Source organism: Coprococcus phoceensis (genome assembly GCF_900104635.1).
In the GTDB taxonomy this organism is placed as follows: domain Bacteria; phylum Bacillota; class Clostridia; order Lachnospirales; family Lachnospiraceae; genus Faecalimonas; species Faecalimonas phoceensis.
Map to the genome: position 1 here is coordinate 346,028 of NZ_FNWC01000006.1, position 115,343 is coordinate 461,370.

At 38.4% G+C, this 115,343-nt stretch carries 107 protein-coding genes and 1 other annotated feature (2 of these 108 running past the window's edge); of the genes, 101 read left to right on the plus strand and 6 right to left on the minus strand.

Annotated features, from left to right (window positions below):
• From BQ5364_RS02565 to BQ5364_RS02735, 34 genes are all read left to right on the plus strand, one after another.
• A protein-coding gene (locus BQ5364_RS02565) for a glycosyltransferase family 4 protein (protein WP_071143569.1) crosses the window boundary here: on the plus strand, positions 1-74 show its 3' end. Its footprint begins 1,012 nt before the window's first position; 74 of the gene's 1,086 nt are visible here — the last part of the coding sequence; its start codon lies beyond the left edge, outside the window; it ends in the stop codon at positions 72-74.
• Entirely contained in the window at positions 74-1,192 is a 1,119-nt protein-coding gene (locus BQ5364_RS02570; protein ID WP_207646104.1) for a glycosyltransferase family 1 protein, read from the plus strand. Before BQ5364_RS02565 ends, BQ5364_RS02570 begins: the two co-directional genes overlap by 1 nt.
• The gene (locus BQ5364_RS02575; protein ID WP_071143570.1) at positions 1,170-1,718 is read left to right on the plus strand and encodes an acyltransferase; all 549 of its coding nucleotides are present in this window, start codon (positions 1,170-1,172) and stop codon (positions 1,716-1,718) included. Before BQ5364_RS02570 ends, BQ5364_RS02575 begins: the two co-directional genes overlap by 23 nt.
• A 10-nt stretch (positions 1,719-1,728) precedes the next feature.
• The gene (locus BQ5364_RS02580) at positions 1,729-2,640 is read left to right on the plus strand and encodes a glycosyltransferase family 2 protein (RefSeq protein ID WP_071143571.1); all 912 of its coding nucleotides are present in this window, start codon (positions 1,729-1,731) and stop codon (positions 2,638-2,640) included.
• A complete protein-coding gene (locus BQ5364_RS02585; protein WP_071143572.1) occupies positions 2,637-3,749 on the plus strand; it encodes an EpsG family protein in 1,113 nt (370 codons plus the stop codon). Before BQ5364_RS02580 ends, BQ5364_RS02585 begins: the two co-directional genes overlap by 4 nt.
• Before the next feature lie 3 nt (positions 3,750-3,752).
• A complete protein-coding gene (locus tag BQ5364_RS02590) occupies positions 3,753-4,946 on the plus strand; it encodes a glycosyltransferase (RefSeq protein WP_071143573.1) in 1,194 nt (397 codons plus the stop codon).
• Positions 4,947-4,962: 16 nt separating this feature from the next.
• On the plus strand, positions 4,963-5,688 hold the full coding sequence (locus BQ5364_RS02595) for a glycosyltransferase family 32 protein (protein WP_071143574.1): 726 nt from the start codon (positions 4,963-4,965) through the stop codon (positions 5,686-5,688).
• A gap of 20 nt (positions 5,689-5,708) precedes the next feature.
• Entirely contained in the window at positions 5,709-6,716 is a 1,008-nt protein-coding gene (locus BQ5364_RS02600; RefSeq protein WP_071143575.1) for a glycosyltransferase family 2 protein, read from the plus strand.
• Positions 6,713-7,831 (plus strand): polysaccharide pyruvyl transferase family protein, encoded by a 1,119-nt coding sequence (locus BQ5364_RS02605; RefSeq protein WP_071143576.1) that lies wholly within the window; start codon positions 6,713-6,715, stop codon positions 7,829-7,831. Before BQ5364_RS02600 ends, BQ5364_RS02605 begins: the two co-directional genes overlap by 4 nt.
• Positions 7,821-8,849, plus strand: a complete 1,029-nt coding sequence (locus BQ5364_RS02610; RefSeq protein WP_235837115.1) for a glycosyltransferase — start codon at positions 7,821-7,823, stop codon at positions 8,847-8,849. The genes BQ5364_RS02605 and BQ5364_RS02610 overlap by 11 nt, the downstream gene beginning before the upstream one ends.
• 14 nt (positions 8,850-8,863) lie before the next feature.
• Positions 8,864-9,886: a glycosyltransferase family 2 protein gene (locus BQ5364_RS02615; RefSeq protein WP_159431663.1), complete on the plus strand. Its 1,023-nt coding sequence runs from the start codon at positions 8,864-8,866 to the stop codon at positions 9,884-9,886.
• Positions 9,887-9,907: 21 nt separating this feature from the next.
• Positions 9,908-10,858, plus strand: coding sequence for a glycosyltransferase (locus tag BQ5364_RS02620; RefSeq protein ID WP_083382638.1), 951 nt, complete (start codon positions 9,908-9,910; stop codon positions 10,856-10,858).
• Between the two features lie 7 nt (positions 10,859-10,865).
• Complete coding sequence (locus BQ5364_RS02625) at positions 10,866-11,486, plus strand: DUF1919 domain-containing protein (protein WP_071143580.1); 621 nt, start codon at positions 10,866-10,868, stop codon at positions 11,484-11,486.
• The gene (locus tag BQ5364_RS02630) at positions 11,479-12,441 is read left to right on the plus strand and encodes a glycosyltransferase family 2 protein (protein WP_071143581.1); all 963 of its coding nucleotides are present in this window, start codon (positions 11,479-11,481) and stop codon (positions 12,439-12,441) included. The genes BQ5364_RS02625 and BQ5364_RS02630 overlap by 8 nt, the downstream gene beginning before the upstream one ends.
• Before the next feature lie 5 nt (positions 12,442-12,446).
• On the plus strand, positions 12,447-13,976 hold the full coding sequence (locus BQ5364_RS02635; protein WP_071143649.1) for a lipopolysaccharide biosynthesis protein: 1,530 nt from the start codon (positions 12,447-12,449) through the stop codon (positions 13,974-13,976).
• Positions 13,977-14,035: 59 nt separating this feature from the next.
• Positions 14,036-15,163, plus strand: a complete 1,128-nt coding sequence (locus BQ5364_RS02640; protein ID WP_235837116.1) for a polysaccharide pyruvyl transferase family protein — start codon at positions 14,036-14,038, stop codon at positions 15,161-15,163.
• A gap of 34 nt (positions 15,164-15,197) precedes the next feature.
• Complete coding sequence (locus BQ5364_RS02645) at positions 15,198-16,373, plus strand: Coenzyme F420 hydrogenase/dehydrogenase, beta subunit C-terminal domain (protein WP_071143583.1); 1,176 nt, start codon at positions 15,198-15,200, stop codon at positions 16,371-16,373.
• 381 nt (positions 16,374-16,754) lie between these two features.
• Positions 16,755-17,777 (plus strand): acyltransferase family protein, encoded by a 1,023-nt coding sequence (locus BQ5364_RS02650; protein WP_071143584.1) that lies wholly within the window; start codon positions 16,755-16,757, stop codon positions 17,775-17,777.
• A 125-nt stretch (positions 17,778-17,902) separates the two neighbouring features.
• Positions 17,903-18,817, plus strand: coding sequence for an acyltransferase family protein (locus tag BQ5364_RS02660; protein WP_071143586.1), 915 nt, complete (start codon positions 17,903-17,905; stop codon positions 18,815-18,817).
• A gap of 77 nt (positions 18,818-18,894) precedes the next feature.
• Positions 18,895-19,785 carry an Rpn family recombination-promoting nuclease/putative transposase gene (locus BQ5364_RS02665; protein WP_071143587.1) on the plus strand — a complete coding sequence of 297 codons (891 nt, stop codon included), beginning with the start codon at positions 18,895-18,897 and terminating at the stop codon, positions 19,783-19,785.
• A gap of 145 nt (positions 19,786-19,930) precedes the next feature.
• Positions 19,931-20,830, plus strand: a complete 900-nt coding sequence (locus tag BQ5364_RS02670; RefSeq protein WP_071143588.1) for an Rpn family recombination-promoting nuclease/putative transposase — start codon at positions 19,931-19,933, stop codon at positions 20,828-20,830.
• Between the two features lie 228 nt (positions 20,831-21,058).
• Entirely contained in the window at positions 21,059-23,827 is a 2,769-nt protein-coding gene (locus tag BQ5364_RS02675; RefSeq protein ID WP_071143589.1) for an SIR2 family protein, read from the plus strand.
• Complete coding sequence (locus tag BQ5364_RS02680) at positions 23,824-24,381, plus strand: VanZ family protein (protein ID WP_022249841.1); 558 nt, start codon at positions 23,824-23,826, stop codon at positions 24,379-24,381. Before BQ5364_RS02675 ends, BQ5364_RS02680 begins: the two co-directional genes overlap by 4 nt.
• A 90-nt stretch (positions 24,382-24,471) precedes the next feature.
• Entirely contained in the window at positions 24,472-25,185 is a 714-nt protein-coding gene (locus BQ5364_RS02685; RefSeq protein WP_071143590.1) for a YveK family protein, read from the plus strand.
• A gap of 76 nt (positions 25,186-25,261) precedes the next feature.
• Complete coding sequence (gene srtB / locus BQ5364_RS02690; protein WP_071143591.1) at positions 25,262-26,005, plus strand: class B sortase; 744 nt, start codon at positions 25,262-25,264, stop codon at positions 26,003-26,005.
• Positions 25,998-26,963, plus strand: a complete 966-nt coding sequence (locus tag BQ5364_RS02695; RefSeq protein WP_071143592.1) for an LCP family protein — start codon at positions 25,998-26,000, stop codon at positions 26,961-26,963. Before srtB ends, BQ5364_RS02695 begins: the two co-directional genes overlap by 8 nt.
• A 56-nt stretch (positions 26,964-27,019) precedes the next feature.
• On the plus strand, positions 27,020-27,631 hold the full coding sequence (locus tag BQ5364_RS02700; protein ID WP_071143593.1) for a hypothetical protein: 612 nt from the start codon (positions 27,020-27,022) through the stop codon (positions 27,629-27,631).
• 89 nt (positions 27,632-27,720) lie between these two features.
• Positions 27,721-28,440, plus strand: coding sequence for a CpsB/CapC family capsule biosynthesis tyrosine phosphatase (locus BQ5364_RS02705; protein WP_083382644.1), 720 nt, complete (start codon positions 27,721-27,723; stop codon positions 28,438-28,440).
• 16 nt (positions 28,441-28,456) lie between these two features.
• Entirely contained in the window at positions 28,457-29,146 is a 690-nt protein-coding gene (locus BQ5364_RS02710) for a CpsD/CapB family tyrosine-protein kinase (protein ID WP_071143594.1), read from the plus strand.
• Positions 29,147-29,295: 149 nt separating this feature from the next.
• The gene (rpoB, locus tag BQ5364_RS02715; RefSeq protein ID WP_022249834.1) at positions 29,296-33,144 is read left to right on the plus strand and encodes a DNA-directed RNA polymerase subunit beta; all 3,849 of its coding nucleotides are present in this window, start codon (positions 29,296-29,298) and stop codon (positions 33,142-33,144) included.
• A 14-nt stretch (positions 33,145-33,158) separates the two neighbouring features.
• On the plus strand, positions 33,159-36,854 hold the full coding sequence (rpoC, locus tag BQ5364_RS02720; RefSeq protein ID WP_004611865.1) for a DNA-directed RNA polymerase subunit beta': 3,696 nt from the start codon (positions 33,159-33,161) through the stop codon (positions 36,852-36,854).
• Positions 36,855-37,006: 152 nt separating this feature from the next.
• Complete coding sequence (locus BQ5364_RS02725) at positions 37,007-38,566, plus strand: GGDEF and EAL domain-containing protein (RefSeq protein ID WP_004611866.1); 1,560 nt, start codon at positions 37,007-37,009, stop codon at positions 38,564-38,566.
• 51 nt (positions 38,567-38,617) lie between these two features.
• Positions 38,618-39,694, plus strand: a complete 1,077-nt coding sequence (locus BQ5364_RS02730; protein ID WP_022249832.1) for a M24 family metallopeptidase — start codon at positions 38,618-38,620, stop codon at positions 39,692-39,694.
• A 9-nt stretch (positions 39,695-39,703) separates the two neighbouring features.
• A complete protein-coding gene (locus BQ5364_RS02735; RefSeq protein ID WP_022249831.1) occupies positions 39,704-41,134 on the plus strand; it encodes an aminoacyl-histidine dipeptidase in 1,431 nt (476 codons plus the stop codon).
• Positions 41,135-41,203: 69 nt separating this feature from the next.
• On the opposite strand, the gene BQ5364_RS02740 is transcribed toward BQ5364_RS02735, so the two are convergent.
• The gene (locus tag BQ5364_RS02740; protein ID WP_004611870.1) at positions 41,204-41,704 is read right to left on the minus strand and encodes a sporulation initiation factor Spo0A C-terminal domain-containing protein; all 501 of its coding nucleotides are present in this window, start codon (positions 41,702-41,704) and stop codon (positions 41,204-41,206) included.
• A 202-nt stretch (positions 41,705-41,906) separates the two neighbouring features.
• Here BQ5364_RS02740 and BQ5364_RS02745 point away from each other — a divergent pair, with 202 nt between their 5' ends.
• From BQ5364_RS02745 to tuf, 8 genes are all read left to right on the plus strand, one after another.
• Entirely contained in the window at positions 41,907-42,476 is a 570-nt protein-coding gene (locus BQ5364_RS02745) for an HD domain-containing protein (RefSeq protein ID WP_004611871.1), read from the plus strand.
• A 3-nt stretch (positions 42,477-42,479) separates the two neighbouring features.
• Positions 42,480-43,391, plus strand: a complete 912-nt coding sequence (locus BQ5364_RS02750) for an AEC family transporter (RefSeq protein ID WP_004611872.1) — start codon at positions 42,480-42,482, stop codon at positions 43,389-43,391.
• Positions 43,392-43,420: 29 nt separating this feature from the next.
• Positions 43,421-45,259 carry a sensor histidine kinase gene (locus tag BQ5364_RS02755; RefSeq protein ID WP_071143595.1) on the plus strand — a complete coding sequence of 613 codons (1,839 nt, stop codon included), beginning with the start codon at positions 43,421-43,423 and terminating at the stop codon, positions 45,257-45,259.
• Positions 45,260-45,357: 98 nt separating this feature from the next.
• Complete coding sequence (locus tag BQ5364_RS02760) at positions 45,358-46,104, plus strand: response regulator transcription factor (RefSeq protein ID WP_071143596.1); 747 nt, start codon at positions 45,358-45,360, stop codon at positions 46,102-46,104.
• 188 nt (positions 46,105-46,292) lie between these two features.
• Positions 46,293-46,715 carry a 30S ribosomal protein S12 gene (rpsL, locus tag BQ5364_RS02765; protein ID WP_004611875.1) on the plus strand — a complete coding sequence of 141 codons (423 nt, stop codon included), beginning with the start codon at positions 46,293-46,295 and terminating at the stop codon, positions 46,713-46,715.
• A 214-nt stretch (positions 46,716-46,929) separates the two neighbouring features.
• The gene (rpsG, locus tag BQ5364_RS02770; RefSeq protein WP_004611876.1) at positions 46,930-47,400 is read left to right on the plus strand and encodes a 30S ribosomal protein S7; all 471 of its coding nucleotides are present in this window, start codon (positions 46,930-46,932) and stop codon (positions 47,398-47,400) included.
• A 44-nt stretch (positions 47,401-47,444) separates the two neighbouring features.
• The gene (fusA, locus tag BQ5364_RS02775) at positions 47,445-49,562 is read left to right on the plus strand and encodes an elongation factor G (protein ID WP_083382645.1); all 2,118 of its coding nucleotides are present in this window, start codon (positions 47,445-47,447) and stop codon (positions 49,560-49,562) included.
• 143 nt (positions 49,563-49,705) lie between these two features.
• Positions 49,706-50,899 (plus strand): elongation factor Tu, encoded by a 1,194-nt coding sequence (gene tuf / locus BQ5364_RS02780; protein ID WP_004611878.1) that lies wholly within the window; start codon positions 49,706-49,708, stop codon positions 50,897-50,899.
• A 267-nt stretch (positions 50,900-51,166) separates the two neighbouring features.
• On the opposite strand, the gene BQ5364_RS02785 is transcribed toward tuf, so the two are convergent.
• A complete protein-coding gene (locus tag BQ5364_RS02785; protein WP_071143598.1) occupies positions 51,167-51,700 on the minus strand; it encodes a helix-turn-helix domain-containing protein in 534 nt (177 codons plus the stop codon).
• Between the two features lie 204 nt (positions 51,701-51,904).
• On the opposite strand from BQ5364_RS02785, the gene BQ5364_RS02790 reads away from it, so the two are divergent.
• The 8 genes from BQ5364_RS02790 to BQ5364_RS02820 all read left to right on the plus strand — a co-directional run bounded on the left by BQ5364_RS02790 (position 51,905) and on the right by BQ5364_RS02820 (position 57,826).
• Positions 51,905-52,096: a helix-turn-helix domain-containing protein gene (locus tag BQ5364_RS02790; RefSeq protein WP_071143599.1), complete on the plus strand. Its 192-nt coding sequence runs from the start codon at positions 51,905-51,907 to the stop codon at positions 52,094-52,096.
• A 13-nt stretch (positions 52,097-52,109) separates the two neighbouring features.
• Positions 52,110-53,162: a site-specific integrase gene (locus BQ5364_RS02795; RefSeq protein WP_071143600.1), complete on the plus strand. Its 1,053-nt coding sequence runs from the start codon at positions 52,110-52,112 to the stop codon at positions 53,160-53,162.
• A 19-nt stretch (positions 53,163-53,181) separates the two neighbouring features.
• On the plus strand, positions 53,182-53,352 hold the full coding sequence (locus tag BQ5364_RS18060; protein WP_162841118.1) for a hypothetical protein: 171 nt from the start codon (positions 53,182-53,184) through the stop codon (positions 53,350-53,352).
• Between the two features lie 186 nt (positions 53,353-53,538).
• Positions 53,539-54,213 (plus strand): CHC2 zinc finger domain-containing protein, encoded by a 675-nt coding sequence (locus BQ5364_RS02800; protein WP_071143601.1) that lies wholly within the window; start codon positions 53,539-53,541, stop codon positions 54,211-54,213.
• Positions 54,158-55,495 carry a virulence-associated E family protein gene (locus tag BQ5364_RS02805; RefSeq protein ID WP_071143602.1) on the plus strand — a complete coding sequence of 446 codons (1,338 nt, stop codon included), beginning with the start codon at positions 54,158-54,160 and terminating at the stop codon, positions 55,493-55,495. The genes BQ5364_RS02800 and BQ5364_RS02805 overlap by 56 nt, the downstream gene beginning before the upstream one ends.
• A gap of 117 nt (positions 55,496-55,612) precedes the next feature.
• Positions 55,613-55,840 carry a DUF5348 domain-containing protein gene (locus BQ5364_RS02810; protein ID WP_071143603.1) on the plus strand — a complete coding sequence of 76 codons (228 nt, stop codon included), beginning with the start codon at positions 55,613-55,615 and terminating at the stop codon, positions 55,838-55,840.
• A gap of 191 nt (positions 55,841-56,031) precedes the next feature.
• A complete protein-coding gene (locus tag BQ5364_RS02815) occupies positions 56,032-57,447 on the plus strand; it encodes a plasmid recombination protein (protein ID WP_279287786.1) in 1,416 nt (471 codons plus the stop codon).
• Positions 57,448-57,451: 4 nt separating this feature from the next.
• A complete protein-coding gene (locus BQ5364_RS02820; RefSeq protein ID WP_071143605.1) occupies positions 57,452-57,826 on the plus strand; it encodes a TnpV protein in 375 nt (124 codons plus the stop codon).
• 47 nt (positions 57,827-57,873) lie between these two features.
• Here the strand turns inward: BQ5364_RS02820 and BQ5364_RS02825 are convergent, their stop codons facing one another.
• Entirely contained in the window at positions 57,874-58,332 is a 459-nt protein-coding gene (locus BQ5364_RS02825; RefSeq protein ID WP_009461558.1) for a very short patch repair endonuclease, read from the minus strand.
• A gap of 181 nt (positions 58,333-58,513) precedes the next feature.
• On the opposite strand from BQ5364_RS02825, the gene dcm reads away from it, so the two are divergent.
• From dcm to BQ5364_RS02855, 6 genes are all read left to right on the plus strand, one after another.
• On the plus strand, positions 58,514-59,746 hold the full coding sequence (dcm, locus tag BQ5364_RS02830) for a DNA cytosine methyltransferase (RefSeq protein WP_071143606.1): 1,233 nt from the start codon (positions 58,514-58,516) through the stop codon (positions 59,744-59,746).
• Entirely contained in the window at positions 59,747-60,625 is an 879-nt protein-coding gene (locus BQ5364_RS02835) for an Eco47II family restriction endonuclease (protein WP_009461554.1), read from the plus strand. It begins immediately after the preceding gene.
• Positions 60,626-60,634: 9 nt separating this feature from the next.
• Positions 60,635-62,428, plus strand: a complete 1,794-nt coding sequence (locus BQ5364_RS02840) for an ATP-dependent nuclease (protein WP_083382647.1) — start codon at positions 60,635-60,637, stop codon at positions 62,426-62,428.
• 20 nt (positions 62,429-62,448) lie between these two features.
• Entirely contained in the window at positions 62,449-63,576 is a 1,128-nt protein-coding gene (locus BQ5364_RS02845; RefSeq protein WP_071143608.1) for a DNA cytosine methyltransferase, read from the plus strand.
• A 610-nt stretch (positions 63,577-64,186) separates the two neighbouring features.
• A complete protein-coding gene (locus BQ5364_RS02850; protein ID WP_235837113.1) occupies positions 64,187-69,076 on the plus strand; it encodes a discoidin domain-containing protein in 4,890 nt (1,629 codons plus the stop codon).
• 71 nt (positions 69,077-69,147) lie between these two features.
• Positions 69,148-74,118, plus strand: a complete 4,971-nt coding sequence (locus tag BQ5364_RS02855) for an alpha-N-acetylglucosaminidase TIM-barrel domain-containing protein (protein ID WP_071143651.1) — start codon at positions 69,148-69,150, stop codon at positions 74,116-74,118.
• 58 nt (positions 74,119-74,176) lie between these two features.
• Here the strand turns inward: BQ5364_RS02855 and BQ5364_RS02860 are convergent, their stop codons facing one another.
• The gene (locus BQ5364_RS02860; RefSeq protein WP_004611881.1) at positions 74,177-75,103 is read right to left on the minus strand and encodes a sulfite exporter TauE/SafE family protein; all 927 of its coding nucleotides are present in this window, start codon (positions 75,101-75,103) and stop codon (positions 74,177-74,179) included.
• A 560-nt stretch (positions 75,104-75,663) separates the two neighbouring features.
• Here BQ5364_RS02860 and rpsJ point away from each other — a divergent pair.
• From rpsJ to BQ5364_RS03065, 41 genes are all read left to right on the plus strand, one after another.
• A complete protein-coding gene (gene rpsJ / locus BQ5364_RS02865; RefSeq protein ID WP_004607300.1) occupies positions 75,664-75,981 on the plus strand; it encodes a 30S ribosomal protein S10 in 318 nt (105 codons plus the stop codon).
• Between the two features lie 89 nt (positions 75,982-76,070).
• Positions 76,071-76,751, plus strand: coding sequence for a 50S ribosomal protein L3 (gene rplC / locus BQ5364_RS02870; RefSeq protein ID WP_044986800.1), 681 nt, complete (start codon positions 76,071-76,073; stop codon positions 76,749-76,751).
• A gap of 28 nt (positions 76,752-76,779) precedes the next feature.
• The gene (rplD, locus tag BQ5364_RS02875) at positions 76,780-77,400 is read left to right on the plus strand and encodes a 50S ribosomal protein L4 (protein WP_004611883.1); all 621 of its coding nucleotides are present in this window, start codon (positions 76,780-76,782) and stop codon (positions 77,398-77,400) included.
• The gene (rplW, locus tag BQ5364_RS02880; RefSeq protein WP_004611884.1) at positions 77,400-77,699 is read left to right on the plus strand and encodes a 50S ribosomal protein L23; all 300 of its coding nucleotides are present in this window, start codon (positions 77,400-77,402) and stop codon (positions 77,697-77,699) included. The genes rplD and rplW overlap by 1 nt, the downstream gene beginning before the upstream one ends.
• Positions 77,700-77,775: 76 nt before the next feature.
• Positions 77,776-78,618 (plus strand): 50S ribosomal protein L2, encoded by an 843-nt coding sequence (gene rplB, locus BQ5364_RS02885; protein WP_044986801.1) that lies wholly within the window; start codon positions 77,776-77,778, stop codon positions 78,616-78,618.
• A gap of 26 nt (positions 78,619-78,644) precedes the next feature.
• Positions 78,645-78,926, plus strand: coding sequence for a 30S ribosomal protein S19 (rpsS, locus tag BQ5364_RS02890; protein ID WP_004611886.1), 282 nt, complete (start codon positions 78,645-78,647; stop codon positions 78,924-78,926).
• A gap of 30 nt (positions 78,927-78,956) precedes the next feature.
• Positions 78,957-79,343: a 50S ribosomal protein L22 gene (gene rplV / locus BQ5364_RS02895; protein ID WP_004611887.1), complete on the plus strand. Its 387-nt coding sequence runs from the start codon at positions 78,957-78,959 to the stop codon at positions 79,341-79,343.
• Between the two features lie 11 nt (positions 79,344-79,354).
• On the plus strand, positions 79,355-80,011 hold the full coding sequence (rpsC, locus tag BQ5364_RS02900; protein WP_004611888.1) for a 30S ribosomal protein S3: 657 nt from the start codon (positions 79,355-79,357) through the stop codon (positions 80,009-80,011).
• Positions 80,012-80,013: 2 nt separating this feature from the next.
• Entirely contained in the window at positions 80,014-80,451 is a 438-nt protein-coding gene (gene rplP, locus BQ5364_RS02905) for a 50S ribosomal protein L16 (protein ID WP_004611889.1), read from the plus strand.
• A complete protein-coding gene (gene rpmC, locus BQ5364_RS02910; RefSeq protein WP_004611890.1) occupies positions 80,441-80,647 on the plus strand; it encodes a 50S ribosomal protein L29 in 207 nt (68 codons plus the stop codon). The genes rplP and rpmC overlap by 11 nt, the downstream gene beginning before the upstream one ends.
• Positions 80,648-80,687: 40 nt before the next feature.
• Positions 80,688-80,942, plus strand: a complete 255-nt coding sequence (gene rpsQ / locus BQ5364_RS02915; RefSeq protein ID WP_004611891.1) for a 30S ribosomal protein S17 — start codon at positions 80,688-80,690, stop codon at positions 80,940-80,942.
• A gap of 21 nt (positions 80,943-80,963) precedes the next feature.
• Positions 80,964-81,332, plus strand: coding sequence for a 50S ribosomal protein L14 (gene rplN, locus BQ5364_RS02920; protein ID WP_004611892.1), 369 nt, complete (start codon positions 80,964-80,966; stop codon positions 81,330-81,332).
• A gap of 14 nt (positions 81,333-81,346) precedes the next feature.
• The gene (gene rplX, locus BQ5364_RS02925; RefSeq protein WP_022250490.1) at positions 81,347-81,658 is read left to right on the plus strand and encodes a 50S ribosomal protein L24; all 312 of its coding nucleotides are present in this window, start codon (positions 81,347-81,349) and stop codon (positions 81,656-81,658) included.
• A gap of 23 nt (positions 81,659-81,681) precedes the next feature.
• Positions 81,682-82,221, plus strand: coding sequence for a 50S ribosomal protein L5 (rplE, locus tag BQ5364_RS02930; RefSeq protein WP_004611894.1), 540 nt, complete (start codon positions 81,682-81,684; stop codon positions 82,219-82,221).
• 17 nt (positions 82,222-82,238) lie between these two features.
• The gene (locus BQ5364_RS02935) at positions 82,239-82,424 is read left to right on the plus strand and encodes a type Z 30S ribosomal protein S14 (protein ID WP_004611895.1); all 186 of its coding nucleotides are present in this window, start codon (positions 82,239-82,241) and stop codon (positions 82,422-82,424) included.
• Positions 82,425-82,536: 112 nt separating this feature from the next.
• A complete protein-coding gene (gene rpsH / locus BQ5364_RS02940) occupies positions 82,537-82,938 on the plus strand; it encodes a 30S ribosomal protein S8 (RefSeq protein WP_004611896.1) in 402 nt (133 codons plus the stop codon).
• 69 nt (positions 82,939-83,007) lie between these two features.
• Positions 83,008-83,550, plus strand: coding sequence for a 50S ribosomal protein L6 (rplF, locus tag BQ5364_RS02945; RefSeq protein WP_004611897.1), 543 nt, complete (start codon positions 83,008-83,010; stop codon positions 83,548-83,550).
• A 17-nt stretch (positions 83,551-83,567) separates the two neighbouring features.
• A complete protein-coding gene (rplR, locus tag BQ5364_RS02950; protein ID WP_071143610.1) occupies positions 83,568-83,936 on the plus strand; it encodes a 50S ribosomal protein L18 in 369 nt (122 codons plus the stop codon).
• Positions 83,937-83,950: 14 nt separating this feature from the next.
• Complete coding sequence (gene rpsE, locus BQ5364_RS02955) at positions 83,951-84,460, plus strand: 30S ribosomal protein S5 (protein WP_004611899.1); 510 nt, start codon at positions 83,951-83,953, stop codon at positions 84,458-84,460.
• Positions 84,461-84,474: 14 nt separating this feature from the next.
• Entirely contained in the window at positions 84,475-84,654 is a 180-nt protein-coding gene (gene rpmD, locus BQ5364_RS02960; protein ID WP_004611900.1) for a 50S ribosomal protein L30, read from the plus strand.
• Positions 84,655-84,677: 23 nt separating this feature from the next.
• Positions 84,678-85,118, plus strand: a complete 441-nt coding sequence (rplO, locus tag BQ5364_RS02965; RefSeq protein ID WP_022250472.1) for a 50S ribosomal protein L15 — start codon at positions 84,678-84,680, stop codon at positions 85,116-85,118.
• Positions 85,118-86,473, plus strand: coding sequence for a preprotein translocase subunit SecY (gene secY, locus BQ5364_RS02970; protein ID WP_004611902.1), 1,356 nt, complete (start codon positions 85,118-85,120; stop codon positions 86,471-86,473). The genes rplO and secY overlap by 1 nt, the downstream gene beginning before the upstream one ends.
• A 115-nt stretch (positions 86,474-86,588) precedes the next feature.
• Positions 86,589-87,233 (plus strand): adenylate kinase, encoded by a 645-nt coding sequence (locus BQ5364_RS02975; protein ID WP_022250474.1) that lies wholly within the window; start codon positions 86,589-86,591, stop codon positions 87,231-87,233.
• Positions 87,234-87,238: 5 nt separating this feature from the next.
• On the plus strand, positions 87,239-87,994 hold the full coding sequence (gene map, locus BQ5364_RS02980) for a type I methionyl aminopeptidase (RefSeq protein WP_004611904.1): 756 nt from the start codon (positions 87,239-87,241) through the stop codon (positions 87,992-87,994).
• Positions 87,995-88,007: 13 nt separating this feature from the next.
• On the plus strand, positions 88,008-88,262 hold the full coding sequence (locus BQ5364_RS02985) for a KOW domain-containing RNA-binding protein (RefSeq protein ID WP_004611905.1): 255 nt from the start codon (positions 88,008-88,010) through the stop codon (positions 88,260-88,262).
• 2 nt (positions 88,263-88,264) lie between these two features.
• The gene (gene infA / locus BQ5364_RS02990; protein ID WP_004611906.1) at positions 88,265-88,483 is read left to right on the plus strand and encodes a translation initiation factor IF-1; all 219 of its coding nucleotides are present in this window, start codon (positions 88,265-88,267) and stop codon (positions 88,481-88,483) included.
• A gap of 118 nt (positions 88,484-88,601) precedes the next feature.
• Positions 88,602-88,715 (plus strand): 50S ribosomal protein L36, encoded by a 114-nt coding sequence (rpmJ, locus tag BQ5364_RS02995; RefSeq protein WP_003497809.1) that lies wholly within the window; start codon positions 88,602-88,604, stop codon positions 88,713-88,715.
• 301 nt (positions 88,716-89,016) lie between these two features.
• Complete coding sequence (gene rpsM / locus BQ5364_RS03000) at positions 89,017-89,385, plus strand: 30S ribosomal protein S13 (RefSeq protein ID WP_022250477.1); 369 nt, start codon at positions 89,017-89,019, stop codon at positions 89,383-89,385.
• 171 nt (positions 89,386-89,556) lie between these two features.
• A complete protein-coding gene (gene rpsK / locus BQ5364_RS03005; RefSeq protein ID WP_004607272.1) occupies positions 89,557-89,952 on the plus strand; it encodes a 30S ribosomal protein S11 in 396 nt (131 codons plus the stop codon).
• Positions 89,953-89,968: 16 nt separating this feature from the next.
• Positions 89,969-90,562 (plus strand): 30S ribosomal protein S4, encoded by a 594-nt coding sequence (gene rpsD, locus BQ5364_RS03010; RefSeq protein WP_004611909.1) that lies wholly within the window; start codon positions 89,969-89,971, stop codon positions 90,560-90,562.
• A 67-nt stretch (positions 90,563-90,629) separates the two neighbouring features.
• Positions 90,630-91,589 carry a DNA-directed RNA polymerase subunit alpha gene (locus tag BQ5364_RS03015; RefSeq protein WP_004611910.1) on the plus strand — a complete coding sequence of 320 codons (960 nt, stop codon included), beginning with the start codon at positions 90,630-90,632 and terminating at the stop codon, positions 91,587-91,589.
• Positions 91,590-91,696: 107 nt separating this feature from the next.
• A complete protein-coding gene (locus BQ5364_RS03020; RefSeq protein WP_004611911.1) occupies positions 91,697-92,224 on the plus strand; it encodes a bL17 family ribosomal protein in 528 nt (175 codons plus the stop codon).
• A gap of 76 nt (positions 92,225-92,300) precedes the next feature.
• On the plus strand, positions 92,301-93,326 hold the full coding sequence (locus tag BQ5364_RS03025) for a LacI family DNA-binding transcriptional regulator (RefSeq protein ID WP_022250478.1): 1,026 nt from the start codon (positions 92,301-92,303) through the stop codon (positions 93,324-93,326).
• A 228-nt stretch (positions 93,327-93,554) separates the two neighbouring features.
• Complete coding sequence (locus BQ5364_RS17295) at positions 93,555-94,526, plus strand: PTS sugar transporter subunit IIAB (protein WP_162841119.1); 972 nt, start codon at positions 93,555-93,557, stop codon at positions 94,524-94,526.
• 27 nt (positions 94,527-94,553) lie between these two features.
• Positions 94,554-95,369: a PTS mannose/fructose/sorbose/N-acetylgalactosamine transporter subunit IIC gene (locus tag BQ5364_RS03035; protein ID WP_004611915.1), complete on the plus strand. Its 816-nt coding sequence runs from the start codon at positions 94,554-94,556 to the stop codon at positions 95,367-95,369.
• Positions 95,362-96,189, plus strand: a complete 828-nt coding sequence (locus BQ5364_RS03040; protein WP_004611916.1) for a PTS system mannose/fructose/sorbose family transporter subunit IID — start codon at positions 95,362-95,364, stop codon at positions 96,187-96,189. Before BQ5364_RS03035 ends, BQ5364_RS03040 begins: the two co-directional genes overlap by 8 nt.
• An 18-nt stretch (positions 96,190-96,207) precedes the next feature.
• Positions 96,208-97,887 (plus strand): glycoside hydrolase family 13 protein, encoded by a 1,680-nt coding sequence (locus BQ5364_RS03045; RefSeq protein WP_022250480.1) that lies wholly within the window; start codon positions 96,208-96,210, stop codon positions 97,885-97,887.
• A gap of 23 nt (positions 97,888-97,910) precedes the next feature.
• Positions 97,911-98,738, plus strand: coding sequence for a Cof-type HAD-IIB family hydrolase (locus tag BQ5364_RS03050; RefSeq protein WP_022250481.1), 828 nt, complete (start codon positions 97,911-97,913; stop codon positions 98,736-98,738).
• Positions 98,739-98,942: 204 nt separating this feature from the next.
• Entirely contained in the window at positions 98,943-99,674 is a 732-nt protein-coding gene (nagB, locus tag BQ5364_RS03055; protein ID WP_022250482.1) for a glucosamine-6-phosphate deaminase, read from the plus strand.
• A gap of 47 nt (positions 99,675-99,721) precedes the next feature.
• Positions 99,722-100,834: an N-acetylglucosamine-6-phosphate deacetylase gene (nagA, locus tag BQ5364_RS03060; RefSeq protein ID WP_071143611.1), complete on the plus strand. Its 1,113-nt coding sequence runs from the start codon at positions 99,722-99,724 to the stop codon at positions 100,832-100,834.
• A gap of 280 nt (positions 100,835-101,114) precedes the next feature.
• Complete coding sequence (locus tag BQ5364_RS03065) at positions 101,115-107,936, plus strand: Ig-like domain-containing protein (RefSeq protein WP_071143612.1); 6,822 nt, start codon at positions 101,115-101,117, stop codon at positions 107,934-107,936.
• An 18-nt stretch (positions 107,937-107,954) separates the two neighbouring features.
• Here BQ5364_RS03065 and BQ5364_RS03070 read toward each other — a convergent pair whose 3' ends face one another.
• Together BQ5364_RS03070 and BQ5364_RS03075 are read right to left on the minus strand one after the other, a co-directional pair.
• A complete protein-coding gene (locus BQ5364_RS03070) occupies positions 107,955-109,310 on the minus strand; it encodes a sensor histidine kinase (RefSeq protein WP_071143613.1) in 1,356 nt (451 codons plus the stop codon).
• Entirely contained in the window at positions 109,303-110,004 is a 702-nt protein-coding gene (locus BQ5364_RS03075; RefSeq protein ID WP_071143614.1) for a response regulator transcription factor, read from the minus strand. Before BQ5364_RS03075 ends, BQ5364_RS03070 begins: the two co-directional genes overlap by 8 nt.
• Positions 110,005-110,142: 138 nt before the next feature.
• Here BQ5364_RS03075 and BQ5364_RS03080 point away from each other — a divergent pair, with 138 nt between their 5' ends.
• The 4 genes from BQ5364_RS03080 to BQ5364_RS03095 form a co-directional block, all read left to right on the plus strand.
• The gene (locus BQ5364_RS03080) at positions 110,143-111,099 is read left to right on the plus strand and encodes a glycosyltransferase family 2 protein (RefSeq protein ID WP_071143615.1); all 957 of its coding nucleotides are present in this window, start codon (positions 110,143-110,145) and stop codon (positions 111,097-111,099) included.
• On the plus strand, positions 111,080-113,662 hold the full coding sequence (locus tag BQ5364_RS03085) for a YfhO family protein (protein ID WP_071143616.1): 2,583 nt from the start codon (positions 111,080-111,082) through the stop codon (positions 113,660-113,662). The genes BQ5364_RS03080 and BQ5364_RS03085 overlap by 20 nt, the downstream gene beginning before the upstream one ends.
• A 16-nt stretch (positions 113,663-113,678) precedes the next feature.
• Positions 113,679-113,929 (plus strand) — a binding site (T-box leader).
• Between the two features lie 102 nt (positions 113,930-114,031).
• Positions 114,032-115,255, plus strand: a complete 1,224-nt coding sequence (gene tyrS / locus BQ5364_RS03090) for a tyrosine--tRNA ligase (protein WP_004612052.1) — start codon at positions 114,032-114,034, stop codon at positions 115,253-115,255.
• A gap of 62 nt (positions 115,256-115,317) precedes the next feature.
• Positions 115,318-115,343, plus strand: partial view of a flavin reductase gene (locus BQ5364_RS03095; protein WP_071143617.1) — the 5' end (the start) only. 481 nt of this gene lie beyond the right edge of the window; the window shows 26 of its 507 coding nt (coding positions 1-26); the start codon lies at positions 115,318-115,320; its stop codon lies off the right edge, out of view.

Here is a 115,343-nt window from a genome sequence, read left to right on the forward strand (position 1 = left end):
CCAGGGAAGTGGTGCAGGAGAAGTTTGATAAAAAGAAGGTTGTAGGGAAAACAGTGAGGGAGATAGAGAAGTAATGTCTGAGCCGATAAGAGTATTACATGTTGTGACACATATGAACCGAGGCGGTCTTGAAACAATGATCATGAATTATTACCGTCATATCGACAGAACGAAAATACAGTTTGACTTTTTGACACATCGCGATGGGAAAAAAGATTATGACGATGAGATTTTAAAATTAGGTGGAAAGATTTATCATCTGCCACCGGTGAATCCGCTGGATAAAAAAGGTTACTTGAAGAAATTGGATGATTTCTTTCGAGAACATACGGAATATAAGATTGTGCATTCCCATTTGGACTGCATGAGTGCATATCCACTGAGAGCGGCAAAAAAATATGGAGTGCCGGTTAGGATTGCGCATAGTCACAATACAAGTCAGGAGAGAAACTTGAAATATTTAATAAAATTATATTCACGTTCTTTAATTCCGAAGTATGCAACAGATTTGTTTGCGTGTGGAGAAGAAGCCGGAAAATGGATGTTTAAGAACCATCCTTTCGTAGTTATGCGGAATGCTATTGATGCTCAAAAATTTGTTTATGATTCAGAAGTTGCAAAACAGAAGAGAGAAGAACTAGGGATTGAAGATAAATTTGTTCTGGGACATGTTGGGCGATTTAATCTTCAAAAAAATCATGAGTTTCTGATTGATATTTTCAATGAAGTATGCAAGCAAAATGAAAATGCAGTATTGTTACTTATAGGAGCAGGAGAATTAGAAGATAAGATTCATGAAAAAGTTAGAAACTTAGGATTAAATAAAAAAGTTATGTTTTTGGGTGTTAGAGAAGATATTCCAAAGTTGATGCAGGCGATGGATGTGTTTGTATTTCCATCTTTGTTTGAAGGCCTTCCGGTAACATTGGTAGAAGCGCAGGCAGCAGGATTACCATGTGTTGTTTCAGATACGATTACGAAAGAGATTAATCTTACAAAGAATGTAGTATTTATTTCGTTAGAGAAAAGTGCTAGAAAATGGGCAGATGAAATACTGGATGACGAATATTCAAGAAAAAATGAATTAGATACAATAATAAATAATAGGTTTGACATTTATGAAAATGTAAGATGGCTTGAAAATTTTTATATAAAAAGTGGAGTACAAAATGGGATTAAAAAGTGTTGTTAAAGATATAATCAGAACAATAATAGGAGAAGTACCGACAAAAAAGTTGATAAAAAGAGGGTTAAAAGTGGGGGAAAACTTTAACCGACAACAAGGTTGTTTCATAGACCCGACGCACTGCTGGCTAATAGAAATCGGAAACAATGTAACAATGTCAATTCGGGTAGTTTTAATGGCTCATGATGCAAGCACTAAGAATAGTTTGGGTTATACAAAAATTGGAAAAATAAAAATAAAAGATAATGTGTTTTTAGGAGCTAATACGATTGTTTTACCAAATGTTACTATTGGAGAAAACAGTGTTATTGGAGCAAATTCCGTTGTAACAAAAGATGTTCCACCTAACTCTGTAGTTGCCGGGAATCCAGCAAGAGTGATTTCTAGCATTAAGGAATATAAGGAAAAGAATGAGGTTCAGATGTCTAATAATGTTTTTGGTGAAGAGTATACAATGAGGGCGAATGTAGACAATGATAAAAAAGCAGAAATGAACAAAATTTTAGAAAAAGGAATAGGGTATATAAAATAGGAGAGTATTAATGAAACCACAGATAACAGTATTTACACCAGCTTATAATAGAGCATATTCTTTGCATTTATGCTACGAGAGTTTGTGCAGACAGAATAATAAAAATTTTATATGGTTAATAGTAGATGATGGTTCGACTGATAACACAAAAGAACTTGTGAAAAAATGGGAAAAGAATGAAAATGGATTTGAAATTAAATATGTATACAAAAAAAATGGTGGAATGCATACCGCACATAATACGGCTTATGAAATAATAGATACAGAACTTAATGTATGTATAGATTCGGATGATTATTTAGCAGAAGATGCCATAGAAAAGATATTAACATTTTGGAATCAATATGGAAGTAAAAAGTATGCGGGAATTATAGGGTTAGATGCGACTTTTGATAATCAGGTGATTGGCGAAAAATTTGATGATTCGTTAAAAACAACCACTTTGGGAGGATATTACACTAATGGTGGAAAGGGAGATAAAAAGTTAGTGTACCGGACAGAAATAATGAAAAAATATCCACCTTATCCCGAATTTGAAGGAGAAAAATATGTTTCTTTGGGTTACAAATATTTACTTTGTGACCAGGAATACGAATTATTGGTATTGAATGAGATTTTATGTAATGTAGAATATCAATTGGATGGATCTAGTACAAACATGTTTAGACAGTATTTGAATAATCCGAAGGGATTTGCTTTTTTTAGAAAAACAGCTATGCAATGTTATCCGGATTTCAAAAGAAGGTTCATAGAAAATATACATTATGTATCTAGTAGTATTTTAGCAAAAAACAAAAAATTTTTAAGTGAATCACCTAAAAAAGGGATGACATTTTTGGCTATTCCTTTTGGAATTTTACTTACTTATTACATTAAAAAGAAGTCTAAAGAGTATATGGTTGTGGAAGGAATGAAGAAATGACAGTTTGGTGGACTACATTAGTAATTACATTTTTATTATGCTTTGTTGCTCAGAACACTGCTAGAAGAAAAACGACAATTCATGGAGAAGCAAAGTATCTTCCAAATTTATTTTTATCAGTTTGTGCATGTGGTGTATTGGTATTCGTATCTGCATTTAGAGATGGAGTTGGTGATACTGGAACGTATAGAGACTTGTTTGATTCTTATCCGGATAGTGTGAAGAATTTTTTTGAAAATACTACATTTAAAGGTGAATGGGGATTTGAATTATATAATACCCTAATCAAGGAATTTATTTCAAATAAAAGTCAATGGCTGCTCATTATTAGTGCTATTATTACGTTGAGTTGTATCTTTGCTGTGTTTTACAAATATTCAGAACATATAGAATTATCAATTTTTTATTTTATTACTTTAGGGTGTTATCTAGTAACAATGAATGGAATTCGTCAATATATAGTATCGTCAATTTTATTTTTGGCATTCCCTTGGATTGTTAAGAAAAAATGGTATTTATATTTTCCCCTTGTATTGATATTAGCTACTTTTCACACTTCAGCGCTAATGTTTTTAGTTCTGTATTTTATTAGTGATAAAGAGGCATGGGGCATATGGACAAAAGGAATTCTAGTATTTGGACTGTTTTTGTTCGTTACTTATCCTGTGACAGGACCGATGATAGCAAATCTGTTGGGGGAAACACAATATGGGCATTATGGAGATGCTTTGATATCTGAAGGTGGAGGAGCAAATATTATTCGAGTTTTTGTGTATGCAGTTCCGGTTATTTTGAACTATATGGGAAGAAAAAATAAACGTATGACAGAAAAGTTCGGATATAATCTTATGGTTAATATGTCCGTGTTGAATTTGATATTTATGTTATTGGCAAATAAATACTGGATTTATGCACGGTTTAATATGTATTTTAATAGTTATGCAATTATTTTGTTGTGCTGGGATGTGAAATACTTATTTAGAGAAAATAATAAAAAGTTAGTATATATATTAAGTCTTATATTTTTTGCGATATATTATTGGTATGATATGGCAGTTAGTTTGGGATATGGAGCAAATTATGTACATTTTATAACAACATGGAGATAAAAAATGAAAAAGATTATTATAGTTTCGCATGCAATGGAAATAGGCGGTGCGGAGAGAGCGCTTTTGGGATTGATTAATAGTTTTGACTATTCCAAATATCAAGTGGATTTATTTCTCATGAGACAAGCAGGAGAGTTACTTAAGTTTATTCCAGAAAAAGTAAATATACTGCCAATGAATCAAGCCCAATATTTAGCTGTGCCAATTAGAGAGCTAGTTGCAGCTCATGAAATTAAAATGCTCTATGGAAGATTAAAAGCAAAATGTTTGGCTAGGCGAAGAATAAAAAAGGCGGGATTCAAGAAAGATAATCAGGTTGAATTGACTTATAGTCATAAATATACCTGGAAGTATATGGATGATATTAATTCTAATACGGAGTACGATTTAGCGATTAGTTTTTTGACACCACATTATATTTGCTTGGAACATGTAAGGGCGAAGAAAAAAGTTGCATGGATACATACAGATTATTCTATTATTGATATAGATGTGGAAACTGAGCTAAGCATGTGGGAAGCATATGATTATATTGCTTCGATATCAGAGAAAGCGACAGAAGCATTTTTAAAGAAATTTCCTACTTTACAAGATAAAATTATTGGAATTGATAATATTGTTACAAACAGTATGATAGAAGAACAGGCAAATGGAGATATTGAATTAGAGTTGAAAAAGGAAGAATGTTTTAATCTACTATCTATCGGACGATTTGTTCATGCAAAAAATTTTGATAATGTACCATTGATATGCCAATCTATTTTAAAAAGTGGAATAGATGTTAGGTGGTATTTGATTGGTTTTGGTGGGGATGAGCAGTTAATTAGAGAACGTATTAAACAATATGGGATGGAAGAGCATGTTGTTATATTGGGAAAGAAAGATAATCCGTATCCATATATTAAGGCATGTGATATTTATATACAGCCGTCTCGATATGAAGGGAAGGCAGTAACAGTCCGAGAAGCTCAAATATTACATAAACCTGTAATTATAACGGATTTTCCAACCGCTCATTCGCAAGTTGAAGATGGGTATGATGGGGTAATTGTGCCATTGGATAATAAGAGATGCGCAGATGAAATTGTAAGGGTGATAAAGGATAAAAATTTGCAAAATCAGTTAATTGAAAATATGAAAAAGACTGATTATAGCAATGAAAAAGAAGTTGAGAAGATATATAAGTTGATGGAATAGAAAAATGGGAGACGATATGTGTGAAAATCAAAAAATACCAAAAATTATTCATTATTGTTGGTTTGGAGGAAAAGAAAAGCCAGAACAAGTAAGAACGTGTATCGAAAGCTGGAAAAAGTATTTATCAGATTACCAATTTATGGAATGGAATGAAGAGAATTTTGATGTGAATCAATTTCGATATACGAAAGATGCTTATGCAGCAAAAAAATACGCATTTGTAAGTGATGTTGCAAGAGTAAAGGCGCTTTTGGAATATGGTGGAATTTATTTTGACACAGACGTAGAAGTGTTTAAAAGTTTTAATGATATTTTAGATGCAAAATGCCTTTTAGGATTTGAAGAGGGAAATTATGTCGCGACCAGCATGATGGGAGCAATTCCGGGATATCCATTATTTCAAAAGTTTTATGATTTATACAAGACGATTCCTTTCTATGATGAAAATGGAAAGGTTATAGAAGGAACGAATGTTTCGAAACTGACTGAATTATTAGGGGAGTATTCATTGCAACGAAATAATTGTTACCAAGAGCTGAACGATGGAATGAAAATTTATCCGAAAGAGTATTTTTCACCGTATGTATACACATATTGTGTATATCAAATTACGGATAAGTCTTATTGTGTGCATCATTTTTATGTTAGCTGGTTACCGTGGTACGTTAAGACCAAGAAGAAGATTAAGAAGTATTTGGTGAAGATAATAGGATTAGAGAATGTAAAAAAAATATTAGGGTGAGAGTAAGAGGAAGGTGAGAAATGATGGAACCGAAGATAACGGTGATTATCCCTGTGTATAATGTTCAAGATTATATTGAGAGATGTGTAGAGTCTATACAAAAGCAAACATATAAACAGTTTGAATGTGTTTTGATTGACGATGGTTCAGAAGATAATAGTAAACAGCTGATACAAAGTATGATACAAGCAGACAGTAGATTCAAATACATATACCAAAAAAATGCTGGTCCATCTGTAGCGAGGAATCGAGGAATAGAAGAAGCTATGGGACGATTCTTAATATTTGTAGATGCAGATGATTATGTTGAAAGAGATTATTTAGGAAAATTATATGAAAATATGGGGAAAGAAAATGATCTAGTATGTTGCGGATATACAGATATCAGTAAATATGGAACAGTTTTTGTAAATGATTTTTCGGTAAAACATTTTTCAAGGAATGCTCTTATTGAATGCATATTAAATGGAACTGGAGGGGTCCTTTGGGGAAAAATTTTTAAAGCAGATATTATAAAAAACAATAAAATTCGATTTGACAAACAGTTATTCATGTCAGAAGATATGATATTTCTTTTGGAATATCTTCGGTATGTGCAGAATTGGGAAATGATAGATGAAGCATTATATTGTTATAATAGATTGAATGAAACAGGAATCAGTAGAAATGTAAATTATAAATATACTAGTAACTATATAAAATTAAATGAGTGTTTAGAAAAGAAATTGTTGGAACTGAATGTCGAGCGTAGCAAGATCACAAATTTGATTAACCAAAGAATGTATCAATTTATATATCAATCTATTTTATTTGAATCTAAAAGTTCCAAGTCATTACTGAAGAGAAAAAAGAAGATAGAAGAAATTGTTAATGATGTGTATTTGAAGTGTTATATTAGAAATATGAAAACAAATATAAAATCAGAAAAACTGAACTTCATTTTTATAAAAAAGAAAATGAGTTTATGTGTAATATTTTATATATGGCTTATCGAAAAAATCAAAAGTATAAGGGTGAATAAAAAATGAAAATAGGAATTTTAACATTTCATTGTGCTGAAAATTTTGGGGCAGTATTGCAGGCATATGCGTTACAAACCTTTTTGGAACAGAGAGGGCATGAAGTCCAAATTGTTGACTATAGACCTCGATATATATGTGATAAATATGAGTATTTTGATGATTATTTTAAAACGAGTTATAAAAAATCATGGATACTTTTTGGAAAACTATTGGTTTATAATATATTGACATTCAAAGATAAAAGAAAAAGGAAAAAGGGATTTAATAATTTTGTATCTAACTTTTTGAAGTTGACGGGAAAGACATATATGACGTATGAGGAGTTGGATAAAGGTATAAATAATCTTAAAATCGATGCAATTGTTTGTGGCAGTGATCAAATATGGAATCCGAATGTATGTGAGGGGTTAGATCCTGCATATTTTGCTGATTTTACATATTTTTCAGGGAAAACAATCTCATATGCAGCTAGTATAGGGCAAAGTGTAGAGAAGGAGTATTTGAGAGAATATAGGCAATATATAGAAAAATTAGATTATGTTTCTGTCAGAGAGGAGAAATCTAAAGAAACTCTTCAGTTTATACGCGAAGATATACAAGTTGTTCCGGATCCTGTATTTTTAATTGGAAAAGCAATGTGGGAAAATTTAATAAATGAATATCAGAATCAAGGGAAATATATTCTCTTATACTTATTGGAAGAATCGGATCAGGCGTATCAATTAGTAGAGAAGATAGCTTCTGAAACAAATACAAGAGTTATTGAAATTGTTATTAATAAAAAGTTATCGAATAGAAAACAGAAATTTGATACATATGCATCATGCTCACCAGTGGAGTTTGTAGCACTTATTAAGAATGCAGAATTTGTTGTGACAAATTCTTTTCATGCAACGGCGTTTTCTATCATTTTTAACAAGGAATTTTGCGCAGTGAGACATAGCGTAAGAACAGGTCGTATAGAGAATTTATTGCAAAAGTTCAATATGGAAGAAAGATTAAAATCTCCAAATGATTTAGATTTGGGTAAAGTATTTAATATAAATTCAGCAAGGGATGAAGAAGTTATATTGAAAGAAAAGGAACTTGTGAATAAATATTTTGAAGAATGTGGTATATAAAATGAATATAAAAATTAGTGTAATTATCCCGGTTTATAATTGTGAAAAAAGTATCAAGAAATGTATTGAGTCGATTTGTCAACAAAGTTTAGAAGAAATAGAAATAATATTAGTTAACGATGGATCAACAGATAATACAAGTGAAATTATAAAAGAATATCAAAAACAGGATGATCGGATTGTTATTTTAGAACAAAAAAATTCAGGACCTTCAATTGCTAGAAATAGAGGGATTAAAAGTGCTCATGGACAATATATAGGATTTGTTGATAGCGACGACTATATTGAAAAAGATATGTATGAACTTTTATATTCAGCAATAAACGCCTCTAAGGCTGAAATTGGTATTTGTAATTATTGGGAAGAAAGCGGAGTTGGTAAAGTTTTATCAGAAACCCAAAATGATTTACCGAATGGAAAAGTGTTAGATAAGGAAGAAATTAAAGAGAAAATTTTAAGTTCTTTTGTGAAAGAAAAAAACAGAGGTTTTTTTGCATTGTGGAACAAAATATACTCAAAAGAGTTCCTGGAAAAACATATGCTACAATTGGACGAAAAAAGAGAGCATGGAGAAGATTGGATATTTAATATACAAGCATTTGATTGTGCAGAGAAAGTAGTGGCAGTGGAAAATATATTGTATCATTATGTGCAAATTAATTCTAATAGTCTGATGAGAAAGTATAGAGAAAATCAAATTGAATTATTGTTTTCAGGGAGAGAAGTATTAAACACTGTCTTAAGAAAAAACGGTATCAGTTTAGACGAGGAAGAACATTATAAAAAGTTTTTCTATACTTTTTATTCTTATGCGCTTAAAGAAATAGTGCATAATAAAAAAAATGCGAGCGAGCGATTGAGAGAATATCTGAAAAATTCATTATTGGTTGAAGCTGCTACAAAAATAAAACATATATCAATCCACATGAAGATATTTGCATATTTTATAAAAACTCGGAAAATAGAGTTGGCAATATTATATCTAAAAGTTTTAGTTAAATTAAGAAGGGATAAGTAAGAGATATGAGTTTGGTGAGTATTATTATACCAGTATATAATGCTGAGAAGTATATACGACGGTGCCTAGATTCTATTTTAGGGCAAGCCTTTCAAGATTTTGAGATTATTATTGTAAATGATGGGTCTATAGATAAAAGTTTGGAAATTTGTTTAGAGTATCAAAGCAGCAAAGTAAAAATTGTTAGTCAGAAAAATGGAGGTCCATCATCTGCTAGAAATAGAGGTATCCTTGAGGCGAGCGGTGAGTATATTCGTTTTGTAGATGCAGATGACTATATTTTGGAAAATTCTACTCAGTTAATGGTAGAAAAAATGGAAGAAAATGATTCTGACATATTGATGGCAGGGATTCGGTGCATTGCGGTTGGAAAAGGAGCTGAAAGACAGAAGAATATTTGCATGCCGAAAAAAAAGATGAATAAAGAACAGTTTTGGAAGGAAGTTTCGTTATATTTTACGGATTGGTTTATTCATTATACGCCAAATAAACTGTATAAAACACAAATCTTAAGAGATAAAAATATTCTTTTTGATGAGACTATTTGCAATAGTGAGGATTTATTGTTTAATGTACATTATTGTGCGGAATGCGAAAAGTTCGTTGTGATAGAAGATATTGTGTACGCTTATGAAAAAAGTAACGATATGTCTATCTCATCAGTATTTCGAGAAGACGCATTTTTAATTCAAGATTATGCCTATGCAGAAGTTAGAAAGATAATACAAAAACAGGGCGTATATCTAGGAGAAAACAGAGATAGATTTGAAGAGGCATATGCAGATATTGCGTTCAAAACATTGTACAATATATGTCTTAATAATACAGTTACTCGTAAAAGAAGAAATCAGTTAATGAAGGGTATACTTAAAAGTGAGCATATGCAGGAATCGTCCAATTATTGGTTGAATCAAAGTACGTCAATGAAAGTATTGAAAAAAGCTGTTTTAAAAAAGCAAATATTTATTTTGAAATTATTAATTAGAAGCTTAAAAGTTAATGATGAGATTCGGCGAAAGTTAGTAAAGAAAAAGTAACATAAGGAGCAGATAGAGAAAATGTGTGAAATAAGTATAATTGTTCCAGTGTACAACATTGAATTATATGTAAAAGAGTGTATAGAATCTATTTTGAGGCAAACTTTTAAAAATTTTGAGTTAATTTTAGTAGATGATGGTTCTACAGATCAATCGGGAAAAATCTGCGATGAATATGCTTTAAAAGATACAAGAATTATTGTCATTCATCAGAAAAATCAAGGGTTATCCCAAGCAAGAAATACCGGGATTGACATTGCAAAAGGAAAGTACATCGGGTTTGTAGATGGTGATGATTGGATTCATGAAGAAATGTTTTTAGAACTTTATAATTTGTGTGTATGTAATAATGTTAAAATTTCTCAATGTAATTATCAGAGATGTAGAGATACGTGTGAACAATTTGATGAGACAGAAGGCGAAGTTTGTATTATTTCAAAGGAGCAGGAGATAAGAAACTTATATGATCCTAATTTGGCGGTGCGAACAGTAGTCGCATGGAATAAATTGTACGATACTGAATTGTTTAAAAATATTCGTTACCCACAGGGGAAACTCCACGAAGATGAATTTACGACATATAAGTTGATATTTGGAGCAGATGAAATAGCAATTACAAACAGAAAATTATATTTTTATAGGACAGTGGAAACGAGTATTATAAATCAAAAATATAATCCTAAGAGGCTTGATGTCTTAGAAGCGCTAGAAGAACGAATAAAATTTTTTGAGAAATATAAGGAGTTAGAACGGCTAGCGTTAGAGAAGATGTGTGATACGATTATTTCTGTTTATTATCGCAGTTTAACAGAACAACTAGAGGCGGATGTGATGGACTATATTCGTACAAAAGGTAAACTGTTTGCAAGCAGAATATTCTTTAGAAGAGGAATATCTGCTAATAAAAAAGTGAAGTATTTTTTTGTATTATGGTGTCCACAGTTGTATTTAAAGATAGCAAAAAAAGGGTGAGTTCAAGATGATTTTTAGGGATAAGATAGCAGCAAGAATAAGAAAAAAAATTATTAATCCGTATTTAAAGAAAAAGAATCATAATCATAATTTTACAATTATTTCAAGTAATTGTAATGGAGGAGTGATATATTCAGATTTAGGTGAACAATTCCGTTCACCGACTATTAATCTCTATATAAAGCCTAGTGATTTTTTGAATTTTGTATCCGATTTAAGGAACTATCTATCAGAGGAAATTATGGAAGTTGAAACTGAGTATAATTATCCGGTAGGAAAATTAAAAGATATTTATATATATTTTATGCATTACAGAAGTTTTCAAGAAGCTAAAATGAAATGGGATGAAAGAAAACAACGAGTAAATTATGAAGATATTTATATTATGATGACTGATCGAGATGGATTTACAGAAAAGGATCGAGAGAGATTTCAGAAATTGGATTATAAGAATAAAGTTTTATTTGTACATGGAAGGACAAAGTTGCCCGATGAAGTTTTTGTGAAAGGATATGAAAAGGAAAAATGTGTAGGGTATTTGTCAGAGTATAAAAATATTTTAGGAATTAGAAAATTTGATTGTTTTAATTATTTAGAGTGGTTAAATGAGGAAGATGAAAATGTATAAGTCAAGTACGGCGATTAAACCAATTGTTTCAGTTGTGATACCGGTTTATAATGTCGAAAAATATTTAGCGAAATGTATTGAATCAGTACAAAACCAAACATTGGAGAATATAGAGATTGTTTTAGTAGATGATGGTTCTACAGATAAGTCGGGCGCGATTTGTGATGAATACGCTCTAAAAGATGAAAGAATCGTTGTTATTCATCAAAAAAATGGTGGATTAGCGCATGCAAGAAATACTGGTATTGAATTAGCTAGAGGTGAGTACATAGGATTTATTGATAGTGATGATTGGATAGACATAACCATGTATGAGGAACTCGTTAATGAGTTCGCAAAAAAAGATATAGACGTGGTCTGTTCTGGGATAAAATTAGTAGGAAGCACAGGTGATATTAAAGAAATAGAATATGTAAAGGAAAATGTAATACTAAAAGGAGAGGAAATTTCGCGATTATTATTAAAAAGAAAATTTAGTGTCTCCTGTTGTAATAAACTTTTTAAAAGAAATTTATTTAAAGACAGACATTTTACAGTGGGAAAAACAAATGAAGACTTCGAATTATTATTTTATTTGTTTTTACAAGTAAAGCAGGTGGGTATATTAGCAAATAGTTATTACTATTATAGAAAAAATGAAACAAGCATTACAAGTGGAATAAAAAATGTGAAAATATTTGACTTGTATTATAATGCATGTGAATGTTTGGAATATGTCCAAAAATTTAAAAAAGAATTGAAAAATGAGGCATTCAATTACATGATATATCAAGCAAGATTCTTTTTGATAAGACTACTTAATGAAGGTAAAACGAAGGAATTTAAGCAACAATATAATGACATTTTGAGGATGATGAAAAGACTATGGTTCAGCATTCTTTTCAAGTCGGATTTTCCTTTGAAAGAAAAGATATATTTTTTGTATATTATTAGAAAAAATAAATATGAGGAATAATGAATATGAGAATAAAAAATACTTTTTTTAATACCATTACTGGAATTCTAGGGAAAGTAATTAGTTTAATATTAGGGTTTGTAAGTAGAACTCTTTTTATTTATGTAATGGGACAAGAATATCTGGGACTTAATGGTCTATTTACTAATATTTTGTCTATGTTATCTTTGGCTGAATTAGGTTTTGGTTCGGCAGTTGTATTTAGTCTGTATAAACCTATTCATGAAAATGATACTAGGAAAATTCAACAATTAATGTGTTTCTATAAAAATACGTATAGGAAAATTGGTGTTCTAATAGGAGGAGCAGGCATTGTATTGATGCCATTTCTAAAATATATTGTTAACTTTCCGCAAAATATAGATATCAATTTTCAATTAGTGTATGCGCTTTTTTTACTTAATAATGTTTCTTCATATTTATTCTTTGGATATAGAAGAGCATTGGTAACAGCATCACAAAAGCAATATTTGTTGAGAATATATGATTATATAAGTTCAATAGTGTTATGCTTGGGGCAAATACTAATCTTACTGGTCACACACAATTATATATTGTATTTGATAACTAATTTTTTAGTAAATTACATATTTGATTTTATTGTGTATAAAAAAATTGGAAAATTGAATCCATATTTAAATGAAAAAACAGATCCGCTAGAAAAAACAGAAAAAAATGCGATATATAAAAATGTAAAAGGACTTTTCTTGTATAAAATTGGTAATGTGGTATTAAATGCTACAGATAATATTATTATATCAGCGTTTGTAGGGACAATCTCTGTTGGATTGTGCAGTAATTATACATATATTATTACTACTGTAAATTCTTTTTTGGCGGTAATATTTGATTCTATGATTGCCAGTGTTGGGGATTTGAATGTGAGTTCGGACAAAAGCAAGAAAAAAGAAATATTTAATAGAATTTTATTTATAAATTTCTGGATTTATGGATTTTGTTTTATAGCAATATTATGTCTATCAACCCCTTTTATTCATTTGTGGTTGGGGAAAAGGTATACCTTAGATTTTGTAACGACAGGAATATTGGCATTCAATTTTTTACTAATAGGTTTAGAGTATACTGCTTATATTTTTAGAACCGGATGTGGAAAATTTACACAAATGAAGTACAGACCTTTGATTGCTGCAATCATTAATTTGGTTGCCTCCATTTTATTAGTTCAGATAATAGGGATAAAAGGTGTGTTTTTAGGAACTACAATTAGTAGAATTTTGACTTATACATGGGCAGACCCGTATATAGTATTTAAATGGGTATTTGAGGAACCGATGCTAGAATATTTTAAGGTGTATTTAAAATACTTTATTATTATTATTATTACAGCGATTGGAATAAAAACAATAGTAAATGTGGAAATTTGCCACCAATTCACATATGATTTTTTGCTTGATGCTTTAATATGCGGAGGGGTAGTAAATGTGATTTTCTATTTAGTATTTCGAAAAACAGAAGAATTTCAATATTTTGCTGATTTAGTTAAACAAATTTTCAAAAAAATAATAAGACGGTAAGGGTAAATAGTTTATAAGAATTTATGAGGTGATAGAATATGCGAGTTGGGATAATGTCAATGCAGAGGATTTATAATTATGGATCATTTTTGCAAGCGTATGCATTAAAGACAAGAATAGAACAGTTGGGACATTCGGTGGAGTTTGTAGATTATGTTATTGAACCATGTCTAATAACAGGCACAGAAGGAACGAATAAGACGATAAATACAAGCGGAAAAAGAACATATTCGCATTTGCGTTCATTGGCAGGACGGATATATAGGTTGTTTGATAAAGATAGAAGACGAATTTATGAGAATGGAAAAAGTTACGAAGCATGGGAGAAAAGATTCAAAAGTGAATTTTTTCCTTTATTGGATTTGAAAGAAGAGAAGAATTATCATCCTGAAGTAGATGTTTTGGTTATTGGGAGCGATGAGGTTTTTAATTGTCTTCAAACAAATAGTGCAGTGGGATTTTCTTTAGATTTATTTGGAAAAGATAATAGAGCAGGAAAGACGATTACATATGCGGCATCGTTTGGCAATACGACCTTAGAAGGATTAAAAAAATATAAAGTGGACAATACGATAAGTTCTTTATTGAAAGATTTATCAGATATTTCCGTGAGAGATAGAAATTCGGGTTTGATTGTTGAAGAATTAACAGAGCGAAAAGTTAAGTATCATTTGGATCCAGTATTTATTTATGACTTCAAAAATGAGATGAATTATCCCATAGAAGATGTGCCATATATGGTTGTTTACGCATATTCAGGAAGAATAAATGAAAAAGAAAAAGTTGAGATAGTGAAATTCGCAAAGAGTCATAATCTGAAATTATTGGCATTGGGGGGGGTTCATGATTTTTGTGATGAGTATATTAATGCAAATCCATTCGAAATGTTACAATATATGAAGAATGCACAATATGTTGTTACAGATACGTTTCATGGGACAGTGTTTTCTATAAAATTCAATAAGCAGTTTGCAACAATTTCTAGACAGGGACATGAAGGCGTTTACGGAAACCAGGAAAAAATAGAAGATTTGTTGAGAAGATTTGAATTGGAGAGTAGATTGTTGGGGAAACCGTCTGATTTGAGAGGATTATTGGAACGAGAAATAGATTACGTAGCTATAAATGGAAAGATAGAGAGAGAAGTGCAAAGTAGCCTTTTATATCTTGAGAATAATATTAATTAAAATGGTATAAGAAGGGACTATTGGGAGGAAGATTATGGATAAAATATGTGATTTAAATAAATGTACAGGTTGTATGACCTGTATGAATATTTGTCCAACTGATGCGATTTCCAGTGTGTTAGATAATACAGGGAAAATTATACCTCACATAAATCAGGAGCAATGTATTGATTGTAATATGTGTAAGAAAAGTTGTCCTATAAATAATAGATTAAAAGGAACTGGCGAAACGATTTGTTCTCAATGTTATGCAATATGGGCTCGCGATGAAAGTGTGAGGAAAGATTGTGCTTCGGGTGGAGTAGCAACGGCTATTTCGGACTATATTATAAGACAAAATGGAAGTGTGTTTGGAAGTGGATTTGATAAAAATCTAACATTAAGTATTAGCGAGGCAGATAATAGGGAAGAAATTGAAAGATTTAAAGGGTCAAAATATGCACAAAGTAATGTTGGCAAAATATATCGAGTAGTGAGAAAACGCCTACAAACTGGAAAACAAGTAGCTTTTATAGGGACCCCTTGCCAAATAGATGGACTTAAAAACTATTTAGGAAAAGAGTTTGATAATTTGATTTTGATCGATATTATTTGTCATGGGGTTACACCGGCGAGTTATCTAACAGAGCACCTAAAAGCATTTTACAAAGAAATAGAGTTTGATTCGATTTCTTTTCGGGAAGGAGAGGGATTCTATTTATCTTTAAAGCAAGAAGGACATGTTGTGAAAAGAATTCCAGCAGGATCGGAAGTATATTATAAAGCATTTTTAACGGGATTAACATATAGAGAAAATTGCTATAACTGCCTTTATGCTAATTTGGAAAGAGTAGCAGATATTACACTTGGGGATTTTTGGGGGATTGATAGAGAGTCATTGCAGTGTTCATATGATGGAAAAATTTCAGAGATGTTGATAAATACAGAAAAAGGTGGAAAATTTTTTGATGAGATAAAAGATTTATTTTTTTATGAAGAAAGAAGTATAGTGGAAGCTGTGAAAGGAAATGAACAGCTAAGCAGACCAATGAAAACTAATTGGGAGGAACGAAAAAGATTCTTAAATAATTATCAGAAATATGGGTATTATAAGGCTATTAAAAAAACGCAATTATATTCTGAAATAAAACAAATTAAAAGGAACGAAAAAATTAACCAATTACTTATAGTGAGAAGTATGAGAAAGATAAAAAATACATTATTCAAATAGGTCAATAAGGAGCTTCCTGTATAATTCAAAATGTAAGGAACTCTAAGAAAGAAGGCTGGGATGCCCATTCTTGAAGACGATATTGTCGTGCGGCAGTAGTTGTAATTGAACTCATGGTCTCTACCTCCTCTAGTCTAGTCCTAAAAGTTGAGGCTAAACTTTTTATACTTGGTAGAGACATTGTCTCAAATGTTTAGTGGCTTGTCTACGCACTCACTATAGGGCGTTTACGTTTTAGCTATGTGTTTGGAATTTGTAAGGAAAAAGTTATTTGGAGGAATAGAGAATATAGCAATAGCAAAGATTACGGAAAGTAAGTATGTAGTTGCTTTTGAGAAACGAATGAAAGAATTCGATTAATTATTAAGAGTGAGGAATGAGATGAAACTGAAGAGAAGTGAAACAAAACGTTTGCAAGGAATAGCAATTTTGTTTATGTTAGGACTCCATTTATTTAACAGAAGTGATATTTCAAATTATTACGATGTAAAAATATACCTAGGGGGGGTATCTCTACTAACACACATTTCGTATATATTTGATGCGTGTGTTCCGATTTATCTGTTTTGCAGTGGGTATGGACTTTATATTAGTGAAGACAGTGGAAGCAATATGAAAAAGAGAGCGCACCGGGTTTTGAAGCTTTTGATTCGTTTTTGGATTATCATGGTTTTGACATGTTGTGTGGGATTTGCACTTGGAATGAGAGATAGATTTCCGGGAAGTGTTTTGAATTTTATTTTAAATGCCTGTCTAGTCAAGAGTAGTTATGTAGGCGCATTTTGGTTCGTGCAAACATACACGATATTGGCATTGCTGTCAGGTATATTGTTTAAGCTGATTAAGAAGCGCTCATACTGGATTGTGCTGCCGATTTCATTCGTCCTTTATGTTGTGGCGTTTGGAATTGAGTATGTTGTTTTAGGGAAAATAGAAGTTGAGGCAGTCAGATTGTTTGTCAATGCGTGTATGCTTCTTCTTCGGTCACAGTTTTCGTTTGTAATAGGAATGATTTTCGCAAAAGAAAATATGCTCGATCGTTCCAAATTACTCTCAAAAATCAGAAGCAATCCGATATTGCCGTGGGTATTTTTGAGTATTGTAATTGCGGTAAGAGCAATTTTACGTCACATGATATTTGCACCATTTTCGGCGGTTGTATTGATTGTTCTGTTTGGAACGTACAACTGGGGGAAGCTCGGCGAGAAGATTCTGCTGTTTTTCGGAAAACATTCTACCAACATGTGGTTGACACATATGCAGTTTTATATGATATTTACACCGACACTTGTATTTTGTTCGAGAAACGTGTTCGTGATTATGTTGACACTTGTGGTACTGTCGCTGGCGGCATCATATGTGGTGGATTGGGTATATAATTTGGTTACAAGAGGAAAAATATAATAATGGAGTTGAAAGATGGGAAATGAGAGGTATAATTTTAACAGACAGACAGACAGACAGACAGACAGACAGACAGACAGACAGACAGACAGACAGACTTTGTAACATGGTTAAGAGCGCTTGCAGTGATTTCTATATTGTTATGTCATTATGTTCAAGAAAGTGCAAATGCTTATATACAAATGTCTGCGCAACTTTTTAACATAGGAGTCAATATATTTTTTATTATCTCTGGATTTTGTTTTGGGTTACAAGGAGAGATTAAGGATAGATTTAATTGGTGCAAAAAGCGTTTGAAGCGGATTTATGTACCGCTTTGGATGTTTTTGATTTTTCTCATGCTGGCTTACATTGTTTTGGATCTAAATTTTAATATTGGAAATTTATTGACTTGCTTTTTGGGGCTTCAAGGAGCAAAAGTAGGCGTTTTAGGTGCGGATCATACATGGTTTATAACAGCGATTTTGCTATGCTACTGTGTAACTCCGTTCATAGCAAAGTGGGAATGGAAAAAAGGATGGGGCTTTTTAGGATTACTGCCGATTGTTTTAGCATTTGTTCCAAATCCATCCGTTTATACGTTGTTGGATCCGATTTGCTTTTATGTATTAGCTTACTTTATGGGAAGAAAATATAAAGGGAATGATACGACGTTGCGAAAAGCTGTGATATCATTTGGAATCATGATAGTTAGCTTTGTGGCACGATTTAGTGTGGAGATAATTGCAGATGGGACAATTTGGTATGAGAGGATTGCTGTTCCTTATACGCAATACATAGCTGCATTTGCGATTTTTGTAATTTGCTCATTTGTATTTAAGAATTTAAAAGCGGGAAAGTTGTGTAAAGGATTTTGTAAAATTAGCTTTGAGATATACTTGTGTCATTATATGTTTGTCGTGGGACCGATTTCACTTATGCATCTGACATCTAATTTCGTACTGAATATAGTAATTACAACGGTAGTAGTGTGTGCGGTAGCTGTGGTGTTGAATTTAATTTCCGGAGTGGTGCAAAAGAAATTAGGGAACTGTAATTAGTGAAAATTAGGATGGCTATGTGGAAGTGAATCTGCTATAATCATCTCATAGAATTCCTCTGCATATGGAGGAGTCATATGGGAAGAAAAAAACAGTTAAAGGAACTCACGATCAAAGATAATTTCATGTTTGGCGCAGTGATGATGGACGAGGAGAACTGCAAGGGGCTTTTGGAGCGAGTATTGCAGATTCCAATCGACCATGTAGAAATCAGCAGAGAAAAGAGTATTGTCTATCATCCGGAGTACAAAGGCGTACGGCTTGATGTGTATGCGAAAGATGAAAATCAGACACGCTACAATGTAGAGATGCAGGTGCAGAAAAAGCCGGATCTTGGGAAACGAAGTCGTTATTACCAAAGCCAGATGGACATGGAAATGCTGCTGGCGGGAGAGGATTACGCGGAACTTCCGAATACTTACGTCATCTTCATCTGTGATTTTGATCCGATAGGAGAAAACAAATATCGTTATACCTTTCGGGCAAAATGCGAGGAACTGCCGGAGATGAATTTAGAGGATGGGAGAACCGTCGTATTTTTAAATACGCATGGAGAGAATGAAAGCGAGGTTCCGAAAGAACTGGTAACACTTCTGCATTACATACGAGAAGATGTTGATGGAAGTGAGAGAGAATACCATGATTCATATGTGGAGAGGCTTCAGAAATTTATTCGTGAAGTCAAATCAAACCGAGAGATGGAGGAACGCTTTATGGTTTTTGAAGAGATGTTGAGAGATGAACGTGCGGAAGGACGCGCAGAGGGCATTGCAGAAGGACGTGTAGAAGGACGTACGGAAGAAAGTAAAGAAACATTACTTTTGTATTTGAAAAATCTTGGAACAGTTTCGAAAGCGCTTTCTGATCGGATTCAAAGCCAACAAGAGCTGGAAGTGTTGAAGAGATGGACGCAGATTGCGTTCCAATCGAAATCTTTAGAAGAGTTTGAAGAAAAAATTTCATTGTAAAATCTATTTCCGGTTAAGCCGGCTCTAATCGTAAGCAGCTTTAGCTATTATAATTTTTTTGAAAGAAATAAAATTAAAGCTAGTTATCTAAGTTCCAATCTGCTACAATCATCTCATAGAATTCCTCTGAGTATGGAGGAGTCATATGAGAAGAAAAAAACAGTTGAAGGAACTCACAATCAAAGATAATTTCATGTTTGGTGCAGTGATGATGGATGAGGACAACTGCAAGGGACTTTTGGAGAGAGTGTTGCAGATTCCAATCGATCATGTGGAAATCAGCAAAGAAAAGAGCATTGTTTATCATCCGGAGTACAAAGGCGTACGGCTCGATGTGTATGCGAAAGATGAAAATCAGACTCGCTATAATGTAGAGATGCAGGTACAGAAAAAGCCGGCACTTGGAAAGCGGAGTCGTTATTACCAAAGCCAGATGGACATGGAGATGTTACTGGCAGGAGAGGATTATGCGGAACTTCCGAATACATATGTGATATTCATTTGCGATTTTGATCCTATTGGAGAAGGGAAATATCGTTATACTTTGCGGATGAAATGCGAAGAGTCTGCCGAAGCGGAGTTTGAGGATGGAAGAACCGTTGTATTTTTAAATACGCATGGAAAGAATGAAAGCGAGGTTCCGAAAGAACTGGTAACACTTCTGCATTACATACGGGAGGATGTTGATGGAAGTGAGAGAGAATTCCACGATTCATATGTGGAGAGACTTCAGAAATTTATTCACGAGGTCAAATCAAACCGGGAGATGGAGGAACGCTTTATGATTTTTGAAGAGATGTTGAGAGACGAACGCGCAGAAGGACGCGCAGAGGGCATTGCAGAAGGACGTGCAGAAGGTCTTGCATTACGACTTGAAAATGCGAAAAGCACATTACTTTTGTATTTGAAAAATCTTGGAACGGTTCAGGAGTCGCTGTGTGAGCGCATTGAGAAGGAAGAAGACTTTGAAGTGTTGAAGCAATGGACACAGCTGGCATTTCAATCAAAATCGTTGGAAGAGTTTGAAGAGAAAATTTCATTGTAAAATCTATTTTCGGTTAAGCCGGATCAAATCTTAAGCAGCTTAAGCCATTCTGGTCGAAGCTGCTTGGAAGAAACAAGTCAATGCCAATTCAGGCAAATATTCAGAGAAAAGACAGAGGAATTCTATAGTGGTTAGAATAAAAATAAGGCTGGTTATATGAGGAAGAATTTGCTAAAATTATTTTTATAGAACAGTTTTGGAATGTACGAAGAGAGAAGGAAAATCCAAATGGGAAAAATACTTAGTTTACGAGAGGCGATCAATTTAATATGGGAGACGGTGGAGATAGGGCGGGAGATGGAATCGGGCTGCCCATATCTGTTTATTGTGGGAGCGGGGATTTCAGCACCGGAAATCTTGACTGCGAATGGCATTATCGACCAATGTAAAAAGAAAGTGGAACAGTTGTGTCAGGGAGACGAAGAAAAGCTGCAAAGGATATGCGATACGGCAGAGAGACTGGGAGAAAATAGCGCGAAATATTATTCTTATTGGTTTGAGCAGGCATACAAAAATAAAATTCACAGGCAGCAGTATTTAAAAAGTATTATGAATAATTCCAGAATTTCCATGAGCAATCTTTTGCTAGCGCAAATTTTGAACATAAAGACGATTGCGACGACGGCAATCACACCGAATTTTGATAATCATCTGCTCAAAAGTCTGAATTTGCTTGGAAACTATGATGTGTTTTCGGCGAATAATATGTTGGACAATATTGCCTTGAATGCAAATTCAAAAACAGTTCAGATTATGCATGTCCACGGAACGTACGAATTTTATGATTGCTGCAATTTGGAGAGTGAGATTGCGAAAATTGCGCAGGGACAGGGAATCAAAACAACAGCGGGAACGATTGAAGAGTTTTTGAAAACAAAGTCACCGATTGTCATCGGATATAGTGGTTGGGAAGATGATGTGATCATGTCAAAACTCAAAGAGCGTTTGGAATATGCGGCGCTGCCCTATAAATTGATCTGGTTTTGTTATTCGGGAAAAGATTATGAAAAACTTCCGGAGTGGCTTAAGGAGAACGAAGAGGTTGTGTTTGTTTTGCCGGAGAAGAAAATGGATATGCGAAGTGAGATTGAAAACAGAATAGACGATAAAGCGGAAGATATAGCGCTACCGGCTGAGGATGTTCTGTCGGCGCTTATCGCTCGATTTGGTTTTAAATCCCCGAACTTGTTCAGCAATCCGATTCAATATTATATCGACTTGATTGATGGATTTTTACCTGAGAAGATAGAAATTTTCCCGACAAAGTCATGGAAGCGCCGTTTGGATTATGTAGAGGAGCACTTGGGGGATATTGAAAAAAATATTATTTTGTTGGATGAGTCGGCTGCTAGAAAAGATATTGTAGGTACAACAAGTATTTTGAAAAAGATGGACTATATGTTTATTCCTACAGATGATTTGGAACATATTCTTTCGGGCGTGATTATGCCAATGGTTCCAAGTCAAAATAGAATTGAAGATATGAGTGATCAGCTTGCGTTTTTGGATGTGGTTTTGAATTTACTTACTGCAAAGAAAAAAGATATTTCGGAAGAAGAGATGGCAAAATATTTGAAAAAGATTTTGGGGGCGATGCCATACCCCGGAAAAGATTTTGGGAAAGAAAAACTCATACATGTATTTGACAAGATGCTTGGAATTGCTTGTCTGGAAGAGCAGCGACTTCTTATTTTGGGGGCAAAGTCAGAATTGGTCGATGGCGAGGAGCAAAAAAATCTTTTAAATGAAGTTGTTACATCCGGAAGTCGAGAGCTGGGCAATGAAAAAATCGCGAGATTAGTATTAAATGCAGTCTATTGGCAGATAAAGCTACAGGGAACACTGACGGAGGAACATAAGAATTTGCTGTGTACTATCCGGGCAATGTATGCGGAAAATGAGAAAATTTTAGAATATTTTTATGCTATTCTTATTGAAATCTATGAGGAGAAGGCGGATGGTGGATTTGCAATAGAAGATGTCATTTCACAGATAAGAGAGAAAAACTTACCTTCACACTTATTGATTAGGGTATACAGGATACAGGCTGATGAAGAAACAGACACCGGAAATAGAATCAAAATTGCCTCGGAGACTGTTCAAGAATATGATATGGAAGAAATTCAAAATTGCAGAGGATGTTTGGACTATGCACATTTGGTGATTACAGTTGTCTGTGAACGTTTGAAGTTAAAAGAGCATGTGGACCGCAAATATATAGAATATGCGATACAACTATGTGAGAAAGAGGGAGGCTGTCCGCTGATTGTAAAGAATGTCGTAAGGATGCTGCAAATTTATGTTGCCCACGTAGAGAATTTATATGACAAGCAGGAAATCTGCAAAAAAGCGACTCGAGTATGCGAGAAAAGTAAATTGTATGAAGAATGGATTTATTTTAATGAAAGTTATGTGAGTGAACTAGACCAGAGAGAATATGAAAAATATTTGGAAGAACACGAAAAGTACAGAGAGTATAAGCAGGCTGCAGATAAAATACATGAGGCGGTGGAAGCCTATATTCATCTAGAAAAAGATGTCTGTAAAGACCTGCTTTTTGAAGCGTCAGAGTGTTTTGACCAGATATTTGAGGGAAAATACAATCCCGCACTGCTCAATATCTGTTTTGTGGCGCGCAGAGGAGAGGGTTCGGAACTAAACATATCTGTCTTAGATGTTTTGGAGCGAATTGACTGGATGATGGGAGATGCGATATATCACATCAATAAGGCGCTGACGCTTGTGGAGCAGGGCGATTGGGGAAATGCGCAATGTGAGATTCGGAAGATAGAGGAGAATCTGGACGGTGCGATTGAGTGGTGGAATCGGGAAGAAGTTGTAGGAAAGAGAGAAAAAGCACTTGTATTTTTACTGCTGTCGCTTGAAGATAAGCTGCGGGAGAATATGATTTCATCAGAGAAGCTTGAAGAGATGAAGGTGTTTGCAATAGAAAATATTGATCTGCCTGCTCATGTAAAGGAGAAGATAGACGTATGAAAGAATTGCTGATTTATGCGCAGGCATATATAAGACTCAATATACAACGCGTGATTCCCATTCTTGTCATAGGTCTGTTGCTGGAAGGAATTTTTTGGCTGCTGATGAAAAAGGGATATACAAGATATGATGATAAGCCGTGCAAATCACTAATATGTGGTTTGCTCCTATCTTTGGAAGTTGGATTTATTTTTGTCATGACATTATACGGAAGAAGTCCCGGAGGGGAACGTAAAGTAAGTTTTTTGCCGTTTGAGTCTTATGTGAAGGCATTTGGACAAGGGAATGTGGAAATACAGCTTCAAATTATTATGAATGTTTTGATGTTTGTGTTGTTAGGAGCGATGCTGCCACTGTGTTTCAAACATTTTGAAAAAAATAAAGAAGTTGTTTTAACCGCGTTTATGATTTCGATTTTGATCGAAACGACTCAAGGTGTGATGCACATAGGGATGTTCGAGGTGGATGATATGCTTGGAAATGTACTGGGAGCGGAAATTGGTTTTGGGGCTTATTATTTTGCAACATGGCTGAAAAAGCGCAGGAAGAAGTGATTTTTCCTTGGAATTTACCATATTGTATTGAAAAGTTTTTTGTGCTAGAATGAATAAGAAACGATTAATATGAACATATGAGGAGATAGTATGCAGGAACAATATGAGAATCAAGAAGAGGGGCAGATTGATTTACTGGAAATAATACATGTTATGTTGAGAAAATGGTGGCTGATTGTATTATGCGGTATTATCGGAGCAGGAGCTCTTGGTGTATATACAAAATTTTTTGTGACACCACAGTATTCGGCTTCCTCGACAATTTATATTTTATCAAGTACGACGAATGTATCTGGGAGCGGAATCAGTCTGTCTTTGAGTGAGCAGTTGACAGCGGATTTTTTACTTTTGGCGAAGAGCCGTCCGGTATTGGAAGAGGCAGCTGAGAAGGTTGGAGATGGTGTGACTTCTGAGATGCTTGCAGGAAGTGTTGTCATTGAGAATCCGACGGGATCGCATATGCTGAAAGTGACAGCGACGAATGAAGATGCACAACTGGCAAAGGATATTGCCAATACGATGGCGGATGTAGTTGCAAAGCAGGTGGCGAAAGTCATGGATACAGATCAACCGAATCTGATGGAAAGCGCAGTGAAGCCGGTGGCGCCTGTAAGACCGAACCTAAGTAAAAATATTATGATGGGTGGACTGATTGGAGTGGCTTTAGCCATTGCAGCGATTGTCTTACTCTATATGTTGGATGATACAGTGAAGGATGAAGATGATGTGAGGAAGTATTTAGGTGTGAACACATTAGCGGCATTTCCTGAGAGACGTAAAAAGAGAAGAAAAAGAGTTAGTTAAAGAATTATGGGATCCATATACTTTTCCGAGGGAAGGTATATGGATTTTAAATATGTCTTCAGAAGGGAGTATATGAATGAAAAAAAGAGTAGGGAAAATACTGTTCTGGCTGTGCATTGTGGTTTGTGTCTTGGGAGTTGCATATATTGCCATCTACTATTTTAGAAAAGACAAGAACGAGGATGTGTATCAGAAAGTACAAAAGCAAGTGGAAGAAAAAAAACAGGAAGAAGACGCAGAGGATGAGATTCCAATTGATTTTGCGTCATTGAAAGAGACCAACCCGGATATTTATGCATGGATTGAGATTCCAGATACGAATGTGAATTATCCGATTGTTCAAAGTGCGGACGATGATTCGTATTACCTGAACCACACAATCGACGGTCAGGAAGGCTATCCGGGATCAATTTACACAGAAAAAGTGAATGCAAAAGACTTTTCTGATTTTAATACAGTGATATATGGACATGATATGAAAGACGGTTCCATGTTCAAAGATTTACACAAATTTGAAGATGCTGATTTTTTTGAACAGCATGATACGGTTACGATTTATACGGAGAATGAGTGCAAGACGTATCGGATTTTTGCGGCGGTCGTCTATGATGATCGGCATTTGATGTACAGTTTCGATAATAATAACATCAGTGACAGAAAAGCATTTCTGGAATCACTCAGTGAATCGCGCAGCTTGAAGAATCAGTTCCGAAGCGGAGTGGAAGTGGATGAGAACAGCCATATTATCACACTGAGCACCTGTATTGGTGGGCAGCCGGATAAACGTTTTCTTGTGGAGGCGGTAGAGATTGATGAGTAAGCGTAAAAAGATAATAGCGATTATGATAGTGATAGCAGTGGTTTTGCTTGTTGGACTTTTTGGATATGGCATTTGGAAAAAATATGCGGCAAAGGAGACTGCAAAGGAAAATACAGAAGAGTATGAAGGTGAGTCTTATATTACGTATAAAGGAAAACGATATGAGTATAATTATCATTTGAAGAACATGCTTTTTATAGGTGTGGACAAATCTCAGGAGATGACAGAGACAGAGGTTGGACAAGGTGGACAGGCGGACACGCTGATTCTTTTGAGCATGGATCGGGAGAATAAGACGACGACATTGCTGCAGATTCCGCGAGATGCCATGACAGACATTGATATATATGATATGAATGGAGAATATCTCTCCACAGAGCGAGGACAGATTTCACTCCAATATGCTTATGGCGATGGCAAGAAGAAGAGCTGCCGTATGATGATGACGTCTGTTTCGGAGCTGCTGTATGAGATCCCGATTGATTCGTATTTGGCGCTGGGTGTGGATGGAATTGCTGACATAACAAATCTGATGGGAGGAGTGACGCTTACAGTTCCGGAGGATTACACGGATATTGATCCGGCGTTCAAAGCTGGGGAGACCATTGTGCTTGCAGGAGAACAGGCTGAGAAATATGTCAGATACAGGGATGTGAATGTATCTGGCAGCAATACACAGCGTATGGAGCGACAGGCGCAATTTATGGAAGCGTTAGCAAGACAGATGCAGGGGAAGGATACAGGCTGGTATCGCCAACTGCTGGAAGGAGCTAAGGAATATATTACAATGGATTTATCAGTAGACGAGATGGAACGGATGAAATCCTATGAGATGAAGGAGACGATTGAAAAAGTTCCAGGGGAAGTAAAACAGGGAGAAGAGCATGATGAGTTCATTGTGGACAATGAAAAATTGCGGGATTTAGTGATAAAACTATTTTACAAACCGGTAGAATGATGCTATACTGTAATTGTGTAAGTTCGAAAACGATAATATGATGGAGGGAAATTAACATGAAGATATTTAAAAAGAAAATATTTGGAGCAATCATAGCAATGTCACTTGTTTTAATGATGGGCTTTCAGGCAGTCGCAGCAGACAGTCCTTCGACAGATGGAATTGTGACAGAGGCACTACAGGCAGTAGATAAGAATGGTAGATCAGTAGAGATAGATGTGCAGGCACTTCCGGAAGAATATAAGCATTTGGCAGAAGAGATCAAAGATGTATCCGCTTTAAAAGCAGTTCTTGGAAGCGCATATGTTGATGGTATGGAAGTGATTGATGTGCGTGATGTAGTAATTGTTGGGGATGCAAGTTTAGTGGAATTTCCATTAACAATTACATTCAAAGTACCTGGTGTTTTGTCTACAACAAAAGTAGCAGTACTTCATTATGTAGATGGTGCTTGGCAGGTGGAGCCTTCTAAAGCGGGTAATGGAACAATCACAGCAACTTTCGATTCGTTATCACCGGTTGCATTTGTAGTTGATAAGAATACTTCTTCATCAGCTGTGACATCACCGGAGACAGGAGAGAATACAGCAGTTCCAGCAGTTGGCGCTGTGGTAATCGTGGCAGTGCTTGGGGCAGCAGTGCTGAGAAAGAAAGCATTTGTAAAATAGTTTTGTTAAGAGTGGTATAGAGTTGAGAATCTCTTCTTGTTAGGGCGGCCTAGGAAGAAGAGATTTTTCTGAATTGTGGGAGAAGGGTTATGCCAGAGATGATTGATATGCACTGTCATATCATACCTGGGGTAGATGATGGTGCTAGAACAAAAAAAGATGTAAGAGAGTTGCTTTTGATGGAGTATAAAAGTGGTGTGAGACACATTGTGATGACACCGCATTATCGGAAAGGGATGTTTGAGCCAACTGAGCAACTTGTAAAAAAAAGAGCGGACTATGTCAGGCGAGAGATAGAAACGCTCGGAATTGATATGAAGGTGCACTTAGGGTGCGAGTATCATGCGAATTCTGAGATGGTAAAAGAGTTTACGGAAAATAAAAGATTCAGGATGAATGGAGGAAAGTTTGTGCTGGTGGAATTTTCATCAAGGCACAACTTCGTGCAGATCAGAAACTGGATTTACGAGTTGGTGAAAGCAGGATTTAGGCCTATTATCGCACATGTAGAAAGGTATCGTGCTGTGGTGGATAAGAAGGCGTTAGTTGAGGAGTTGATCGAACTCGGAGCATGGATACAGGTGGATGCGGGAGCACTTTTGGGAGAGCAGGGCTGGAAACTAAAGATGATTTCCAGAAGGTTACTTAAGAATGAACAGATCCATTTTATAGGAAGTGATGCGCACGACAGTCAGAGGAGAGCACCTAATTTAGAATTGTGTCGTTCCTATGTGGTCAAAAAGATGGGAGAGAAATATGCACAGGAGTTATTTTTCGGCAATCCGCAAGCACTGCTGAAAAAGTCATGAAAACAGGAGAGAGAGAATGAATAAAGTAAATATTAATGTAGAAGAAATGGATTATACAACAGAAGAGGAACTGAAGACGCTTAGAACGAACTTGCTGTTTTGTGGTGTGGATAAGAAAGTAATTGTAGTGACAAGTACCATTCCGGGAGAAGGTAAGACAGAGACTTCTATGAATCTTGCACGTTCTCTTGCCAAGTTAAATAAGAAAGTTTTATTGATAGATTTGGATTTGAGAAAATCAGTGATGATTACAAGATATGAGATGGAGAATGTGAAGTATGGTATGTCTCATTTTCTGTCGGGACAGTGTCAGCTTGCAGATGTGATTTGTGCAACGAATGTTTCGAAACTGCATGTTGCCATTGCGGGACCGGCGACTCCGAATCCGACGGAATTGCTATCAGGAGAGCGTTTTCATAAGATGATAGAATCGCTGAAAGATGTCTATGACTATATTATTTTAGATACGGCGCCGCTTGGACTTGTTATTGATGGTGCGATTGTTGCGAAGGAATGTGATGGAGCAGTGATCGTTGTGGAAGCTGGAAAAGTGAAGTACAGACAGATTCAAGATGTGAAGAAGAAAATGGAAGGCAGTGGATGCAACATTTTGGGAGTTGTGTTGAATAAAGTGGATAGAAAAGGATATGGATACTATAGTGGCAAATACGGCAAGTATTATGGCACAATTGAAGAAAAAAAGTAAGGCGGATTTTCCGCTTTATTTTTTTTGAAAAAAATGATTGACAAGCCTGTTTTTTTATGATAGGGTTAAAGATGCACTATTGTGGAGTAGTATGGACTATTGAATGCAATGTAACCCAGAAAAATATATATACGAGGAGTGAAACGTCAATGGAGAAAAACAGAATTCGTCCCATCACAAACGGAAAAAGTTCGCGTATGAGCTATGCAAGGCAAAAAGAAGTATTGCAGATGCCGAATTTAATTGAAGTTCAGAAAGATTCTTATCAGTGGTTTTTGGACGCCGGATTAAAAGAAGTATTTGAAGATATTTCGCCAATCTCTGACTACAGCGGTCATCTGAGCCTTGAGTTCGTAGATTTTACACTATGCGAAGATGATGTAAAGTACACGATTGAAGAATGCAAAGAGCGTGATGCGACTTACGCGGCACCTTTGAAAGTGAGAGTAAGACTTTATAATAAAGAAACAGATGAAATTAACGAGCACGAGATTTTCATGGGAGATCTTCCGCTTATGACAGCGACAGGTACTTTTGTTATCAATGGTGCCGAGCGTGTTATCGTAAGCCAGTTAGTTCGTTCTCCTGGAATTTACTATGCGATTGCACATGATAAGGTGGGAAAAGAATTATATTCTTCTACAGTAATCCCGAACCGTGGTGCATGGCTGGAGTATGAGACAGATTCGAATGACGTGTTTTACGTTCGTGTTGATAGAACAAGAAAAGTACCGATTACAGTGTTGATTCGTGCACTTGGTATCGGAACAAATCCAGAGATCTTAGAATTATTCGGTGAGGAACCTAAGATTTTAGCAAGCTTTGGAAAGGACGTTGCTGAGAATTATCAGGAAGGTCTGTTAGAGTTGTACAAAAAGATTCGTCCGGGTGAGCCTCTTGCAGTGGACAGTGCAGAGAGTCTTATCACAAGTATGTTCTTTGATGCAAGACGTTATGATCTTGCAAAAGTAGGACGTTACAAATTCAATAAGAAGTTAGCGCTTCAGAACCGTATCACAGGCCAGGTGTTAGCAGAGGATGTTGTGAATGCCATCACAGGTGAAGTGATTGCTGAAAAAGGTGAGAAGTTATCGAGAGAAAAAGCGACAGCAATCCAGAATGCGGCTGTTCCATATGTATGGATTGACGTGGACGGTGAGGAACGTAATATCAAAGTGCTTTCTAATATGATGGTAGATTTAGGAGCAGTTGTAGATATCGATCCGGAAGAAGTTGGCGTAACAGAGGCAGTGTACTATCCGGTACTTGCTGGATTATTGGAAGAAACAGCTGGGGACATTGACGAATTAAAAGAAGAGATCCATAAAAATATACATGAATTGATTCCAAAACATATTACAAAAGAAGATATTTTAGCTTCTATTAACTACAATATCCATTTGGAATATGGAATGGGAACAGATGATGACATCGACCACTTAGGTAACAGACGTATCCGTGCGGTTGGCGAATTGCTTCAGAACCAGTACAGAATCGGTCTGTCAAGATTAGAGAGAGTGGTTCGTGAGAGAATGACAACTCAGGATTTAGAAGGAGTTTCACCACAGTCATTGATCAATATCAAGCCGGTAACAGCAGCTGTAAAAGAATTCTTTGGTTCTTCACAGTTGTCACAGTTCATGGATCAGAACAACCCGCTTGGTGAGTTGACACATAAGAGACGTTTATCTGCACTTGGTCCAGGTGGTCTTTCGCGAGACAGAGCCGGATTCGAGGTGCGTGACGTTCACTATTCTCACTATGGAAGAATGTGTCCGGTTGAGACCCCTGAAGGTCCGAACATCGGTCTGATCAACTCGCTGGCTACTTATGCGAGAATTAATGAGTATGGTTTTATTGAAGCGCCATACCGTAAGATTGATAAAGCAGATCCGAAGAATCCTGTCGTAACAGATGAAGTAGTCTACATGACAGCGGATGAAGAAGATAACTACCATGTGGCACAGGCGAATGAGCCGCTTGATGAAGAAGGACACTTCATTCATAAGAATGTTGCGGGTCGTTACCGTGAAGAGACACAGGAATATGAAAGAACAGCGTTTGACTACATGGACGTATCTCCGAAGATGGTATTCTCTGTAGCGACAGCATTGATTCCTTTCCTTGAGAACGATGACCCTACTCGTGCTCTTATGGGATCCAACATGCAGCGTCAGGCAGTACCGCTTATGATGACAGAGGCTCCGGTAGTCGGTACGGGAATCGAGACAACAGCAGCAGTAGACTCTGGTGTATGTATCGTGGCAGAGCAGGCTGGTGTGATCGAGCGTTCTACTTCAAAAGAGATCGTTGTTAAACATGATGATGGAACAAAGAAAACATATAAATTAACAAAATTCTTACGTAGTAACCAGAGCAACTGCTACAACCAGAGACCAATCGTTGTCAAAGGGGAGAAAGTAGAAGCCGGACAGGTGATCGCAGATGGTCCTTCGACATCTAACGGTGAAATGGCTCTTGGTAAGAATCCGCTGATCGGTTTCATGACATGGGAAGGTTACAACTACGAGGATGCTGTATTACTGAGTGAAAGATTAGTACAGGATGATGTGTATACATCAATCCATATTGAAGAATATGAGGCAGAAGCACGTGACACGAAATTAGGACCTGAAGAGATCACACGTGATATTCCGGGTGTCGGTGATGATGCATTGAAAGATCTGGATGACAGAGGTATCATCCGCATCGGTGCCGAGGTTCGTGCCGGAGATATCTTAGTTGGTAAAGTAACTCCGAAGGGAGAGACAGAGCTGACAGCAGAAGAGAGACTTCTTCGTGCCATCTTTGGTGAGAAGGCGAGAGAAGTAAGAGATACTTCCCTGAAAGTACCTCACGGAGAATATGGTATTGTTGTAGATGCAAAAGTATTTACAAGAGAGAACGGAGATGAGCTTTCACCTGGAGTGAATCAGGCAGTTCGCATCTATATCGCACAGAAGAGAAAGATTTCTGTAGGTGATAAGATGGCTGGTCGTCACGGTAACAAGGGTGTTGTTTCCCGTGTACTTCCGGTAGAAGATATGCCGTTCCTTCCAAACGGACGTCCGCTTGATATCGTGTTGAACCCGCTTGGTGTGCCTTCACGTATGAACATCGGACAGGTGCTTGAGATTCACTTGAGTCTTGCAGCGAAAGCACTTGGATTTAATATCGCAACACCGGTATTTGACGGTGCGAACGAGATCGATATTATGGATACATTAGATCTGGCAAATGACTATGTAAACCTTGAATGGGAAGAATTCGAAAAGAAACATGGAGCAGAATTACTTCCGGAAGTATTACAGTATTTATCAGACAACAGAGAACACAGAAAATTGTGGAAAGGTGTTCCGCTGTCACGTGACGGTAAAGTTCGTCTCCGTGATGGACGTACGGGAGAGTATTTTGACAGCCCTGTTACAATTGGACACATGCACTATCTGAAACTGCACCACTTAGTAGACGACAAGATCCATGCGCGTTCTACTGGTCCTTACTCACTGGTAACACAACAGCCGTTAGGTGGTAAGGCACAGTTCGGTGGACAGAGATTCGGAGAGATGGAAGTTTGGGCACTGGAAGCATACGGTGCATCATATACACTGCAGGAGATCTTAACTGTAAAATCCGATGATGTTGTTGGTCGTGTGAAGACATACGAGGCAATCATCAAAGGTGACAATATACCGGAACCAGGTATTCCGGAATCATTCAAGGTACTCCTGAAAGAACTTCAGTCACTGGGACTTGACGTGAGAGTATTGCGTGAAGATCAGACAGAAGTTGAGATTATGGAGACAATCGATTACGGTGAAACAGATTTACATTCAATTATTGAAGGAGACAGAAGATACAATTCTGAGAATGAATCTTATGGAGAACATGGTTTCAGTCAGCAGGAATTTGCAGGCGAGGAACTTGTGGATGTAGAGGAAGATGAATTTGATGAACCGGATGATATCGATTTTGACGATATGTTAGACGAAGAATAGGAGGATTGCCAATAATGCCAGTAACAAATAATGAACCAGCATACCAGCCGATGACTTTTGATGCGATCAAAATCGGTTTGGCGTCACCTGAAAAAATCTTGGAATGGTCAAGAGGCGAAGTAACAAAACCAGAGACAATCAACTATAGAACTTTAAAACCGGAAAAGGACGGACTTTTCTGTGAAAAGATCTTTGGACCTAGCAAAGACTGGGAATGTCACTGTGGTAAATACAAAAAAATCCGCTACAAAGGTGTTGTGTGTGACAGATGTGGTGTTGAAGTAACAAAGGCAAGTGTTCGTCGTGAACGTATGGGACACATCGATCTTGCTGCGCCGGTATCACATATTTGGTATTTCAAAGGAATCCCAAGCCGTATGGGATTGATCCTTGATTTATCACCGCGAACACTGGAAAAAGTATTATACTTTGCATCTTATATCGTATTAGACAAAGGTGAGACAGATTTACAGTACAAACAAGTATTGTCAGAGCAAGAGTATCAGGAAGCAAGAGAAAAATGGGGAAGCGCTTTCCGTGTAGGTATGGGAGCGGAATCCATTCAGGAACTCTTACAGGCAATTGATCTTGATAAAGAATATGAAGAACTGCAGGCAGGCTTAAAAGGTGCTACAGGACAAAAGAGAGCCAGAATCGTAAAACGTCTTGAAGTAGTGGAAGCTTTCCGTGGTTCAGGAAACAAACCGGAATGGATGATCATGACAGTCATTCCGGTCATCCCACCGGATTTGCGTCCGATGGTACAGTTGGATGGTGGACGTTTTGCAACATCTGACTTGAATGATCTGTATAGAAGAATTATCAATAGAAATAACCGTCTGAGAAGACTGTTAGAGCTTGGAGCGCCGGACATTATCGTTCGTAATGAAAAGAGAATGCTTCAGGAAGCTGTTGATGCATTGATCGACAATGGTCGTCGCGGTCGTCCGGTAACAGGACCTGGTAACAGAGCGTTAAAATCATTGTCTGATATGTTGAAAGGTAAGTCCGGACGTTTCCGTCAGAACTTACTTGGAAAACGTGTTGACTACTCAGGACGTTCCGTTATCGTAGTAGGACCGGAACTTAAGATTTACCAGTGTGGTCTTCCGAAAGAGATGGCAATCGAGCTGTTTAAACCATTCGTTATGAAAGAATTAGTGGCAAATGGTACTGCTCATAATATTAAAAATGCAAAGAAAATGGTAGAGAGACTTCAGACAGAAGTTTGGGATGTATTAGAAGATGTTATCAAAGAGCATCCGGTTATGTTAAACCGTGCCCCTACCCTCCACAGACTCGGTATTCAGGCATTTGAACCGATTCTGGTAGAAGGTAAGGCGATTAAGCTTCACCCGCTTGTATGTACTGCATACAATGCCGACTTCGACGGCGACCAGATGGCTGTCCATCTTCCACTTTCCGTAGAAGCTCAGGCAGAGTGCCGTTTCTTACTGTTATCTCCGAACAACTTACTGAAACCGTCTGACGGTGGTCCGGTAGCCGTTCCTTCACAGGATATGGTTCTTGGTATCTACTATCTGACACAGGAAAGACCGGGAGTAAAAGGAGAAGGCAAGTTCTTCAAGAACTTGAACGAAGCAATCCTTGCATATGAAAATGGAGTTATCACACTTCATTCACGTATCAAAGTACGTGTGACAAAGACAATGCCAAACGGCGAGACACTTACAGGAAATGTAGAATCTACACTTGGACGTTTCTTATTCAACGAGATCATTCCTCAGGATTTAGGTTTCGTAGACAGAAGCATTCCGGGCAACGAACTGTTATTGGAAGTTGATTTCCTTGTAGGTAAAAAACAGAACAAACAGATTCTTGAAAAAGTTATTAATACACATGGAGCAACTGTGACAGCAGAAGTGTTGGATAAGATCAAAGCGACAGGATACAAATATTCTACAAGAGCTGCGATGACAGTATCTATTTCTGAGATGACAGTGCCTCCTCAGAAACCGCAGATGATTCAGGAAGCACAGGATACTGTGGACAGAATCACAAAGAACTTCAAACGTGGTCTTATCACAGAAGAAGAACGTTACAAAGAAGTTGTTGAGACATGGAAGAATACCGATGATGCGCTTACAAAAGCTCTGCTTGACGGACTGGATAAGTACAACAACATCTTTATGATGGCTGACTCCGGTGCCCGTGGTTCTGACAAACAGATCAAACAGCTTGCTGGTATGCGTGGTTTGATGGCAGATACAACAGGTCGTACAATCGAGTTGCCAATCAAGTCTAACTTCCGTGAAGGTCTTGACGTACTCGAATACTTCATGTCTGCCCATGGTGCTCGTAAAGGTCTTTCCGATACAGCGCTTCGTACAGCCGATTCAGGATACCTGACAAGACGTCTTGTTGACGTATCTCAGGATTTGATCATCCGTGAGATTGACTGTGTGGAAGAAGGGGCAGAGATTCCGGGAATGTATGTAAAAGCATTCATGGATGGAAAAGAAGAGATTGAAAGCTTACAGGAACGTATCACAGGACGTTATGTATGTGAGACAATTTATGATAAAGATGGAAATATCATCGTAAAAGCAAACCATATGGTAACACCAAAACGTGCAGAACAGGTAATGAAATTTGGTGTGAACAAAGACGGTGGACCGATTACAGAAGTGAAGATTCGTACGATTCTTTCTTGTAAATCACACATCGGTGTCTGCGCGAAATGTTATGGTGCGAACATGGCAACAGGTGAGCCTGTCCAGGTTGGTGAAGCTGTTGGTATTATCGCAGCTCAGTCAATCGGTGAACCGGGTACACAGTTGACCATGCGTACATTCCATACCGGTGGTGTTGCCGGTGGCGATATCACACAGGGTCTTCCTCGTGTCGAAGAGCTTTTTGAGGCAAGAAAGCCAAAAGGACTTGCAATTATCACAGAGTTCGGCGGAACTGCTACAATCAATGACACAAAGAAAAAACGTGAGATTATCGTCACAAATCATGAGACAGGTGAGTCGAAAGCTTACTTAATTCCATACGGTTCCAGAATCAAAGTTCAGGACGGAGCAGAATTAGGTGCCGGAGATGAACTTACAGAAGGTAGCGTAAACCCTCATGATATCTTGAAGATTAAAGGTTTGCGTGCTGTGCAGGATTACATGATTCAGGAAGTACAGCGTGTATATCGTCTTCAGGGTGTAGAAATCAACGATAAGCATATCGAAGTTGTTGTTCGTCAGATGTTGAAGAAGATCCGTATCGAAGAGAATGGTGATTCTGACTTCTTACCGGGAACAATGGTAGATACACTTGATTTTGAAGATACAAATGAAAGATTGATTGCAGAAGGAAAAGAACCTGCAGTTGGAGAACAGGTAATGCTTGGTATTACAAAAGCTTCTCTTGCTACGAATTCTTTCTTGTCAGCAGCGTCCTTCCAGGAGACGACAAAAGTTCTGACAGAGGCAGCAATCAAAGGAAAAGTCGATCCGTTGATCGGTCTGAAAGAAAATGTAATTATCGGTAAATTGATTCCAGCCGGTACAGGTATGAGAAAGTATCGTGATGTAAAATTAGATACAGAACTCGAGATGGATGATGAGATTACACTGGAAGATTTTGAAGAGTTGACAGAAGGTGTAGTAGAAGAGACTGCAGTGGATGAAACTTCGGAAGAATTTACAGAAGAAATAACAGAAGAGAATGCGGAAGAACTGACCGTTCAGGAATAGAGAAAAAGGAATGTGCTTTGCACATTCCTTTTTACAGTTAGAAAGAGTGAGAGGAGTTGAAACATAGTTTGGTGGGAGAATTTTCATATGACACAAAACTGTTATATGACGCTTTGATTCGGAGTACAGATGAATATATATATATATGTAATATGAAGAACGGAGTATATCGTTATCCTTCGGGAATGGTGAAAGAATTTCAGTTTCCGAGGGAAGTGATAAAAAATCCTCTACCTTATTGGAAAGAGGTAGTACATCCTGATGACTGGGAAACGTTTTATCTGTCGAATATGGAGATTGGGAAAGAAGGAAAAGATAATCACCTTGTGGAATTTCGGATTCGTGCAAGGGATGGTGAGTATCACTGGGTGAAATGTCGGGGATATCTCATGCGGGATGAGAAGGATCAGCCGGCAGTGTTTGCCGGAGTGCTCAGTAAACTTGACAGAAAGCCGAGAATCGATGCGCTGACTTCGCTTTACACGAGTGAAGTTTTCTCAGAGGATTTTGCGAAAATGCTGGAAGAGAATGCATTTGGTGAGATTGGAATGTTTGTCGTGGGGATTGACCGATTTCGTAATATCAATGAGGGATACGGAAGGCAGACAGGGGATAAGGTGTTAAAGACAGTGGCAAAATTAATTTTAGAGCTGGTTCCGGAGGGGATTCGTGTCTACAGGCTGGAAGGGGATCATTTTGGAATTCTTGTGAAATATCCGAATGAAGAAATTGTGAAAAAATTGTATGATGCAATACGCTCGCGCTGCCAGTGTTACCGGGGGAATGGAAAGAGAAGACTTTTGATGACAGTGTCGGCAGGCTATGCAGAATATCCGAAAGATGCAGGTTCCTTTGTTGATCTGTATGAGTATACGGATTATGCGCTGCAATATGCAAAGGAGAACGGAAGAGACTGTCTGGAACTGTTTTCCCAGGAAATGTTGGCATATAGATCCAGAGAACTGGATATCATCCGACTGTTAAAGGAAGACATCTCGGACAATTTTCGAGCATTTTCTTTAAAATATCAACCGATTGTGGAAGGTGAGACGAAGGAAGTGATAGCTGTTGAGGCGCTTTTGCAATGGGACAATCCTCACATTGCAAATTTGGAGTATGATGAGCTGAGTAAGTTTTTAGAAAAGAACAGGTTATTGAATCCAGTCGGACGATGGATGTTCCAGACTGGATGCATGGCACTGAAAAAGTGGCTGTCGGAGGGCTGGAATCTGTCTCTAAATTTGAACGTGTCTTATGCGCAGCTTTCGGACTGGAATTATATTCAGGAAATTATAATGATTGTAAAAAGCTCACAGGTTCTGCCGGAAAAGATTGTAATCGAAGTGGTGGACAGTTATTTTATCAGCGATATGAAGATTTATGAACAGGCTTTCAGAGCTATCAAAGAAAGCGGTATGAAGATCATGCTGGATGATTTTGGCGCAGATTACGCATCGATCGGTCTGCTGAAAAACGATCTGGTAGATATCGTGAAGGTGGACAGAACAATCGTGCGCCGTGTTGTCAAAAGCAGTTTTGATTTGGATTTCATCCGGTTTATAGTAAAAATATGTCATGACATGGAGATAGAGGTCTGCCTCGAAGGAGTGGCGGAGATGGAAGAATTAAAGCTCGTAGAAGATATGATTTTTGATTATATGCAGGGCGATTTGTTTGGAAAAGCAACCGATGCCAGATTGACTTTTAAATAGAGGAAGTTTATAATGAATTTGACTAAAAAAATGAAGACGAGGTGTATAACCATGGATCAAAACAAATTAAACAGAGTATTAGAATCAATGAAAGAAACAGGAATTGAGCAGCTGCTCATTTCAGACCCGGCATCTATCAATTATCTGACAGGACGCTATGTAAACTGTATGGAAAGAATGCAGGTATTGTATCTGGATGTGGAAGGGAATCACAAATTTGTTATCGGAAAGTTATTCCCACAACCTGAGATGGGAGTAGAAGTTATTTACTTTGACGATACAGAGGACTGTGTAGCAAAATTAGCAAGTTACATGAGAAAAGGCACAAAGATCGGAGTTGATAAGATCTGGCCTGCAAAATTTTTACTTCGCCTGATGGAGCTTGGCGTGGGAACAGAATATATCAATGCTTCATTTATCGTTGATAATATCCGTCAGATCAAGAGTGCAGAAGAACAGGACTTGATGAGACAGGCTTCCAGATTGAATGATCTTGGGTGTGAAAAACTGATTCCACTTGTGTCAAAAGGTTATACAGAACTTGAGATGGGAGATAAACTTTTAGAGATCTATTTGGAACTCGGAGCAGAAGGACACTCATTTGAGCCAATTATCGCATATGGCGATAATGCAGCTGATCCACATCATGAGTCAGACAATTCTACAGGAAAAGTCGGAGATGCGGTAGTACTTGATATCGGATGTATCAAAGACGGATACTGTGCAGATATGACAAGAACAGTGTTCATCGGAGAGGTATCTGACGAAGCGAGAAAGATCTATGAGATCGTTTTAGAGGCAAACAGACGCGGAATTGCAGCGGCAAAACCGGGAGCAAGATATTGTGATGTTGACAATGCAGCGCGTGATTATATTACAGAGATGGGATACGGAGAATATTTTACACACAGAACAGGCCATAACATTGGTATGGAAGTTCATGAATACGGTGATGTTTCCGGAATCAATGAAAACGTATTGAAACCAGGTATGTGTTTCTCAGTAGAACCAGGTATCTACGTTCCGGGTGTAGCAGGTGTTCGTATTGAAGATTTGGTACTGATTACAGAAGACGGATGTGAAGTACTGAACAATTTAAGCAAAGAATTAACAGTTGTACCGGTTTAAGGAGTAAAGATGACAGATTTAGAAAAGATTATCTCTTATTTTAAACAAATTTCAAAAATACCAAGAACTTCCGGAGATGAGCAGGCAATCAGTGATTATTTGGTGGCGTTTGCAAAAGAACGTAATCTTGAAGTGATTCAGGATGAATACAACAATGTCATTATTAAGAAACCGGCGTTTCCGGGGGAAGAGCATAGAAGACCAATTATTTTCCAAGGACATATTGACATGGTCTATGTCAAGACAGAAGACTCTGATCATCGTTATGAGGACGGAATCGAGGTTCTGGATAATGGGGAGTTCCTCTATGCAAAAGATACGACGCTTGGGGCAGATAACGGAATTGCAGTCTGCTATGCGTTAATGCTTTTAGACAGCAAAGATATCAAAAACCCACCGTTAGAATTTATTTTTACAGTGGATGAAGAAGTCGGCATGAAAGGTGCAGAGAATTTGGATATGAGTGTGCTGGAAGGAAAGGCGCTGATCAATCTGGATTCGGAAGAAGAGGGAATCTTTTGTGTCGGATGTGCCGGTGGAGTGCGCAATACATTTGAGCTTCCGATAGAAAGAGAAGAAAAACATGGAACATATGTGCCGGTGGAAGTGTCATTTGGCAAATTGCAGGGTGGACATTCCGGTGCGGATATCCATTTGGAGAGAGGAAATGCAATCAAGCTTTTAGGACGAATTCTCTATGCGCTGAACGATTTTGGTTTTGAGATCGGAGCAGTGGAGGCGAAAGGCAAGATGAACGTTATTTGTCATTCGGCAAAGATGGAATGTTTTGTGAGACCTGAAGATGTAGAGCGATTCACAGAATGTCTGAAAGCATGTGAGGCTGTATTCCAGAATGAGCTGCAGTTCTCAGATGAAGTAGAGGTTCTCGTTGAGGTCAAGCCGGAAGTGGACAGCTGTACGGTTTACACAGAAAAGACAGCTTCGAATGTGAAGAATGCGTTACTGCTTTTGCCAAATGGTATCATAAGCTGGTCAATGGGTGTGAAAGGTCTTGTTCAGACATCTACAAACTTAGGTGTGATGGAAGAAGAGGATGGAAAGCTTGTGATCGGAAGTCTTGTGAGAAGTTCGGTAGAATCACAGAAATCCATTGTGAAGAGCCAGATCGAAGCAGTTGCAGATGTACTTGGCGGAAAGAGCATCTCCTCAAGCGACTATCCGGGCTGGGAGTTTAAGAAAGAATCTCCGCTTCGTGATCTTGCGATTGAAAAATATGAAGCGTTATTTGGAAAGAAGGCAGTGATCGAGGCGATTCATGCAGGACTGGAATGTGGATTCTGGGATGGCAAGATGGAAAACGTGGATATTATCTCCATGGGACCGGATATGATGGATGTACATACGGTAAAAGAGCGTGTGTCCAAGCAGTCAATCGACAATGTATGGAAATTATTAAAAGAGATTGTAGAGGCATATTAAAAACAATCATTAGAAAAAATCATCGGAATCTTTTTAAAGACCGATGATTTTTTTCTTTTGTCTGGGAGATTAATGATGTTTCATACGAAGATAATCAGAAATGACAGCAATGAATTCGGAATTTGTAGGCTTTCCGGTAGCAGGATTGATACTGTAACCAAATAAGGAGGTGATAAATTCTGAGTTTCCTCTGGTAAATGCAATTTCAATTGCATGGCGTATGGCACGCTCCACTCGGCTTGAAGTTGTTTTGTTTTTTATGGCAACTTCCGGATATAATACTTTTGTGATCGCATTGAGTGTATCTCTGTCGTGCATCGTAATCTGTACGGCATCTTTCAGATACTGATACCCCATGATGTGAGAGGGAATACCAATCTCATGTATGAGAGATACGATACGAGTTTCCAAAGGCTCGCCGGAAATATCAGGTATGGCTTCGGGAAGTGTGAAAGACGTATTGATGTTGCTGTCTTTTGAAAGACGTGCCAATTGTTTTAGAATTTCCAACATGTTTGAACTGGAGATCTCTAGATTCAATTGAAGTTTGTAAGGTTCTGTGTAATGCATAATAATTCTCCTAATTCTGTAAGATATTTGTGTGTTTTCAAACTATTTCTATTATCCTCCTAATTCTGACAAAATACAATTGTATTTCTTGGCATTATTTGCCAATTCTTAGGAATATAGCAAAAAAAACAAGACTATTTACAGAAAGTGAGATTTGTATTAGAATAGAGAGAAAGAGTTTTGGAAAAGGAGTTTTGAAGAAATGAGTATTTCAAGAGAACAAGCACATGATATTTTAATGAAATATATGAAAGGAGAGGCTTACATTCAACATTCTTATGCGGTTGAAGCGATTATGAAAGGAATTGCAAAGAGACTCGCCCCGGAAGAAGAGGAATTTTGGGGAATCGTAGGATTACTGCATGATCTGGATGAAGAACATTGTGACTGGAAGAACCACCCAGAAGTACACGGGTCTACTTCTGTCGAAATCCTGAAAAAAGAAGGAGTGGACGATAAGGTGCTGCATGACGCAATCTGTGCACACAATCCAAAATGTGGTGTGAAAGCAAAGACAAATCTTCAGTACGCAGTGCTGGCGGCGGATCCGATGAGCGGATTTGTAAAGGCAGTTGCACAGATTTATCCGGATAAGAAGATTGCAAGCGTAAAACATAAATCCGTTATGAAACGTTTCAATGAGATGAGATTTGCGGCAGGTGCGAACCGTGATTACATGGAATCCATCGAATTTACTAAGTTAAGCCTGGATGACTTGATTGATATTGCATTGGAAGAGATGGGCAAAATTTCAGATATACTGGGACTGTAACAGATGATATTAAAGAATATGCTCAACATGCAGATGATGATGTTTCTGCTTGTTTTAATCGGCTTTTTGATACGAAAACAAAATATTGTCGAGACAGAAGGAAGGAAAAATATGGTGGATCTGTGTCTCTATGTGACACTCCCATTCAATATTTTGAATTCCTTTTTTGTCGATTGGAAATGGGAAATGCTTATTTCGTGCAGTGTGATTTTGCTATTGTCAGTCGGATACAATGCAGTCAGTGTTTTTCTGAGTTCGGTGTTGTTTAAAAAAGCGCCACAGGACAGGAAGAAGACGCTGCGATATGGGACGATTGTCTCCAATGGTGGATTTTTGGGGAATCCGATTATTGAGGGAGTGTACGGGACGAGCGGATTGTTTTACGCTTCCATTTTTATGATCCCGGTGCGGATTGTGATGTGGAGTGTTGGAATATCGGTATTTTTAAAAGGGAAGAGAGAAAATATTTTGAAAAAGGTGCTGACGCATCCGTGTATTATCGCAGTTTATGTCGGCGCAATACTAATGGGAACAGGAGTTGTATTGCCGGAGTTTCTGATGAAAACTATTTCGGGGTTAAGCAGCTGCAATACACCGCTTAGCATGATGCTTGTAGGGATGATGTTGGCGGAGATGAACCCGAGAGGACTCATTGACCGGACTATGTTGTTTTATACAGGTGTCCGTCTGATTGTGATCCCTGGAGTTGTCTTTTTACTGACGATGTTTTTGGACATTGATCCGCTGCTTCGCGGGATTGCTGTCATCATTGCAGGAATGCCGGCTCCGATCACAACGGCGCTGCTTTCAGCGAAATACGACGGGGACGAGACATATGCTACGGGAATGATATTTGTCACGACGATAGTATCGCTTATCACGCTCCCAATTTGGTGTGTGGCATTGGGAATGTAGCTAAAAATAGAAATAGAGGAGTGTGGGTGTTGAAGAAAATAAAAGAGTGGGGGAAGTCTTTGAATAACCGGCTTATGGGGATCATTTTGCTGTGCGGGATCGTGCCGGTTATTTTTATTGTCCTGTTTGTGGCAAGTTCTTACAGGCGGGGAATTATGGAAAAAACGGAGTCTATGGTGGAGAATGAGATGGAGTATGTCTCATCGCTGATTTCCGGAAGATTGAATCATGCGATTGAAATCTGCAAAGCAGCATACGATGAAGAATATGAAAATGCATGGAGGGAATATCAAATTGGGAAGCAGTCAGAGGAGCTGTTTCGTGAGAGGGTGAAAAAACGGCTGGAACGTATGTTTTATCTAGAACAAAGCTATGACACATTTTTGTTTTACGAGAAGGGAAAAGAATTTCCTTTTTGCTATAGTGTAAGAGAGGAAGGTACAGTTCCTGACCGCATGAAGAATATACATGAGCCAATTCGAGAAATTAGAAAGCAGGAGAGGTTGGATGTGCAGATGCTCGTGATAAACGGGCGTATTTTTATCGTGCAGAATCTGTATGCGGATTCTGCGCAGGGGATATTTGGAACATTGGCAATTGAACTGAATGTATCCAGACTGTTTCATGATATTCAGCCCAAAATAGCAGAGGAGACGGCGATTTATCTGAACCAAGTAGAGAATCGTGTGATGATACAGGGCGAAATTAAAGAGGAATGGCAGAAGAAAATGGAGAAGGAGCTTTTACAGCAGTTTGGACGAAGGGAATCGTATAAGCAGATTAGTATACATAATCTGGAGTACAGCGGATATATGCGAAGCAATCGTCAGGAGTATTATAATTTAGAAATCATCTATCTGTCTTCAAATAGACAGTTGTATATTGAAGTGTACGAGTTTTACAAAGTGATTCTCTTTATTATCCTGCTTATGATCCCTCTGTTTGTATATGTGTTTTACTTTTTGAAGATTCATATTTCCAAGCCAATCACAAAGATGATCGATGCGTCAAAAGCGATTGAACGAGGGGCAATCGGGACAATTGTGCAGGATGAAAAGATGCCGAATATAGAATTTGAGTATTTGCGGGAAGCATTTAATAAGATGTCAAAACAGGTAAAGTATTTGTTTGATTATGCTTATGATGAAAAAATGGCAAGGAAAGATGCAAAAATCATGGCGCTTCAGGCGCAGATCAATCCCCATTTTTTAAATAATACGCTGGAAATGATGAACTGGCAGGCAAGAATGTCAGGCAATCTGGAGGTGTCGAGTATGATTGAATCTTTAGGAGTTGTACTTGATTATAATATGAATCGGGAATCAAAGCGTCTTACAACTCTTTCTCAGGAACTCCGGTGTGCGGATGCGTATTTTCATATTATATCAAAGCGTTTTGGAAAGAGACTTACCGTGGAGAAGGAGATTGATCAGAAACTGCTTTCAATCAAAGTTCCTCAGCTTGTGCTCCAGCCGATGATAGAAAATGCGGTCGTTCACGGTATTGAACGAATTAAGCAGGGGATAATTAAGATAAAAATACACAGCGACGTGGAAAACGTTTATCTTCAGGTGATGAATAGTGGAAAACCGCTCACAAAAGAGGCGAAAGAACGAATTGAAACATTGCTGAATCAAAGACCGGAGGAGATTGCCAAGGAGATGGGGCATCATGTCTCGCTTGCGATTCGGAATATTAACGAGCGGGTGAAATTGATCTATGGAGAAGAGTATGGACTTTGTATTGAACAAGAGGGGGAATATATTGTGTCAACGATTGTGATTCCGGTACGTGAAAAGAAAGTGGAGATGGAGCGTGACAGCCGGGAGAATGTAAGAAAACGTCTGGAAGAGACGGGGCGTTTTTAAACGGGATTCCCTGAAAGGGGCAGAAAAGGTTTTGACAAGTTTTTTGGGACGTGTATAATAAGAGATGGTTTGTTGATGTAAGGCAGAGGGTGTGAGAAGTGAACAAAGTAGTAATTGTTGATGACGAATTGATTATCGTAGAAGGATTGACAAAGACACTCCCGTGGGAGCAGTGGAACTGCAAAATCGTTGCAACGGCAAGCGATGGGGAAGAAGGACGCAAGATTATCGAACAGTATCATCCGGACCTTGTTTTTTCTGATATTGCCATGCCAGGAGTTGACGGGTTGAAGATGATAGCGGGATTAAAATCAGAGTTTCCGGATATGGAGATCAGTATTTTGACAGGATATCGCGATTTTGAGTATGCGCAGGAAGCAGTTCGGCTAGGCGTGCGAAGATTTCTTTTGAAACCCTCCAGCATGAAAGAGATTGAAGAAGCGGTGGAGGCTATGGTTCAAGGACTCGGAAAGAAAGCAGCAATTTCTAAGGCGGAGGGCCCAAAAGAAAAATGTGATATGGCAAATAGTTTTATTGTGAAAAATGCAATGAGATATATAGAAAATCACTACACAGAGAGATTGACGCTTTTGGAAGTAGCAGAGCAGACTTATGTCAGTCAGTGGCATCTGAGTAAATTGTTGAATAAGCATACCGGTCACAGTTTTTCTGAGCTTTTGAACAGAACGAGGATTGCAAAAGCGCAGGAGCTGCTGAAAGAACAGTCTCTTCGGATTGGTGATATTGCAGAGCAGGTAGGATTTTTGGACATGGCACATTTTTCCAGAGTGTTTAAGAAAATTGTCGGAATGTCGGCGAATGAATATAGAAATATGATGAGTTAAGTGAAACAGAGTAAGAAATAATTCAGTTTTTTGGGATTATTTCTTATTTTTTTGATTTGGATACTTGACTTTTGGAAAGAATCATACTACACTGTCTAAGTGTGCATCGAAACGCATTGTTTTTTGTGCACGTATAACTTAGAATAAGTTAAAACAGCAACCAACAGTATTCATAGGAGGTGAAAGGAATGCCAACATTTAACCAGTTAGTAAGAAAGGGACGTCAGACTTCTGTAAAGAAATCAACAGCACCAGCTCTTCAGAAAGGGTACAACTCTTTAAGAAAGAAAGCTACTGATGCTTCAGCACCACAAAAAAGAGGTGTTTGTACAGCAGTTAAGACAGCTACACCTAAAAAACCTAACTCAGCTCTTAGAAAGATTGCCAGAGTTCGTCTTTCTAACGGTATCGAAGTAACAAGCTATATCCCAGGAGAGGGACATAATCTTCAGGAACATAGTGTTGTTCTTATCCGTGGAGGTCGTGTTAAAGACTTACCAGGTACAAGATACCATATCGTTCGTGGAACACTTGATACAGCAGGTGTTGCAAAAAGACGTCAGGCTCGTTCTAAATACGGAGCTAAGAGACCAAAAGACGCTAAGAAATAGAATATTAGCAAGTGCATAGCGCGAGTGTAGTGCGAACTACATTTTATGTAACAATCGTATCACAAACAGAACTATGATTCCTGTAGGTTGCGGGTTATATCGATAGATAGTAAGTCCCGCGCGAACACATTCATATTTCAGAAAATGTGAGTACCGATGAATTAATTTTATTAGAAATGAAAATTTCGAAACCATAATTAAGGAGGGAAGAACCGTGCCACGTAAAGGACATACTCAAAAAAGAGACGTATTAGCGGATCCATTATACAACAACAAAGTGGTTACAAAACTTATCAATAACATTATGTTAGATGGTAAAAAAGGTGTAGCACAGAAGATTGTATACGGAGCATTTGAAAGAGTTGCTGAGAAAGCTGACAAACCAGCTATCGAAGTATTTGAAGAAGCAATGAACAACATTATGCCGGTACTTGAAGTAAAAGCAAGACGTATCGGTGGTGCAACATACCAGGTGCCGATCGAAGTAAGAGCTGACAGAAGACAGGCTTTAGCACTTCGTTGGATTACATTGTATTCTCGTAAAAGAGGAGAAAAAACAATGGAAGAAAGACTGGCAAACGAAATTCTTGATGCAGCTAACAACACAGGCGCATCTGTAAAGAAGAAAGAAGACATGCACAAAATGGCAGAAGCAAACAAAGCATTTGCTCATTACCGTTTCTAATTTCAGCTTGCTGAAATTGATTCAAATAATAGGAGGAAAAAATCTTGGCTGGAAGAGAATATCCATTAGAGAGAACAAGAAACATCGGTATTATGGCTCATATTGATGCTGGTAAAACAACAACAACAGAGCGTATCTTATACTATACTGGTGTTAACCATAAAATTGGTGATACTCACGAAGGTACTGCTACTATGGACTGGATGGCTCAGGAGCAGGAAAGAGGTATCACAATCACTTCAGCAGCTACAACATGTCACTGGACATTGCAGGAAAACTGCAAACCTAAAGCTGGCGCTTTAGAGCACCGTATCAACATCATTGATACTCCGGGACACGTTGACTTTACTGTAGAAGTTGAGCGTTCACTCCGTGTACTTGATGGTGCAGTAGGTGTATTCTGTGCAAAAGGTGGAGTTGAACCACAGTCAGAAAACGTATGGCGTCAGGCTGACACATACAACGTACCAAGAATGGCATTCATCAATAAGATGGACATTTTAGGTGCCAACTTCTACGCAGCAGTTGAACAGATTAAGACAAGATTAGGTAAAAATGCAATCTGCATTCAGTTGCCAATCGGAAAAGAAGATGACTTCAAAGGAATTATCGATTTATTTGAAATGAAAGCTTATATCTATAATGATGATAAAGGTGATGACATTTCTATCGTTGATATTCCGGAAGATATGAAAGATGATGCTGAGTTATATCGTACAGAATTAGTAGAAAAAATCTGCGAATTAGACGACGATTTAATGATGGCATATTTAGAAGGAGAAGAACCATCTGTAGAAGAATTGAAAGCAGCATTAAGAAAGGGAACATGTACTTGTGCAGCTGTTCCGGTATGCTGTGGTACAGCTTACAGAAACAAAGGTGTTCAGAAACTTCTTGATGCAGTTATCGAATTCATGCCTTCACCACTTGACATTCCTGCAATCCAGGGTGTTGATGAAGACGGAAACGATGTTGTAAGAGAATCTTCTGATGAAGGTCCTTTCTCAGCATTAGTATTTAAGATTATGACTGACCCATTCGTAGGTAAGTTAGCATACTTCAGAGTTTACTCTGGAACAATGAACTCAGGTTCTTATGTATTGAATGCAACAAAAGGAAAGAAAGAACGTGTTGGACGTATCCTTCAGATGCATGCAAACAAGAGAGAAGAGCTTGACAAAGTATATTCAGGAGATATCGCAGCTGCGATCGGATTCAAATTCTCTACAACTGGAGATACAATCTGTGACGAACAGCATCCGGTAGTTCTTGAATCTATGGAATTCCCAGAGCCGGTTATCGAGTTAGCTATTGAACCAAAAACAAAAGCTTCTCAAGGTAAACTTGGTGAATCCTTAGCAAAACTTGCAGAAGAAGACCCGACATTCCGTGCTCATACAGATCAGGAAACAGGTCAGACAATCATCGCTGGTATGGGTGAGCTTCACCTTGAAATCATCGTAGACAGACTTCTTCGTGAATTCAAAGTAGAGGCAAACGTAGGTGCACCGCAGGTTGCTTACAAAGAATCATTCACAAAAGCAGTTGATGTAGACAGCAAATATGCAAAACAGTCAGGTGGACGTGGACAGTACGGACACTGTAAAGTTAAATTTGAGCCAACAGATGTCAATGGCGAGCAGACATTCTTCTTTGAATCTACAGTAGTAGGTGGAGCGATTCCAAAAGAATACATTCCAAAAGTAGGAGAAGGTATTGAAGAAGCTATGAAATCTGGTACACTTGGTGGATTCCCGGTAGTTGGTATTAAAGCTACTGTATACGATGGTTCTTACCATGAAGTCGATTCAAGTGAAATGGCATTCCATATTGCCGGATCTTTAGCATTCAAAGATGCTATGGCAAAGGCGGCTCCGGTACTTCTTGAGCCAATTATGAAAGTTGAAGTAACAATGCCGGAAGAATATATGGGTGATGTTATCGGTGACATCAATGCACGTCGTGGACGTATCGAAGGTATGGATGACTTAGGCGGCGGTAAGATCGTAAGAGCTTACGTTCCATTGTCAGAAATGTTTGGATACTCTACAGACTTACGTTCAAGAACTCAGGGACGTGGTAACTACTCTATGTTCTTTGAGAAATATGAACCAGTACCGAAGAACGTTCAGGAAAAAGTATTATCTAATAAAAATGCATAATTCTTACTAATTTTCGGGACGAAAATCTTAAAAAGACTTGAAAATCTATATGATTTGAAATATAATCAGAGATAACCGAGTAAATCAAAAATATGAAAAAAGCCCCTTTATAAGGGGCATATAATTAAGGAGGATTATTCAAAATGGCTAAAGCTAAATTTGAAAGAACAAAACCACATGCTAACATTGGTACAATCGGACACGTTGACCATGGTAAAACAACTTTAACAGCTGCTATCACAAAAACTCTTGCAGCAAGAGTTGCTGGTAACGCTGCTGTAGATTTCGAAAACATCGACAAAGCTCCAGAAGAAAGAGAACGTGGTATCACAATTTCTACAGCTCACGTTGAGTACGAAACAGAAAAACGTCACTACGCTCACGTTGACTGCCCAGGACATGCCGATTACGTTAAAAACATGATCACAGGTGCTGCTCAGATGGATGGTGCTATCCTTGTTGTAGCTGCTACTGATGGTGTTATGGCTCAGACAAGAGAGCACATCTTACTTTCTCGTCAGGTAGGTGTACCTTACATCGTAGTATTCATGAACAAATGTGACATGGTTGACGATGAAGAATTATTAGAATTAGTAGAAATGGAAATTCGTGAATTATTAGATGAATACGAATTCCCAGGAGATGATACTCCAATCATCCAGGGATCAGCTCTTAAAGCTCTTGAAGATCCAAACGGAGAATGGGGAGACAAAATTATGGAACTTATGGATGCAGTAGATAGCTACATTCCAGATCCACAGAGAGCAACAGATCAGCCATTCTTGATGCCAGTAGAAGACGTATTCTCTATCACAGGACGTGGTACAGTTGCTACAGGTAGAGTAGAACGTGGTACACTTCACGTATCTGACGAAGTTGAAATCGTTGGTATCAAAGAAGAATCTCGTAAAGTTGTTATCACAGGTATCGAGATGTTCCGTAAACTTCTTGACGAAGCTCAAGCTGGTGATAACATCGGTGCATTACTTCGTGGTGTTCAGAGAACTGAAATCGAAAGAGGACAGTGTCTTGTTAAACCAGGTAGTGTAACTTGCCACCACAAATTCACAGCTCAGGTTTACGTATTGACAAAAGATGAAGGTGGACGTCATACACCATTCTTCAACAACTACAGACCACAGTTCTACTTCAGAACAACTGACGTAACAGGTGTTTGTAACTTACCAGAAGGTACAGAAATGTGCATGCCTGGTGACAACGTAGAAATGTCAATCGAATTAATTCACCCAGTAGCTATGGAACAAGGTTTACGTTTCGCTATCCGTGAAGGTGGACGTACAGTAGGTTCAGGAAGAGTTGCTACAATCATTGAGTAATACAATCTGAATATAGATTTGTTATCGCAAGATAACGTTGTGTCCAAACGTAAGATACCCGTAGAACTTCGGTTCTACGGGTTTTTCTGTTGCTTGGAAATATATAAAAAGAGCGGAAAAGAATAACGAACAGTATAGAAAAACGGTTGCCGGGAGAGTGTCCTGACAACCGTTTGTGATAACAGAATGATAACAAAATATATAATTTTCGCAAATATGATAACAGATAAAGTGGATTTATCCACAAATCAGAGATGTGACTGTGGATTAAGTCAGATCATACGTCTTAATGTCATTACCTTCAGTGCCCTTCTTAACGATGGTATGACAACCTATCGTAGTTCCCATGGCACGTAGTTTCCATTCTTCCTGGGTAGCGTTCAGTTTATCCAGTTCTTCCTGTCTTTTATCTTCATTTTCGATAGCTAGTATTTCAGCTTTTTCCTTTTCATAGATATTTTTAAATTGACACCATTTCCTGAAAAAGTCCTGCATTGTAGGATTATCGAATGTCAGCGCAACCTTCTGATCAGGTGTTTCAGCAAGTGAGAGGTTCACTGAATCATCAATAGAAAACAACAGAGAGAGTACATCTCCGACTGTTTCAATATTAAAATCCAGAAAAACACTTACATTTAATCCCAGTGCAGTTGCTATCTTTTCTAACTGATCCGGTTTTGGATTCCGGATTCCAAGTTCATATTTTCTGATTGTACCTACGTTAATGCCGGACAGCTCGGCTAACTGTATCTGACTGTATCCTCTGAATTCCCGGTATGCCCGGATTTTTTTACCTACCATTATGGCTGCCTCCTTAATTATATTTGTGCTTCTATTCTAGCACAAAAGTGAATGATGTGAAAGAGGTTGTTTTTTCAGAGTGGATCGTGAAACACTTTGGAATATAAAAATAAAATTCGCAAAAGGTTATTGACGAAGTCACAAAAGTGAATTATGATAGAAAACATTAAAAGAGTCACAAAAGTGACTGGAAAGGAGGACGATATGAGAACTAATTATATGATGACTGTTGATGATGTCATGGAAGAATTAGGCGTGAAACGCAGTAAGGCATATTCCATTTTAAAACAGCTCAATAATGAACTGGCAAAGGAAGGATATATAGCAGTTCGTGGAAAGATTCCACGTCCCTATTGGGAAACAAAATTTTATGGATGCTCGCAGAGAGCAATGTGAAGGAGGTTTTAAGATGTCAGCTTACAAAGACAAAGCACAGGGAACCTGGTATGTGAGCTTCCGTTATATTGACTGGACAGGAAAGAAAACGCAGAAGCTGAAAAGAGGGTTCAAGACTAAGAAAGAAGCATTGAATTATGAGAAGGAATTCATAAGAAAGACTGCAGCGGATATGAAGATGGAGATGAACAGTTTTATTCAAGTTTATTTTGAAGATAAAAAGAATGAACTGAAAGAAAATTCAATCCGTAATAAACAGCACATGATGAACAAGCATATTGTTCCGTCTTTTGGAACAAGAAAAATGAATGAGATCACACCGGCAGAGATTATCCGGTGGCAGAATACCATTCAGGAAAAAGGATACAGCAAGACTTATGAGCGTATGATCCAGAATCAGTTAAATGCACTGTTTAATCATGCACAGAAAATTTACAATCTGAAGGAAAATCCATGTAAGAAAGTAAAAAAGATGGGGAAATCAGATGCCAACAAGCTGGAATTCTGGACGAAGGCAGAATACGACAGATTTATTGCCGGGATTGAGCCGGGGAGTGAAGATTATCTGATATTTGAAATTCTGTTTTGGACAGGAGTCAGGGAAGGAGAACTTCTGGCATTGAGACTTTCGGATTTTGATATGAGTGGGAATCTCCTGCATATCAATAAGACTTATAACCGGATCAGGAAAAGAGATGTGATTGATACTCCTAAAACAGAAAATTCAGTCCGTACCATTGATATTCCTAATTTTCTTAAGGAAGAGGTACAGGAGTATGCAAAGAAGCATTATGGATTTCCGGAAGATCAGCGGTTGTTCCCGATTGTGGCGAGAACACTGCAGAAACGTCTTAAGAAATATGAAGCACTGACCGGTGTAAAACCAATCAGAGTGCACGATATCCGTCACAGCCATGTGGCATATCTGATCTACCAGGGCGTAGAACCGCTGATTATCAAGGAAAGGCTGGGGCACAAAGACATTCAGATGACAATGAACACTTATGGGCATCTGTACCCGTCACAGCAGAAAAAAGTTGCTGAGATGCTGGACAATAAACGTTAATACGGAGGAAAAGAAGCAAATGAAAACAAAGAAAGTAGTCGGAAAAATATTCGATGCAATTAACTACAGTAAAAAGTTGAAGATAAGTTCCATTTTACCCGATCGAGATTCAGATTATGTGATTCTTCTTGAATTAGAGGACGGAAGCAAATTTGAAATCATTGTTATTCCTACAAGGAGATTTGTGTAAGGAGTGGAGCTATGACTACTGACAGACAAAAAGAAAAAGCCCAGACAAAATATCTGAGCAAGTTCTCTGATAATCAGATTCACTGATATACCATCTTGGCAGATTTAGTATATCACGAATTGAAAGATACAACAATTCCCGAATATCTGTTCATCGGAGACTTGCTCGGAGGGGCAGGAGGTAGAAGTGACATTATTTGAACAGGTAAAAGGATGTGTGACAGCGAGACAGGCTGCGGAGCATTACGGGATTAAAGTAAAGGGAAATGGAATGGCATGTTGTCCGTTTCATAAAGACCGACACCCAAGTATGAAGGCAGATAAAATCTATCATTGCTTTGCATGTGGAGTGGGCGGTGATGCGATAGATTTTACAGCAAGGTTATTTGGAATATCACAGTATGAAGCTGCGAAAAAGATGATAGAAGATTTTGGATTGGATATAAAAATCGAAGACAGAAACAAATACAAAAGGACGCACCAAAGCAGGAATACTTTGATATCAAAGAAACCTAAAGTGGTGATGATCAGAGAAAAACTGGAGCAGTGGTTGAAACATGCAACAGACGTGCTGATAAGATATCTGAAATGGATTCAGTTCTGGAAAGAGTTTTACAGACCAGAACCGGAAGAAGAATGGCACGAGTTATTTACGGAGGCATTGGCAAATGAAAGAAAGATAAATGACTATCTGGACGTGCTGATGTTTGGAACGGGAGAAGAAATTGTAGAATTTTTCAAGATGAAGAGAAGGGAGGTTGAAAAAATTGAAGAAAGAATTAACGAATATCAGCGAGAAGTCCTTAATGGAATTAGAAGATATTGTGAACGAGGAGATGCTTACAACAGAAGATGTCAATGATATGTTGGAGCATACGGATAAAGGAAGAACAAAGCAGACAATCAGAAATTGTGTAACCGTATTACAAAAAGATCCAGTGCTGAAAAAAGCGATTAAACGAAATGAGCTTTCTGGAAGAATGGACATTGTGAAAGAGGTGCCCTGGGAACGGAGAAATAACAGTCCTACGGTTACAGATACTGATGAAAATAATTTGAAGATGTATCTGGAAGAAAATTATGAACTGACAAGCGAGCGTGTGATCAAAGCGGGAGTAGATATTGTTTCCAATGAAAATAAATATCACCCAATCAGAGATTATCTGGAGAGCCTGGTTTGGGACGGAATTCCAAGAATAGAAAATATGCTTCCGCATTTCCTGGGAGCAGAAAAGAGCAACTACACAGTCGGAGTAATGAAAATGCACATGGTGGCAGCGATTTCGAGAATTTATGAACCGGGAATAAAATATGACATTATGCTGTGTCTGGTTGGAAGTCAGGGAGCCGGAAAGTCTACATTTTTCAAATATCTGGCGATAAAAGAAGAATGGTTCAGTGATAATCTGGATCATCTGGATGATGAAAACATTTACAGAAAACTGCAGAACCACTGGATTATTGAAATGGGAGAAATGAAGGCAACTGTCACAGCAAAGAATATTGAACAGATAAAATCGTTTCTGAGCAGACAGAAAGAAACCTACAAGGTACCTTATGAAGTTCACCCGGAAGACAGACCGAGACAGTGTGTATTTTGCGGTACTTCAAATGATCTGAATTTTCTTCCTCTGGACAGAACCGGAAACAGACGATTTGCTCCGGTGATGACAGATATGTTGAAAGCAGAAGTTCATATTCTGGACAATGAGGCAGAGAGCAAAGCCTATATCGAACAGGCTTGGGCAGAGGCAATGGTACTGTATCGACAGGGAAGTGTGTTCTTAGGATTTACAAAGGAAATTGAGGAAGAGGCAAAGCGTCTGCAGAAAGAATTTATGCCGGAAGATACCAATGCCGGAATCATACAGGCATTTCTTGATGACTACGATGACGATTATGTATGTACAAGAATTCTGTTCGATGAAGCGCTACATCGAACCGGAGAAATGAAACAGTGGGAAGGTAAAGAGATTGCTAATATTATGAACAATGCGATTGTAGGCTGGAAACCACATGGTACACACCGATTCGGAAAGGAATATGGAATACAGCGGTCATGGAAACGGATGGAAGATTCGGTGAAGAAAGATAAAGACGGATTTATAGAAGTACCGGAACAGTTGGAAATACCGTTTGAGTAAAGATTATTGTAAACGATGTAAACGGAACTTGAAGAAAAAACTTAAAACGTTAACTTTTAAAATCTTTTGAACTCCGTTTACAAATTCCGTTTACAGACTGGAAAGGAGCAGAAAATGATGAAACAGGGAAGATTAGGATACAACAGTAGTAATGGAAGATATGGATTATTATCATCAGACTTATGGATTGATACAGGATTTCACTGTGGAGAAGGACTGGAAGTGCTGGTAGGTGATGAATGGGTACAGACCAGAATGGAGATGAATCTGGCAAGAGAATGGTATCTGGTGGGGACACCTTACTGCGGAGATATGGAATATGTGCAGGCGAGAATATCGGGATAAATTGCCCCCGGCAGGGCGCAAGGGGACTTTTGATGGACGGTACGGCTGTCGAAAGTGCTTTTGCGTTACTTTTGACAAAAGTAACAAAACCGCCGTATCCGGCAAAAGTTTCTTAAATATTGCCATGTCTGGCGTAAATAAAAATTATGTGCCATATCTGGCACTCAAACAGAAAAGAGGTGAGAAAATTTATGATGAAACGAACAATCAGTGGCATGATCGGAGCCGGTTCACTGGCTCATAACAGACGGGATTTTGTAGCAGAAAATGTAGATCCGGACAGAGTACAACTGAACATTTGTTATAAGAATGAGAATCTGAAGGAAGTTTATAAAGAGCTGTTTGACGATGCGGTTGAGAGATACAATGTCGGGAAAAGAAAGAACCGGCAAATTGCAAATTATTATGAAAAAATCCGACAGGGCAAACAGGAGAAGCTGTTTCATGAAGTGATATTCCAGATAGGAAATCGTGAGGATATGGCGGTGGGAACGTCAGAAGGAAATCTGGCTGTAAAGGTACTGGACGAATATGTGAAAGACTTCCAGAAGCGGAATCCGACACTTCGGGTATTTAGCTGCTATCTGCATCAGGATGAAGCTACTCCACATCTGCATATTGACTTTGTACCTTATGTGACCAACTGGAAGGGAAAAGGAATGGATACCAGAGTTTCACTGAAACAGGCATTGAAAAGTCTTGGGTTTCAAGGTGGAAATAAGCATGATACAGAACTGAATCAGTGGATAAATCATGAAAAAGAAGTGCTGGCAGAAATTGCAATGCAGCATGGAATTGAATGGGAGCAGAAAGGTACACATGAAGAGCATCTGGATGTTTACAATTTCAAAAAGAAAGAGCGTAAGAAGGAAGTGCAGGAACTGGAACAGGAAAAAGAAAATCTGACAGCAGAGAATGAAGGTCTGACTTCTCAGATTGCGGACGCAAGGGCAGATATTAAGCTTCTGGAAGAAGAAAAAATTCAGTTCCAGAAAGATAAAGAAACAGCGGAAAGACGTGCTGAGAAAGCAGAAACAGAATTGAAAAAACTGGAAGACAGAAGAGAATTTCTGCAACCGGTGATGGATAATGTCAGTAAGGAAATAAAAGAATATGGAATGGTCAAAACATTTTTACCGGAAGCTACAGCATTGGAACGTGCGGTAACTTACCGGGAAAAGAAAATCAAACCACTGTTTATTGAAATGAAAAACAAAATCGGTGCGATGGCTGCACAGGTGAAAGAACTCACAAGAGAAAGAGATAGTTGGAAAAGTAAGTTTCAGAAGAAAAGGCAAGAGCATGAAAAAACAAAAAAGAAACTGGCAGAAGTTCAGAAAGATTATCAGAAATTGTCTGGTGAGAAAGAAATACTGCAGGGAATTGCAGACAGATATAACCGACTTTTACGCATGTTGGGGAAAGATATGGTAGAAAGACTGGTGCAGGACGATATCCGGATGCAGGCGGAACTTGAAGCGAAAAAGCAGAAAGCGCAGATGCCGAAAAAAATAAGTGATCGTATACCGTGGGCGAAAGAACGAAGTGAAGAACACAATGCACAAATTAAGAAGAATAAAGCAAAGTACAGAGGAATGGAGTTGTAAGAATATGAAGAAACAAATTTATGATGAAAAGAACGGACTGAGTTACACATTGCATGGAGATTATTATCTGCCGGATCTGGAAATCAATGAGGAAGAACCCACATATGGGAAATATGGAATAATGCGAAAACAGTTTTTGAAGGAACATAGGAGTGCCAGGTATCAGTATCTGGTACTGACCGGGAAACTGACGGAGCATTTGAATCAGGTCGATAAAGAGGTCAGAGAAAAGGTTGAAAAGCTAGTAGAGCAGATGGCTGAACAGTGGGGCGTGACGGAAGAACTGAAGATGCAGGATCAGATGGAATGGGTGAGGAGGATGAATAATATCAAAGCAACTGCTGAAGAAATAGTATATAAAAATATAATCTTTATGTAGGAGAGAGGCTGTCTGCAGGCGTTGTGGACAGCCTACTGTATAGGCGGTTATTCTTCGGATATATCATAGTCAGTGGCTGTATCAGAAAATTTTGTATCCCAAATGGCTTCTTCAATGGCTTGTAAACACTCATCTGTATGTTTGGAAATGTCTTGCCCCCAGAAGTGAAGAACAGTATAGCCTAGGAATAGAAGTTTTTTATCATTTTCATAATCACGATTACGATTTCGCTCGATTTTTTTGATCCAAAAGTCTGGATTTTTCCCTTTTTCAAGCCGAAGCTTGAGAATTTCCCAATCCTTTCCGTGAAAAAATTCACTATCGCAAAAAATAGCAATTTTATATTTGGTAAGAACAATGTCAGGAGAACCAGGGAGAGCTTTATAATTTTTACGATAGCGATAACCTTTGTGCCATAGAGCTTTTCGGAGCAATAGTTCTATGGAAGTATCTTTACTGTGAATCTTACGCATATTGTTTGAAACGGTAGCGGAATCACGCGACATATAGGTACCTTCTTTCTGCCCGAACTGATGAGAATATATTATCAAAAAACAGGAGAAATAGCAAACGGGTTAAGAAACATATAAGAGGAAATCTAACGATATGGTGAGAAAATTGCTTGTTGCTAATTGTAGTATATGATAAAATATGAGTTGTACTATTTTTGATTTTGGAGGAATTTTAATGGCGATTTGTTATGACAAATTATGGAAATTACTGATAGATAAAAAAATGAACCGCACAGAATTGAAGGAAGCGTCAGGAATAAGTTTTAATGTGTTAGCTCGATTAGGAAAGAATGAGCCAGTTTCATTTGAATCAATAGAAAAAATATGTTTTACATTAAATTGCAAGATAGAAGATGTTGTAGAGATACAAAAAGAAGAACCAAAACAAATCGATAGTGATGCATTTACAACCATAGAATTGTTTGCGGGAGCTGGCGGTTTGGCTTTAGGGATAGAAAAAGCTGGATTTGAACCATTGGGACTAATAGAGTTTGATAAAGATGCTGCAGAATCTTTAAAGATCAATAGGTCGAACTGGAGAGTTATTCATGATGATATAGCTAATATATCTTGTTTGGATTTGGAAGAGTATTTTGGCATAAAAAAAGGAGATCTGGATTTATTATCGGGAGGGGCACCGTGTCAGGCTTTTTCATATGCTGGAAAAAGATTAGGACTCGAAGATGCGAGAGGAACACTTTTTTATCACTATACAACTTTTTTACAGAAATTACAGCCAAAGATGTTTTTATTTGAAAATGTGCGAGGCTTGCTGACTCATGATAAAGGAAGAACATATGCAACGATAACAAATATTTTTGAACAGGCGGGATATACCATTCAGAAAAAAGTTTTAAATGCGTGGGATTTTGGTGTGCCACAGAAGAGAGAGAGACTAATCACTGTTGGAATTAGAAATGATTTAGTGGGAAAAGTTTCATTCTCATTTCCAAAAGAACATGATTATAAGCCTGTTTTGAGAGATGTTTTATTGGATTGTCCAGAAGGGCCAGGAGTACCATATGGAGAAAATAAAAGAAAAATATTTGAATTAGTTCCACCTGGAGGATATTGGAGAGATATTGATCCAGAGATTGCAAAAGCATATATGAAAAGCTGTTGGGATATGGAAGGCGGAAGAACAGGAATTCTTAGGAGAATGAGTCTGGATGAACCATCATTGACGGTATTGACTTCACCGTCTCAGAAGCAAACAGAAAGATGTCATCCATTGGAAGCAAGACCGTTTACAGTACGTGAGAATGCAAGATGTCAAACATTTCCGGATGAATGGCAGTTTTGTGGAAGTGTTCAATCTCAGTATAAACAGGTTGGAAATGCTGTTCCTGTCAACTTAGCATATGAAATTGGGTTGGAGATACATAAATCATTAGAGGGGGTAAAATAAATGGCGTGGAATTTAGATTTTATATCAGAAGAAGATTTTAAGAAGCATGTGCGTGCAACGATTATGAAATATGGAGAAAAGCTAGAATCGTATGATTTGAAGCGATTCAACAGTAATCTGATTGATCCAATCAAGCTGATTTTTGATAAATCGGTATATCGTACAAGCTGGGAGGAAATTGTAAATAATGAAATTTTCCGGCAGAGAGATAAGTCTAATAATAATGATATAGGATATTTTCATCAAAATATTTTTTCGTATTTCAAAGGTTGCGAAGTCCCACAGGCAGGGTGGGATGTTATTTACAGAAATCCAGATGGAATACAAATGCCAGACGGAGATATTGTACATACAATATATGTGGAAATGAAAAACAAACACAATACTATGAATTCTGCATCTTCCGCAAAAACATATATAAAAATGCAAGGACAGATTCTGGAGGACGATGATTGTGCGTGTCTGTTGGTTGAAGCAATTGCAAAGAAATCACAGAATATAAAATGGTCAACAAAAGTGGATGGGAAAAATGTACAGCATAGATTGATTCGCCGTGTAAGCATGGATCAGTTTTATGCAATTCTTACTGGTGAAGAAGATGCATTTTATAAGATGTGTATGGCGTTGCCAGAGGTGATTAATTCTGTTGTAAATGAAGAAGGCGGTGTAGAAGTACCACACGATACGGTTATTGATGAATTGAGAAAAGTGGCATCATTGTATGGTGATGAAAACGACGAGCTGTCTATGGCAATGGCTGTATATATGCTTGGATTCAATACGTATATGGGATTTGGTGACAAAATCCGTGGAGAATTAGGAGAAGATAAAGATGGAATGCTGAAACGGATTTATGAATATGTGAAACGGTTAAAATAGAATTGAAAAATGAAAATAGATAATTACGAAGGAAAAAATATGGACAAAGAAATTGATACTATAAAAAATATGAAAGAAAATGGTGCATTTAAGAAGTATATTGAGTACATAGTATTCCCTTATTATAAGAATTTAGTTCCAGGAACAAAAATTAATCTGGAATTTCCAATAACAATATTGGTAGGGAAGAATGGATCAGGAAAAAGTTCAACTTTACATGCTTTATATGGTGCGCCTTATTGGAAAACATGTGCAGATTTTTGGTTTTCTACAGAAGTAGATCCTATAGAAGAAACTGGTGGAGAGGGAAAAAATAGATTTTTCTATGGCTATCGGGAAGATAAACAATCAGAAATAAAAGAAGTAATGAAAACTCGAATGAGAAGAGGATCTAAAACAAAAGAAGAAGATCCCGATTATTGGGAAACCTCAAAACCAATAAAAAAGGATGGGATGACTGCACAGACAAGAAATGATCCTGTAAAGAAAGAAGTTGTATATTTAGACTTTAGAGCAGAAGTAAGTGCATTTGATAAAATATTCCATTTTGCCAAAGGAGACATTTCGGGTAAAAAGGATTTGCTAAGAAAACGTTCGAAGTATTTGAATAGACTGTTTAATGGAGAAGCAATGCGTTTCCCAGGGGCTCCAGATGAAAAAGTAGGTGTTGTTAAAGAACTCAATGATGAAATGAAAAAGAAAATCAGTTCTATTCTGGGTAAAGAGTATGTGAGTATTAAAGTTGCTGAACATTCATTGTTTAAAAATCCAGGTACATCAATTTATGTAAAAACAAAACTATCATCAAGATATTCGGAAGCTAATGCTGGAAGTGGAGAAGTTGCTGTAATTCAGTTGGTAAAAAAGATTGAAGAAGCGCAAGAATATAGTTTGATTCTTTTGGATGAGCCAGAAGTCTCAATTCATCCGGGAGCACAGGAAAAACTCAAAGAGTATTTACTAGAAGTAACAAAGAGAAAAAAATTACAGGTAGTTATATCTTCGCATTCGCCTATATTGATTAGAGATATGCCATCAGAAGCGATTAAATTGTATATTACAAATTCGCAGGGAAGATTTGAAGTGAAAGAAAATGTTGATTACAGAGAAGCATTTTATGATTTGGAAGATTGTGTATCTGATAAGAAAATAATATTTTGTGAAGATTTTGCAGCAAAAAATATTGTAGAGCAAGTATTGAAAAGAATGGATAAAACTCAATATTTTGATGTGGAATTTAATCCGGGTGGTGAAAAAACATTACTTACAAAATATTTGCCAACATTTGTTACACATGATTTCTTTAAAGAAAGAGTATTTTTGGTATTAGATGGTGATATGCAAACGGATTACGTTTATAATGCAGAGGAATTGACTGTGAAACAAGAAAAAGATGTTTCATATATGAAAGAATGTGTGAAAAAAGCATACGGAGTGGATATTCAAGCATATGTTGATGGTGGAAATGGTGGAAAGCGAGAAGATCAGGAGATTGCTGCATATAAAGAGTATCTTAAATATTATACAGATAGTGTATTTTACTTGCCAAGTAAATCTATACCAGAAAAAATTTTACTGGAATCTCAATATGTAAAGCAGCAATATCCAAGTATAGTGAACGAAAAAGTAGATATTACGAATGACAATGCGAAAAAGATATTTGCGACCATTTCAGAAGCAGATTATGGAAACGAAGAGCATATAAATGATCTTATACAAAAGCTGGCATATAAATGGAGCATGGAAGATAGCTCAAATAAGAAAAGGGTGGAAGAAATTGTAAATGAAATATATAAGAAATAAGTATAGAGGTGGTAACATTTATGAAATTCAAAGCGATTGATCTGTTTTGCGGAGCGGGTGGACTATCGACAGGATTGAAGAAAAGTGGATTCAGATTATGCTTGGGTGTAGATATTGATGAAAAAGCTTTGAAAACATATAAATGTAATTTGAAACGCACTAAAGTATTGAAAGAAGATATAAAAAAAGTTACTGGAGAAAAAATAACTGAATTAACTGGAATAAATAGGCGTGATAACTTTTTACTTGCGGGTTGTCCGCCATGTCAGGGTTTTTCAAGTTTAGGAAAAAGAGATGCCAATGATGAAAAGAATGAATTAGTATATGAATATATTAGAATAATAAATGAATTGGAACCTTCCTTTATTTTAATGGAGAATGTTCCAGGAATGTCTACTGGGGTTGGTAAAGAAATATTTAAAAATGTAGTAAAAGAACTAGAAGAAAATTATCATGTTGAGTATGCCACGTTAAATGCTGCGGATTTTGGTGTGCCACAAATACGAAAACGATTGGTGTTGCATGGAATACGTAATGATGTATATGATAATTTAGGATTAGATAAAGAAAAACAAAAAATATTACCGAAGCCGACTCATTCTAAAGAAAAAAAGAAAGGGTATAGAAAATGGGTAACTGTTCGAAAAGCGATATTTGATTTGCCAATACTAGGGGCTGGGGAAAGTTATGATGATAGTATAATAAAAAATCATAAAGCACGTAGTTTATCGGAAACAAATATTGAACGGTTGCAAGAAATCCGACTTCATGGAGGAAATCGTGAAATGATTTCGGAAGAATTACAACTTGAATGTCATAAAAAGGAAAATGTATCGTACACAGACACATATGGAATTATAGATCCAGACAAGCCAGCACCTACAATTACTTCTGGCTGCACAATTATTTCAAAAGGGCGTTATTGTCACCCAACACAAAATAGAGGATTGTCTATACGTGAAGCAGCAAGATTACAATCTTTTGATGATAAATTTGAATTTCAGGGAAACATGGGCGAAATGAGTTTGCAAATAGGAAATGCGGTTCCTCCTAAATTAGCACAGGCAAGCGGAAAGGTTATTATAAATTATATGGGATTATATGAGGATTATTTGGAAGCCCAGGCCAAGGGAGTGATAACACCATGATAACAAAATCCCCAAAAACCACACGGACACAACGGAAAATCTGGATTTTCCCACACAAATTACACGAAAAATCACCATTTGTACACCGCAATACACCGGTCTGATATCGTGAAGGTGGACGTACAGTAGGTTCAGGAAGAGTTGCTACAATCATTGAGTAATCGTTGATTTGTGATTTGAACTAATTGAATTTATACCCCGGAAACGCAAGTTTCCGGGGTTTTTCTTGAATTATAGGAAATTCCTTTGGAATCCTATAATTCAAAAAAATGCACTTCGTGCAAAGAAGCGCAATCTTTTTTGAATTTATAAGAGATACAAGCAGTTGAATACACAGAAATAGCAAATTGAATAAGGAAGATGAAAGAGGAAATCTAACGATATAGGATTTAGAATAAAATATTCACTTGCAAATTTTGGCAAAAAGTGCTTTAATAAAATTAATATTATACAGGCGGGTTGTTACTTTTTAGGCAAAACCGAACTTTTGGAACAGAGTATATAATGTAAAATTGTATAGTCTGTTCCAAAAGTTCGGTTTTTTAGTGCAAAGCAGAATATTTTCCTGCTGTAAAGATTCGTCTGATAATAAATAATGAGGAGGAAAGATATGAAGAAAAAAGGAACATGGATGCGTGCAAGTGCAGGCGCCCTTTCTGCGGCAATGGTATTGGGGTCTGTAACTGTAGCGCCGGCTGTAAAGGCAGAAAATGTGGAAGAGAAAGCGGGTTATGAGGTTAACTATGCTCTTAATTCAAAAGTAACTGCGAGCAATCAGGAACTGGCAAATCAGTGGGGACCGGAGAAAGCGGTAGATGGCATTGTGAATCGTGATGCTGAGAAACCGGAACAGTCACGCTGGTCAACAGCACAGAGCACCACACAGGAAGCGAGAACGTTGACATTAGACTTGGGGGCAGTAAAGACATTCAGTCAGTTTGTAATTGAGTGGGAGAGAACCAATATTACAAATTTCAAGATTTCTGTTTCTGACACAGAAGATGGTACTTATAAAGATGTTTATGTAAAGGAAGATGGTAAGAATATTACATCTCTCACAAGCAGGATCAATCTTGAGAAAGCTGCAACAGGACGTTTTGTTCGTTTGACGGTGAACGGGTATACGTTGAACCCGGGTAACTGGCAGTCTGTATCTCTCTATGAGTTCAAAGTACTCGGAGAGGCTGAGAACTTGAGTGAAGGTGCAACAGTAGCAGCAGACGGATATGAAGATAATCTTGAAAAATTCCAACCTAGTAAAGTAGTTGACGGAGATGATACAACGCGTTGGGCAAGTCCGGCTAAGTTAGGACAACACTGGATTAGCTTAGATTATGGAAAAGAAATTTCTATCCAGTCATTCAAGATTCACTGGGAGCGCACGAATGCAACAAAATATCGTTTGGAAAAATCGTCAGACGGTACAAACTGGGAGCCGGTTGTAAGTTTTGAGAAAAAACCAGACAGCTATCAGCAGATTATCAACTTAGATGAACCGATCAACACACAGCATGTACGCCTTTTCATTGAAGAATTCGATCCAAAAGGGGCGCCGGAAAACGGAGCTGAGGTGACATGGAACACAGTTGGTATCTGGGAGTTTGAGACTTATGCCGGAAAATTAGAAGAGCCGGAAAACACTCAGGATCCACAGGAAGTTGCAGATAACTTAGAGCTGCCTGAATCGATCGAAGGTGATTCTAAGAAATTTACAATGCCGGAAGTTCCGGAAGGGTTTGAAATAAGCTTTGTCGGAGCAGATTATGAGCAGATTTTAGACAGAGACTTGACAGTTTATCAGCCGTTGGTTACACAGCAGATTAAGATGAACTTCAATGTAAAAGCAGAAGGAAAAGATGGAAAAGCAGTTGACTCGAAAGAATATACAATGACTGTTACCGGTAAATACGAGCAGGAAGAGGGAGACAACGCAAAGCCAGCAGTAATTCCGGAACTTGCTGAGTGGAAAGGTGCAAAAGGCGGAGAGTTTGCAGTGAAGGACGGCAGCCGTATCGTTGTTGCAAACAAAGATAAAGCAGCGCTTCAGAGAGCGGCAACAGAGTTCCAGAAAGATTATAAAGATTTATTTGGAAAAGATCTTGAAATTGTATATGCGGACAGCGCAAATGCCGGAGATTTCTTCTTTACACTTGTAGAAGCAGGAACAGGTCTGAAAGAGGAAGGATACAATCTGAAAATTGGTGATTCAGTTACAGTGGAAGCAGAAACTTCAACAGGTGCATACTGGGCAACAAGAAGTATTCTTCAGATTTTAAAACAGACAGATGGAACAATCGCAAAAGGCGAGGCGCGTGACTATCCAAAATACGAAGTGCGTGGATTCATGCTTGATGTCGGAAGAAGACCATTCTCTAAGAAAATTGTCAATGAAGTTGCAAAGACAATGGCATGGTACAAGATGAACGACTTACAGCTTCACTTAAATGACAACTATATCTTCTTGGAAGATTACACAACTGCAGGAGAAGATCCGATGACTGCATATGAGGGATTCCGTTTGGAGTCTGATATCAAAGCAGATGGAAATCTGAATAAGGCAGATTTGACAAGTGATGACATGTACTGGACAAAAGATGAGATGCGTCAGATGATTCAGGATTACCGTGAAATCGGTATGGATATTGTACCTGAGTTCGATACACCGGCACACTCTCTTGCATTTACAAAGGTTCGTCCAGACCTTAAAATGGGTGGAAATGGACGTGAGAATGATCACTTTAATTTGGCAACTCCTAGTGGGGGTGATGCAAGTGAAACGCCATATGCGAAGTCTTTAGAATTTGTAGAAGGTCTTTGGGATGAATATTTGGAAGGTGAGAATCCTGTATTCGATGAAGAGACAATTGTTAATATCGGAACAGATGAATATTCAGAAACATATAAAGAACAGTTCCGCCAATTTACAGATGATTTGTTAGCACATGTTCAAGAGAAAGGTAATCAAGTTCGTCTTTGGGGAAGTCTTACTGCAAGAAAAGGTCAGACAGATGTAAGAAGCGAAGATGTACAGATGAATATCTGGAATGACGGTTGGGCAAATCCAAAAGAGATGTACAAAGAAGGATATGATCTGATTGATATGAACGATGGAACAGTTTACATTGTTCCGGCAGCCGGATATTATGGTGATTATTTGAATAAACAGCACTTATACAGTAATTATGATCCGGCAAAACGTATGGGAGTTCCGGTTGGTTCTGAACAGACACTCGGTGGAGCTTATGCAATTTGGAATGACATGGTAGATAAGAAAGCAAATGGTCTTTCTGAGCTGGAAATTTATGACCGTTTCAACGATGCAGCTCCATTCTACGCATCAAGCTTGTGGGGAGATGAAGAAAAGACTTACGCAGAGGCAACAGAAGTCAGTGAAGCAGTTGGAGAAGCTCCTCGCACAAATGCATATGACAAAGTAGACAGCAAGGGGGACACTATTGTATCATACGATTTTGATGAAGGTCTGAATGATGAATCCGGAAACGGCTATGATGCAAAAGATGCAGTGAACGCAAAAGTAGAAGATAAAGCATTTGTATTGAACGGAAAAGAAAGCTATGTCTCTACTCCGCTTGACCGTGTTGGCCCTGGAAAGGAACTTTCTTTCGACATTACAATGAAAAAACCTGGAATGCCTGGAGAAATTTTATTCGAGGCAGATGCAGAGTACGGAACATATGATATCCGTATCATGGAAGATGGAACACTTGGATTTACAAGAGAAGGTTATGACTATTCCTTTGGATATAAGCTTCCGGTAAATCAGAAAGTATCTCTGACAATCAGAACAGACGGAGATGTGACTTCTCTGATTGCAGATGGCAAGAAATATACTGCAACAGGAAGCTACACATATGAAGGCGATTTGAAAGCATCTAATATCTCACGTGCGTCATTGTCATTGCCGACAGAAAGAATTGGTTCTAAGACAAATGCGGTAAACGCAGTGATCGATAACATTGTGTTGACTTCTAAAGTGGTAAAAGAAGATTTGACAGAGGGAGCAATCGATTCAAAAGACTTCACAGTGACAGCTGACAACGAAAACTCAGATGGAAAAATTACAAATGCATTTGATAATAATATTTCTACAATCTGGCATACACAGTGGTCGCCAAACAAGAAACCACTTCCGGCTGTGATCACAATTGATATGAAGAAGAATTACGATATCAATGGATTCTACTATATGCCAAGACAGACAGGAAATAATGGATATATCTTAGAATATACATTGGAATATCAAGATGCTTCCGGAAACTGGCAGAAAGCTGTAGATAAAGGAACATGGGCTTCTAACGGATCTGAGAAAAATGTGAGATTTAAACCAATCAACACATCAAAATTAAGACTGACAGTTACAAAAGGACAGAATGATTTCGGTAGTGCGGCAGAGTTCAAAGTGCTTGGAGGAACAGAGGACTTGACAAAAGTACCACTTCGCATCAGCACATATGTAGAAGGAAGAGGAACAGCAGAAGTTTCAAAAGAGCAGATTAACAAAGGCGAGGAAGTTACATTTACTGCAAAAGCAGATAAAGGAAACAAATTCGTTGGCTGGTATGACATTTTCGGAAATGAAGTGAGCAAGGAAGCTTCTTACAAAGTAACACCGGAGGATAACCTGACATTGGTTGCTAAGTTTGAAGAATCTGACACACCGGTAGATCCGGATGGAGTAAACAAAGACAGTCTTAAGAAATTGTATGATGACTGTGTAGCGGCTGACAGAGACGAAAAAGAGTACACACCAGGTACATGGAAAGCATATGCAGATGCAATAGACGCTGCAAAAGCAGTCATTGACGATAAAGAAGCAACAGAAGAACAAGTGAAAAAAGCACATGATGATCTTCAAAAAGCTCTCTTTGAATTGAGACTGATTCCAAACAAAGATAAATTGGAAGACTTAATCAAAGAAGCAGAAAAGATGGATCTGAGCGGATATACATCAGAGAGCGTAAAAGTGTTTGAAGATGCACTTGCTCAGGCGAAAGTAGTTATGAAAGATCCGGAAGCTGATCAGGATGCTGTAGATGCAGCAGAGGGGCAGTTGAGGGCAGCAGTTGAACAGTTAGAAAAAGCTGACAAACCTGTAGTACCGAGCGAAGTAGATAAGAGCGCTTTGGAAAAATACTACAATGAATGTGTTTCATACTACAAAGAAGCTGACTACACAGCAGACAGCTGGAAAGTATATAAAGAAGCACTCACAAATGCCAAGACGGTGCTTGATGATGAAGATGCAACAGCAGAGGAAATCAAGGCAGCTACAGAGAAACTTGCAAAGGCAGCTAAGGATTTAGTGAAAAAAGAGGAAAATAAGAAACTAAGTACTCCATCTGCCGGTGGTTCAGATGAATCAGGAAAGAAACCGGTGACAGGAGATTCGACTGCGGCGCCAATGATGATGGTTCTTGCGGCAGCAGCATCCGTAATTGCAGGAAAAGAAATCTTAAAAAAGAAAAAAACGGATGAATAATAAAATAGCCGGCAATGAAAGTTGCCGGTTGTTTTAAAAGGGAAAAGGGAAATGGGAAAAAGGAAAAAGAAATGAAAAGGAAAATATATAAGGGATTTCATAAGATTCTTGCAGGAATATTTGTATTGAGTCTTGTGATGATTTCGATCCAGGTACCGACACTTGTCGCTGCCGGAGAGAAAAAAGGAGAGGAAAAATTGGTGAATATCGCACCGGAATCAGAGATTACAGTCCCAAGTTCGGAAGCGGGGAAAGAAAAAGAAAATCTGGTTGACGGTGACGATGCGACCTTGTGGGTGCAAAACGGTGATACATGGCCGAGTGAGGTATCATTGAAGCTGCCTGCAGATAATACAAAAAAGATTAAAAAAATCGTTGTAAAGTTTGAACAGGGACATACTCCTTGGACGGTGGATATTCAACTGTCACATGCATTGAATAACGTCACGAGTGATCTTGTTGTGGATGATACAAAAGTGAATCACTGTTTTGATGATGTCTATGAATTTGAATATGAGACACCTTTGAATTTTACACACACGTATATTACATTGTCTAATCCGCAAAACGATGGACAGCCGGGAGCGTTCTGGCCGGCTATTGCAGAGGTGGAAATCTGGGCGGAGGCATCTTCCGAGGAAAGTGATCTGACCAATGTGGCGCCGCAGGCGACAATCACATCTGTTGGCGGGGATGCCGGAGTAAAAAGCAATCTGGTTGATGATAATTATGAGACATTGTACGTTTACAACAATGGAGGTATCTCCGGTTTGAAAGACGGCGCATGGATCGAGATGGAGCTCGACAGAGAGTATCCGGTAAAATCTATGGAGGCGGCTTTTGAACTTGTGGATCCGGATGAAAATGGCTTTGAATTTACATTTGACGTACTTGGGAAGAGTAAAAATGACACCGAGTGGCAGACGTTATTTGCAGGAGTGAAGGCAACGCGTCTGGAGGATGGACATATTCAGACATTATCTTTAGACAGTGTCAAGAATTTAAAGAGCATTCGCATCAATGTGACTGATATTGCGAGCACAGGCGGAGATCCGTGGCCGGCGCTGGCGGAATTTAAAATCTTTGCAGATGCAAACGGAAGCAATGTAGAAGATACTGAGAGTATCGCATATAAAAAACCGGTTCATACTAACACAGGTCAGTCTACAGTATCCAGAGTGAATGATGGCTCTACAACGAATGTGTGGTCGGGGGACAGATATCCGGCATACATTGATATTGATTTGGAGAAAAATTATAATCTGGATGAGATTCAAGTGTTTACACCGTCCACAGGATATTCCCAGTATTCGATTTATACGAGTATGGACGGAAGAGATTTTGATAAGCTTGCGGAAAAAACAAGTAAAGAAAGCTGTCCGGCAGACGGTGAAAAATACGCTGCTGATGGAAAAGAAGCAAGAATTGTTCGTGTATATATGGAATATCAGTCGACTTCGGAAAAGTCTTTGATCAATGAAATCCGTGTGCTTGGAAAGGAAAGCGGAACGAAAATTCAGGAGACACCAAAAGTTCAGGTGGAAGATTTTGCGGGTTCCGCATATGATGTGCAGATTACAGAACAAGATACGATTGATGAAGTGAAAGGGATCATTGAAAGAAGAATCGGCTCAGCGTATGTTGACTGGTTTACCTTGGAAGTGGCAGAAGGCGACAATGCATATGATTACTTTGAGTTATCTCAGAAAGATGGAAAGATTCACATCAAAGGAAACGATGGTGTCTCTCTTGCGACAGGGCTGAACCATTATTTGAAATATTATTGTAACGTAAATATTTCTCAGGTTGGGGATCAGGTGAAGATGCCAAAGAGCATTGTTCCAATTGAGGGAACGGTACATAAAGAGACAAAATTCCCGGTCCGCTATTCTTATAACTACTGTACGCTTTCATATTCTATGGCGTTCTGGGGTGAGAAAGAATGGAGAAATGAATTGGACTGGCTTGCATTGAATGGTGTAAATGTTGTTCTCGATGCAACAGCGCAGGAAGAAGTGTGGAGAAGATTTTTGGGAGAACTTGGATATTCGCACGAAGAAGCAAAAGATTTCATCGCAGGGCCGGCATACTATGCATGGGCATATATGGCAAATCTATCCGGATTTGGAGGACCGGTACATGACAGCTGGTTCACGGAGAGAACAGAACTTGCGAGAAAAAATCAGCTTATTATGAGAAAACTTGGCATGCAGCCGGTACTGCAAGGTTATAGCGGTATGGTTCCTGTTGATATTACAGATAAAGACCCAAGTGCACAGGTAATCAAGCAGGGGACATGGTGTTCGTTCCAAAGACCGAGTATGCTGAAGACAGATAGTGAGACATTTGACAAATATGCGCAGTTGTTCTATAAGGTACAAAAGGAAGTATATGGAGATGTATCTGACTACTATGCAACAGATCCGTTCCATGAAGGTGGAAACACAGGTGGTATGAGCCCGACAGTCATTGCCGAGAAAGTGTTGGCAAACATGATGGAGGCAGACGAAAATGGTATCTGGATTATTCAGTCATGGCAGGGAAATCCGTCGACGGCTCTGCTTCAGGGATTAGATGCAGCACGTGACCATGCGCTTGTACTTGATCTCTATGCAGAGAAAACTCCGCACTGGAACGAGACAGATCCTGGCTCTTACGGTGGAGCAGAAGGCGGTGGAGAATTTTTGAACACTCCTTGGGTTTACTGCATGTTGAATAACTTCGGAGGGCGTCTCGGACTGCACGGACATATTGAGAATTTTGTAAATGGTGTTGCGCAGGCAGCGGCACAGGCGAACCATATGGCGGGAATCGGTATCACACCGGAAGCATCTGTGAATAATCCGGTACTGTATGATCTGTTCTTCGAGACAATCTGGTCAGATGATGGTGAGAATTTATCGGCGATCAACCTGGACGAATGGTTTAAGGATTACACAACGAGAAGATATGGGGCAGAGAGCCAATCGGCGTATGAAGCAATGCAAATCCTGAATGATACTGTGTATAATCCAGAGATGAATATGAAAGGACAGGGAGCGCCGGAGTCGGTTGTCAACGCCCGTCCGGGATTAGATATTGGAGCGGCTTCCACTTGGGGAAATGCGGTGATCGATTATGATAAGGCTGAACTGGAAAAAGCGGCAGCACTGTTGCTAAAAGACTATGACAAATTAAAAGACAGTGCCGGTTATCAATATGATCTTGCAAATGTATTAGAGCAGGTGTTATCGAACACTGCTCAGGAATATCAGAAGAAGATGGCAGATGCATTCCGCGAGGGGGACGCTGAAAAATTTGAAAAAATGTCAAACAGTTTCCTTGAAATTATTACAAAGGTAGAGGAAGTAACCGGAACACAGGAAGAATTTATGCTTGGCACATGGCTGGAATCGGCGAAAGCACTTGCGAAAAATGCAGACGATTTCACAAAAGAATTGTATGAGCTAAATGCACGTGGCCTTATCACAACATGGGGAAGTATCGAGCAGGCAAACAGTGGAGGCTTGATTGATTATTCCAATCGTCAGTGGTCAGGACTTACAAGCGACTATTATAAACCACGCTGGGAAAAATGGATTGCCGAACGGAAAAAAGAATTGGCAGGAGAAGAGTCAAAAAATTACTCAGCAGCAGATTGGTTTGAAATGGAATGGGCGTGGGCTCGGAGCAATAACGAATATCCAACGAAAGCAAACGGTATGGATTTGGAAAAGCTGGGGACAGAGATTCTTGATAAGTATTCTGTAAGCCAGATTCCGAAAGATCCTGCAGAGAACGATGAGTTTGATATCTCTCTGGAAGGAATGACTGCAACTGCCGGAAGTGAGCAGGCAGGAAGTGAGACGGAAGGCTTGGCAAAATATGTTCTGGATAACAATACAGGAACGCTGTGGCACTCTTCATGGGCTGGAGCAGAGAGAGAAGATCTGTGGATTGATATCCGGCTTCCGGAAAAACAACTGGTGGATGGAATCCGTTTGTTGCCAAGAACAAGTGGAACAAATGGAGTTATCACAAAATACAGAATTGAAGTGAGTGCTGACAACGGACAGAGTTATCAGGAAGTGAGCAGTGGAACATGGAGTTCTGGAAACAGTTGGAAAAAGGCAAGTTTTTCAGAAGTGGAGGCAACAAATGTCCGTGTCTATGCGGTAGAGTCGCTTTCGACGGATTCTAATAATTATGCTTCCGCTACTGAGATTCGCATTACCGGACCGAAAAAGGTAGAAGTGCCGGTTGACAAGGCAGAACTACAGGAAGCCTATGATAAGGCGGCTAAAATGGATCTGAGTATGTACACGGAACAGAGCCGCAAAGTGATGGAAGATGCAATTGCAAATGCAAAAGCAGTATTGGACGATGAAAAGTCGGCACAAGAAACAGTTGATAAAGCATTAAAGCGGCTGCAGGAAGCAGAAAAAGGGTTGGAGTTGATTCCGAGCACGCCTGTGAAAAAAGAAGATCTTAAGAAGAAACTGGATGAGGCAGAACAATACAGGAAAGAGCTTGATTCCTATACACCTGTAACGAGAGAAGCTTTTGTGAAAGCTTATGAACTTGCAAAAGAGGTATATGAGGATGAAAAGGCAACTCAGGAAGCGGTAGATGCAGCATTTGGACAATTGCAGAAGGCGATTTTTGATCTGAGACAAATTCCGAGCAAGGAAAAATTAGAAGAGTTGATCAAAGATGTGGAACAAATGGATCTTACAGGATATACTGAGGAATCAGCAGGCAAGGTGGAATCAGCATTGGAGTTTGCAAAGAAAGTTGCATTTGATGAGAATGCGACAAGTGCTGATGTGAGAAAGGCATCAGATATGCTGAGAGCGGCAGTTCAGGGATTGGAAGAAAAATCTGAAAGTGGCACAACACCGGATAAGCCGGAAAGTGGAAATCAGAAAGAAAATCCAAAAGAAAATCCAAAAGAGCAATCGAGTGTGAAAACAGGAGATAACAATTCTATGATTGTTTGGCTTGTAGTAGCAGTATCGATGTTAGTTGTCCTAATGGAAAGAAAGAGAAAAGAGAAGCGATAGTATTATAATAAAGAAGAAACCGGAGCTTTTGCTCCGGTTTCTGTTTGCGTATATAGAACTATGAAAGTTTTTTCGCATCTTTGAAGAATGTAAGTGCTGTGTAAATCATTACTACGATAACAATCCATGTCAACACTGTAGTTGGCATCTCTTTTACTAAGAAGTAAGCGATGAATACACCGATCATACCACCAACTGTTAACATAACAGAAGCTTTTCTGTCGTATTTTCCTTCTTTGATGAATTTGATACCACAAGATGGCATTAAGAATGCACAAGAACCCATCATAATAGGGAATGCAGATTTAATATTCATACCAAGTGCACCAATCATAGCCATACATGGAGCGTAAAGTCCAACACCGATTGTCATCAAAGCACCTAAGAAGAAGTTGATTACGATACCAAGAACAAGTTTTACGCCTGTAAGACCTGTAGCTGTTCCGGCAGCACCGAATGGTCCAACTTCCATTAATTTACAACCCATCATCACTGCAAGGAAAAGTAATGCAACACCTAAAGCGATACGGATCTGTTTTACAGGAAGTTTTGAAACGATACCTGCACCGATGTAAGAACCGATTGCAGCTGCTGCAAGTAAACCTACTAATGTAACTGTGTCTAAGTCAATCAATCCAAGGAAGAGTACGAATTCTGTTACGACAGGAATCGCATCTCCAACGTTGAGAGTACCTGGCATTACTTCGTCATCACAAGACTTTGTAAATTTGAAACCTGCCTGAGTGGTAGCGAAACTACCAATTCCTAATGTATCGAAAAAGTTAGTGATAATACCAATAAGTAACAATGAGATAACTTTCTTGCCTGTAAATTCTTCTTTATGTTTGATACAGTCGGCAATCCAGTAAATAGCAAAAACTGCAGTATAAGCAATAATAACGATACGTAAAATAAGAGTAGCGTTCATATAATATCCCTCCAGATTAAATATTAAATTTTGAAAATTGGTAAAAAATAGAGACATATCAAAGAGATAGTATATGCAAAGCCCCCGATATTGAATATACCTTGTTAAAAATATGTCTTTATCTATTGATAATTGTAACAAGTTCAATAGGAAAAGTCAATGGATTCAAAGGTGAAATTTAGTTCAGTAAAGTGCCGAAAAAAAGCCTAAGATTCAGCGTTTCTTCCTATTTATAAATATAAGAGTAACAGTTCGGCTGCAAAAGCTTGAAACAGTGGTATAGCAGTCGGTTTTGCAGCAGATTTATGAGAAATTTTCTCTTGTAAACGAACTGGCAGAAAAAAATAAAAAAAAGTCTTGAAAAATGAAAAGAAATCATGTATACTAAAAAAGCTGTGACATGATAGCGTTGAAGCGTGAGGTTGCTACTTATAATAGTAGGTGTTCCGTGGAGCGAATGTCAAGTTAGGAAACTGGCGACAAGTCACTGTACGAATCAATAACAACCGATGAAAAACGGTAACAACGTGTGAGTTCTCACGACACACACGGGAGAGTGTACAGTCACCGCTTGTCGTACTTGAGTTTAATAGTACGAAAAGGAGGCGACTTTTTTTATGGCAAGTCAAGTAATGAGAATTACACTGAAAGCATATGATCACCAATTGGTTGATGCATCTGCAAAGAAAATTATCGAAACTGTAAAGAAAAATGGATCACAGGTGAGCGGACCGGTACCACTTCCAACTAAAAAAGAAGTAGTAACAATCTTAAGAGCCGTACACAAATACAAAGATTCCAGAGAGCAGTTCGAACAAAGAACTCACAAAAGACTGATCGATATCATCACACCAACACAGAAAACTGTTGATGCATTATCAAGATTAGAGATGCCAGCTGGTGTTTATATCGACATCAAAATGAAAAACAAATAAGAGTTCGATCAAATTAAGAGACAGTAAGTATCCTATAATTTAGGATGAACACGAAAGTGTTCCGCTGTAAATCACAGGAGGTAATAATAATGAAGAAAGCTATCTTAGCTACAAAAGTCGGAATGACTCAAATCTTCAACGAAGACGGAGTATTAACTCCAGTAACTGTTCTTCAGGCTGGTCCTTGTGTAGTAACACAGATCAAAACAGTTGAGAACGACGGTTACAGTGCTGTTCAGGTTGGTTTTGTTGACAAAAAAGACAAAATCGTGAACAAAGACAAAAATGGTAAAAAAGAGATTGTACACAGACATGGTACAACAAAAGCAGAAAAAGGACATTTTGACAAAGCTGGTGTTTCAAGCAAGAGATTTGTAAGAGAATTCAAATTTGAAAATGCTGAGGAATTTACATTAGCACAGGAAATCAAAGCTGACATCTTTGCAGCAGGAGACAAAGTAGATGCTACTGCAATCTCAAAAGGTAAAGGATTCCAGGGTGCGATTAAGAGACATAACCAACACAGAGGTCCTATGACTCACGGTTCTAAATTCCATCGTCATGCAGGTTCTAATGGTGCTGCATCTGATCCAAGTAAAGTATTCAAAGGTAAAAAGATGCCAGGACACATGGGAAGCAAGAGAATTACAATTCAAAATCTTGAAATCGTAAGAGTAGATGCTGAAAACAACTTAATCTTAGTAAAAGGATCAGTTCCGGGACCTAAGAAATCTTTAGTAACAATTAAAGAAAGTGTAAAAGCAATCTAGTCTTTAATAGGAAAGGAGGAACACACAGATGGCAAACGTATCTGTTTATAATATCGAAGGTAAAGAAGTTGGAACAATCGACTTGAATGATGCTGTATTCGGTGTTGAAGTAAATGAACACTTATTACACATGGCAGTTGTGAACCAACTTGCAAATAAACGTCAGGGAACGCAGAAAGCAAAAACTCGCTCAGAAGTTTCAGGCGGTGGTAGAAAACCATGGAGACAAAAAGGAACAGGTCATGCAAGACAAGGTTCTACAAGATCTCCACAATGGACAGGCGGTGGAGTTGTATTTGCTCCAACACCAAGAGACTACTCTTTCAAATTAAACAAAAAAGAAAAGAGAGCAGCTCTGAAATCAGCTCTTACAACAAGAGTATTAGAAAACAAATTCATCGTTCTTGACGAAATGAACTTTGGTGAAATTAAAACAAAGAATTTCCAGAACATGTTAAACAACTTAGAAGTATCTAAAGCATTAGTAGTGTTAGAAGATGGAAACACAAATGCAGCATTATCTGCAAGAAATATTGCAAATGTGAAAACAGCTTGGACAAATACAATTAATGTGTACGATATCTTAAAATACAACACAGTAATCGTAACGAAAGCTGTTGTTGCAACAATCGAGGAGGTGTACGCATAATGGCAGACATTAAATACTATGACGTAATCCTTAAACCAGTAATCACTGAAAAATCTATGGAGCTTATGGCTGACAAGAAATACACTTTCTTAGTTCACACACAGGCTACAAAGAATCAGATTAAAGAAGCAGTTGAAAAAATGTTCGCAGGAACAAAAGTAAAAAGCGTAAATACTATGAATCTTGATGGAAAAACAAAAAGACGTGGTATGACATTCGGAAAAACTGCTAAGACAAAAAAAGCAATCGTTCAGTTAACAGCTGAAAGCGCTGATATCGAAATTTTCGAAGGACTGTAAGAGACAGCCCAACAATAGAAACCATACGGATTAAAACCGTGATAATAAATAATCGTAAACGAAAGGAGTGACAGTAATGGGAATTAAAACATATCGCCCATATACACCTTCCAGAAGACATATGACAGGTTCTGATTTTTCAGAAATCACAAAGACAACTCCAGAGAAATCTTTGTTAGCTTCTAAAAGCAGAACAGCTGGTCGTAACAATCAAGGTAAGATCACAGTAAGACACCGCGGAGGCGGAGCTAAAAGAAAATATAGAATTATCGACTTTAAGAGAAAGAAAGATGGTATTCCGGCAACTGTAATCGGAATCGAGTACGATCCAAACAGAACAGCGAATATCGCGCTTATCTGCTACGCAGATGGTGAAAAAGCTTATATTCTTGCACCTCAAGGCTTAACAGATGGAATGAAAGTAATGAACGGACCAGAAGCTGAAGTGAGAGTAGGAAACTGCTTACCGCTTTCTGAGATCCCAGTAGGTACACAGATCCACAACATTGAGTTATATCCAGGAAGAGGCGGACAGTTAGTTCGTTCAGCTGGTAACAGCGCTCAGTTAATGGCTAAAGAAGGAAAATATGCAACATTAAGATTGCCATCAGGCGAAATGAGAATGGTGCCGATCATCTGTAGAGCATCAATCGGTGTTGTAGGTAACGGAGATCACAACCTGATTAACATTGGTAAAGCCGGACGTAAACGTCACATGGGTATCAGACCTACAGTTCGTGGTTCTGTAATGAACCCTAATGACCATCCACACGGTGGTGGTGAAGGTAAGACAGGAATTGGTCGTCCAGGTCCATGTACACCTTGGGGTAAACCAGCACTTGGTCTTAAGACAAGAAAGAAAAACAAACAGTCTAACAAGTTAATCGTTAGAAGAAGAGATGGTAAAGGTATTAAATAAATCAGTTTACAAGGAGGTTAGAACCTATGGCTCGCTCACTTAAAAAAGGACCATTCGCGGATGAAAGCTTACTGAAAAAAGTAAAAGCTATGAACGAAGCAGGTGACAAATCAGTTATCAAAACTTGGTCACGTCGTTCTACTATTTTCCCACAAATGGTTGGACATACAATCGCAGTTCATGACGGAAGAAAACATGTACCTGTATATGTAACAGAAGATATGGTTGGACACAAACTTGGAGAGTTTGTTGCAACAAGAACATACAGAGGACATGGAAAAGACGAAAAGAAATCAAGAGTTCGTTAATTAATCGTAATTTGAAAGGAGGGTTCATCCATGGCAAAAGGACATAGATCCCAGATCAAAAGAGAGAGAAATGCAAATAAGGACACTAGACCATCAGCTAAGTTATCTTACGCTAGAGTTTCTGTTCAGAAAGCATGTTTCGTATTAGATGCCATCAGAGGTAAGGATGTACAAACAGCACTTGGTATTTTAACATACAATCCAAGATATGCTTCTAGCTTAATAAAGAAATTATTAGAATCAGCAATCGCAAACGCTGAGAACAACAACGGTATGAATGTTGAGAACCTTTACATTGAAGAATGTTACGCAAACAAGGGACCAACAATGAAGAGAATTAAACCGAGAGCACAGGGTAGAGCTTACAGAATCGAAAAGAGAATGAGCCACATTACTTTAGTGCTGAATGAAAGATAAGGAGGGCAATAATGGGACAGAAAGTTAATCCTCATGGCTTGAGAGTCGGTGTTATCAAAGATTGGGACTCTAAATGGTATGCAGAAGATAAATTTGCAGATTATTTAGTAGAAGATCATAAAATCAGAACATTTCTGAAAAAGAAATTATACAGCGCAGGAGTTTCTAAGATTGAGATCGAAAGAGCTTCTGACCGTGTAAAAATCATCATCTACACAGCAAAACCGGGTGTTGTAATCGGTAAAGGTGGAGCTGAGATTGAAAAAGTGAAAAAAGAACTTCAACAGTTCACAGATAAAAAATTAGTTGTTGATATCAAAGAAATCAAAAGACCGGATAAAGATGCTCAGTTAGTAGCTGAAAACATCGCATTACAGTTAGAGAACCGTATCTCATTCAGACGTGCTATGAAATCTTGCATGTCAAGAACAATGAAATCCGGAGCACTTGGTATCAAAACAGCAGTATCAGGTCGTTTAGGTGGAGCTGATATGGCTCGTACAGAGTTTTACAGCGAAGGAACTATTCCACTTCAGACACTTAGAGCTGATATTGATTATGGATTCGCTGAAGCAGACACAACTTACGGTAAAGTAGGTGTGAAAGTTTGGATTTATAAAGGCGAAGTTCTTCCAACGAAAGCAACTAAGGAAGGGAGCGATAAATAATTATGTTAATGCCTAAAAGAGTAAAACGTCGTAAACAATTCCGTGGTTCTATGAAAGGAAAAGCTTTACGTGGAAATAAAATCACAAATGGTGAATATGGTATTGTTGCAATGGAACCATGCTGGATCCGTTCAAACCAGATTGAAGCTGCCCGTATCGCGATGACACGTTACATCAAACGTGGTGGTAAAGTTTGGATTAAAATATTCCCTGACAAACCTGTAACTACGAAACCAGCTGAAACACGTATGGGTTCTGGTAAAGGAACTCTTGAATACTGGGTAGCAGTTGTAAAACCAGGACGTGTAATGTTTGAACTTTCAGGAGTACCTGAAGAAGTAGCTCGTGAAGCATTACGTCTTGCTATGCACAAATTACCTTGTAAATGTAAGATCGTTTCTCGCGAAGATTTAGAAGGCGGTGATAACAGTGAAAATTAATACATTTGTAAAAGATTTAAAAGGAAAATCAGTTGCAGAATTAAACGAAGAATTAGTAGCTGCTAAAAAGGAACTTTTTAACTTAAGATTCCAAAACGCAACAAATCAATTAGAAAACACAAGCAGAATTAAAGAAGTAAGAAAAAACATTGCTAGAATTCAGACAGTTATTACAGAAGCTTCTAAAGCTGAATAATAATTAAGATTGTGTTGAAAATTGTGAAAGGAGCAAAACTGTGGAAAGAAATTTAAGAAAAACACGTGTTGGTAAAGTTATCAGCAACAAAATGGATAAAACTATTGTAGTTGCAGTTGAAGATCACGTAAAACACCCTCTTTACAACAAAATCGTAAAGAGAACATATAAATTGAAAGCACATGATGAAGCAAATGAATGCAACATCGGTGACAAAGTAAAAGTTATGGAGACAAGACCATTATCAAAAGATAAAAGATGGAGACTTGTTGAAGTTATGGAAAAAGTAAAATAGTATTGAAGGAGGTTTACCTGCATGATACAGCAAGAAAGTAGACTTAAAGTAGCAGATAATACAGGTGCGAAAGAATTACTTTGCATTCGTGTGTTAGGTGGTTCTACTAGAAGATATGCAAACATCGGTGATGTAATCGTTGCTTCTGTTAAAGATGCAACACCAGGTGGCGTTGTTAAAAAAGGTGATGTAGTAAAAGCTGTAGTTGTTCGTACAGTAAACAAAACTCGTCGTAAAGACGGTTCATACATCAGATTTGATGAAAATGCTGCTGTAATTATTAAAGATGACAAAAACCCAAGAGGAACTCGTATTTTTGGACCAGTAGCAAGAGAGCTTCGTGAAAAACAATTTATGAAGATTGTTTCATTAGCTCCGGAAGTACTATAAGGAGGTGCCTGAGGATGTCAACTATGAAAATCAAAAAAGGTGATACTGTAAAAGTAATCGCTGGAAAAGATAAAGATAAAGAAGGCAAGGTAATTGCTGTTAATAAAAAAGATAACAAAGTATTAGTTGAAGGTGTAAACATGCTGACAAAGCACACAAAACCAAGTGCTGCTAATCAGAATGGTGGCATCATTCACCAAGAAGGACCTATTGATGCATCTAACGTAATGTATCTTCACAAAGGAAAAGCTACAAGAGTAGGTTTCAAAATGGATGGAGACAAAAAAGTACGTGTTGCAAAATCAACAGGCGAAGTTATTGACTAATCTAAGGAAGGAGGAAATAAACTTTGAGTAGACTGAAAGAACAATACCAGAACGAGATCGTTGACGCAATGATCAAAAAATTTGGTTATAAAAATATTATGGAAGTGCCAAAACTTGATAAGGTTGTTATCAACATGGGTGTTGGCGAAGCAAAAGATAATCACAAAGTTTTAGAATCAGCTGTAGCTGACCTTGAGAAAATTGCAGGTCAGAAAGCGGTTCTTACAAAAGCGAAAAAATCAGTAGCTAACTTCAAACTTAGAGAAGGTATGGCTATCGGATGTAAAGTTACATTAAGAGGAGAAAAAATGTATGAGTTCGTTGATCGTCTGATTAACTTAGCATTACCTCGTGTACGTGACTTTAGAGGTGTTAATCCTAACGCATTTGATGGAAGAGGTAACTATGCTCTTGGTATCAAAGAACAATTAATCTTCCCTGAAATCGAATACGATAAGGTTGATAAAGTAAGAGGTATGGACGTAATCTTTGTTACAACAGCTAAGACAGACGAAGAAGCTCGCGAATTATTGACTCAGTTCAATATGCCATTTACAAAATAGTAGGGAGGAAATATTTCATGGCAAAAACATCTATGAAAATCAAACAACAACGTAAACAAAAATTCTCTACTAGAGAGTATAATCGTTGTAGAATCTGTGGTCGTCCACATGCATATTTAAGAAAATACGGAATCTGCAGAGTATGTTTCCGTGAATTAGCTTACAAAGGACAAATCCCAGGAGTGAAAAAAGCTTCTTGGTAGACTGAAAGCAACTTAGTGAAAACTAGGATATCCGTAGTAGAAGTGGTCGGTTTTCACCGGCTGCATCTGAAGGATGTAACAATAAAAGCAAAGAATAAGGAGGCAACTTCAAATGACTATGAGTGATCCAATCGCAGATATGCTTACAAGAATCCGTAACGCAAACACTGCTAAACATGATACAGTAGATGTTCCAGCGTCTAAAATGAAAATCGCTATTGCTGATATTCTTTTAAACGAAGGATACATTACAAAATATGACATCGTAGAAGACGGAAGCTTTAAGACAATCCGTGTTACATTAAAATACGGTGCAGACAAAAATGAAAAAGTTATTACAGGTCTTAAGAGAATTTCTAAACCGGGACTTCGTGTATACGCAAGCAAAGACGAACTTCCAAAGGTTTTAGGTGGACTTGGAACAGCTATCATTTCAACAAATCAGGGTGTTATCACAGACAAAGAGGCTAGAAAACTTAACGTAGGTGGAGAAGTTTTAGCATTTGTTTGGTAGCCCGAAAGCAACTGAAAACAGAGAAGCCATAGCCGCTTCTCCGAAAATTTAAGTGTAGGAGGTAAGGGTATGTCACGTATAGGAAGACTGCCAGTAGCAATTCCAGCAGGTGTAACTGTTGAAATCGCTGAGAACAACAAAGTGACTGTAACAGGTCCAAAAGGAACTCTTGTAAGAGAACTTCCAGTAGAAATGGAAATCAAAAAAGAAGGCGAAGAAGTTGTAGTAACAAGACCAAGTGATTTAAAGAAAATGAAAGCTTTACATGGTCTTACAAGAACACTGATCAACAACATGGTTGTTGGTGTTACTCAGGGATATGAAAAAGTTCTTGAAGTAAACGGTGTTGGTTACAGAGCCGCAAAATCAGGAAACAAATTAACATTAAACTTAGGATACTCTCATCCAGTAGAAATGATCGATCCAGAAGGTGTTGAGACAGTACTTGACGGACAGAACAAAATTACTGTAAAAGGTATCGATAAAGAAAAAGTAGGCCAATACGCAGCTGAAATCAGAGATAAGAGAAGACCGGAACCATACAAAGGTAAAGGTATTAAATATGCTGATGAAGTTATTAGACGTAAAGTTGGTAAGACTGGTAAAAAATAATTAAGGAGAGTGTGAAGATGGTTAGTAAAAAATCAAGAAGCGAAGTTCGTATAAACAAACATAGAAAATTACGTAACCGTTTCAGCGGAACTGCTGAAAGACCACGTTTAGCTGTGTTTAGAAGTAATAATCATATGTATGCTCAAATTATTGACGATACAGTTGGAACTACTCTGGTATCAGCATCTACTGTACAGAAAGATGTAAAAGCAGAATTAGAAAAAACTAACAACGTTGATGCAGCAGCATATTTGGGAACTGTAATTGCTAAAAAAGCAATTGAAAAAGGTATTAACACTGTTGTCTTTGACAGAGGTGGATTTATCTACCAGGGAAAAATCAAAGCGTTAGCAGATGCAGCTAGAGAAGCTGGATTAGAATTCTAGGAGGAGGAACACACATGAAACAAAATCGTATTGATGCTAGTCAATTAGAACTAACAGAAAAAGTGGTATCAATCAAACGTGTAACAAAAGTTGTTAAGGGTGGTCGTAACTTCAGATTCACAGCTTTAGTAGTTGTTGGTGATGGAAATGGCCATGTTGGTGCAGGTTTAGGAAAAGCTACTGAAATTCCGGAAGCAATCCGCAAAGGAAAAGAAGATGCTATGAAAAAACTCATTTCTGTTTCCTTAGATGAAAACGAAAGTATTACACATGATTTGATTGGTAAATTCGGAAGTGCTTCAGTATTACTGAAAAAAGCTCCGGAAGGTACTGGAGTTATCGCCGGAGGACCGGCTCGTGCGGTAATTGAGCTTGCAGGTATCAAAAATATCCGTACAAAATCATTGGGATCTAACAATAAACAAAACGTAGTACTTGCTACAATTAATGGATTAAGTCAGATCAAGACTCCAGAAGAAGTAGCTAAGCTTCGCGGTAAATCTGTAGAAGAAATCTTAGGCTAAGGAGGAGATTGAAAATGGCAAATTTAAAAGTTACATTAGTAAAATCTACAATCGGTGCTGTGCCAAAACACAAAAAAACAGTTGAAGCTTTAGGTCTTAAAAAACTGAACAAAACAGTTGTTTTACCAGATAACGCTGCAACAAGAGGAATGGTACAACAAGTAAGACATTTAGTAAAAGTAGAAGAAGTATAAGAAAAAGATAAGGAGGTGTCACGATGGACTTATCAAACTTAAGACCAGCAGAAGGATCAAAACATAGTGATAATTTCAGAAGAGGCCGTGGACACGGTTCTGGAAATGGTAAAACTGCCGGAAAAGGACACAAAGGTCAGAAAGCACGTTCAGGCGGCACAAGACCAGGTTTCGAAGGTGGACAGATGCCATTATATAGAAGAATACCAAAAAGAGGTTTCACTAACAGAAATACAAAAGAGATCGTTGGTATTAACGTAAGCGCATTAGAGGTATTTGAAAACGATACAGTTGTTTCAGTAGAAACTCTTATTGAAGCTGGTATTGTGAAAAATCCTAGAGATGGAGTAAAAATTCTTGGAAACGGAGAGTTAACTAAGAAACTTACAGTTCAGGCAAACGCATTTAGTGCAAGTGCAGCAGCTAAAATTGAAAGTCTTGGTGGAAAAGCTGAGGTGATCTAATGTTAAAGACATTTCGGAAAGCATTTCAAATAGAAGAGATTCGAAAGAAAATTTTCTATACATTTGCAATGCTGTTCGTTGTTAGACTTGGATCACAACTGCCTACACCGGGAGTGGATCCAACTTTTATTCAAAATTTCTTTGCAAATCAAACTGGGGAAGCGTTTAATTTTTTTAACGCTTTCACAGGTGGTTCATTTGAACAAATGTCAATATTCGCTTTGAGTATTACACCTTATATTACATCATCTATTATTATGCAGCTTCTTACAATTGCGATTCCAAAATTGGAAGAGATGCAAAAAGATGGTGAAGAAGGAAGAAAGAAAATTGCAGCATTTACACGTTATGTGACAGTTCTTTTAGCTTTAATCCAGTCAACAGCTATGGCAGTTGGATTTGGACGCAGCGGATTACTTGTAGAATATAACTTTGTGAACGCAGCAATCGTAGTACTTACATTGACAGCTGGTTCCGCATTCTTGATGTGGATTGGAGAGAGAATTACAGAAAAAGGTGTTGGAAATGGTATTTCTATCGTACTTTTGATTAATATTCTTTCACGTATTCCAGATGACTTTAATACATTATATACTCAGTTTATGAAGGGAAAGAGCCTTGCAACAGCAGGATTAGCGGCGTTCATTATCGTAGCAATCATCCTTGCAGTTATTGTGTTTGTTATTTTCCTTCAGGATGGACAGAGAAAAATCGCAGTTCAATATTCACAGAAAATTCAAGGAAGAAAAAATGTGGGGGGACAATCTACATTCATTCCGTTGAAAGTGAATACAGCAGGAGTAATTCCGGTTATTTTTGCATCTTCTTTAATGCAGTTCCCAATCGTGATCGCATCTTTCCTTGGAAAAGGTGATGGAGACGGTATCGGAAGTGAGATTTTAAGAGGATTAAACTCGAATAACTGGTGTAATCCAGAGAATATCAAGTATTCATGGGGATTGATTGTATACATTATCTTGACAATTTTATTTGCATATTTTTATACATCAATTACATTTAATCCGTTGGAAATTGCGAATAATATGAAAAAGAGCGGTGGTTTTATTCCAGGTATCAGACCAGGAAAACCAACTGTAGATTACTTAGCAAAGATTTTGAAATATATTATTTTTATAGGTGCTATTGGATTAGTGATTGTACAGGTAATTCCATTCTTCTTTAATGGAGTTTTTGGAGCACATGTTTCGTTTGGTGGAACTTCTATCATCATCATTGTAGGTGTTGTGTTAGAGACGTTAAAACAAATCGAATCACAGATGCTTGTACGTAACTACAAAGGATTTTTGAATAGTGGAAAAGGTTCTGTAAGCAGTAACAGCTTCCTTGGATACTAAAAACATAAGTAGGCAAGTAATTGTTTAGCTATTTAGCTCGTTGAATTTCAGTCTTGGTAGGATAGAAGTTCAGCGAGTTAAAATGCTATATGGATATTTTTATGGAGGAAAGCATATGAAAATTATAATGTTAGGTGCACCTGGTGCGGGAAAAGGGACACAGGCAAAGAAAATTGCTGAAAAGTATTCGATTCCTCATATCTCCACAGGAGATATTTTCAGAGCAAATATTAAAAACGGAACCGAGCTTGGAAAGAAAGCAAAGACATATATGGATCAGGGACTTTTAGTGCCGGATGAACTTGTTGTAGATTTGGTCGTAGACCGCGTAAAGCAGGATGACTGCAGCAATGGTTATGTCTTAGACGGTTTCCCGAGAACAATTCCTCAGGCAGAGGCACTTGACAAAGCTTTGGCAGCGATGGGAGAAGCGATGGACTACGCAATCAATGTGGAAGTTCCAGATGAAAACATTGTCCGCCGTATGTCGGGACGCAGAGCATGTGTGGACTGCGGTGCTACATATCATATTGTATATGCACCTACAAAAGAAGAAAATATATGCGATAACTGTCATGGAGAATTAATCTTAAGAGAAGATGACAAGCCAGAGACAGTACAGAAACGTCTGAATGTATATCATGAGCAGACACAGCCATTGATTGATTATTATACAGAAAAAAATATTTTAGTAGAAGTAGATGGTACTGTAGATATTGATGAGGTATTTGCTGCTATCGTAAACGTGTTAGGAGCGTAAACATTATGCCAGTTACAATAAAATCAGCAAGAGAAATTGAATTGATGAAGGAAGCCGGAAGAATCTTGGAGATCGTTCACGATGAATTGGGGAAAGCATTACATCCGGGAATGACAACACTTGATATAGACCGTTTGGGAGAAGAGATTATACGCAGCTATGGATGCGAGCCTTCTTTTTTGAACTATAACGGATATCCGGCATCCATCTGTGTTTCTGTAAATGATGAAGTTGTTCATGGAATTCCAAGTGCGAAACGAGTCCTGAAGGAAGGCGACATCGTAGGTTTGGATGCAGGCGTTATTTATAAAGGTTACCATTCAGATGCGGCAAGAACCCATGGAATCGGAGAGATCAGCAAAGAGGCAAAGGACTTGATCCAAGTGACAAGAGAATGTTTCTTTGAGGGAATAAAGTTTGCAAAAGAGGGCAACCATTTATTTGAAATTTCTTCCGCAATCGGCAGATATGCAGAGGAACGTGGATACGGCGTAGTTCGTGATCTGTGTGGACACGGCATCGGAACAAAGCTGCATGAGGCTCCGGAAATACCAAATTACGATATGAACCGAAAGGGAATGAAACTTCGAAAAGGAATGACTTTAGCGATAGAACCGATGATCAACATCGGAGGTTGTGCCGTCAACTGGCTGGACGATGACTGGACAGTTGTGACAAGAGACGGTTCGCTGTCAGCACATTATGAAAACACAGTACTGATCACAGAAGACGAACCAATACTTTTGACCTTATCGAAGTAAAAGAGGATGCAGTATGGAAAAATATGAAGTTGGAATGCTTGCAAGATCCAAAGCCGGACATGATAAAGGGCATGTGTATGTGATACATCAGGTGGATGAAACATATGTATATTTAATAGACGGTTCCGGCAGAAAACTTGAGAACCCGAAAAAAAAGAAAAAGAAACATGTACAGCTCATATGTGAAAAGTATGAGCTGTCCGGAGTGGACGATGTTGCAATAAAGCGAATACTAAAATTATTTGATAAGGAAACAGGGAGGAATTAGAAATGTCAAAAGCTGATGTAATTGAAATTGAAGGAACAGTAGTAGAAAAATTACCAAATGCAATGTTTAAAGTAGAATTGGAAAATGGCCATCAGGTCTTAGCGCATATCAGTGGAAAGCTTCGCACAAACTTTATCAAGATCCTGCCGGGAGATAAAGTAACTTTAGAGCTGTCACCATATGATTTGACAAAAGGAAGAATTACTTGGAGAGATAAATAAAAAAGTATTGACTTTAAATAAAAAATAATGCTATAATGTAAAACGAACGTTTTCTAGTATCTAATATTAGAAAACGTGGTAAATACAGGCAAAGCAGTGGATGAAAGGAGGATTTGACGTGAAGGTTAGATCATCAGTTAAACCAATTTGCGAAAAATGCAAAATCATTAAAAGAAAAGGAAGCATCAGAGTAATCTGTGAAAATCCGAAACACAAACAAAGACAAGGATAATTATCGTTGTCGATTTTGTGCGTGAGAGCACAAACATTATTTAGGCGGCTGTAGTGTGACACGCCAGGCGGTGTGGAAACACTATTAATATACAGGGAAACTATTCCTCGATGTATATTGCTTATAATACCCGGTGTCATTTCCGGGAAAGGCTGTAGTATCTAGCAGCTGGGTACGTTATGATGTACCCCAATTTGAGACAATATTAACCAATGGGAATAAATATCTGCACACATTTCAGGCGATATTTTATCGGGCTGCAGTTATTTATTTACTAAAATTCAAGATGGAGGAAAATTACATGGCTCGTATTGCTGGTGTAGACTTACCAAGAGACAAACGTGTAGAAATCGGTTTGACTTACATCTACGGAATCGGTAGAGTAAGCGCAACAAAAATTTTGGAGGCAGCTGGAGTAAATCCAGATACTCGTTGTAGAGACTTAACAGACGAAGAAGTAAAACAGATCAGTGCTGTTATCGATGAAAGCTATCAGGTAGAAGGTGATCTTCGTAGAGAGATTGCTTTAAACATCAAGAGATTACAGGAAATCGGATGCTACCGTGGTATTCGTCATAGAAAAGGACTTCCTGTTCGTGGTCAGAAGACAAAGACAAACGCAAGAACAAGAAAAGGTCCTAAGAGAACTGTTGCAAATAAGAAGAAATAAAAGTAGAGCACTTAGCGAAAGCAAGTTGTTAAACGCAGCTTGAGGTTAGTGCGAACTTTGTTCTTCGGAACTTAATGAGTGCGAGGGAATACCGATGCACGAATTTAGTAAGAAGAACTACCTTATGAAAAGAAACAATATAACAAAAACAAAGAAAGTAGGTTAGTTTAAATGGCTAAAAAAGTTACAAAAAAAGTGACAAAGAAACGTGTCAAGAAAAACGTTGAACGCGGACAAGCACACATTCAATCATCTTTTAATAATACAATCGTAACATTAACAGATGCTCAGGGAAATGCTCTTTCATGGGCAAGTGCTGGTGGTCTAGGATTCAGAGGTTCAAGAAAATCTACTCCTTATGCAGCTCAGATGGCAGCTGAGACAGCAGCTAAAGCAGCATTAGTACATGGTCTTAAATCAGTAGACGTTATGGTAAAAGGACCAGGTTCTGGTAGAGAGGCAGCGATCCGTGCATTACAGGCATGCGGTATTGATGTAACAAGTATCAAAGATGTGACTCCGGTTCCACATAACGGATGTCGCCCACCAAAACGTAGAAGAGTGTAATAGGAGGATATAGAACATGGCAGTAAACAGAGTTCCAGTTCTTAAAAGATGTAGATCACTTGGTATGGATCCAATCTATTTAGGAATCGATAAAAAATCTAACAGACAATTAAAAAGAGCTAATAGAAAAATGAGCGAATATGGACTTCAATTACGCGAAAAACAAAAAGCGAAATTTATCTATGGCGTTTTAGAAAAACCATTTAGAAATTACTTTGCAAAAGCTTCTAAAATGAACGGTATGACAGGTGAAAATCTTATGATTCTTCTTGAGTCAAGATTAGACAATGTTGTATTCCGTATGGGATTTGCAAGAACAAGAAAAGAAGCAAGACAGATTGTTGACCACAAACATGTATTAGTAAATGGTAAACAAGTAAATATCCCATCTTACTTAGTAAAAGCTGGAGATGTTATCGAAATCAAAGAAAAACACAAAGGTTCACAGAGATATAAAGATATCTTAGAAGTAACAGGTGGAAGATTAGTTCCAGAATGGTTAGATGTAAATGCAGAAGGCCTTCAGGGAACTGTAAAAGAACTTCCTACAAGAGAAGTTATCGATGTTCCTGTAGACGAGATGTTGATTGTCGAATTATATTCTAAATAATCCCTAGGATTATTTAGAAACTGATTCACCCTCAATACTTTAATAACCCAAAAGGAGGGGCTTTGTAGTGTTTGATTTTAATAAACCCAATATTGAAATTACTGAGATTTCAGAAGATAAGAAATACGGAAGATTTGTTGTAGAGCCTTTAGAGAGAGGTTATGGAACAACACTTGGTAACTCTTTGAGAAGAATTATGCTTTCTTCATTACCTGGAGCTGCAATCAGTCAGGTGAAAATCGATGGAGTTTTACATGAGTTCAGCTCAATTCCGGGAGTAAAAGAAGATGTTACTGAGATTGTAATGAATTTAAAATCATTAGCTATCAAAAATACTTCAGAAACAGACGAACCAAAGACTGCTTACATCGAGTTTGAAGGTGAAGGTGTAGTTACTGCAGCTGACATTCAGGTAGATCCGGATATTGAGATTATGAATCCTGATGCGGTTATCGCAACTTTGAATGGCGGAGCTGACAGCAAACTGTACATGGAACTTACAATCACAAAGGGCAGAGGTTATGTGAGCGCAGATAAGAATAAAAAAGAGGATTTACCAATTGCGGTAATTCCGATTGATTCTATCTATACACCGGTAGAACGTGTAAATCTTACAGTAGAGAATACACGTGTTGGTCAGATTACAGATTATGATAAGCTGACACTTGATGTATATACTAATGGTACATTACTTCCGGACGAAGCAGTCAGTCTTGCAGCGAAAGTGCTCAACGAACACTTGAAATTATTCATCGATTTATCAGAAGTTGCTCAGGCAGCGGAAGTTATGATTGAAAAAGAAGACGATGAAAAAGAAAAAGTGCTTGAGATGAGCATTGATGAATTAGAACTTTCTGTTCGTTCATATAACTGTCTGAAGAGAGCAGGAATCAATACAGTTGAAGAGTTAACTAATAGAACTCCTGAAGATATGATGAAAGTACGTAATCTTGGACGTAAATCTTTAGAAGAAGTATTAGCTAAATTAAAAGAGCTTGGTCTTGAACTGAGCCAAGGTGAAGAGTAGAGCACTTAGTGAAAATTATGTTAGTCAGTAAGACCGATGGCATGACTAAGCACATGGCTAGTAAGCCCGAAGAAGCATAACCACGTGTCAAATGGAGGATAATTATTATGGCAAAATATAGAAAGCTTGGAAGAACATCAAGCCAAAGAAAAGCATTAATCAGAAATCAGGTAACAGCTTTACTTAACAATGGTAAAATCGTTACAACAGAAGCAAAAGCAAAAGAGATCCGCAAAGTTGCTGAAGGTCTTATCGCTTTAGCTGTAAAAGAAAAAGATAACTTTGAAGAAGTAAAAGTTATGGCAAAAGTTGCTCGTAAAGACAAAGACGGCAAGAGAGTAAAAGAAGTTGTAGATGGTAAAAAAGTTACTGTTTATGATGAAGTTGAAAAAACAATCAAAAAAGATATGCCTTCAAGATTACATGCAAGAAGACAAATGTTAAAAGTTCTTTATCCTGTAGTTGAAGTAAAAGATGGCAAGAAGAGAAGTGCAAAAGAAGTTGATTTAGTGGAAAAATTATTCACAGAGATCGCTCCTAAATATGAGAGCCGTAACGGTGGTTACACAAGAATCGTAAAAATCGGTTTACGTAAAGGTGATGCCGCTATGGAAGTTCTTCTTGAATTAGTGTAAATCAATAGTGATTAGAATACCCGACAACTTGCTGTCGGGTATTTTTGCATAAAGGGATATAAAGGGGACGATGAGTATGGTCACAATAAAAGATATCGCGGAAAAGGCAGGAGTCAGTACGACAACTGTTTCCAATGTAATTCACGGAAAAACAAAAAAAGTATCACCTGCCAATATCGAAAAAATACAGAATCTTATCAAAGAGATGGGATATGTTCAAAAGATGGGACTTAGAGTGTTGAGACATGGAAACTCAAGGCTTATCGCAGTTGTGATAAACTCGCATAAAAAATTTGATGAGGCGATTTTGGCAGATCCTTTTTATGGCAAAATTCTCGGGTTTATTGAGGAAAAAATAAGAACACTTGGATATTATATGATGTTCTATTCGGCTGATAATCTAGATGACATTTTCCGGATGGTGATGGCCTGGGACATTGATGGTGTTGTGACATTATCTTTCACAAAGCGAGATTGTGAAAAAATGTATTATATGATAGAAAAGCCGGTCGTGTCAATTGACGCATATGGCGAATTGGAAGGGAATCAGATTGTGCCGAATATCGGACTGGATGATATAAGTGGTGGTTATATGATGACGCAGTATCTTTTGAATATTGGTTATGATCAGATATTTGTCTGTGCATCAAGGGATCATGGTGTAGACCACATGCGATGGGAAGGGGCACAGCAGGCGCTGGGACATTTCAGACAGAGAGAAGCAAAAGTTTACTTTATGGCGCTTGGCAGAAGCCGCTCAGAGAGAGAAAAGCATTATGCAGAACTTGTCAGTCAAATTCCATTTGCAAAGAAAACAGCAGCATTCTTTCTTTCAGACTTGTTTGCAATTGAGGCAATGAGCTTTCTGGCGGATAGAAAGATAAAAGTTCCGGAACAGATTGGGATTGCAGGATATGATGATATTAATTATGCCAGATACACTACACCTAAGCTTACAACGGTTCATCAGAATATAAAAGAACGGGCAGTAAAAGCGGTTGATACGCTGATTTCTTTAATTGAGCAAAAAGAAGGAGAGTTTCCAGACCTGGAGATGGAATTTCGATTTCCGGTTACGTTGATCACACGGCAGTCTGTGTAGAAAATAGTTCAGAAGAGAAAAATAGAAAACATGAAAGTTGCAAAAGTGATTGTTCATTATTTACAATTTTCATGTTTTTTTTGTGCGAAAATCTTTGATTTTCTTGTCTATTTTATAGGTTATGTATATAACCTATTTACACATAAATAAATGAGTGATATCTTTAAAACAAGATAAGTTACATACATAACTTTGACAGAGTATGACATAGAAAAAGGAGGAAATGAGATGAAAAAAGTACTGATTGCGACACATGGAAAAATGGCATCCGGAATGAGTCGCACAATACAGCTTTTGGTAGGAAACATGGCAGAGATTACAACAATTGATGCATATGTAGAGCCCGATGACGATATTGAAACTCAAATGAGTCAGTTTTTTGAACAGGCTGGCGAAGAAAAAATTTTTGTATTCACGGACATACAAGGGGGAAGTGTGAATCAGAAGCTCTTGAAGTACAGTGAGAGGAAAAATGTGGTATTGATTACCGGAGTGAATATACCAATTCTCATACAAATTATGTTTGCAGATGATGATGTGACTGTCGATGAACTACAGAAGATGATTGAAGAGGCAAGACAGGAACTTAAACTAGTAAGTGCAGATGGGTGTCTGGTTGAGGAAAATAAATTGAAAAAGAGTACTCAAGAAAAGAAACAAGTTGTGAAACAGCCGGAAAACTATGAAAATTCAACAGCGAAGATTGCGGCATTGCGTATTGATGACAGATTGATTCATGGTCAGGTAGCAATGACCTGGACAAAGCAGCTGAAAGTACAGGGAATTGTGGTTGCAAACGATGAGGCGGTAAATGATCCGACACAGAAGATGGCATTGAAAATGGCAGTTCCGGCAGGGATTAAAGTGCTGATTAAGCCGGTTCAAGAGGCTATTCGAATGCTGAATCATCCAAAAGCAGAAAAAATGCGAATTCTTGTTTTGACAAGAACTGTGAAAGATGCAGTGACTGTAAGAGAGAATGTTGGAGAGATTGGATTTTTGAATCTTGGAAACACAGGAAGATTTGATGGAATTGAGGCATCGAAAAAGCAGAGTTTATCACCGACTATCATGCTTACGAAAGAGGAGATACAAAGTTTGAAAAAACTAGTGGAATTGGACGATAAAGTTTGTATGCAGCAAGTTCCAAATGATGAGCAGAAACTTGTGAAAGATGTACTTGGGAAACTGGATGAGTAACAAGAGATAAAAGGAGGAGAATGAACAATGGTAGAAGCATTTTTAGTGGCATTAGCAGTATTTATCTGCGTTGGAGGGGCAGAGTTAGCAGGATTTACAATGTTAAACAGACCGATTGTAATCGGACCGCTTGTAGGACTGTTCCTGGGAGATTTATCAACCGGAGTGACTGTAGGCGCAGCGTTGGAAGCTGTTTTTATGGGAGTGGTAAATATCGGTGGAGCATCTGCGGCGGAGCCTGGAATTGCTACAGCAGTAGGCACAGCGTTTGCGATCATGATGGGAAAAGGCAGTGAGGTTGCACTGACTTTGGCACTCCCAATTGGAATTTTGGGATTACAGATTAAGACACTTTTATATATTTTTATTGTCGGAATGTTTGCGAAGACATTTGACAGGCTGGCGCAGGAGGGAAAACAAAAGCAGATTACTGCACTGCATTATGGACTATGGGCAGTGAATTGGGCTTTGTATTCTCTGGTTGCATTTTTTGGAATCCTGTTTGGATCGGAGGCAGTAAGTGCATTTCTTGAATGGATACCGGACGTAGTTATGAATGGTCTGACTGTATGCGGCGGACTTCTTCCGGCTGTTGGTATGGCAATGCTCATGAAGATGCTTTGGGACAAGAAAATATGTATGTTCTTTTTCCTGGGATTTATTTGTGTGGCATATTTGGAATTGCCACTTGTGGCACTTGCTGTTCTTGGCGTGATCATAGCAGTAGTGATTGGAATGAATGATTACCAAATGAGTAAACTAGCGCAGATGAGACCTGTGTATGCAGGCGATCTAAAAGATACAGAATTAGATGAGGAAGAGGAGGAATTTTTCAATGAGTAAGCTTGTAAAATCTGTTTCGGCAGAAGAAAGAAAATTTTTAAGAAAAGCATTCTGGCGGTCTGCAACATTGTATGCGGCAGTAAGCCCGGCAAAACAAGGAGCATCTGGGTTTTGTTATTCACTGATGCCGGCGCTTAATCATTTTTACAAAGATCCGGAAAAGAAAAAAGAGGCGCTTTCGAGAAGTATGTCATACTTCAATACAACGGTTCCGTTTTCGACATTTATTATGGGACTTGTAGCTTCTATGGAAAAAGAAAATAGCGAGAAACCGGATTTTGATACGGCATCGATCAATGCTGTAAAATCAAGTCTTATGGGACCTCTTGCAGGGATTGGAGATTCTATCTTTTGGGGTGTGCTCCGTGTGATCGCAGCGGGAATTGCAGTCAGCATGGGACAGAGCGGAAACGTATTGGCACCACTTGTGTTTTTAATACTTTTTAACCTTCCGTCTATTTTAGTTCGTTATTACGGAACATTTTTAGGATATAAACTTGGTTCACAGTATATTCAGAAAGTATATGCAAGTGGTCTGATGAATATTTTGACGAAGGCGGCGAGTACAGTTGGTCTGATTATGGTCGGAGGAATGACTGCTCAGATGGTGACATTCACTTCAAAGCTGGAAGTGAGCATGAAGGGGGAATCTGTGATGAACCTTCAGAATATGCTTGATCAGATTTTTGTTGGAATTGTACCGCTTGGAATCACCTTACTTTGTTATTATCTGCTGAAAAAGAAAAATGTCAGTATCACAGTATTGATTCTTGGAGTGATCGTACTTAGCATTGTGTTATCGGTTTTGGGAATTGCATAAAAGAAGAGGAGAAGGACAATGAGTGAATGGTGGAAAAAATCAGTTGTATACCAAATTTATCCGAGAAGTTTTAAAGACTCTAACGGAGATGGATTCGGAGATTTGAACGGAATTATAGAAAAATTGGATTATATCAAAAAGCTTGGGGCAGATGCAGTCTGGCTGAGTCCTGTGTTTGATTCTCCTCAGGATGATAATGGGTACGATGTCCGTGATTACCGAAAAATATATGACAAATTTGGAACAAACGAGGATATGGACCGCCTGATCGAAGAGGCACATGCCCGTGGAATCAAAATTATTTTGGATCTTGTGGTAAACCATACTTCGGATGAGCATGAGTGGTTTGTGGAGAGCTATAAATCCGATGACAATCCGTACAGTGATTTCTATTTTTGGAAAGACCCAAAAGCGGATGGAAGTGAGCCGAATAATTGGGGCTCCAGCTTTTGTGGAAGCGCTTGGGAATATGCGGAGACAAGAGGACAATATTACCTGCATTTCTACACAAAGAAACAGCCGGATTTGAATTGGGAAAACGAGCAAGTGAGACAGGCAGTCTATGACATTATGAAATACTGGTTTGATAAAGGGGTAGATGGATGGCGAATGGATGTGATTGCATCAATTTCCAAATATACCGATTTCCCAGATTATCCGCAGAAGCCAGGGCAGAAGTATTACACAGGGTATATGCATAGCAATGGTCCGCGTCTGCATGAATTTCTGCAGGAGATGAACAGAGAAGTGCTCTCAAAATATGACTGTATGACAGTAGGAGAAGCACCAGGGTCGACTGCTTCGGAGGCAAGTCTGTTCAGCAATCCAGAGCGGAAAGAGCTGAATATGATATTTACGTTTGAACATATGAATATTGACCGTATTCCAGGATCTGTAAACCGAAAATGGGCGCTGAAACCATTTTCATTGGTAGAACTAAAAAGAGTCATGAGTGAGTGGCAGAACAAGGTAAATGGAGTGGGTTGGAACTCTTTATATTTTGAGAATCATGATCAGCCGAGAGTGATTTCCAGATGGGGAAATGACCGTGAATATCGTAAGGAATGTGCAAAAGCATATGCAACGGTATTGCATGGTATGCAGGGAACTCCTTATATATACCAGGGAGAGGAAATCGGTATGACGAATGTGCAGTATGAATTAGACGAATATGACGATGTGGAAATTCATAATGCGTACAAAGAATTAGTGGAAACTGGCAAGAGTATCAGCAGAGAAGATTTTCAAAAGGCGGTTTGGAACAAAGCACGTGACAACGCACGTGTACCGATGCAGTGGGATGACAGTGACAATGCAGGATTTACAACCGGCACACCGTGGTTCAAAGTCAGTGACCGATATCAGGAGATCAATGTGAAAGAAGCACTTGCGGATGAAGATTCCATTTTTTATTATTATCAGAAATTGATCACACTGCGTCATACAGAAGATATTTTGACAGAAGCAGATTACCATCTGTTATTGCCGGAACATCCAGAATTATTCGTATATGAACGAACATGGAATGGAAAAAGATGGCTTGTGGCAGCGAATCTGTCAGAAAAAGAAATTTCATTGGAAGAGGTAAGAGATTGTCTGGATGAAACTATGAAGATTGTCATCAGCAACTATAAACGAACAGAAATTCCTGAGACATTTCTTCCTTATGAAGCATGGATTGCAGAAAAAATAGGATAGATGTGATAAAGAGGGGGATGGATATGAAAGACGTGAGGCTGGCGGCATTTGATTTGGATGGGACACTGTTGGATTCTGCAAATAAAATAAGTGATTTTACAATTCGACAGATTCAAAAGGCGATAGACAGAGGAATTGAGATTGTCATTGCCACTGGAAGAAGCGTGCCCCTATTTCCGGAAGAATTGAAAAGAGTGAGTGGAATACGTTATGCAATAGTGGAAAATGGGGCAGGTATATACGATCTGAAAAATCAGAGATTTCTTTTTCGCAGGACAATTCCATATGACATCGTGCGAAAAATCGCAGATTGTCTGGAGGTGGCCGACGGGTTTGCAGAATTTTTTTCAGAAGGAAATGTATATTCCGATATTGAAAATATCAGCCGTCTGAATCAGGTTGACAAAGATGATAATTTTGTTTCATATTTCAGACAGAATCATACCTTCGTAAATCATCTGAAAGCACAGGATAGACTGCTTGAAAATATAGAGAAGATTAATTTATTTTTTGTAAATCAGAATGTACAGGAAAAAATCAAAATGGTGCTGAAAGAGGAAACAGAAGTTTCAGCGACTTCTTCTATTGCAGATAATATAGAACTTCAAAACAGTAGTGTAAGTAAGGCATCGGGTCTGAAATGGCTTTGTGATATGCTTGGTATTAAAAAAGAAGAGACAATTGCGGTTGGAGACGGAGACAATGACAGAAAGATGTTAAGATTTGCAGGAATTGGTGCTGCAATGGCAAATGCTTCTGAAACAGTAAAAGGGGATGCTGATGTGATCCTTTTATCCAATAACGAGGATGGGGCTTTGCGATTTTTGTCAGAATATCTTGAGCTTGATTAAAAATAGATTGCACAAAATAGATAAGCTATTTTGTGCAATCTATTTTAGCGTTTAGGTAAAATTCTAAGAAAATTCCAAAAATCAGAGTATGCAATTATACACAAAATACGGCTGATTGTGCAATTGCTAGAAAGCAGTATATATATTATAATGAAATTAAGGGAATTATGAGATTTGGGAAAGCAGAAAAAGGAGAAAAAAGGTATGAAAATTATTAAAACAGCAGACTATAATGAAATGAGCAGAAAGGCAGCGAACTTGATCGGGGCACAGGTAATTATGAAACCAAACTGTATTTTGGGCTTGGCAACAGGATCTTCTCCGATTGGAACTTACAAAGAACTGATCAAAAGATGTGAAGAAGGAGATCTTGATTTTTCGCAGGTGAAATCTGTAAATCTTGATGAATACAAAGGACTTCCAAGAGACAATGATCAAAGCTATTATTACTTCATGAACCACAATCTGTTTGATCATATTAACATTGATAAAGCAAATACACATGTGCCTAATGGTATGGAGCCAGATGCGGCAAAAGAGTGTGCAAACTATGAAGAACTGATCAAATCCTTGGGAGGGGTTGATCTGCAGTTATTAGGTCTTGGACATAACGGACATATCGGATTCAATGAACCGGCAGAAGAATTTGACAAAGTGACACACTGTGTAGATTTGCAGGAGAGCACAATTGAAGCAAATAAACGTTTCTTCGAATCAGCGGACGATGTTCCAAGACAGGCTTATACAATGGGAATTGGCACGATTATGAGTGCAAAGAAAATTGTTGTGGTAGTAAGCGGTGAAGACAAAGCGGATATTGTAAAGAGAGCGTTTAGCGGACCGGTGACACCATCTGTTCCGGCATCTATTTTGCAGATGCATCCGGATGTGACTGTGATTTGTGATGCGGCTGCATATTCAAAAGTAGAAGCATAATCTGATCTGGAAGGAGGCGGCACAGGACAAGGACTGTGCAAAGTGTTATGATTATTAAAAATGTAAAAGTGTTTACAGAAGATAAAACATTTGAACCAGGAGCAATTGGAATTGAAAATGGTATTTTTAAGAATAATCTGTTTGACAGCGGAGAGATTATTGACGGAGAAGGCTGTTATGCAATCCCGGGATTGATTGATGTACATTTTCATGGATGTATGGGATATGATTTTTGTGATGGTACAAAAGAAGCAATTGAGAAGATTGCTGAATATGAGGCGTCTCAGGGAGTTACAACGATTGTTCCGGCAACGATGACTTTATCAGAAGAAGAGCTGATGAAAATCATGGCAAACGGAGGAACTTACGAGAACAAAGAAGGTGCGGCTGTGCTTGCTGGAATCAATATGGAAGGACCGTTTATCTGTTCGAAGAAAAAGGGAGCACAGGCAGCAACACATATTCACAAACCAGACGTTGCGATGTTCAGAAGGCTTCAGGAGGCAGCAAACGGATTGATTCGTCTCGTAGATATTGCACCGGAGGTAGAGGGGGCAATGGAATTTATCAGTGAGCTGAAGGATGAAGTGCATATTTCGTTTGCGCATACGACAGCGGACTACGATACAGCTAAGACAGGGTATGCATTGGGAGCTTGTCATGCAACACATCTGTACAATGCGATGCCACCATTTACACATAGAGAGCCAGGAGTAATCGGAGCAGCAAGAGACAGTGAACACTGTATGGTAGAGTTGATCTGTGATGGAATTCATATTCATCCGTCAGTTGTCCGTGCGACATTCCAAATGTTTGGAAATGACAGAGTCGTGTTGGTCAGTGATAGCATGAGAGCGTGTGGCTTGTCAGACGGAGATTATACACTTGGTGGACAAGATGTAAAGGTAGTAGGAAAGCTTGCGACTTTGAAATCGGACGGAGCAATTGCCGGTTCTGTCACAAACTTGATGGATTGTATGAGAACTGCAGTTAAAGAGATGGGTATTCCGCTGGAGAGCGCAGTTGCGGCTGCGACTATGAACCCTGCAAAAAGTGTTGGATTGTATGAACAATATGGCTCAATCACAGAGGGAAAAATAGCAAATGTAGTGCTGTTGGATGAGGATTTGAATATTAAAAAGATCATTATAAATGGTTAGAATAGAGATGGAGTTTATAAAGCAAGGTATATAGAAATATGTACCTTGTTTTTGTGTATAAAGAAAAAATATGTATAGTGTTTAAAAAGCAGAGGGGTGGAATTCTTGAAATTCCATCTCTCTTTGTTTGCAGATCTATATTGTGAGATTGAAAAGTAAATATACAAAATGTACAAAAATAAAAAATATATTGAAATACAAATCTACGCTATGTATAATATGTATTATCTATAAAGTTTGATATCTTGGTGAAAATGATGAAAATAGGAGGAAAAGGAAAGTGAAAAAGAAACTAGTTGCTTTTTTGATGGCGGTTTGTATGGCAGTGCCAAGCGTTGGGACAGTTGGAGCTACTGTGGAAGCAGCAGACAAAGAAGAAGCAAAGGTAATTGATGTAACCAAATATGGTGCGGATCCAACTGGTGCGACAGACAGTACACCGGCAATTAAAAAGGCTATTGAAGCGGCTAAAAAGGTAACAAAAAAATCGGATACACCTGTTGTAATCGATTTTCCGGAGGGTAGATATGATATTTATCCGGACCAGGCAGAAGAAAGAGAATTGTATATCTCGAATACAGTAGGAACAAATCAGACTTATAAAGATAAGAAGATAGGTATTCTGATTGAGGATATGGACAATGTAACGGTAGAAGGAAATGATTCATTGTTTATGTTCCATGGAAAGATGACAACATTTGCATCTATTGACAGTGAGAATGTAACATTCCAGAACTTTGAGGTGGATTTCCAAGTTCCGACAGTTATAGATATGACAGCTGTCAAAAAAGAAGGGAATGAGGTTACATACTATATTCCGGAATGCTATAACTATCAGGTAAATGGAAACAGTATCAAGTGGATGAGTGATAAGAGTCCGTATACAGAGGAATATTATTGGACATATACATTTAATGGTTCTACATATTCTCAGATTTTTGATACAAAAAACGGTCAGACATGGAGAAAACGAGGAAGCGACCAGCATGTTTTCAACAATGTATCAAAGATTGAAGATTTAGGAAATCATCAGGTAAAGATTACATATTCCAGTATGGGAACATTGGAAGAAGGATTCTGTTATCAATTGCGAGATACAACTCGAGATCATGCAGGAACATTTTTCTGGCAGAGCAAAGATGTTACTCTGAATGATTTAGATATTCGTTTTATTCATGGATTTGGTATGGTAGGGCAGTTCTCTGAAAATATTACAATGAAAGATGTGGATTTTGAGACAGACAAAGCATCTGGAAGAACAACAGCAGGTTACGCGGATTTCATTCAGATGTCAGGCTGTAAAGGATTGATTGATATTTCAGACTGTACATTTTCTAACCCACATGATGACCCAATCAATGTTCATGGTACATTCTTGCAGGTAATTGGAATTAGTGATGACAGAACAGAAGTGACTGTGCAGTACAAACATAATGAAACGGCTGGATTCCCGAATTACTATGTGGGAGATCAGGTAGAATTTTCAACATTGGGGAATATGGTTCCGGTATCTGAAAATGGGGACGTTGCAGTGAGAGAAGTTGTGAAAGTGGACGGACCGGATGGAAAAGGTGGCAAAGGAAGTCTGAACGATCTGACGAAGATTAAGCTTACATTTGACAAAGCGATTCCAGAAGGAGTACAGGTTAATCAACATGCGGTGGAAAACATTACATACACACCGAATGTGAAGATTCATGATAATATTTTTAAAGAAACTCCGACTCGTGGCGTACTCTGCACAACAAGAGGAAAAGTAGAGATTACTGATAATATGTTTGACAACATGGGGATGGCTGCGATTTATATTTCCAATGATGCACAGGGATGGTATGAATCAGGACGTACGACAGATGTGACGATCAAAGGAAATACATTTATTGTAAATCCGCTTACGGCAGGAGCTGCTGGAATCTTTGTGCAACCGACAAATAGAAATGTTGATGGAACAGTTCATAAGAATATGAAAATTGAAGGCAATACATTTTTCATGGCACAGAGTCAAAATGTATTGAATGCAAAATGTGTGGAAAATCTGACGTTTAAGAATAATAAAGTGTATCGTCAAAATCCAGATGTGACAGTAAGTGCGAAAGCGGATAAAACAAATCTTGCAGCAGGGGAATCTTCAAGTATCACTGTGACAGCAGATGGAGCGGAGCTTGGTGCAAAAGCATATCGTTTTGAAGGCTGTAAAAATGTTACAATCGAGGGTAATACATATGACGGAGGTTTAAATGCAGGTGTTGAGCTTGCAAGTACAGACAAAAACCAAGTGACAGTGAAAAATGACGTTGCAAAAGTGGGAGCAGATAACAAGCTGAATAAAGTGGGAACGATTTTCTACAAATCATCTAATGATAAAGTAGTAAAAGTATCTGCATCAGGTGTTGTGATAGCAGTGGGAAATGGAACAGCAGATGTAACGGCATATGCAGTTGCAGGAGGAAGAAAATTCGAGGCAGCTCCAATTACATATACAGTAGAAGGAGAAGCAACGGTCCAGCCGACTGCGATTAAAATTACAACAGAGACAGAAAAATTAACAGACCAAACATTGCAATATGCAGCAGAAGTGACAGCGGAAGACGGAGCGGATAAAGCTGTAACATGGTCAGTTGTTGATCCGACAACAGGTCAAGCAACAGATAAAGCAACAATCAATGAAACTTCAGGACTTTTGACAGCAGAAAAAAGCGGTGCGGTGGAAGTCGTTGCAAAGACAAAGAATGGTTTAGAAGCAAGAAAATTACTTTCTATCCAAGTGGGAGAAGTGACGCTTGCGGAGGAAATTACAATTGAGGGTGAAGATACATCTCGTTGGTCTATTCCAGAAACAAATAAGATTCATGTACAGGCAGCACAGGGAGGTACATTCAATAATCAGACACCAGCAAACTGGTTCAAGGTTCCGGTTGATAAAACTGTGAAAGAAGTGACAATTAAGATTGAAGGAAAGACCAAGAGTTCTTGGGAAGATGTAGGACTTTATCTTGGAAAAGATGCAGACAACTATGTGGCGATTCAGAGAAAACATCGCGGCGGAACAGAAGAAAATCTCGGAATGGTTAATGAAATGAACGGAGATGCAAATAACGGACGTGAACAGCTTAAAAAAGTTGAAGACCAAGATGTTGAAGAGATGTACTTTAAATTGTCAAGAGAAGGAAACAATGTAACATCTTATTATAAAGTAGAAGGAAAAGATTGGACAAAACTTGGAGAGACTGTAGAAAATACAACTTTTATTCCAGAAGGAGATGGTCAGTTTTATGTTGCATTTGGTGCAATGATGGATAAAAATGCAGATGGCAATACTTCGTATACTTTCTCTGAATTGACCGTTGATGGCAAAAAAGTGCCATTGACAAAAGACTCTGCACAGGAACTTGCAAAAGGAATTATTATCCAGGGAGAGAATAAAGAACGTTGGAATATAGAGGAAGAAAATAGAATTCACGTAAAATCAACAAAAGGTGGTACTTTTAAGGAACAGACACCGGCAAACTGGTTCAAAGTTCCGGTAGACAGTAATACAACAGAAGTATCTCTTAAGATTGAAGGGAAAACTGCAGTTGAATGGGAAGACGTAGGGCTTTATCTTGGAAAAGATGCAGACAACTATGTGGCAATTCAGAGAAAACATAGACAATCAAATGTTGGTGAACGATTCGGTATGGTTAGTGAGTCTAATCAGAGTGCAAGTGAGCAGTTGGCTGAGAGCGCAAGTGACAAGCAAGATGTAAAAGATCTTTATTTTAGATTATTAAGAAGCGATAATAAAGTCACATCTTACTATAGTGAAGATGGAAAAGATTGGACAAAATTTGGCAATGAAGTTACCAACACAACATTTATGCCAGACAGCAATGGTCAGTTGTATGTCGCATTCGGAGCTATGGGAAATGGAAATACAGAGTATGTATTCACAGACTTGAAAGTAAATAATAAGCCTGTTGCCTTGACTCAGTCAGTATCAGATAACCTTCCATCTGTATCTGAGGTATCTGTAGCTTACACAGAAGCAGAAAACAAATTGACAGCGTCTTACAAATTGGGCGAAGGTTCGGATAAGATTGTGAAATGGGCAGTTTCCAGTGAAGAAAATGGATTCTATTCAGTTTTAGAAGCAAATGCAGGTGACACATTGACTGCAACTCCGGATATGAAGAATAAATATGTGAAAACAGTTGTTGTTCCAGTAAAAGATAGTGGAGTATCTGGAGACATCGTATGGTCATCTAAGGCAGTGAAAGTGACAGGAGAAGGACTGGATGCAGGAAACGCAAAATCTGCAAATGCACGGTTAGCTAAAGCAGACATTACAGGACTTACAAAAGGATTTGAATTCGACAAAAATACATTGACATATCTTACAATGGCAACAACAGAAGAGAAAGAACTCAATGTAGAATTTGCGGCAGAAGACAAAAATGCAAAAGTTGAGACTGTATTCAATGATAAAGTGGTACAAGGTAACAAAGGTAAACTGACACTTACAAGTGGACGTAACTTGATTGAAGTGACAGTAACTGCAGAAGATGGTATTACAAAGAAATATTATCGTTTCACCATTTTCCGTGATGGAGATGATAATGCAAAATTGACTTCTTTGAAAGTAGATGGGCAAACAGTTGAATTAAAAGACGATGTATACGAATACAGAGTTGATGTGAATAAAGCAAAAGAAGTTGCATTAGAAGTAGTAGCAAACGCATCTGCAAAAGTAGCAATGTCATTCGAGGGTAAAGTTGTAAAAGACAACAAAGTAACTTTGCAACCAGGCAGCAATATGGTGAATATTATCGTGACACCAGAAACGAGTGCAGAGCCAACACGTTACGCAGTAAATATTAAAGTTCCGGATCCGACAAATGCAAATCTGGAAAGTGTTGTATTCAGTGACAATGTAAAATTAGATAAGAAGTTTGAAAAAACAACGACAGAATATACTGGAATCGCAACTTCTTCTGCAATAACAATAGATGTGGCAGCCGAAGAAAAAGATGCGACGGTAAAAGTAACTGTCAATGGAAAAGAACAAAAAGAACTCAAGAAGGTTAAACTTGTAGAAGGAGACAATACAATTGTAATTGAAGTGACTTCTCCGGACAAGAAAGAGAAAAAGACTTATACATTCGAGTTAGAAGGAAAGAGTGTTATCTATCTTTCTGATTTGGAGCATAAGAATAATTCGACAAATGGTTGGAGCAATAAACCATTTGGAATGGATAAGACTTATGAAGGAAATCCAATTAGACTGGTAGAAGATGAAGAACAGAATATTCGTACATTTGAAAAAGGTGTATGGTCTCATGCTACTGCAAATATTTACTACGACTTGGAAAACAAAGGTTATAAAGAGTTTGAAACGTACGTGGGGGTAGATGCAGCACAGCTTGGAAAACCTGGCTCAGTAACATTTAAAGTGTTTATAGATGAGCAAGAAGTATTTACTTCAACAAAAGAGATGGTTCCAGAAGATATTATGCAACATGTTAAAGTTACGATTCCAGAGGGAGCAAAAGAGCTTCATTTGCAGGCATTGATGGGAGCAAGTGATAGCAACGACCACGCTGACTGGGCGGATGCAAAATTTGTCACAGCATTTGATGGAGGAGAAGAGCCGAGCGTACCAGTAGAGAGTGTAGCAGTGACAGCTGACAAGAAAGAGTTAAAAGTTGGCGAGACAGCACAGGCAACAGCGATCGTAACACCAGATAATGCAACAAACAAAGAGGTAACATGGTCTGTATCAGATAAAGAGGTAATTTCTGTGGATAACACTGGAAAAGTAACAGCAAAAGCAAAAGGAACAGCAGAAGTTATTGCAACAGCCGAAAATGGCGTAAGCGGGAAAGTGGTAATCACAGTGACAGAAAAGGATACGCCGGTAGAGCCAGATGTAGAAGTAGAAAGTATCGAAGTGACAGCAGCAGACACAGAGCTGAAGGTTGGAGATACAACAAAAGTAACAGCACAAGTGTTACCGGACAATGCAACAAATAAAGATGTGACATGGTCTGTATCGGATAAGAACGTGCTTTCAGTGAGCGAAGATGGAACAGTAACAGCGAAAGCAAAAGGAACAGCAGAAGTTATTGCAACAGCCGCAAATGGCGTAAGCGGGAAAGTGGTAATCACAGTGACAGAAAAGGATACGCCGGTAGAGCCAGATGTAGAAGTAGAAAGTATCGAAGTGACAGCAGCAGACACAGAGCTGAAGGTTGGAGATACAACAAAAGTAACAGCACAAGTGTTACCGGACAATGCAACAAATAAAGATGTGACATGGTCTGTATCGGATAAGAACGTGCTTTCAGTGAGCGAAGATGGAACAGTAACAGCGAAAGCAAAAGGAACAGCAGAAGTTATTGCAACAGCCGCAAATGGCGTAAGCGGGAAAGTGGTAATCACAGTGACAGAAAAGGATACGCCGGTAGAGCCAGATGTAGAAGTAGAAAGTATCGAAGTGACAGCAGCAGACACAGAACTGAAGGTTGGAGATACAACAAAAGTAACAGCACAAGTGTTACCGGACAATGCAACAAATAAAGATGTGACATGGTCTGTATCGGATAAGAACGTGCTTTCAGTGAGCGAAGATGGAACAGTAACAGCGAAAGCAAAAGGAACAGCAGAAGTTATTGCAACAGCTGAAAATGGCGTGAGCGGGAAAGTTACAATTGAAGTAACAGAAAAAGATATTCCAGTAGAACCGGACAAAGCTGACAAATCAGATTTACAAGAATTGGTAGATAAATACAGCGAACTGAAAGAGAAAGATTATACAGCAGATAGCTGGAAAGGCTACCAGGAAGCAATGGATACAGCAAAAAAAGTGCTGGCAGATGAGGATGCAACTCAGGAAGAAGTAGATGCAGCAAGCACAGTGTTGAAAAATGCGGTTGATAAGCTGGTAAAAGTGGATGAACAAAAGAAACCAGAACAAAAACCATCTGATTCAAATAAAGATAAGAATCAGGAAAAACCGGTTAAAACAGGGGATACAATGACAGTATTACCAGTTGCGGTTCTTATGGCAGCATGTGTAGCGGTAGTTGCAGTATTTGTGCGTAAGAGACGAGAGGGGCGTTCATAAGAAAATAGAACGAGAGGTTTAAGACCTCTCGTTTTTTAATGTCAGCAACACGGAAAATTGTGTCGCTGTTTTTTCAATCGTTGTTGTACCACCCATTAGCTGCATCATTTTTACAGTGCTCTTCAATCCGATCTGATTGCTTTCTATGGCAGAGAAATCTTTTTTGACAGTGTTTGTAAGCTTGATGGTAATGGAATGTAGTGCTTGTGTGACTGTGACGGTTATCCTATCCTGCTTATCTCCGTATTTGATAATGTTGGAGAATAGATTTGAAAAAATGCGTTTCAGCATCGTTACATCACAGAGAAAAAAGAACGTACTCTCAGGAAAGGCAAGTTCTGTCTGAAAACCAACCAATTTCAGAAATTCACAGTGCTCCATCAAAATCTGTCTTAACAGAGCGTAATTTTGAGAGTGCAGTTCCGGTGTCTCAGTGGGATCAAATACGAGCGCATACTCAAACATACGATCTGTCATTTCTTTGATGTCCGCTGTCTTTTGCAGACAACGGTTTAAATATTCCTCTTGCTTATCAGGGCGTTTTTGCTGCTTTAAAATTTCCAAATATCCATTCAAAATGGTGAGCGGTGTGCGAAGGTCATGTGACATCGCGGTAATTAAGTCCTGATTGGCTTTGCGGCTCTCCTGCTCGGACTGTATATTTTCGTCAAAGGCGATGCGGAGATGATCAAGTTCATGGGAGAGGATTCCGATTTCATTTTTTTGGTAGTCTGGAAAAGGATGTGACAGATCGCCACCTGCCATCACGAGCACATCGTCTTTTAAGCGAATGATCTGTTTCATTTTCCGGCTGACAAAAAAAAGTACAAGAAAAAGGAAGAATCCGATACAGACTACGAGAAGCACCATACAGTATGGGTAGAGAAAGAAGGAACTGTGGTAAAAAGTAATATGTACCTGCGCCATTCCGTTTTTAAATTGAATCGGAAAGCTGATTGGGGTTTCGCCCTCTCCACCGGTCAAAGCATAGCCGAAGTCAAAAAAACTCCGAAACGCATGTTTTTCCATGGAAATCGGAGTTTTTCCGCACAGAAAAATTCCATCTTCCAAGCCGTAAAGATAAATACCTGTATAGTCGTCCACGAGATCGAAGAAAGGCTGCATTTTTTCGATCGTTTCCTTGTCATCTTCTGAGTCTGGGATGTCATATTTGAGTGCCTCCTCATACAGCGTTCCCCAAAAGGAATCGTCGTTTAGCTGCGGGTAAAAGTTGAATTTGTCGTTCAGATAACCGAAGGTCTCATAGCGTTTTCCCCATAAGAACGAAAAAAGGAGATAGCAGAGTGCTCCGGCGAGTAGTATGACAATTGCAAACTGCGTGCGTATTTTACAGTTCTGAAATTTCTTAATCACATCGATACCCCTTTCCCCAGACCGTTCTGACGATAGTTGGATGATTCGGATCCATTTCCACTTTTCGTCTCAGATTCCGAATATGCACCGTTACGGTGTTGTTTGCGCCATAATAGTAAGGCTCGTCCCAAACAGCCTCATAGAGCCGTTCTGCAGAAAAAAGTTGTTTCCGGTTTTTCACGAGAAGGAGTAACATTCGGTACTCTGTGTCAGTCAGGTCGAGCGGCTTCCCGTCTGATAAGACTTCTTCTTTCTCTTCGTCAATGGTAAGATGACGGTATTGAAAGGTTGTTTGTGGAGGTAGTGCTTCTTTTTTTCCCTTGTAAATGTGATAGCGGCGGATGAGCGCTTTGACACGGCTGATCAGCTCACTGTAGGAAAATGGTTTGGCGAGATAGTCATCACCTCCGCTTGAAAATCCAAGTGTCTTGTCGCTGTCCTTTGTTTTGGCGCTCAGAAATAGAATTGGGGCATTTGTTATTTTACGGATTTCCAGACAGGTCTGATATCCGTTAAGTCCAGGCATCATAATATCTAAAATGATGAGGTCGAAACAAGTTGTCTGTAAGAGGTCGAGTGCGGTTTTTCCGTCTTTTGCTTCTTCTGTTAAAAAGCCCTCACCGGACAGCAGAATCTGTATGATTTCTCGAATCTCCGGGTTGTCGTCGACGATCAAAATGTGTGCATTATCCATGGTGTTTCCTCCGTGTTTTGTCTTCTATGCTTATTATAGCGAAAAAATGACAAAAATCAGAGAGACTTAAGAAATCTTAAGAATTAGTTGCGTAGTTCCTTAAGATTTTATCTGTAAAATAGACGTGAGGTGAGAAAAATGAATAAAATTAGTATTGTGATACCTTGCTTTAACGAGGAGGAGGCTCTGCCGGTATATTATGAGGAGATGAGCCGTATTATGAAACAGATGCAAGGAGTAGACTTTGAATTGCTGTTTGTGGATGATGGATCTTCGGATCGGACACTTGGGATTATGAAAAGTCTGCATGAGAGGGATGAGCGCTGCAAATATTTATCGTTTTCAAGAAATTTTGGAAAAGAGGCGGCGATTTATGCGGGACTTAGCAATGCAGAGGGGAATTATGTGGCAATTATGGATGTGGATTTACAGGATCCGCCGAGTCTGCTGCCCGAGATGTATCGAACTCTTATTGAAGAGCCGTACGACAGTGTGGCGACAAAGCGGTCTACACGGACAGGGGAGCCAAAAATCCGTTCCTTTTTATCCAATCGTTTTTATAAATTTATCAATAAGATTTCCAAGACAGAGATTGTAAGCGGAGCCAGAGATTATCGATTGATGAAACGAAAAATGGTAGATGCGATTTTGGAGATGAGCGAATATAACCGATTCTCGAAGGGCATCTTTGAGTGGGTCGGATTCCGCACAAAATGGATGGAGTTTGAGAATGTAGAACGGTCAGCAGGAGAGACAAAGTGGTCGCTGCGCAAATTATTTTTCTATTCGTTGGAAGGGATTACAGGGTTTTCGGTTGCCCCGCTTTCCTTGGCGTCCGTTGTCGGAATTTTGTTCTGTATCCTTTCTTTTTTGATAATTGTGTTTATTATTGTGCGCACGATCGTGTGGGGGGATCCGGTAGCAGGCTGGCCTTCACTTGTGTGTATCATTTTTATGGTGAGCGGAGTACAACTGCTTTGTACCGGAATTGTTGGGCAGTACTTGTCTAAGACATATTTGGAGACGAAGCATCGTCCGATTTACATATTGAAAGATTCCAGCGAGGAGAACCAATATGAACAGGCAGAAGTTTAAACAAACGATTCCGTATCTGCTACTGGGAATGTTCACACTGTTTTTTGGCTGGTTTTTTTGCGGAAGATATGGTGTATTTGGCTCGAAGGTAGACTGGATCAGTCAGCACAGCGTACTGCCGGATTATTTCCGGCAGCAGTTTTATAATACAGGACAGCTATTTCCGGAGTTTGCAGCAAATATCGGAGGAGGGCAAAATATTTATAACTTTGCCTATTATGGGTTGTATAGCCCTGTTGTTTTGATCTCGTATTTTCTGCCTTTTGTAAAAATGAGCGATTATATGATGGCTGCAGGCGTTATAAGTCTTTTAGCAGCTGTCTTATTGTTTTATAAATGGCTTTTGCGAAGAGGGATTACGAGCAGGCTTAGTTTTCTGACGGCGTTGCTTTTTTTATTGTCCGGACCGATGATCTACCATTCTTATAATCAGATTATGTTTGTCAATTATATGCCGTTTTTGTGTCTGGCATTTTTAGGTGTAGATCGGTATTTTGAGAAACAGAAAGCAGGACTCTACACGATAAGTGTATTTCTTATGATTCTGACAAGTTTCTACTTTAGCATAGGTGGAATGTTTGCGCTTGTATTGTATGTTATTTATCGGTATACCGAGGGCAAAGAGAAACTTGGAGAAAATATAAAGATTTTAGGGTTTGTGTCAGATGGATTTCGCTTCCTTTTACCGATGCTGACGGCAGTTTTGATGAGTGCCGTACTTCTTGTGCCGACGGCGATGGCGCTTGCGGGAGGACGAGAAGGAGGACATAAGACGGCACTGTCTGCGCTTTTGATTCCGGAAATTCCGATTTTCCGGGTTGTATATACGCCGTACGGTATCGGATTGACAACACTTGCGATCACGGTCCTGATTACCGGATTGACATATCGGAAGCTATATGAGAAATTTTTGCACATTGCCTGTATCGTTATTTTGGCAGTACCTTTGTTTGCCTATTTGCTTAATGGAGGACTTTATATTCGGGATAAAGTGATGATTCCATTTTTGCCGTTTTTATGTTATCTGATTGCAACTTATTTGGAAAAGCAAAAACGGCGTGAAATCTCTTTTTGGGCAGGAGCCTTGCCGTTTTTACTGACAATTGTGTTGGTGTATATGGGACGTGAACAAGGAAAATATTCAGAATATCTGGGCTGGGTGCTGGTGGATGCGCTGGTGATGCTTGTCTGCTATCTTATTTTTTATTGGAAGAAATTCGATTGGGTTCTCATCGTTGTTCCAATTGGCTTTTTGGCGCTGTATGGAGTGGTGCTGCACAAAAGTGCCGACAAGATGATCGAACCGGCATTTTACGAAGAGGTGACAAATAAGCAGATTCGAACTGAGATTGAAGAGTTAACAGAAAAAGAGAACGGATTTTACCGAATGGAGCAAAGCGGCACGACAAGTGAAAATGCCGCAAATTTGAACCGTATTTGGAATATGCAGCAGTATGTATCATCGATTTATTCGTCTTCCTACAATCCGGCGTACCAGAAATTTCGAACCGAAACATTTCTGGTGGAACAGCCATTTCGAAATGTATTGATGCAGTCTGTGACAGAAAACCCGATTTATCAGAAATTGATGGGGGTAAAATACATTCTTTCTGAACAAGAAATCACAGGGTATCAACAGGAGAAGAAAGTCGGAGATGTGACAGTCTATAAAAATGAAGAAGTTCTTCCGATTGCGTATGTGACAAATCAGATGATTTCGGAAAAAGCGTATGAAGATTTGGAATTTCCGTACAGTCAGCTCGCTTTTTTGCGATTTGCTGTAGGAAAATCAGTAAATGATACAGTGAATCCGAAAGAGGTGTTGAACAGTCAGGTGAAAGAGACTGGGGCAGAGATTCCGATGGAAGATACGAAGGCGATTGAAAAGATAGAAGATGGATACCATATTAAGTCAAAAAAAATTCAGAATGTGAAATTAAAAATCAGTGAGGAGGCACAGAAGGAAGAGATTCTGTTTGTGCAGTTTGAACTAAAAAATTACAAGACATCCAAGGATGTTTCTGTGTGGCTTGCAGGTGTGAAAAATAAACTAAGCGCAGGATCGCATATTTACTATAATGGCAACACAACCTTTACTTATGCGGTAAACCTAAAGGCGGGACAAACGGAAGTGAATCTGGGACTAGGAGCAGGAAACTATGAAATCCGAAACCTTCGATGCTATATCGGAAATACTGACGAATCCTTAAAGACGCTGTGCCAAAGCGAATTTAGGATGGACAAGGCACAGACAAAAGGAAACCGAATTGTAGGAAGTGTGGACGGCGTGAAAGATGGGTATCTGATTACATCGATTCCATATGATGAGCACTTTGAAGTGAAGATAGATGGAAAAGACGTGAAGTATGAAAAAGTCAATACGGCATTTTTAGGAGTAAAGATGCCGGTCGGAACACATGAGGTAGAGATTGTGTATCATGCACCGGGATTGAAGATGGGAAAAGTATTGTCTGTGACGGGCTTGCTGCTCTTGGCTGGAATGATGCTTTGGAACAAGAAAAAGGCGTATAAGCCCCTTGACAAATATCATTTTATGGGGTAGTATTTCCTCAGAATAAGAAACGGCGAAGAAAAGAAAAAGTAATAATTGAGACGCCATACAGAAAGCTGCCGGTTGATGAGAGGCGCATGGAAAGTCGATTATGAATACATCTTGGAGCTTTGCACCGAACAGTGACATAATTCTAAGTAGGCTGCAACGGGATGGCACACGTTATCGTGCCTGAGTATTGATAGATACTTGCAGAGGCGTTTGCTGTGAAGTGAATGCGAATGAAGGTGGTACCGCGGGATTACACTCGCCCTTTATGTTAGATAAGGGGCGGGTTTTTTTAATTATAGAAAATTATATGTCATGCAATAAAACGCTCCGAAAAGTAATAAAACCGACAGACAAGAAGGAGAATGAAAAATGAAGATTTATGATGAATTGAAAGCAAGAGGATTGATTGCGCAGGTAACAGACGAAGAGCTGATCAGCAACTTGATTAATGAAGGAAAGGCAACATTTTACATCGGATTTGACCCGACAGCAGACAGTCTTCATGTGGGACATTTTATGGCACTGTGCCTGATGAAACGTCTTCAGATGGCAGGGAATAAACCAATCGCATTGATCGGGGGAGGAACAGGATACATCGGAGATCCATCTGGAAGAACAGATATGCGATCTATGATGACCCCGGAGCAGATTCAGCACAACTGCGACTGCTTTAAAGAGCAGATGAGCAAATTCATTGATTTCTCAGAAGGAAAAGCAATGATGGTAAACAATGCAGACTGGCTTTTGGATCTGAACTACATTGAATTGCTTCGCGAAGTAGGGGCGCACTTTAGCGTGAACCGTATGCTGACAGCAGAGTGCTACAAACAGAGAATGGAAAAAGGACTGAGCTTCTTAGAGTTTAACTACATGATCATGCAGGCGTATGATTTCTACGCATTGTACCAGAAATACGGATGTAATCTTCAGTTCGGTGGAGATGACCAGTGGAGCAATATGCTGGCAGGTACAGAATTGATCCGCCGTAAGCTTGGAAAAGATGCAAGTGCGATGACAATCACATTACTTTTGAACTCTGAAGGAAAGAAAATGGGAAAAACACAGTCTGGTGCAGTTTGGCTTGACCCGAATAAGACATCACCATTTGAATTTTATCAGTACTGGAGAAATGTCGCAGATGCAGATGTTCTGAAATGTATCCGTATGCTTACATTCCTTCCGTTGGAAGAGATTGACAAGATGGATGACTGGGAAGGAAGCCAGCTGAATCAGGCAAAAGAGATTCTCGCATTTGAGTTGACAAAACTTGTTCATGGAGAAGAGGAAGCGACAAAAGCACAGGAAAGTGCAAGAGCATTGTTCTCAAGTGGTGCAGCAGCAAACATGCCGACAGCAGAACTTACAGAAGAAGATCTTGTGAACGGAAGTATCGATATTTTGACAATGCTTGTAAAGAGCGGATTAGTTCCATCTAAATCTGAAGCAAGACGTGCTGTAGATCAGGGCGGTGTTGCTGTAGATGGAGACAAAGTTACTGATATTAAAGCGGTATTTGCAAAAGACGTGTTTGCAGGAGAAGGTATCGTGCTGAGAAGAGGGAAAAAGAACTTTAGAAAAGTAATCATGAAATAAGGTTCTGAAACATAGACTTATGACAGCTGCCTTATGTGGCGCAGGTGAAAGGAGTGTATAAGATGGCATTTCAAGAAGTGAAAATAGA

Coding starts and splice junctions, on each gene's coding strand:
- BQ5364_RS02570 (WP_207646104.1), top strand. CDS start 74: ATGTCTGAGCCGATAAGAGTATTACATGTTGTGACACATATGAACCGA.
- BQ5364_RS02575 (WP_071143570.1), top strand. CDS start 1,170: ATGGGATTAAAAAGTGTTGTTAAAGATATAATCAGAACAATAATAGGA.
- BQ5364_RS02580 (WP_071143571.1), top strand. CDS start 1,729: ATGAAACCACAGATAACAGTATTTACACCAGCTTATAATAGAGCATAT.
- BQ5364_RS02585 (WP_071143572.1), top strand. CDS start 2,637: ATGACAGTTTGGTGGACTACATTAGTAATTACATTTTTATTATGCTTT.
- BQ5364_RS02590 (WP_071143573.1), top strand. CDS start 3,753: ATGAAAAAGATTATTATAGTTTCGCATGCAATGGAAATAGGCGGTGCG.
- BQ5364_RS02595 (WP_071143574.1), top strand. CDS start 4,963: ATGTGTGAAAATCAAAAAATACCAAAAATTATTCATTATTGTTGGTTT.
- BQ5364_RS02600 (WP_071143575.1), top strand. CDS start 5,709: ATGATGGAACCGAAGATAACGGTGATTATCCCTGTGTATAATGTTCAA.
- BQ5364_RS02605 (WP_071143576.1), top strand. CDS start 6,713: ATGAAAATAGGAATTTTAACATTTCATTGTGCTGAAAATTTTGGGGCA.
- BQ5364_RS02620 (WP_083382638.1), top strand. CDS start 9,908: ATGTGTGAAATAAGTATAATTGTTCCAGTGTACAACATTGAATTATAT.
- BQ5364_RS02625 (WP_071143580.1), top strand. CDS start 10,866: ATGATTTTTAGGGATAAGATAGCAGCAAGAATAAGAAAAAAAATTATT.
- BQ5364_RS02630 (WP_071143581.1), top strand. CDS start 11,479: ATGTATAAGTCAAGTACGGCGATTAAACCAATTGTTTCAGTTGTGATA.
- BQ5364_RS02635 (WP_071143649.1), top strand. CDS start 12,447: ATGAGAATAAAAAATACTTTTTTTAATACCATTACTGGAATTCTAGGG.
- BQ5364_RS02640 (WP_235837116.1), top strand. CDS start 14,036: ATGCAGAGGATTTATAATTATGGATCATTTTTGCAAGCGTATGCATTA.
- BQ5364_RS02645 (WP_071143583.1), top strand. CDS start 15,198: ATGGATAAAATATGTGATTTAAATAAATGTACAGGTTGTATGACCTGT.
- BQ5364_RS02650 (WP_071143584.1), top strand. CDS start 16,755: ATGAAACTGAAGAGAAGTGAAACAAAACGTTTGCAAGGAATAGCAATT.
- BQ5364_RS02665 (WP_071143587.1), top strand. CDS start 18,895: ATGGGAAGAAAAAAACAGTTAAAGGAACTCACGATCAAAGATAATTTC.
- BQ5364_RS02670 (WP_071143588.1), top strand. CDS start 19,931: ATGAGAAGAAAAAAACAGTTGAAGGAACTCACAATCAAAGATAATTTC.
- BQ5364_RS02675 (WP_071143589.1), top strand. CDS start 21,059: ATGGGAAAAATACTTAGTTTACGAGAGGCGATCAATTTAATATGGGAG.
- BQ5364_RS02680 (WP_022249841.1), top strand. CDS start 23,824: ATGAAAGAATTGCTGATTTATGCGCAGGCATATATAAGACTCAATATA.
- BQ5364_RS02685 (WP_071143590.1), top strand. CDS start 24,472: ATGCAGGAACAATATGAGAATCAAGAAGAGGGGCAGATTGATTTACTG.
- srtB (WP_071143591.1), top strand. CDS start 25,262: ATGAAAAAAAGAGTAGGGAAAATACTGTTCTGGCTGTGCATTGTGGTT.
- BQ5364_RS02695 (WP_071143592.1), top strand. CDS start 25,998: ATGAGTAAGCGTAAAAAGATAATAGCGATTATGATAGTGATAGCAGTG.
- BQ5364_RS02700 (WP_071143593.1), top strand. CDS start 27,020: ATGAAGATATTTAAAAAGAAAATATTTGGAGCAATCATAGCAATGTCA.
- BQ5364_RS02705 (WP_083382644.1), top strand. CDS start 27,721: ATGCCAGAGATGATTGATATGCACTGTCATATCATACCTGGGGTAGAT.
- BQ5364_RS02710 (WP_071143594.1), top strand. CDS start 28,457: ATGAATAAAGTAAATATTAATGTAGAAGAAATGGATTATACAACAGAA.
- rpoB (WP_022249834.1), top strand. CDS start 29,296: ATGGAGAAAAACAGAATTCGTCCCATCACAAACGGAAAAAGTTCGCGT.
- rpoC (WP_004611865.1), top strand. CDS start 33,159: ATGCCAGTAACAAATAATGAACCAGCATACCAGCCGATGACTTTTGAT.
- BQ5364_RS02725 (WP_004611866.1), top strand. CDS start 37,007: ATGAAGAACGGAGTATATCGTTATCCTTCGGGAATGGTGAAAGAATTT.
- BQ5364_RS02730 (WP_022249832.1), top strand. CDS start 38,618: ATGGATCAAAACAAATTAAACAGAGTATTAGAATCAATGAAAGAAACA.
- BQ5364_RS02735 (WP_022249831.1), top strand. CDS start 39,704: ATGACAGATTTAGAAAAGATTATCTCTTATTTTAAACAAATTTCAAAA.
- BQ5364_RS02740 (WP_004611870.1), bottom strand. CDS start 41,704: ATGCATTACACAGAACCTTACAAACTTCAATTGAATCTAGAGATCTCC.
- BQ5364_RS02745 (WP_004611871.1), top strand. CDS start 41,907: ATGAGTATTTCAAGAGAACAAGCACATGATATTTTAATGAAATATATG.
- BQ5364_RS02750 (WP_004611872.1), top strand. CDS start 42,480: ATGATATTAAAGAATATGCTCAACATGCAGATGATGATGTTTCTGCTT.
- rpsL (WP_004611875.1), top strand. CDS start 46,293: ATGCCAACATTTAACCAGTTAGTAAGAAAGGGACGTCAGACTTCTGTA.
- tuf (WP_004611878.1), top strand. CDS start 49,706: ATGGCTAAAGCTAAATTTGAAAGAACAAAACCACATGCTAACATTGGT.
- BQ5364_RS02785 (WP_071143598.1), bottom strand. CDS start 51,700: ATGGTAGGTAAAAAAATCCGGGCATACCGGGAATTCAGAGGATACAGT.
- BQ5364_RS02790 (WP_071143599.1), top strand. CDS start 51,905: ATGAGAACTAATTATATGATGACTGTTGATGATGTCATGGAAGAATTA.
- BQ5364_RS02795 (WP_071143600.1), top strand. CDS start 52,110: ATGTCAGCTTACAAAGACAAAGCACAGGGAACCTGGTATGTGAGCTTC.
- BQ5364_RS18060 (WP_162841118.1), top strand. CDS start 53,182: ATGAAAACAAAGAAAGTAGTCGGAAAAATATTCGATGCAATTAACTAC.
- BQ5364_RS02805 (WP_071143602.1), top strand. CDS start 54,158: ATGGAATTAGAAGATATTGTGAACGAGGAGATGCTTACAACAGAAGAT.
- BQ5364_RS02810 (WP_071143603.1), top strand. CDS start 55,613: ATGAAACAGGGAAGATTAGGATACAACAGTAGTAATGGAAGATATGGA.
- BQ5364_RS02815 (WP_279287786.1), top strand. CDS start 56,032: ATGATGAAACGAACAATCAGTGGCATGATCGGAGCCGGTTCACTGGCT.
- BQ5364_RS02820 (WP_071143605.1), top strand. CDS start 57,452: ATGAAGAAACAAATTTATGATGAAAAGAACGGACTGAGTTACACATTG.
- BQ5364_RS02825 (WP_009461558.1), bottom strand. CDS start 58,332: ATGTCGCGTGATTCCGCTACCGTTTCAAACAATATGCGTAAGATTCAC.
- dcm (WP_071143606.1), top strand. CDS start 58,514: ATGGCGATTTGTTATGACAAATTATGGAAATTACTGATAGATAAAAAA.
- BQ5364_RS02835 (WP_009461554.1), top strand. CDS start 59,747: ATGGCGTGGAATTTAGATTTTATATCAGAAGAAGATTTTAAGAAGCAT.
- BQ5364_RS02840 (WP_083382647.1), top strand. CDS start 60,635: ATGAAAATAGATAATTACGAAGGAAAAAATATGGACAAAGAAATTGAT.
- BQ5364_RS02845 (WP_071143608.1), top strand. CDS start 62,449: ATGAAATTCAAAGCGATTGATCTGTTTTGCGGAGCGGGTGGACTATCG.
- BQ5364_RS02850 (WP_235837113.1), top strand. CDS start 64,187: ATGAAGAAAAAAGGAACATGGATGCGTGCAAGTGCAGGCGCCCTTTCT.
- BQ5364_RS02855 (WP_071143651.1), top strand. CDS start 69,148: ATGAAAAGGAAAATATATAAGGGATTTCATAAGATTCTTGCAGGAATA.
- BQ5364_RS02860 (WP_004611881.1), bottom strand. CDS start 75,103: ATGTCTCTATTTTTTACCAATTTTCAAAATTTAATATTTAATCTGGAG.
- rpsJ (WP_004607300.1), top strand. CDS start 75,664: ATGGCAAGTCAAGTAATGAGAATTACACTGAAAGCATATGATCACCAA.
- rplC (WP_044986800.1), top strand. CDS start 76,071: ATGAAGAAAGCTATCTTAGCTACAAAAGTCGGAATGACTCAAATCTTC.
- rplD (WP_004611883.1), top strand. CDS start 76,780: ATGGCAAACGTATCTGTTTATAATATCGAAGGTAAAGAAGTTGGAACA.
- rplW (WP_004611884.1), top strand. CDS start 77,400: ATGGCAGACATTAAATACTATGACGTAATCCTTAAACCAGTAATCACT.
- rplB (WP_044986801.1), top strand. CDS start 77,776: ATGGGAATTAAAACATATCGCCCATATACACCTTCCAGAAGACATATG.
- rpsS (WP_004611886.1), top strand. CDS start 78,645: ATGGCTCGCTCACTTAAAAAAGGACCATTCGCGGATGAAAGCTTACTG.
- rplV (WP_004611887.1), top strand. CDS start 78,957: ATGGCAAAAGGACATAGATCCCAGATCAAAAGAGAGAGAAATGCAAAT.
- rpsC (WP_004611888.1), top strand. CDS start 79,355: ATGGGACAGAAAGTTAATCCTCATGGCTTGAGAGTCGGTGTTATCAAA.
- rplP (WP_004611889.1), top strand. CDS start 80,014: ATGTTAATGCCTAAAAGAGTAAAACGTCGTAAACAATTCCGTGGTTCT.
- rplN (WP_004611892.1), top strand. CDS start 80,964: ATGATACAGCAAGAAAGTAGACTTAAAGTAGCAGATAATACAGGTGCG.
- rplX (WP_022250490.1), top strand. CDS start 81,347: ATGTCAACTATGAAAATCAAAAAAGGTGATACTGTAAAAGTAATCGCT.
- BQ5364_RS02935 (WP_004611895.1), top strand. CDS start 82,239: ATGGCAAAAACATCTATGAAAATCAAACAACAACGTAAACAAAAATTC.
- rpsH (WP_004611896.1), top strand. CDS start 82,537: ATGACTATGAGTGATCCAATCGCAGATATGCTTACAAGAATCCGTAAC.
- rplF (WP_004611897.1), top strand. CDS start 83,008: ATGTCACGTATAGGAAGACTGCCAGTAGCAATTCCAGCAGGTGTAACT.
- rplR (WP_071143610.1), top strand. CDS start 83,568: ATGGTTAGTAAAAAATCAAGAAGCGAAGTTCGTATAAACAAACATAGA.
- rpsE (WP_004611899.1), top strand. CDS start 83,951: ATGAAACAAAATCGTATTGATGCTAGTCAATTAGAACTAACAGAAAAA.
- rpmD (WP_004611900.1), top strand. CDS start 84,475: ATGGCAAATTTAAAAGTTACATTAGTAAAATCTACAATCGGTGCTGTG.
- rplO (WP_022250472.1), top strand. CDS start 84,678: ATGGACTTATCAAACTTAAGACCAGCAGAAGGATCAAAACATAGTGAT.
- secY (WP_004611902.1), top strand. CDS start 85,118: ATGTTAAAGACATTTCGGAAAGCATTTCAAATAGAAGAGATTCGAAAG.
- BQ5364_RS02975 (WP_022250474.1), top strand. CDS start 86,589: ATGAAAATTATAATGTTAGGTGCACCTGGTGCGGGAAAAGGGACACAG.
- map (WP_004611904.1), top strand. CDS start 87,239: ATGCCAGTTACAATAAAATCAGCAAGAGAAATTGAATTGATGAAGGAA.
- BQ5364_RS02985 (WP_004611905.1), top strand. CDS start 88,008: ATGGAAAAATATGAAGTTGGAATGCTTGCAAGATCCAAAGCCGGACAT.
- infA (WP_004611906.1), top strand. CDS start 88,265: ATGTCAAAAGCTGATGTAATTGAAATTGAAGGAACAGTAGTAGAAAAA.
- rpsM (WP_022250477.1), top strand. CDS start 89,017: ATGGCTCGTATTGCTGGTGTAGACTTACCAAGAGACAAACGTGTAGAA.
- rpsK (WP_004607272.1), top strand. CDS start 89,557: ATGGCTAAAAAAGTTACAAAAAAAGTGACAAAGAAACGTGTCAAGAAA.
- rpsD (WP_004611909.1), top strand. CDS start 89,969: ATGGCAGTAAACAGAGTTCCAGTTCTTAAAAGATGTAGATCACTTGGT.
- BQ5364_RS03020 (WP_004611911.1), top strand. CDS start 91,697: ATGGCAAAATATAGAAAGCTTGGAAGAACATCAAGCCAAAGAAAAGCA.
- BQ5364_RS03025 (WP_022250478.1), top strand. CDS start 92,301: ATGGTCACAATAAAAGATATCGCGGAAAAGGCAGGAGTCAGTACGACA.
- BQ5364_RS17295 (WP_162841119.1), top strand. CDS start 93,555: ATGAAAAAAGTACTGATTGCGACACATGGAAAAATGGCATCCGGAATG.
- BQ5364_RS03035 (WP_004611915.1), top strand. CDS start 94,554: ATGGTAGAAGCATTTTTAGTGGCATTAGCAGTATTTATCTGCGTTGGA.
- BQ5364_RS03040 (WP_004611916.1), top strand. CDS start 95,362: ATGAGTAAGCTTGTAAAATCTGTTTCGGCAGAAGAAAGAAAATTTTTA.
- BQ5364_RS03045 (WP_022250480.1), top strand. CDS start 96,208: ATGAGTGAATGGTGGAAAAAATCAGTTGTATACCAAATTTATCCGAGA.
- BQ5364_RS03050 (WP_022250481.1), top strand. CDS start 97,911: ATGAAAGACGTGAGGCTGGCGGCATTTGATTTGGATGGGACACTGTTG.
- nagB (WP_022250482.1), top strand. CDS start 98,943: ATGAAAATTATTAAAACAGCAGACTATAATGAAATGAGCAGAAAGGCA.
- nagA (WP_071143611.1), top strand. CDS start 99,722: ATGATTATTAAAAATGTAAAAGTGTTTACAGAAGATAAAACATTTGAA.
- BQ5364_RS03075 (WP_071143614.1), bottom strand. CDS start 110,004: ATGGATAATGCACACATTTTGATCGTCGACGACAACCCGGAGATTCGA.
- BQ5364_RS03080 (WP_071143615.1), top strand. CDS start 110,143: ATGAATAAAATTAGTATTGTGATACCTTGCTTTAACGAGGAGGAGGCT.
- BQ5364_RS03085 (WP_071143616.1), top strand. CDS start 111,080: ATGAACAGGCAGAAGTTTAAACAAACGATTCCGTATCTGCTACTGGGA.
- tyrS (WP_004612052.1), top strand. CDS start 114,032: ATGAAGATTTATGATGAATTGAAAGCAAGAGGATTGATTGCGCAGGTA.